Annotated in this window: 98 protein-coding genes and 1 tRNA gene (1 of these 99 running past the window's edge); 59 read left to right on the forward strand and 40 right to left on the reverse strand. The window is 39.2% G+C overall.

The features are described from left to right. Positions 1–96: 96 nt before the first annotated feature. The 3 genes from Q4534_RS20125 to Q4534_RS20135 all read right to left on the reverse strand — a co-directional run bounded on the left by Q4534_RS20125 (position 97) and on the right by Q4534_RS20135 (position 2,963). The gene (locus Q4534_RS20125; RefSeq protein WP_303614952.1) at positions 97–744 is read right to left on the reverse strand and encodes a hypothetical protein; all 648 of its coding nucleotides are present in this window, start codon (positions 742–744) and stop codon (positions 97–99) included. A gap of 150 nt (positions 745–894) precedes the next feature. After that, positions 895–1,323 (reverse strand): hypothetical protein, encoded by a 429-nt coding sequence (locus tag Q4534_RS20130; protein WP_303614953.1) that lies wholly within the window; start codon positions 1,321–1,323, stop codon positions 895–897. A gap of 887 nt (positions 1,324–2,210) precedes the next feature. Beyond that, a complete protein-coding gene (locus tag Q4534_RS20135) occupies positions 2,211–2,963 on the reverse strand; it encodes an NRDE family protein (protein WP_303614954.1) in 753 nt (250 codons plus the stop codon). A gap of 148 nt (positions 2,964–3,111) precedes the next feature. Between Q4534_RS20135 and Q4534_RS20140 the strand changes: the two genes are divergently transcribed. Then, positions 3,112–3,486 carry a BlaI/MecI/CopY family transcriptional regulator gene (locus tag Q4534_RS20140; protein ID WP_303614955.1) on the forward strand — a complete coding sequence of 125 codons (375 nt, stop codon included), beginning with the start codon at positions 3,112–3,114 and terminating at the stop codon, positions 3,484–3,486. Then, entirely contained in the window at positions 3,483–5,210 is a 1,728-nt protein-coding gene (locus tag Q4534_RS20145) for a M56 family metallopeptidase (protein ID WP_303614956.1), read from the forward strand. The genes Q4534_RS20140 and Q4534_RS20145 overlap by 4 nt, the downstream gene beginning before the upstream one ends. Positions 5,211–5,253: 43 nt before the next feature. Here Q4534_RS20145 and Q4534_RS20150 read toward each other — a convergent pair whose 3' ends face one another. Both Q4534_RS20150 and Q4534_RS20155 read right to left on the reverse strand, forming a co-directional pair. Further along, a complete protein-coding gene (locus Q4534_RS20150) occupies positions 5,254–5,871 on the reverse strand; it encodes a hypothetical protein (RefSeq protein ID WP_303614957.1) in 618 nt (205 codons plus the stop codon). Between the two features lie 95 nt (positions 5,872–5,966). Further along, on the reverse strand, positions 5,967–6,974 hold the full coding sequence (locus tag Q4534_RS20155) for a phosphotriesterase (RefSeq protein WP_303614958.1): 1,008 nt from the start codon (positions 6,972–6,974) through the stop codon (positions 5,967–5,969). A 3,187-nt stretch (positions 6,975–10,161) separates the two neighbouring features. Here Q4534_RS20155 and Q4534_RS20160 point away from each other — a divergent pair. Then, a complete protein-coding gene (locus Q4534_RS20160; RefSeq protein ID WP_303614959.1) occupies positions 10,162–10,896 on the forward strand; it encodes a site-2 protease family protein in 735 nt (244 codons plus the stop codon). A 1-nt stretch (position 10,897) separates the two neighbouring features. On the opposite strand, the gene Q4534_RS20165 is transcribed toward Q4534_RS20160, so the two are convergent. The 3 genes from Q4534_RS20165 to Q4534_RS20175 are packed head-to-tail and all read right to left on the reverse strand — an operon-like array spanning position 10,898 to position 14,648. Then, on the reverse strand, positions 10,898–11,758 hold the full coding sequence (locus Q4534_RS20165; RefSeq protein ID WP_303614960.1) for a universal stress protein: 861 nt from the start codon (positions 11,756–11,758) through the stop codon (positions 10,898–10,900). Positions 11,759–11,768: 10 nt separating this feature from the next. Beyond that, a complete protein-coding gene (locus tag Q4534_RS20170; RefSeq protein WP_303614961.1) occupies positions 11,769–13,394 on the reverse strand; it encodes a BCCT family transporter in 1,626 nt (541 codons plus the stop codon). 36 nt (positions 13,395–13,430) lie between these two features. Continuing rightward, positions 13,431–14,648: a hypothetical protein gene (locus Q4534_RS20175; RefSeq protein WP_303614962.1), complete on the reverse strand. Its 1,218-nt coding sequence runs from the start codon at positions 14,646–14,648 to the stop codon at positions 13,431–13,433. Between the two features lie 646 nt (positions 14,649–15,294). Here Q4534_RS20175 and Q4534_RS20180 point away from each other — a divergent pair. The 11 genes from Q4534_RS20180 to Q4534_RS20230 all read left to right on the forward strand — a co-directional run bounded on the left by Q4534_RS20180 (position 15,295) and on the right by Q4534_RS20230 (position 22,694). After that, positions 15,295–16,632: a site-specific integrase gene (locus tag Q4534_RS20180; protein WP_303614963.1), complete on the forward strand. Its 1,338-nt coding sequence runs from the start codon at positions 15,295–15,297 to the stop codon at positions 16,630–16,632. Position 16,633: 1 nt separating this feature from the next. Further along, positions 16,634–17,272: a hypothetical protein gene (locus tag Q4534_RS20185; RefSeq protein WP_303614964.1), complete on the forward strand. Its 639-nt coding sequence runs from the start codon at positions 16,634–16,636 to the stop codon at positions 17,270–17,272. A 55-nt stretch (positions 17,273–17,327) separates the two neighbouring features. Beyond that, complete coding sequence (locus tag Q4534_RS20190; RefSeq protein WP_303614965.1) at positions 17,328–17,615, forward strand: helix-turn-helix domain-containing protein; 288 nt, start codon at positions 17,328–17,330, stop codon at positions 17,613–17,615. A 141-nt stretch (positions 17,616–17,756) separates the two neighbouring features. Then, positions 17,757–18,008, forward strand: coding sequence for a hypothetical protein (locus Q4534_RS20195; RefSeq protein ID WP_303614966.1), 252 nt, complete (start codon positions 17,757–17,759; stop codon positions 18,006–18,008). Continuing rightward, positions 17,999–19,144 carry an AAA family ATPase gene (locus Q4534_RS20200; RefSeq protein WP_303614967.1) on the forward strand — a complete coding sequence of 382 codons (1,146 nt, stop codon included), beginning with the start codon at positions 17,999–18,001 and terminating at the stop codon, positions 19,142–19,144. Before Q4534_RS20195 ends, Q4534_RS20200 begins: the two co-directional genes overlap by 10 nt. A gap of 120 nt (positions 19,145–19,264) precedes the next feature. Continuing rightward, positions 19,265–20,629, forward strand: a complete 1,365-nt coding sequence (locus tag Q4534_RS20205; RefSeq protein WP_303614968.1) for a BT4734/BF3469 family protein — start codon at positions 19,265–19,267, stop codon at positions 20,627–20,629. 107 nt (positions 20,630–20,736) lie between these two features. Continuing rightward, complete coding sequence (locus tag Q4534_RS20210; RefSeq protein WP_303614969.1) at positions 20,737–21,108, forward strand: hypothetical protein; 372 nt, start codon at positions 20,737–20,739, stop codon at positions 21,106–21,108. Positions 21,109–21,118: 10 nt separating this feature from the next. Then, positions 21,119–21,403 (forward strand): hypothetical protein, encoded by a 285-nt coding sequence (locus Q4534_RS20215; RefSeq protein ID WP_303614970.1) that lies wholly within the window; start codon positions 21,119–21,121, stop codon positions 21,401–21,403. A gap of 30 nt (positions 21,404–21,433) precedes the next feature. Continuing rightward, positions 21,434–21,670: a hypothetical protein gene (locus Q4534_RS20220; protein WP_303614971.1), complete on the forward strand. Its 237-nt coding sequence runs from the start codon at positions 21,434–21,436 to the stop codon at positions 21,668–21,670. Then, entirely contained in the window at positions 21,651–21,875 is a 225-nt protein-coding gene (locus Q4534_RS20225; RefSeq protein WP_303614972.1) for a hypothetical protein, read from the forward strand. The genes Q4534_RS20220 and Q4534_RS20225 overlap by 20 nt, the downstream gene beginning before the upstream one ends. 51 nt (positions 21,876–21,926) lie before the next feature. Continuing rightward, positions 21,927–22,694 carry an FISUMP domain-containing protein gene (locus Q4534_RS20230; RefSeq protein WP_303614973.1) on the forward strand — a complete coding sequence of 256 codons (768 nt, stop codon included), beginning with the start codon at positions 21,927–21,929 and terminating at the stop codon, positions 22,692–22,694. 186 nt (positions 22,695–22,880) lie between these two features. Here the strand turns inward: Q4534_RS20230 and Q4534_RS20235 are convergent. After that, a tRNA-Arg gene (locus Q4534_RS20235) sits at positions 22,881–22,952 on the reverse strand. A gap of 227 nt (positions 22,953–23,179) precedes the next feature. Between Q4534_RS20235 and Q4534_RS20240 the strand changes: the two genes are divergently transcribed. The 22 genes from Q4534_RS20240 (at position 23,180) to Q4534_RS20345 (ending at position 52,287) form a co-directional block, all read left to right on the forward strand. Beyond that, the gene (locus tag Q4534_RS20240; RefSeq protein WP_303615081.1) at positions 23,180–23,761 is read left to right on the forward strand and encodes a 30S ribosomal protein S16; all 582 of its coding nucleotides are present in this window, start codon (positions 23,180–23,182) and stop codon (positions 23,759–23,761) included. A gap of 14 nt (positions 23,762–23,775) precedes the next feature. Further along, the gene (gene rimM / locus Q4534_RS20245) at positions 23,776–24,306 is read left to right on the forward strand and encodes a ribosome maturation factor RimM (protein WP_303614974.1); all 531 of its coding nucleotides are present in this window, start codon (positions 23,776–23,778) and stop codon (positions 24,304–24,306) included. Between the two features lie 6 nt (positions 24,307–24,312). Beyond that, positions 24,313–25,038 (forward strand): tRNA (guanosine(37)-N1)-methyltransferase TrmD, encoded by a 726-nt coding sequence (gene trmD / locus Q4534_RS20250; RefSeq protein WP_303614975.1) that lies wholly within the window; start codon positions 24,313–24,315, stop codon positions 25,036–25,038. Positions 25,039–25,086: 48 nt separating this feature from the next. Beyond that, positions 25,087–25,455 (forward strand): 50S ribosomal protein L19, encoded by a 369-nt coding sequence (rplS, locus tag Q4534_RS20255; protein WP_303614976.1) that lies wholly within the window; start codon positions 25,087–25,089, stop codon positions 25,453–25,455. 237 nt (positions 25,456–25,692) lie between these two features. After that, the gene (locus Q4534_RS20260) at positions 25,693–28,767 is read left to right on the forward strand and encodes a TonB-dependent receptor (RefSeq protein ID WP_303614977.1); all 3,075 of its coding nucleotides are present in this window, start codon (positions 25,693–25,695) and stop codon (positions 28,765–28,767) included. A gap of 20 nt (positions 28,768–28,787) precedes the next feature. Next, a complete protein-coding gene (locus tag Q4534_RS20265) occupies positions 28,788–30,296 on the forward strand; it encodes a RagB/SusD family nutrient uptake outer membrane protein (RefSeq protein WP_303614978.1) in 1,509 nt (502 codons plus the stop codon). Positions 30,297–30,632: 336 nt separating this feature from the next. Then, positions 30,633–33,725: a TonB-dependent receptor gene (locus Q4534_RS20270; RefSeq protein WP_303614979.1), complete on the forward strand. Its 3,093-nt coding sequence runs from the start codon at positions 30,633–30,635 to the stop codon at positions 33,723–33,725. A 29-nt stretch (positions 33,726–33,754) separates the two neighbouring features. Beyond that, complete coding sequence (locus tag Q4534_RS20275) at positions 33,755–35,260, forward strand: RagB/SusD family nutrient uptake outer membrane protein (protein WP_303614980.1); 1,506 nt, start codon at positions 33,755–33,757, stop codon at positions 35,258–35,260. Positions 35,261–35,470: 210 nt separating this feature from the next. Beyond that, on the forward strand, positions 35,471–38,128 hold the full coding sequence (locus Q4534_RS20280; protein ID WP_303614981.1) for a c-type cytochrome: 2,658 nt from the start codon (positions 35,471–35,473) through the stop codon (positions 38,126–38,128). Between the two features lie 75 nt (positions 38,129–38,203). Further along, entirely contained in the window at positions 38,204–39,001 is a 798-nt protein-coding gene (locus tag Q4534_RS20285) for a DUF1080 domain-containing protein (protein WP_303614982.1), read from the forward strand. A gap of 112 nt (positions 39,002–39,113) precedes the next feature. Next, positions 39,114–40,181, forward strand: coding sequence for an aldose 1-epimerase family protein (locus Q4534_RS20290; RefSeq protein WP_303614983.1), 1,068 nt, complete (start codon positions 39,114–39,116; stop codon positions 40,179–40,181). A 29-nt stretch (positions 40,182–40,210) separates the two neighbouring features. Then, on the forward strand, positions 40,211–41,416 hold the full coding sequence (locus tag Q4534_RS20295) for a class I mannose-6-phosphate isomerase (protein WP_303614984.1): 1,206 nt from the start codon (positions 40,211–40,213) through the stop codon (positions 41,414–41,416). Positions 41,417–41,584: 168 nt separating this feature from the next. After that, a complete protein-coding gene (locus tag Q4534_RS20300; protein ID WP_303614985.1) occupies positions 41,585–42,616 on the forward strand; it encodes a sugar phosphate isomerase/epimerase in 1,032 nt (343 codons plus the stop codon). Between the two features lie 50 nt (positions 42,617–42,666). Continuing rightward, the gene (locus Q4534_RS20305) at positions 42,667–43,827 is read left to right on the forward strand and encodes a Gfo/Idh/MocA family protein (protein ID WP_303614986.1); all 1,161 of its coding nucleotides are present in this window, start codon (positions 42,667–42,669) and stop codon (positions 43,825–43,827) included. Between the two features lie 315 nt (positions 43,828–44,142). Then, entirely contained in the window at positions 44,143–45,030 is an 888-nt protein-coding gene (locus tag Q4534_RS20310) for an EboA domain-containing protein (RefSeq protein ID WP_303614987.1), read from the forward strand. A 104-nt stretch (positions 45,031–45,134) separates the two neighbouring features. Then, the gene (locus Q4534_RS20315; protein WP_303614988.1) at positions 45,135–46,046 is read left to right on the forward strand and encodes a TatD family hydrolase; all 912 of its coding nucleotides are present in this window, start codon (positions 45,135–45,137) and stop codon (positions 46,044–46,046) included. Between the two features lie 8 nt (positions 46,047–46,054). After that, positions 46,055–46,954: a UbiA-like protein EboC gene (gene eboC / locus Q4534_RS20320; RefSeq protein ID WP_303614989.1), complete on the forward strand. Its 900-nt coding sequence runs from the start codon at positions 46,055–46,057 to the stop codon at positions 46,952–46,954. 69 nt (positions 46,955–47,023) lie between these two features. After that, positions 47,024–48,184 (forward strand): 3-dehydroquinate synthase, encoded by a 1,161-nt coding sequence (locus Q4534_RS20325; protein ID WP_303614990.1) that lies wholly within the window; start codon positions 47,024–47,026, stop codon positions 48,182–48,184. Between the two features lie 40 nt (positions 48,185–48,224). Beyond that, complete coding sequence (gene eboE, locus Q4534_RS20330) at positions 48,225–49,433, forward strand: metabolite traffic protein EboE (RefSeq protein WP_303614991.1); 1,209 nt, start codon at positions 48,225–48,227, stop codon at positions 49,431–49,433. Then, the gene (locus Q4534_RS20335; protein ID WP_303614992.1) at positions 49,430–50,803 is read left to right on the forward strand and encodes an alkaline phosphatase family protein; all 1,374 of its coding nucleotides are present in this window, start codon (positions 49,430–49,432) and stop codon (positions 50,801–50,803) included. The genes eboE and Q4534_RS20335 overlap by 4 nt, the downstream gene beginning before the upstream one ends. 45 nt (positions 50,804–50,848) lie before the next feature. Next, complete coding sequence (locus Q4534_RS20340) at positions 50,849–51,226, forward strand: transmembrane 220 family protein (protein WP_303614993.1); 378 nt, start codon at positions 50,849–50,851, stop codon at positions 51,224–51,226. A 65-nt stretch (positions 51,227–51,291) separates the two neighbouring features. After that, positions 51,292–52,287, forward strand: coding sequence for an adenosine kinase (locus Q4534_RS20345; RefSeq protein WP_303615082.1), 996 nt, complete (start codon positions 51,292–51,294; stop codon positions 52,285–52,287). A 39-nt stretch (positions 52,288–52,326) separates the two neighbouring features. Here Q4534_RS20345 and Q4534_RS20350 read toward each other — a convergent pair whose 3' ends face one another. The 8 genes from Q4534_RS20350 to Q4534_RS20385 form a co-directional block, all read right to left on the reverse strand. Continuing rightward, positions 52,327–53,223 (reverse strand): TIM barrel protein, encoded by an 897-nt coding sequence (locus Q4534_RS20350; protein ID WP_303614994.1) that lies wholly within the window; start codon positions 53,221–53,223, stop codon positions 52,327–52,329. 17 nt (positions 53,224–53,240) lie between these two features. Further along, positions 53,241–54,446, reverse strand: a complete 1,206-nt coding sequence (locus Q4534_RS20355; RefSeq protein WP_303614995.1) for a VCBS repeat-containing protein — start codon at positions 54,444–54,446, stop codon at positions 53,241–53,243. 259 nt (positions 54,447–54,705) lie between these two features. After that, positions 54,706–55,257, reverse strand: a complete 552-nt coding sequence (locus tag Q4534_RS20360) for a hypothetical protein (RefSeq protein WP_303614996.1) — start codon at positions 55,255–55,257, stop codon at positions 54,706–54,708. Next, positions 55,242–55,931, reverse strand: coding sequence for a tRNA (5-methylaminomethyl-2-thiouridine)(34)-methyltransferase MnmD (gene mnmD / locus Q4534_RS20365; protein WP_303614997.1), 690 nt, complete (start codon positions 55,929–55,931; stop codon positions 55,242–55,244). The genes Q4534_RS20360 and mnmD overlap by 16 nt, the downstream gene beginning before the upstream one ends. Before the next feature lie 11 nt (positions 55,932–55,942). Next, positions 55,943–56,422 (reverse strand): 2-C-methyl-D-erythritol 2,4-cyclodiphosphate synthase, encoded by a 480-nt coding sequence (gene ispF, locus Q4534_RS20370; RefSeq protein WP_303614998.1) that lies wholly within the window; start codon positions 56,420–56,422, stop codon positions 55,943–55,945. Between the two features lie 11 nt (positions 56,423–56,433). Beyond that, positions 56,434–57,696 carry a pitrilysin family protein gene (locus Q4534_RS20375; RefSeq protein WP_303614999.1) on the reverse strand — a complete coding sequence of 421 codons (1,263 nt, stop codon included), beginning with the start codon at positions 57,694–57,696 and terminating at the stop codon, positions 56,434–56,436. 50 nt (positions 57,697–57,746) lie between these two features. Next, complete coding sequence (locus tag Q4534_RS20380; RefSeq protein WP_303615000.1) at positions 57,747–57,953, reverse strand: heavy-metal-associated domain-containing protein; 207 nt, start codon at positions 57,951–57,953, stop codon at positions 57,747–57,749. A gap of 89 nt (positions 57,954–58,042) precedes the next feature. Next, positions 58,043–60,241, reverse strand: a complete 2,199-nt coding sequence (locus Q4534_RS20385; RefSeq protein WP_303615001.1) for a cation-translocating P-type ATPase — start codon at positions 60,239–60,241, stop codon at positions 58,043–58,045. Between the two features lie 182 nt (positions 60,242–60,423). Between Q4534_RS20385 and bshC the strand changes: the two genes are divergently transcribed. From bshC to Q4534_RS20400, 3 genes are read left to right on the forward strand one after another with little or no spacing between them, the layout of a single operon-like run. After that, positions 60,424–62,019 (forward strand): bacillithiol biosynthesis cysteine-adding enzyme BshC, encoded by a 1,596-nt coding sequence (bshC, locus tag Q4534_RS20390; RefSeq protein WP_303615002.1) that lies wholly within the window; start codon positions 60,424–60,426, stop codon positions 62,017–62,019. Further along, entirely contained in the window at positions 61,979–62,563 is a 585-nt protein-coding gene (locus Q4534_RS20395; RefSeq protein WP_303615003.1) for a 5-formyltetrahydrofolate cyclo-ligase, read from the forward strand. The genes bshC and Q4534_RS20395 overlap by 41 nt, the downstream gene beginning before the upstream one ends. A 16-nt stretch (positions 62,564–62,579) precedes the next feature. Then, entirely contained in the window at positions 62,580–63,053 is a 474-nt protein-coding gene (locus Q4534_RS20400; RefSeq protein ID WP_303615004.1) for a hypothetical protein, read from the forward strand. Positions 63,054–63,161: 108 nt separating this feature from the next. Here the strand turns inward: Q4534_RS20400 and Q4534_RS20405 are convergent, their stop codons facing one another. Genes Q4534_RS20405 through Q4534_RS20415 form a run of 3 tightly spaced genes read right to left on the reverse strand, consistent with a single transcriptional unit; the run spans position 63,162 to position 64,660 of the window. Continuing rightward, positions 63,162–63,611 (reverse strand): BT0820 family HAD-type phosphatase, encoded by a 450-nt coding sequence (locus Q4534_RS20405; protein ID WP_303615005.1) that lies wholly within the window; start codon positions 63,609–63,611, stop codon positions 63,162–63,164. A gap of 3 nt (positions 63,612–63,614) precedes the next feature. Then, a complete protein-coding gene (locus tag Q4534_RS20410; protein ID WP_303615006.1) occupies positions 63,615–64,073 on the reverse strand; it encodes a hypothetical protein in 459 nt (152 codons plus the stop codon). Further along, on the reverse strand, positions 64,070–64,660 hold the full coding sequence (locus Q4534_RS20415) for a superoxide dismutase (protein WP_303615007.1): 591 nt from the start codon (positions 64,658–64,660) through the stop codon (positions 64,070–64,072). The genes Q4534_RS20410 and Q4534_RS20415 overlap by 4 nt, the downstream gene beginning before the upstream one ends. Positions 64,661–65,212: 552 nt before the next feature. On the opposite strand from Q4534_RS20415, the gene Q4534_RS20420 reads away from it, so the two are divergent. The 5 genes from Q4534_RS20420 (at position 65,213) to Q4534_RS20440 (ending at position 73,770) form a co-directional block, all read left to right on the forward strand. Continuing rightward, on the forward strand, positions 65,213–65,674 hold the full coding sequence (locus Q4534_RS20420) for a hypothetical protein (protein WP_303615008.1): 462 nt from the start codon (positions 65,213–65,215) through the stop codon (positions 65,672–65,674). Positions 65,675–65,704: 30 nt separating this feature from the next. Beyond that, complete coding sequence (locus Q4534_RS20425; protein ID WP_303615009.1) at positions 65,705–67,189, forward strand: LruC domain-containing protein; 1,485 nt, start codon at positions 65,705–65,707, stop codon at positions 67,187–67,189. 263 nt (positions 67,190–67,452) lie between these two features. Then, positions 67,453–70,395 (forward strand): gliding motility-associated C-terminal domain-containing protein, encoded by a 2,943-nt coding sequence (locus Q4534_RS20430; RefSeq protein ID WP_303615010.1) that lies wholly within the window; start codon positions 67,453–67,455, stop codon positions 70,393–70,395. Between the two features lie 40 nt (positions 70,396–70,435). Further along, a complete protein-coding gene (locus Q4534_RS20435) occupies positions 70,436–71,410 on the forward strand; it encodes a type IX secretion system membrane protein PorP/SprF (protein ID WP_303615011.1) in 975 nt (324 codons plus the stop codon). Between the two features lie 2 nt (positions 71,411–71,412). Next, the gene (locus tag Q4534_RS20440) at positions 71,413–73,770 is read left to right on the forward strand and encodes an OmpA family protein (RefSeq protein ID WP_303615012.1); all 2,358 of its coding nucleotides are present in this window, start codon (positions 71,413–71,415) and stop codon (positions 73,768–73,770) included. A gap of 136 nt (positions 73,771–73,906) precedes the next feature. On the opposite strand, the gene moeB is transcribed toward Q4534_RS20440, so the two are convergent. After that, positions 73,907–75,121 carry a molybdopterin-synthase adenylyltransferase MoeB gene (gene moeB / locus Q4534_RS20445; protein WP_303615013.1) on the reverse strand — a complete coding sequence of 405 codons (1,215 nt, stop codon included), beginning with the start codon at positions 75,119–75,121 and terminating at the stop codon, positions 73,907–73,909. 218 nt (positions 75,122–75,339) lie between these two features. Between moeB and rfbC the strand changes: the two genes are divergently transcribed. Continuing rightward, on the forward strand, positions 75,340–75,879 hold the full coding sequence (rfbC, locus tag Q4534_RS20450) for a dTDP-4-dehydrorhamnose 3,5-epimerase (protein ID WP_303615014.1): 540 nt from the start codon (positions 75,340–75,342) through the stop codon (positions 75,877–75,879). Further along, positions 75,876–77,171 carry an NAD(P)H-dependent oxidoreductase gene (locus tag Q4534_RS20455; protein ID WP_303615015.1) on the forward strand — a complete coding sequence of 432 codons (1,296 nt, stop codon included), beginning with the start codon at positions 75,876–75,878 and terminating at the stop codon, positions 77,169–77,171. Before rfbC ends, Q4534_RS20455 begins: the two co-directional genes overlap by 4 nt. Before the next feature lie 61 nt (positions 77,172–77,232). On the opposite strand, the gene Q4534_RS20460 is transcribed toward Q4534_RS20455, so the two are convergent. From Q4534_RS20460 to Q4534_RS20475, 4 genes are all read right to left on the reverse strand, one after another. Then, positions 77,233–78,291 carry an NAD(P)-dependent oxidoreductase gene (locus Q4534_RS20460; RefSeq protein ID WP_303615016.1) on the reverse strand — a complete coding sequence of 353 codons (1,059 nt, stop codon included), beginning with the start codon at positions 78,289–78,291 and terminating at the stop codon, positions 77,233–77,235. 24 nt (positions 78,292–78,315) lie between these two features. Then, positions 78,316–79,098, reverse strand: coding sequence for a glucose-1-phosphate cytidylyltransferase (gene rfbF / locus Q4534_RS20465; RefSeq protein WP_303615017.1), 783 nt, complete (start codon positions 79,096–79,098; stop codon positions 78,316–78,318). A gap of 51 nt (positions 79,099–79,149) precedes the next feature. Continuing rightward, on the reverse strand, positions 79,150–80,262 hold the full coding sequence (locus tag Q4534_RS20470) for a glycosyltransferase (RefSeq protein WP_303615018.1): 1,113 nt from the start codon (positions 80,260–80,262) through the stop codon (positions 79,150–79,152). A 121-nt stretch (positions 80,263–80,383) separates the two neighbouring features. Further along, a complete protein-coding gene (locus Q4534_RS20475; RefSeq protein ID WP_303615019.1) occupies positions 80,384–81,652 on the reverse strand; it encodes a peptidoglycan DD-metalloendopeptidase family protein in 1,269 nt (422 codons plus the stop codon). Between the two features lie 237 nt (positions 81,653–81,889). On the opposite strand from Q4534_RS20475, the gene aspS reads away from it, so the two are divergent. After that, positions 81,890–83,650 carry an aspartate--tRNA ligase gene (aspS, locus tag Q4534_RS20480; RefSeq protein WP_303615020.1) on the forward strand — a complete coding sequence of 587 codons (1,761 nt, stop codon included), beginning with the start codon at positions 81,890–81,892 and terminating at the stop codon, positions 83,648–83,650. A gap of 6 nt (positions 83,651–83,656) precedes the next feature. Here the strand turns inward: aspS and Q4534_RS20485 are convergent, their stop codons facing one another. Continuing rightward, positions 83,657–84,358 carry a lysoplasmalogenase gene (locus Q4534_RS20485; protein ID WP_303615021.1) on the reverse strand — a complete coding sequence of 234 codons (702 nt, stop codon included), beginning with the start codon at positions 84,356–84,358 and terminating at the stop codon, positions 83,657–83,659. A gap of 591 nt (positions 84,359–84,949) precedes the next feature. Here Q4534_RS20485 and Q4534_RS20490 point away from each other — a divergent pair. The 5 genes from Q4534_RS20490 to Q4534_RS20510 all read left to right on the forward strand — a co-directional run bounded on the left by Q4534_RS20490 (position 84,950) and on the right by Q4534_RS20510 (position 95,676). Further along, positions 84,950–88,348, forward strand: a complete 3,399-nt coding sequence (locus Q4534_RS20490) for a TonB-dependent receptor (RefSeq protein WP_303615022.1) — start codon at positions 84,950–84,952, stop codon at positions 88,346–88,348. A gap of 343 nt (positions 88,349–88,691) precedes the next feature. Further along, positions 88,692–89,768, forward strand: coding sequence for an efflux RND transporter periplasmic adaptor subunit (locus Q4534_RS20495; RefSeq protein ID WP_303615023.1), 1,077 nt, complete (start codon positions 88,692–88,694; stop codon positions 89,766–89,768). 9 nt (positions 89,769–89,777) lie between these two features. Beyond that, a complete protein-coding gene (locus tag Q4534_RS20500) occupies positions 89,778–92,840 on the forward strand; it encodes an efflux RND transporter permease subunit (protein WP_303615024.1) in 3,063 nt (1,020 codons plus the stop codon). A 1-nt stretch (position 92,841) separates the two neighbouring features. Then, positions 92,842–94,167, forward strand: a complete 1,326-nt coding sequence (locus tag Q4534_RS20505) for a TolC family protein (protein ID WP_303615025.1) — start codon at positions 92,842–92,844, stop codon at positions 94,165–94,167. A gap of 108 nt (positions 94,168–94,275) precedes the next feature. Then, positions 94,276–95,676 (forward strand): transglycosylase SLT domain-containing protein, encoded by a 1,401-nt coding sequence (locus Q4534_RS20510; protein WP_303615026.1) that lies wholly within the window; start codon positions 94,276–94,278, stop codon positions 95,674–95,676. Here Q4534_RS20510 and crtD read toward each other — a convergent pair. Further along, entirely contained in the window at positions 95,673–97,142 is a 1,470-nt protein-coding gene (gene crtD / locus Q4534_RS20515; RefSeq protein WP_303615027.1) for a 1-hydroxycarotenoid 3,4-desaturase CrtD, read from the reverse strand. The two genes, Q4534_RS20510 and crtD, sit on opposite strands and share 4 nt — an antisense overlap. A gap of 148 nt (positions 97,143–97,290) precedes the next feature. Then, positions 97,291–97,953 carry a DsbA family protein gene (locus tag Q4534_RS20520; RefSeq protein WP_303615028.1) on the reverse strand — a complete coding sequence of 221 codons (663 nt, stop codon included), beginning with the start codon at positions 97,951–97,953 and terminating at the stop codon, positions 97,291–97,293. 261 nt (positions 97,954–98,214) lie between these two features. Here Q4534_RS20520 and Q4534_RS20525 point away from each other — a divergent pair, with 261 nt between their 5' ends. Genes Q4534_RS20525 through Q4534_RS20535 form a run of 3 tightly spaced genes read left to right on the forward strand, consistent with a single transcriptional unit; the run spans position 98,215 to position 99,648 of the window. Then, positions 98,215–98,559 carry a phage holin family protein gene (locus tag Q4534_RS20525; RefSeq protein ID WP_303615029.1) on the forward strand — a complete coding sequence of 115 codons (345 nt, stop codon included), beginning with the start codon at positions 98,215–98,217 and terminating at the stop codon, positions 98,557–98,559. Then, positions 98,556–98,882: a hypothetical protein gene (locus Q4534_RS20530; protein WP_303615030.1), complete on the forward strand. Its 327-nt coding sequence runs from the start codon at positions 98,556–98,558 to the stop codon at positions 98,880–98,882. The genes Q4534_RS20525 and Q4534_RS20530 overlap by 4 nt, the downstream gene beginning before the upstream one ends. Then, positions 98,863–99,648: a geranylgeranylglyceryl/heptaprenylglyceryl phosphate synthase gene (locus Q4534_RS20535; RefSeq protein ID WP_303615031.1), complete on the forward strand. Its 786-nt coding sequence runs from the start codon at positions 98,863–98,865 to the stop codon at positions 99,646–99,648. Before Q4534_RS20530 ends, Q4534_RS20535 begins: the two co-directional genes overlap by 20 nt. Here the strand turns inward: Q4534_RS20535 and Q4534_RS20540 are convergent. The 6 genes from Q4534_RS20540 to panC all read right to left on the reverse strand — a co-directional run bounded on the left by Q4534_RS20540 (position 99,631) and on the right by panC (position 105,059). After that, positions 99,631–100,560, reverse strand: a complete 930-nt coding sequence (locus Q4534_RS20540; protein ID WP_303615032.1) for an AraC family transcriptional regulator — start codon at positions 100,558–100,560, stop codon at positions 99,631–99,633. The two genes, Q4534_RS20535 and Q4534_RS20540, sit on opposite strands and share 18 nt — an antisense overlap. 141 nt (positions 100,561–100,701) lie before the next feature. Beyond that, on the reverse strand, positions 100,702–101,841 hold the full coding sequence (locus Q4534_RS20545; protein WP_303615033.1) for an acyl-CoA dehydrogenase: 1,140 nt from the start codon (positions 101,839–101,841) through the stop codon (positions 100,702–100,704). Positions 101,842–102,126: 285 nt separating this feature from the next. Then, positions 102,127–102,819: a zinc metallopeptidase gene (locus Q4534_RS20550; RefSeq protein WP_303615034.1), complete on the reverse strand. Its 693-nt coding sequence runs from the start codon at positions 102,817–102,819 to the stop codon at positions 102,127–102,129. Between the two features lie 40 nt (positions 102,820–102,859). Continuing rightward, complete coding sequence (locus Q4534_RS20555) at positions 102,860–103,849, reverse strand: lysylphosphatidylglycerol synthase transmembrane domain-containing protein (RefSeq protein ID WP_303615035.1); 990 nt, start codon at positions 103,847–103,849, stop codon at positions 102,860–102,862. Then, on the reverse strand, positions 103,846–104,193 hold the full coding sequence (gene panD, locus Q4534_RS20560; protein WP_303615036.1) for an aspartate 1-decarboxylase: 348 nt from the start codon (positions 104,191–104,193) through the stop codon (positions 103,846–103,848). Before panD ends, Q4534_RS20555 begins: the two co-directional genes overlap by 4 nt. Before the next feature lie 8 nt (positions 104,194–104,201). Continuing rightward, positions 104,202–105,059: a pantoate--beta-alanine ligase gene (gene panC, locus Q4534_RS20565; RefSeq protein WP_303615037.1), complete on the reverse strand. Its 858-nt coding sequence runs from the start codon at positions 105,057–105,059 to the stop codon at positions 104,202–104,204. Between the two features lie 127 nt (positions 105,060–105,186). Here panC and Q4534_RS20570 point away from each other — a divergent pair, with 127 nt between their 5' ends. Together Q4534_RS20570 and Q4534_RS20575 are read left to right on the forward strand one after the other, a co-directional pair. Continuing rightward, positions 105,187–105,999 carry a glycogen/starch synthase gene (locus tag Q4534_RS20570; protein WP_014019376.1) on the forward strand — a complete coding sequence of 271 codons (813 nt, stop codon included), beginning with the start codon at positions 105,187–105,189 and terminating at the stop codon, positions 105,997–105,999. Then, the gene (locus Q4534_RS20575; protein WP_303615038.1) at positions 105,959–107,338 is read left to right on the forward strand and encodes a hypothetical protein; all 1,380 of its coding nucleotides are present in this window, start codon (positions 105,959–105,961) and stop codon (positions 107,336–107,338) included. The genes Q4534_RS20570 and Q4534_RS20575 overlap by 41 nt, the downstream gene beginning before the upstream one ends. Positions 107,339–107,479: 141 nt before the next feature. Here the strand turns inward: Q4534_RS20575 and prmA are convergent, their stop codons facing one another. Both prmA and tpiA read right to left on the reverse strand, forming a co-directional pair. Continuing rightward, positions 107,480–108,316 (reverse strand): 50S ribosomal protein L11 methyltransferase, encoded by an 837-nt coding sequence (prmA, locus tag Q4534_RS20580; RefSeq protein ID WP_303615039.1) that lies wholly within the window; start codon positions 108,314–108,316, stop codon positions 107,480–107,482. Positions 108,317–108,594: 278 nt separating this feature from the next. Further along, positions 108,595–109,356 (reverse strand): triose-phosphate isomerase, encoded by a 762-nt coding sequence (tpiA, locus tag Q4534_RS20585; protein ID WP_303615040.1) that lies wholly within the window; start codon positions 109,354–109,356, stop codon positions 108,595–108,597. Between the two features lie 73 nt (positions 109,357–109,429). Between tpiA and Q4534_RS20590 the strand changes: the two genes are divergently transcribed. After that, complete coding sequence (locus Q4534_RS20590) at positions 109,430–109,945, forward strand: regulatory protein RecX (RefSeq protein WP_303615041.1); 516 nt, start codon at positions 109,430–109,432, stop codon at positions 109,943–109,945. Here Q4534_RS20590 and Q4534_RS20595 read toward each other — a convergent pair. The 4 genes from Q4534_RS20595 to Q4534_RS20610 are packed head-to-tail and all read right to left on the reverse strand — an operon-like array spanning position 109,929 to position 114,337. Continuing rightward, positions 109,929–110,573: a helix-turn-helix domain-containing protein gene (locus Q4534_RS20595; protein ID WP_303615042.1), complete on the reverse strand. Its 645-nt coding sequence runs from the start codon at positions 110,571–110,573 to the stop codon at positions 109,929–109,931. The two genes, Q4534_RS20590 and Q4534_RS20595, sit on opposite strands and share 17 nt — an antisense overlap. A gap of 8 nt (positions 110,574–110,581) precedes the next feature. Further along, complete coding sequence (locus Q4534_RS20600) at positions 110,582–111,022, reverse strand: hypothetical protein (protein ID WP_303615043.1); 441 nt, start codon at positions 111,020–111,022, stop codon at positions 110,582–110,584. Beyond that, positions 111,023–113,059 carry an excinuclease ABC subunit UvrB gene (gene uvrB, locus Q4534_RS20605; protein ID WP_303615044.1) on the reverse strand — a complete coding sequence of 679 codons (2,037 nt, stop codon included), beginning with the start codon at positions 113,057–113,059 and terminating at the stop codon, positions 111,023–111,025. Positions 113,060–113,116: 57 nt separating this feature from the next. Continuing rightward, the gene (locus tag Q4534_RS20610) at positions 113,117–114,337 is read right to left on the reverse strand and encodes a DUF4105 domain-containing protein (RefSeq protein ID WP_303615045.1); all 1,221 of its coding nucleotides are present in this window, start codon (positions 114,335–114,337) and stop codon (positions 113,117–113,119) included. Between the two features lie 219 nt (positions 114,338–114,556). On the opposite strand from Q4534_RS20610, the gene Q4534_RS20615 reads away from it, so the two are divergent. Continuing rightward, a protein-coding gene (locus Q4534_RS20615) for a hypothetical protein (RefSeq protein ID WP_303615046.1) crosses the window boundary here: on the forward strand, positions 114,557–115,343 show its 5' end (the start). Its footprint extends 1,568 nt past the window's final position; the window shows 787 of its 2,355 coding nt (coding positions 1–787); it begins with the start codon at positions 114,557–114,559; the stop codon falls past the right edge of the window.

Genomic DNA, 115,343 nt, shown 5'->3' on the forward strand with positions numbered 1-115,343 from the left:
AAAGCTACCGGAGGCTGAGTCCAACATACGCTACAATGAACCGAAGTCTTACTTCGCATCATTGTAGCTTAATTGTTGGGGCATGTTTTTTTCTTTTCAACAGCAGTAAATTATTGGAACAGCTTTCCTTTCGGAGTTAGAATATCCATAAAAAGTCGAGTTCTCATTTCCAAGTCTCAGTACGTAAATTGGTACGTCATTTTGTTTACAGTAGAGAAAAGTTTCGTGGTCTTCAAAGTCGTCTGGTTCTGAGTCAGTGATTAAGCTCAAGTCAGTAGTTCTAATGTCAATAAAGGATGACTTGTCAAGGTTTGAGCTAATTCTGTCTTTGATGTGTTTAATTACTTCAGAATCGGATTTGATTTCTTCAAGTTTGTATCCATAGATCAGTTCTGATGTCGGAAATGTCTCAAGGTGTATGGTATCCCCAAATGAATTAGTAATCAAAAGAAAGCTGGTCGTTTCCGTTACTAATCCTTTTGGAACGTAAATTTTGAAGTTGTCTTTAGTCTCGCTATTGGAGAATATGTGTGTCGTACTGTCGGTATAGTCAGAGGTGAAGGTTGAATTCGAATAATCGAAGTAAACTGTCTCGGGAACCTTCGTCTTTTCCTTTTCGGGTTTGGAGTCAGTCTTAGTTTCTGTAGAGTCTAATTTTATCTTTTTGTCAGACCTGTTTTGATTCAAGTCATTACAACTTGTCAAAAGAATTAATGCTGTTATTATTGTCGTTATCGTCTTCATTTTAAATATGCCCCAACGTGTCGGCTAAGCTTTCGGGCGGATTTTACAAATGCTTACTTGTCCGCTGTGACCAAAGTTAGCAGATAAGCAAAAACCTTACGGACTGCCTTCAGTCCGCCTGAAGCTTAGCCATTGTTGGGCGTTCGTGCTTTATTTTATTTTTTTAAATTTTTTTCTCATTTTGTTGTCGGTAATTGTCATTGCAATCACTCCTGTAAATGGTTTACACCAAATAAATTCTTCGGTCTGTTGTTCTAAAATCACAATGTTCGTATTCTCAAAAGTCAACTGATTTATTAAGAAATTCTGAGTTTTTAGATCAATCGTGTCTGTAATCAGAAACCCGTCAATTATGAAAATCGGAGAATCTAAATTTTGGTCAGTCGTTGTTGCTTTTCGGTTAATTAAAAGTCGTTGTCTTATGGATTCAAATTGAGATTTATCGTCCAAGTCTTTTACTTTTTTCAACCAATCAAAATTGTCCTGCCTTGTCATTTTATATGTCTGGTCAGTCGGAACTTGTCCAAACGAAAAGGTGGAAATGGTCAAAAACGCTAATATGGTTAAGAATCCTTTCATTTAGTTTTTGTCCGCATGACGCCCAACTCGTTTATATGCGCAGTTTTATTGCACAATATATCCGTATTTGGTTGAATTGGTGTAGTTTTGTTTCACTTTATATTTTTATTTCCATGTCCTCTATTGGACTTTGAACCTTCTTAATTTTCCGGTTACTTATATGCGTTTAAAACTTGGTGGTTCTAGGGTGTCGGTGTTCAAATAGCTATTGTATTACCGTTCGTCCTACCTTTATGCAGATAAGTGCCATAGGAATGCCTTAACCTATGCGGAGTGATTGGCTTTATAATGCTCACTTTCCCACCGCAACGCTTAATACGGCTACCCAGGTCTTTGCATGGGATTAAGTCAGTCAGCGAAATAGGTGTATAAGTCACTGCCAAACCCGCTCCTTGAGGTACCACTTACATTCCATAAATCCTTTAACCGTTTATTAACTCGAAACCATAGAGGGATTTCAGCCGTGTTATTGACAGTTTTTGAAACCTATCGTTTTTCAAAATTATGGTCTTGCGCATCAGTTAAAAAGTAATTTCCACAAGATACAAAAAATCAGGATTTTTCTACTAGCGAATTCGTTTGGAAACTTTTTTTAAATACTTTGCCTTCCCAGTTACAATAGCTTCACCTTTTAATTAACCCTGTAATAAGCATGGGCACTTCTATTAGTTGCTGAATTACCTTAAAATCAGCCACCACATTGTTGTTTGGATACTTCCTTTTTATTGGAAGCCATATAGGAGACCCTTCTTTGTGATTCGGGTTATGGACAAACCCAAATAAATTTGAAAGACAATTTTTCTGTATCGGATGGAATGCCGGTAGTTGATCCAAATTGAACTGACACAAATTCTTATGAATTAAATATTCTTGCAGCGCTTTTTCAATTACCGGCTCACAAAAGTACTTTCATTGATTTCTCTTTCAGGGATGGTGCGTACTTCTTTTATGCTAACGCTCCCATCATAGCCCCAGCAAAGGGCCGTTGTATTGACCGTCCCGTAGTAATCTTCTACCCTGATAAATTGGGAAGAAATGGTTTGTTCCAACTCTATGGGAATACCGGTATTGGGCAGTAATTCTACTGGTGCTTTTTCCTTTGATTGTAACAATTTTAATAAATCTTCCAGGCTAGGAGTTTTATGCGCTAGGAGGTTTTTAAGATCGGCTTTGGCAGCTTCTACTTTTGGCCAGGGCGTATTTAGGAAAGCATTGGAAAGCCCATGGATACCCTCAGGTACTTGTTGAATGCCTCCGCCGTAATTTGAAAACACCATTAATTCTTCCTTTTCAGCTACCAATAAGTTGAAGCCATTGTAATCCTGCTGCGCTTTTTCTATTTGCCTCAAATAGTCCTTGGGAGATTGGCTTCCATTTAAAAAGTTGGTTACCAATTCTCCCCTGGTTTTGCTCAAAGGCTTGTCGTTTTGGGGGTCTCTATAATTCGTTAGGGCGGCAAATTTACCATTGGTGTGAAAACCCATCCAAGTGCCTCCTCCTTTTAAATCCTTTCCGGCATAGATGCCATTGTCCCATTGGTGGAGGCCTTTGGTCGGACGATTAAAGTATTCATCCCTGTTGGCAACCATGATAAGTTTGTATTCGGGATGCTGATTCCAGCTAAATGTCAGTAAGCACATGGCGTAAAATTAGCCAGCTCCCCTCGTAAAGGGAAAACCAATCCAAATTATTTTTAACTATATTTAATTACGATTAAAATCGTATATAATTTGTAATTACGAATTGTGTCGTATATATTTGGTACGAAATAAATCGTATAACAATACTATGGACAAGCCTACAGCAGCAGAATTAGAAATATTGGCCATTCTCTGGGAAAAAAAGCAAGCAAGTGTTCGGCAGGTGCACGAAGAATTGTCTTTGACCAAGGAAACAGGCTATACGACAACATTAAAAATCATGCAAAACATGCATGCCAAGGGATTATTGGCAAGAGACGAGGAGAAAAGAAGTCATATATACAGTGCTTTGATCTCCCAAGAAGATACCCAGCAGTCTTTGGTTAAAAATTTTATAGGAAAAGCATTTGGAGGATCAGCCAAGAAGTTGGTCATGCAAGCCTTGGGTCAGAGCGAGCCCTCTAAGGAGGAGATCAAAGAGATTCGTGCGTTTTTGGATAAAATAGAAAATGATTCACAATGAATACCGAATGGATTGTATCGCACTTTGCTGAAGCTTTGGGTTGGACACTGGCCCATTCACTTTGGCAGCTGCTCGTCGTGGCAGCAGGGATGTGGTTGCTTTTTAGGTTCAAAGCCTTAAATAGTCCACAAAAAAAGTACATGCTTGGTTTAGCCGGGTTGGCTTTGATGTGCTGCTTCTTTGTCGGGACATTTTTAATGGAATTGCAGTCCTTTCAAAGTAAAGGGCTTGAAGCTCCGGCTATCAGCAATCAGCTACAAGCAGATGTTCAGCCTGTAGCGCATAAATTGCTTTGGTCGGCTTACTTATCAGAAAGAATAGCATACGTTTTGCCTTACTTGGTTTATTTCTGGGTAATTGGCGTGGTATTTTATTTTATAAGGCATATGGGGAATTTTGTTGCTTTGAAGCAATTAAAGGCTAGGTCGCATAATAATGTCCCTCAAAATATCCTTCAGCGTGTTCAAAAAATAAAGACCAAGTTTGATTTAAGCTTTCCGGTTGAATTCCGGCTAAGTTCGGAAATCACTGTACCCATAACCTATGGAATGTTTAAACCAATAGTCTTGCTTCCCCTAGCTTTGATCATGCAATTGTCTCCGGTACAGTTGGAGGCCATAATTGCCCATGAGTTGGCGCATATTCGCAGGTATGATTTTGCTGTCAACCTGATGCAGTCTGTTTTGGAAATCTTGTTTTTTTATCATCCGGCCTTCTGGTGGGTCAATGGGTTGGTGAAAGAAGCAAGAGAGCATATTGCAGATGATATCGCTATTCAGGCGGGGGTAAAAGCAATCGATTTGGCCAATGCTTTGGCTATAGTCGCCAACGATGCTGTAGAGCAATCCCCTGAGTTGGCCATGGCTGCCCATTCATCCAATTTCCCATTACTCAATAGAATCAAAAGGATGCTGGGCAACGAACCTGCCCGTTTTTCCAATTCACCTTTAATTACTAAAACAATGATACTTACCCTAATATTTAGCGCCATTCTATTTATCGGCAATGCCAATGAGGTTAAAAAAACGGAGGAGCGCTGGGTTTCCACGGTCTTGGAATCAAAATTTGATGGGAATACTTACTTTTTGATGGATACCTTGCCTCAGTCCGTTGAGGTGGAAGATACTGTGATCACCATCATTAAAAATGTAGGTATAGACGCAGATTATGAAGTTTCGGAAGATGTCGAGGTGGTCATTCATTCGAATAATAAGGTAACAACGACTATTCACTCAGTAGTTTCGGATAGTTTGCCCTTACCACAACAACCGCCTGTGTTGAATCTAAGTCCGGCTCCGATTGCTAATTTTAGCCCGCCGGTGTTTAATGATAGCCTGGCTCACTTTACCCAAACCATCATTGGTGGTATTGGAGACAGTATCAAAGTTTTTGCCAGCAATATAGTGATGCTGCAGGGTGATACTTCGATTTTGTCACAAGAGCAAAAGAAAATGCTTGAGCAGAAAATGGAGTTGCTGCATCAGAAAATGGAGAAATCCCAAAAGGTATTCGAGGAAAAAATGAAAGCCTGGGAAAAAGAATTTCAGCCTAAAATGAAGGAGTTTGAGCAAAAAATGGAAGCCTGGCAGAAAGAGAACGAGCCTAGAATAAAAGAATTTGAAAAGAAAATGGAAGTTTGGGCTAAAGCTCAAAGTGAGAAGATTAAAGCTTTGGAGGAAGAATTTGAGTTGAAGGCCAAAGCGTATGTTGAAAAGGAAGAGTAAATTGCTTTTATAAAAAGAACATTCCCAGCCCTGAGATCCATTCTTAGGGCTGGGAATTATTTTTTGCGGTATTTTTCAAGATAAAAGCAGGATAGCTGCAACAGTTTTCTGCGGTCATCCTCGGGTGGATTGGTATTTTTCTAGCGATTTCAAGAAGCTTTTCCGGGGTAGGGAAGCCTGAAATTTCCAAGGCAAAAGTATAATGGTTTGTAGCTTCAATTTTGATTTCGGTATATTCGATTTGAATTTCCTGCGGAGGGTTTGAGAAATTGGAAGTAACATTAAATGCTTGGTCAAGGCTTGTCAGCCAGCGTTTCTTCATAATGGGGAAACCGGTTAATTTACTTTCAGTTTTGGGTAATTTTTCCAACGTCCATTTGTCCCAGGCTTCAAACTTACCGGGTAAAGGCTGGGATTCCGGGAGAGGGAATGTCCATTCCTGTCTTTGCTTTACTTCGTAATTATCACCTCTAACTTTCAGTCCCAGATCCGGCCTGTCTGCAATTGGAAAGTAAGTGTCTGTACGGGTTTCCCGTTTATTTTTATTCAATGAAAGCTCTTTTACGAAATTCAATAGTTCCTCAATTGGAGAACTGAAGAACCATCGGATTTCAATGGTAGAATATAGCGGTAGTTGGGGGACAAGTTTGGGTATATCCATGAGGTTATTTGATTGCGATTATTGGTTTTGGATTTTCTTGCAAGTAATTTTAATGCCTAACAAAGAAATTCAGTCTTTTTCACTTGTGATACCCTTCATTTTGTTTTTCTGATTTTGATAGAGAAAGCCTTTGAAGGGTTTGTGCTTAACAGCAGCTGAATGTCTCCCTCTGTAAAGTTCTGGGCTTTCAAAGCAGGAATAAGTTGGCTGAAAATATTGGTATAGCCCTTTATGCTTTGCTGGTCTTTTTGAGGATCGTACCATCCTGCATCATGGGAAATCAAAATACGGTCCAAAAAATCGTTCTCTTTGGCATAAACTATTTTTTCTACATGCTTTTCAAGGTCCCAACCCATACCATCAAGGCTAATCCAGCACCCCTTATCTGCTGCTTTAAGGTAGGCATCCGGGCTGGTCTCTGACTGTGCGTGCACCCAGATAAAGGCTTCGGGAGAAACCTGAAGTTCGTTCAGTATCGCCAATTGTGGCCACAAACCTTTGGCTGCTCCGATATGGGAAGCAATGGTCAAGCCTGTTTCCAGATGAGTTAGGGCAGCAGCTTTTACCAGCTTTCTGTGCATAGGGTTTAAAGAATCCGAATTGTCAACTCCAATTTTAATAAAACCGGGGTGGATGGAACTTCCGGCTATGCCATCAGTAAACTCTTTTATCCACATGTCAGACAATTCTTTGGCCGTCATTCTTTTTGCAAAATCCGGAATAAATTGATTGTTTCTTGCCCCGTACAAGCCTGTATTGGTAAGGATCTTTAATCCGGTTCTTTTGGCAATCTTTTCCAGCAATAATACATCTCTTCCAAGATAGTTAGGAGTAGCATCCACAAAGTAACTGACATTGTATGGCTTCAGCTCCTCCAAATAGGGCGTTATTTCATCTATTACCAATTCATGGTTCCAGTTACTTGAGAATATGCTATCTGCCCCGATAAAATCCACCAATATATGTTCATGAGTTAGCCAAATTTCATTGGCTGTGGGTTGTTGTTTTCCTGACAGACTTTGAATTACGATATTATTGTTCTGGGTAGAGCATCCGCCAATGACCCAGAAAGAAAAAAATATGATTTTGAGAGCGCTGTTCATGGTTTGTTCTTTTATGCAGGGGTAAAGCTATTCTGACTTGTCTGATTAAACCTATATTCTAAAATATCGATTAGTTGGGATAATTAATTGGTTTTGGATGGTTTTTATCTCTATTTCTCCTAAAACCAGGCTGGAATATGGGCGAAAATGCTTGTTTTCATTTCCAAGGTAGATGTGTTTTGTAGGCAAGAAATGTCACTTTATTTGTCAAATCGAGGTTGTGTATTTTAATTATTGCAAATCTTCCAATGTGGGTTGATTTTAGAAGCGTATAATTAATGATATATAAACAATATAGCGTATTTAATAATTATAATGTAAAAAAATATAATAATTGTTGCCATAATTTTAAATTAATAATCTTTTTCTTACCTTTGACATATCAAACAAAGACAAAAGGTCTTTGGGTAGTGAAGGGAAACTTTATTACTGATATATACTGTAGGATGATGAAACTGGCAGACATGCCCTCCTGTCTCGGGGGTGGAGATCACAGGATAAAGAAAATAGCGAGCTCGTATTTTTCCTAACTGCTCCGTGGAGGTTCGACTCCTTCTCCTACAGCAGGTTATTTTGGGTTTATTGTTAATTGACTAAAGCTATGAGATTTTATTTCATAGCTTTTTTTTTTACGGAACTATTATATTTTCACCTTTATGGGTTTGAGTTTTTGCGTGAATAATATGAACTGAGTTCGCAAATAAAAAATTTTTTTTGAAAAAATCATCCTTCCAAGAATTAACATTTAAAAACGCAGCAATCAAGTTGACAGCATTCAATTAAAAAGACCATTTTTACTTTTTTGCTATAGGTCAAAAAAGTAAGCAAAAAACCCCACCGCTGAGTATCTTTTCGGCAAAAATTTAAGGCCTCCCGCACACAGGCAAACTCCTTAGTTTTTGGTGTTAATATTGGCGTTGCTTTTTAATAATTACTAAACCAAAAACTTCGTCAAACAGTGCCTGTGCCCTTACTATCCCCGCTTAAATTTCTTAACGCCGAAAATCTACAAGGCGGAAATTAATTTATCATTTGATTAATGATGGGCGATTTTTAACGTACACGTCAATCTGAGGGCGGGGGGCCGGGCCAAAACTACGAGGCGGGGTTGGGCCTTGCGGGTGGAAGTTTAGTTTTGGCTAGATTTTTCTTTGGTTCGTTTCTTTTCATCAATGGAAAAGAAATGAACGGAAAACCTCTGCTTTCAGGGATAAAATCACTTTATAAAGCCAAACTCACCAGGCAGCGTTGAACCAGTGACAGTTCTATTAATTCTTGTACTTTACAATTAGTAAAGATTTGAAATTTCCAAGTGATTATTGTTAAATTACAAACCAGTATTTACTACACCAAGACATTCACTAAAACAACTGTCACTTTTTTGCTGCAGTGCATGTCCCAAGCAGTGAAACGAATCTAAAGGAAGCGTAGCAACTCAGTGGCCTGCCCTGAAGTGAAGCGACTCCCTGATGCGCAGTAACTCAGGAGAAAAGAAATGAACGCTTTACTTTCCGTTAAATATATAATTTTTACAAGCAGTTCAATGTAATAAAGCATTTCTGTTTCTAATATACCAAGTAATTGATTATGATCATTTTTACTTTTTTGCTATAGGTCAAAAAAGTAAGCAAAAAACCCCACCGCTGAGTATCTTTTCGGCAAAAATTTAAGGCCTCCCGCACACAGGCAAACTCCTTAGTTTTTGGTGTTAATATTGGCGTTGCTTTTTAATAATTACTAAACCAAAAACTTCGTCAAACAGTGCCTGTGCCCTTGCCTTCTCATCTTAAATTTCTTAACGCCGAAAATCTACAAGGCGGAAATTAATATATCTGTCATTCCGAGACTTTGTAGAGGCCTTGGGTAGAGAAAGTCGAAGGAATCTCCAACGTGATGAGATTGCCACACCCTTTTCCGCCTCAAAAACCTGCAAAAGAGTTCGAAGTGATATTGTAGTCTTTTGTAAAGACAATTTTAATTACCCTGGGGTTATTAGGGTTTGTTTTCGATAAGATTTTGTCAGGATTGTTGCAGAAGAAAAGGCAACAATACCGCCAAAATCAAGGTGTGCTTTTTCATTATTTTCCAAGGGTTGATGCCCTCGGCTACAAAAATGACACTCCTACGGAGTTTGGGAGGCGTTGAAGTTGGCATTTTCTATGTTGGTTTTTGATGTTTTAATTGAGAGGTGTTCCTGAGATTTATGCTATGATCCCGGTGAGGATTTGCTGGTTATTGTAAGGATGATTGCTTTCTTTTTAGTCCTTTGCCAATTTTTTAATCTAAGGGTTTATAAAGGCATCTTAATTTCGTAATATTTAATAAAAAGCTTTAAACAATAAAAATAATGTAAAAAAATATAATAATTGTTGCCATAATTTTAAATTAATAATCTTTTTCTTACCTTTGACATATCAAATAAAGACAAAAGGTCTTTGGGTAGTGAAGGGAAACTTTATTACTGATATATACTGTAGGATGATGAAACTGGCAGACATGCCCTCCTGTCTCGGGGGTGGAGATCACAGGATAAAGAAAATAGCGAGCTCGTATTTTTCCTAACTGCTCCGTGGAGGTTCGACTCCTTCTCCTACAGCAGGTTATTTTGGGTTTATTGTTAATTGACTAAAGCTATGAGATTTTATTTCATAGCTTTTTTTGTTTGCAGATTCACTAGGTGATTTTGTCAGCATTGTTGCAAAAAGGAGCAACAATACCGCCAAAATCAAGGTGTTCTTTTTCATTATATTCCGAGGGCTGACACCCTCGGCTATTATATTGTCGCCCCTTCAGGGCTCGGGGTTTCGGCAGGGAGAATATTCGTTTTTATCGATTTTGTTTTCGTTGTGATTTTGTCAGGATTGTTGCAGAAAAAAGCAACAATGCCGCCAAAATCAAGGTGTGCTTTTTCATTATATTCCGAGGGCTGACACCCTCGGCTATTATATTGTCGCCCCTTCAGGGTTCGGGGTTTCGGCAGGGAGAATATTCGTTTTTATCGATTTTGTTTTCGTTATGATTTTGTCAGCATTGTTGCAGAAAAAAAAGCAACAATACCGCCAAAATCAAGACGTACCTATACCTAATTTCCCGAGGGTTGATACCCTTGGCTAACATATTGTCATACCCTTTGGGAATTAGGGGTTTGGTGGAATTATTATTGAGGACTTTTTTATTTTTTTTCGGCATGATTTGTGGGTTTTTGGAAGGGGGAAGAAGAATAATCAAGACCAAGGACATGTTTGAAATTAACGATCTACCTAAATTCTTTTTGGCATTTTTTCTGGTGTTACCAATTATATCAGTACTACATGAGGGTGGGCATGTGTTTTTTGCCTGGTTGATGGGTGGTAAAAATATTAAAGTAAGTGTGGGTTCAGGAAGACCAGTTATCAATTGGGGAATGCTTGAGATACGTAAATTCTATTTCTGGTACGGGGTCTGTACATTTGAGAATTTGAAAAGAAAGCAAAAATGGAGCAGCATATTGATCTTTGGTGGGGGCAGTATTTTCAATATTGTAGGGATATTATTGGTATTATTTCTGATAAAGCAAGGGTTGATTAATGAAAGTATGTTCACCTATCAATTCACTTATTTCTCTTTCTATTATGTGTTTTTTGCCCTGCTTCCTATGCCCTACCCCGGGGGTAATTACAGTGATGGCAAAGTAATATTAGATCTTTTAAGAGGAAAACCTACCATTATTAAAGAAACGGCAATTACTGTGAAGAGGGATGTGGAAAAGGAGCAATGGATGGTATTGAATGATAATATGGATTTGGAGCAGGTGTTTAATAATGAAAAGGAAGCCTACGATAAAGCTAAGGCTATAGCAGTAAACGCTAAGCCGAGTAAAATAATTTATTATAAAGAAGGTGAGGAAAAAGAAGTTCACAATTTTCCTAAGATTCCATTATAGGTTATTTCGCAACCCATAATGGAACTCCATAATTCGCATTGAAAAGTTCTTCTGTTACACTTCCAATTGCAAAAGGGGAAAATGTATTCCCTCCTTTGTCTGCCACCACTAAAAGGTCGGCATTTGATTTTTTTATATTAGCAATGATTTTCTGTGCCGTACCAGATTCCCTACCGTGAAAAATGAGTGGTTCAATAGATTCAGGATAAGCCGTTTTTCTTATGTACTTTTCTATTTTTTCTTTGATATGTTTTTCTACTTTAGGTGCCATAAATTCCGGTGAAACATAAGGAGAAAACTGCAAGGGTACACTGTAGACATGAACTAGTTTGAGTGATGTTTTCTCTTTTTCGAATAAAGCCTCTGTTACTTGAAACACTTTGCGGGATTCGGGAGAAAAATCTGTTCCGGCCCAAATCGTTTCAATTTGGGGTTTTGCAAGGCGAGGCACAGCTAGCACATCGCACCTTAGTAGTTTTAGTAGTTTGCTACTCACCAATCCAGTGCCTTTTTCATGTTTTTTATTGCCTACCACAACAAGTTGGATTCCATATTTGTCTACAACATATTTGATTAAGGATTCACTGTAAGGGTCCTCCGAAATTAATACTTCAGAAGGGATTTCTGAACTAAAGTGCTCCTGAACTTTTTCATTCAACTCATCTCCAATTACCTCATCAAGGTTTATCTCCTTCAATTGTTCTTCAAAGAGTTCTGAAATGGCATATTTTTTAATGTTGTGAACAAAATAAACTTTTTCAGCCTTTAGTTTTTCAGCAAGAAAAGAACTGTATTGGATCAATACCTCATCTAAGTCTGAGAGGTCTAGTGCTACGAGTATGTTCTTATATACTTTTTTCATAACCGATTCTTTATTGATTGGGTTTTGTTTTTTCCGAACTGCGTTTTTTAATGATATCTGCCAGCCTTTCTTCATAGCTTTCCCATTCCTTTTGGGCTTTTCGCTCTTCAGATTGTTGGTTTTCATCCTTTAGGGCAATGTATAATGAATAACACATAAACAGGAGAATAAAAGCAAAGGGAAGCCCAGTAGCAATAGATGCTGTTTGTAAGGCTTGTAGACCACCTCCAATGAGTAGGACTGCGGCTACCGCGCCTTCAGTAAGTGCCCAGAAAATTCTTTGTCCTACAGTGGCATCAATTTTTCCTCCGGAGGTAAGGCTGTCTACCACCAAGGATCCTGAATCTGATGAAGTGATAAAAAATCCGGCAATCAGGATGACTCCTATCACATTTAGAATGACTGCAAAGGGATAGTTTTCCAGAAAAACAAACAAAGCAGTGGCTACATTGTCTTCAACCGCATTCAGTATGGTAGGGTCTCCTGATAATGCTTGCTGAATGGATGTGCTTCCAAAAGCAGTGATCCAGAAGAAAGTAATGAGTGAAGGGACAAATAATACACCTAAGATAAATTCTTTGATGGTACGTCCTTTGCTAATTCTGGCGATAAACATGCCCACAAATGGAGACCAGGCTATCCACCAACCCCAGTAAAAAACAGTCCATGCATTTTGCCAGTCATTTCCTGTATAGCTTTCCGTCCAAGTGGCAATTTCCAGAAAACTGTAAAGGTAATTTCCGGTGTTTTGAACAAATGACTGAAAGATGAAAATTGTAGGGCCTAGAATAACTACCAGTGCCAGTAGGAGCACCGCTATCCTCATGTTCCACTCGCTTAAGAACTTCACGCCCTTATCTACGCCCAAAACAACAGAAACTGTTGCGATAAGTGTTATGCCTGCAATAAGTGAGACCTGTGTGACAATCCCACTACTAATTCCAAATACATGGGCCAAACCTGCTGCGATTTGTTGTACCCCCAAGCCTAAGGAAGTGGCAAGCCCAAAGAGGGTGGCTAAAACAGCAAAAATGTCAATAAGGTCTCCCCATTTCCCATAGATTTTGTTTCCCATAATAGGGTAAAAAACAGAGCGGATTGTCAGGGGAAGTCCGTGAGAATAGGTGAAATAGGCCAAGGATAAACCTACTAAAGCATATACTCCCCAGGCATGAAAACCCCAATGTAAAAATGTGAAATTCATGGACTCCTGGGCGGCAAAAGGTGTTCCTCCTTCGGTTAAGGGTGGTTTCATGAAATGGGTAACCGGCTCCGCTATGCTCCAAAATAACAAGCCAATGCCCATTCCTGCGCTGAAAAGCATGGCGAACCAAGAGAGGGTTTTGAACTCGGGTCTGGCATCTTTGCCGCCAATTCTTATCTCGCCATATTTACTAAAGGCTAGATATATCACGAAAATCAAAAATATATTTACACACAGGATAAAGAACCAACCTACTGTGTTGGAAATAAAACTTTGGATTTCATTAAAATAGAATTCTGCTTGCTCCCTGAAAATAAGGGTAAGCGTTATGCTTACAATAATGAAAATGGTAGAGGTAAAGAATACCGGTCCATTCACATCCAATCCCATGATTGATTTTCTTTCATCGCTTCTTAATATCTTCTTAGCCATACAGTAGTTGTTTATTACTAGTTATGTTTTCTGATTCTAAAAATAGTACCCAATATTGACGTTAAATCTGGCTTCCCAACCTGCTCCGGGCGTACCACTGCTAAAATCGTCGATATAATTTCCTCCCAGCCAAGAATGATTCAAGCCGGCAGCATAATCTATATAAGTATAAATATTACCCGCAGTTATTAAAACTCCGGTCACATTCATAATTGAGTCATCAAAACCCTCCTTTTTCTTATGCATGTATCCAAAATCGTTGTATATCTTTAAAGAGGATATTGGCTTCCATTCAAGGGGTATATTTCGGGCAATGGTAAAGGTATAAATATTAAAGTCAGCAGCCACCTTATAGGCTGCTCCATAGGCGGCCATTGAAATCTCGTCCCTTGACATACCTGCGGCATTTGCCGGGTTATTGGAAATGTTCATGGCTTCTGCTTTGATGTTCCAGTCATTATAAGTGAGTTCGTAGTGAATCGCCAGTCCGTAATGATTGCCTGTTTCTTCCGTGTCTAAATTAAAAAGGCGTCCGTATTGGCCTGAGACACCAAGTCTATGCTTTAGTTGGTTGCCAAATTTGTAAATGAATTTACCATTCAATTGGTTAAACTCTTTGTTTCTCCCTGCTACATCATACGCATACCTGCTGTGCGTAATCTCAGTGGTGTTTCCAAAACGTGTTTCTTCTGCATTTTTAAAAAAGGCCAATTGGTATTCCACCTTATCTCCTGTGCGTATGTATTTTATACCCATGTCATGGTCATCTTCTAGTCCTACATAATAAGGTAGGTTGAAAAACCAATTGTTGGAGTTGTATTGCTGAATTCCAAAAGGCACCTGAGTTAGCCCTAGTTGGATTTCATTGGATTCATCAAAGTGGTACCCAAACCAACCTTGTTTAAGCATTCCGCCACCAAAAGCATTGCTATACAATCGGTATTCAGCATTGAGATTGATGCCTTTATAGGCGGCCTTTGCATTAATTCGGAATAAATCATATCCAAAATCTCCTCCTCTTCTTTTTTGTGCTGGCTTCCACGTCGACAGGTTATAATTAAACCGCAATGCCCCGCCTATGGCTACTTCAGGAACTTCCTGTGCTTTGGCGTTATTTAAGTTTGCTTCTACCATAAGAAAAAAAGATAAAAGTATAAGAGGTTTACATGCTTTAGGCATAGTGTTGTTAATCACCGTATTGGAATTGAGTTCTAGAAAGGCATTTTCCTTTATATGAATAAAAATTATTTTCATGCATTAAGATTAGTCCAATGATCAGCTGTGCCAAAGAAGACTTTGTATTGCTTATTTGTGGATAGGTATACCCTTGTTCCTTTGTGACATAAAAGCAGTACTGAATTTTTCAAATCCTAATCAGGATGAATCAAAGGGATTCCCGATTCAGGTATTCTATCTTAATGTTTCAACTTTGCTTAACCCGCAATTACTTTGCCATTCACCGGATTGCTGTTTTTAATTAAAAGTTATTTTATCCATGTCACTTCAATAGCTTGCCTAAAAAAAGGTATTCTTTCCCCAAGAAGGCAAAAGAATAAATGGTAGTAGGTTTAAAACAAATGTTAGTGAGTGGTCAATAGGGTGATTGCTAACCACTATCAATTTTAAGCCAAAGGCGAGATTTATTAAACTTGACTGGTAGAAAAAGAAAAACCCCAAATACTGAAAGTAAGTGGGGTTGAAGTAGCCTCGGCAAGGCTACATACCTTTTAATCTTATATTATTTGCTTGCACTTAAAAGTGTTGAAAATCAGATGTTTAAATAGGTATTGAATCAAATTTGATTAAGTAAAGTTAAAAAGGATTAAATTAAAGTGTCCCCCAAACTGTCCCCATTTGTTTTTATTCTTATATTTAGGAATCGAATCAAAAGAAAGTTTTTATGGCAAGGTTTAATTTCTACTTGAGGGAAAAATCTAAGGATAAAGAAACCCCAATACTATTATTCATCAGTTTTAATGGGAAACGTTTAAAATATTCCATTGAAAAAAGTATTCACCCTAAGTTTTGGAATGAAGATAAACAGCTTGCCAGAGTTGTTAAGGACTTTCCACTGGCCAAAATTTTTAATGAGGATCTTGAAAACATTAAAGCAGAAGCAAAAAAAGCTTTAGCAGGGTTGGAAAGAGATTTGACCCGGTATCCCTCCACTCAAGAACTTAAATCTAAAATAGATAGTGTCTTAAACAAAAGTGTAGTTCCAGAAAATGAAAGCAATGATAGTGTACCAACATTTTTAGAATTGTTTAAAAGGTTTATAAAAGAATCTGAGGATGGGACAAGATTAGCAACCACAGGAAAAAGGTTTGACAGAGGCACCATTCAAAAGTATAATACTGTATATGTAACCTTGCAAAGATTTAGTGAAAAATTCTTTTTGAGTTTTGATACCATTGGCAAGGACTTTTATTCAAAGTTTACAGGCTACCTGAATAGAGAAATATCGAAAACTGTCAATGGGAGAAAAGAAATAATCAAACCAAGTTATACTGTCAATACAGTTGGGAAATACATTCAGGTAATAAAAACCTTTATGGCCTATGCAACCGAAAATGGATACAACAGTAATTTGTATTTTCAGTCCAAACAATTCAAAGCACACAATACACCTGGATTTTCTATTTATCTCAATGAAGACGAAATTAACCAAATCTATGAACTGGATTTAAGCAAAACCCCACACTTTGAACGTGTCCGAGACTTGTTTATAGTTGGTTGCTGGACTGGGTTAAGGTTTTCTGATTTTACGGCCATCAAACCTGAAAACATTAAAGATGAATATTTAGAAATCAAGACGTTTAAAACAGGTGAAAAAGTGATTATTCCCATCCATCCGATGGTTAGAAAGATCATGGCCAAATACGATGGTCAGTACCCAAACAGTTTGCCCCCGGCCATATCAAACCAAAAAATGAATGCCTACCTAAAAGAGATTGCAAAACAGGTGGACTGCCTTAAAGAATTGGTGGAGGTGGAACGCATCAAAGGAGGCTTTAAGACAACTACAAAACAAAACAAATGGGAACTTGTCACAACCCATACCGCCAGAAGATCTTTTGCCACTAACGTGTATAAAAGTGGTTTTCCTGCCATCAGTTTAATGAAAATCACAGGCCACAGGACAGAAAAATCCTTTTTGCTTTACATCAAAGTTACCCCTGAGGAAAACGCAAAACAATTATTAGATCATTGGAGGAAATCAATTTTAAAAGCTGGGTAATATGGAAGAGGAATTAAAAAAAATATTGATGAAAGATTTGGAGGTTTTGAAAAATGATCCAAGATTTATTGAATACAATAAAGCCTTTATGAAATGGAAGGAGGAACAAATTTATGATTATAAAAAGACAAAAAAAAGTCTTAAACATATTTTTCGAAGTCAAGGATTAGTCCTTCCTAAAAACTGGGGCGAACTTTTTTATAGTTGGGTTTTGAGTGTTCCAATTGGATCTGAGGTTAGAGAAATAATGGCATCATTGCCTAGTGAAAGGAAAGTTTTTGAATTACAGCCAATTCCAAGAAATTACTTTATTGAATGGGCTAAGGAAGAAACACAAAGATTGTTGGGTACAGATTTAATTCAAAAACCTGAAAGAGAAAAGCCATTAAAAGATGAAACAAATGCTGTTAAATACTTTCTGTTAGATCACTTTTTTAAGGGGAATGATGAATTTAACAAATTGAAGTTTAAAGATCAGGAAAACCTTTTAGGGTTTATTCTAAGTTGTCGTTCTGATACGGTAAAACACATCAAAAATAATGCTTATAAGGAAAAACCTGACGGGAAGTATATTACAATTAAATCTAAAGATAGATTTGATGAATTGTTGGAAAAATTAAAAATGGGGGAAATTCTTTAATCCCCCTGCCTTATCCCCCTGCCACCTTTGAATTAAATAAAATTAATCAAAGGTTATGACAAATCTAATTTTAAGTACTTATACCCCTGAAGAACTAACAGGGATTATTCACAAAGCAATCAGGGAGGTCGTAAAAGATATACAGCCTCAAAACTCTACCCAGCCTAGTGAAACACTGCTAACGAGAAGAGAAACAGCAGACAAGCTGAAAATATCACTTGTGACTTTAAACGACTGGACGAAAAGGGGGATTATTCAATCTTACCTTATTGGTGGTCGTGTCCTTTATAAGGATAGCGAAATAGAAGCATCCCTTCATAAAACACAAACTGTAAAATACTAATCCGATGCTACTAAAAAAAGAAGTGGCACCAATCGGATTAGATCCTATTGATGCCGGAACCGCTTTAGATATCGAATCAAAAACAGTACTCAAAGATACTATTTATTGGGGTTTATGTTTCACCAAAACCGCTAAATCCCTATGAAAAAGTATAAGATACCAATTACAAGACTTGCCCCCTGTGGAAACATTATTTCTTTTAATACAGAAGTTGTTTTAATCAAGCCATCACTGGCAAAATTTACCTTTTGGCACCATTCCAAAATCGTTGGTTCCATCGTTTGTGAAGTTGGTAACATGGCCATCAATGATGCAACAGACTTTTTGTTGGAAGGCTATTTTAAATCAAACGAATTTAAGGAAACCACAAAAAAGGGGGGGGCATGGAACTAAGAGAAAGACAGGTACAAATTAACACTGACGCTGATTTGAATGATTTAGGTGAAGAGCTTGAAAATGCCACGAAATTAACACCTCAAGAGCCAGATCCTATAAAACCTAAAGAGTATGTAAAAGAATGGCTTAAAATGGCTAAAATTGACCCGAAAGAAAAGATTGATAGACCATCTGTCTGTTTATCTATCATTGATGGGGTAATAGAGGGAATAATCGGAACTTTGGGAAATTTTGCTTTGATAATTGGGAAAGCGAAATCCAAAAAGACTTTTAGTCTTGTCTTGTTTCTTTCGGCTTTGGTTGCAAACTGTACGGTATTTAAAAAATTCAAAGGGTTACTGCCTGACAAAAAATCAAAGGTGGTATTCTTTGATACAGAGCAATCCCGGTATCATGTTCAGAAGTTTTATCACAGAGTTTGCAAAATTTTGGGTATAGAAGATCCGGTAAATTTAGAATGCTACTGCCTGAGACAATTCACCCCATCAGAACGACTGGAAATAATTGAATATTATATCAATACAGAACCTAATTTGGGATTTGTGGCTATTGATGGAGTAAGGGATTTGGTAAACTCTATCAATGATGAAGAGGAAGCCACAAAGATAGCCTCCTGTTTACTGAGGTGGACAGAACAAAAGAATATCCATATTATCACTGTCCTGCATCAGAACAAAAGAGATGAAAACGCACGTGGCCATTTAGGGACTGAATTAGTCAATAAAGCTGAAACTGTACTTTCCGTTTCCTTAGATCCTCAGAATAAACAAATATCTGTGGTGGAGCCTGAATTTTGCAGGGATAGAGAGCCTGGAATTTTCGCATTTACAGTTAATGAAAATGGCTTGCCTGAATTGGTGGAGGGATGGGAGAAAGTGGAAACTAAAAGCAACAAAACACTTTCACCAAGTGAAATAGAGCCTAATTATCATAAGGAGAGGTTACAAGAATTATTTAGTGGCCTCGGGGATGAAATCAAGGGTGGTGAATTAATTGATGGGTTAAAAACAATCTTCGATATAGGGGTTACTCGAGCAAAAGAATTTAGGACTTATTATCTATCGAAAAAATGGATAATAAGAAATGGTAAGAGTACCAGCCCTAATCAATATTATACCTTAAATCATAAATAACATACTTAGTTAGTTGGATGGTCATATATAGGGATAGCCGACTAACTAAGTTAAAATTTTGACTAGGTTACTTGGTTAAACAAGTTTCTAACTAAGTAACCTAGTTATAATTATAGTGTCATGAAATCAATTTTAGATATAGAAGTCAGTTGTTTTGAAAATTACAATACCCCAGCTAAACCGAAAGCAGTCAATTTGTTGCAATGGCTAAATTCAGCTAAATACAAAAAGCAAGTTGATGATATCAGGTCACAGGATGATAAGGGTAAAAGGGATGAATTAAAAGCTAAACTGCCATGCATTACACCAAGTGGACTTTTTACATATCGAAGCCAAAACAATTTGGTTAGGCATTCAGGATTTATTCAAATTGACTTAGATCCTGTTACTAAAAACAAAAAGAACCTTGAAATATCGAATTGGGATGACTTGAAAAATGAACTTTCCAAGCTACCTCAAATTGCTTATTTGGGAGAGTCTGTATCAGGCAAGGGTTATTGGGGGTTGATCCCCATTCCCCCAGAGCCTGAAAAGCATAAGAGTTATTTTGAATCATTGTTTGATATTTTTCTTAGTAATTGGGGTATCGAATTGGATGATAAGCCGAAAAGTATTGTCTCTTTAAGGGGGTATTCATACGATTTGAACGGTTATTTTAATCATAATGCAAAACAGTTCATTTTATTAAAAAAGTTTGTCACAGTTGCTAAAAATATCCCTGAAAGCAATTTTATTTCCAATAGGGATGGAAAATACGAATGGTTAGAAAACTGGATTTTATCCCAAATCTCACAAGCCATGCCGGGAAACAGGCACGATGCACGGTTAAAATATGCACGTTTGGCTGGTGGACTGATTGCAGGGGGTTATTTGCCCCAATCAGTGGAGGAAAGCATAATTAGTAACTACTTAGCACAATATGGAAGTATAGACCCTGAGACCGCCCAAAAAAAAGAAATTAATGCCATCAGGGATGGGGTTAAGGATGGATTAAAATTTCCTGTGGATCCTCCACCAACCAAATGCTTATTTGTGCCATTCACAGAAATAAAGGATTATTCAAAAAAGGCATTTAAGATTTGGCAGGGGGACGATATATTTTATATCCCTAAGTCCACCGTATATGATGTTATAAAAATTGGTTTTTATGTTTCTGAATATTTTTTGAAATCTGAAAGTAAGCCTCCAAAATACCAAGCAGATGCATGGAAAGAATTTATTCATAATTCTGACTTTATAAGTCAAATTCCTAAATCCAAATTATTAACTAATTATAGCTATGAAAATGAAGAAGAAAACAGAAGAATTGAGGCAAAGATTAACTCTACTGAATATAAAGTTAGAAAAGTTATCCAAAATATTAGAGAGGAAAATAAAAAGGAATCAAGCCTTAAAGACAAGATTAGAGATTGTGAGATTCCAAGCGGAGCAATACTTGAAAACAAAGAGCTTCTTAAAAGATACCGAGCAAAATACGGATATTAATTAAGTCAAAAACTAATATAATTTCGTAAATTACGACTAAAATACGGGTGTAAGATAAGTTTTATAGGAAACCGTTAAATATTAATTTAATGTAAATTTTTACTAATATGAAAAAGATAATTTATTTAATAGTTTTACCTGTAATTCTTTTATCATGTAATAATCAGAAAACAGTAGAAATTACACCAACCTATTTTTTTCAAATGTACTCAGATAAAGATTCAAAGATTACTAAAGCTTTTGGAAGAGAATTTGGAGATACGCTTACCCTAAATAATAAATATGTAATTGATGATTCATCAGCTTATGTTTGGGCTTGGAAGACTACCGAAAAAATCAATTCCTCTCAAAACGCTAATAATAAAGATAATGTTTTATCTAGTGTTAATGAGTTTAAATTGTTTGATGAGAATGGCGTAGATATTACTTATAGCGTTTCATTTGTGGGGATAGAGAATTACCCCAATCCAATAAAATAACTTAGTTAATATGGGGAAATTTGAAAAGGGAAATCCGGGCAGGCCAAAAGGGGCTAAAAATAAAATTAATACCCAAATGAGGGATTTAATCCAAAGTCTGTTTGATAACAACTATCAAACTATCCAAGAAGACTTGGAAGCACTGGAACCAAAAGATAGATTAAAATTCCTTTCTGATTTGTTGCCGTATTTGTTGCCAAAACTTCAAAGCACCACACACAGTCAAGAACTTAATTTTGATAGCATGACAGAGGAGGAACTTGATATTTTAATTGATAGAATAACTAATGAATAAATTACCGGGTTTGAAAAAACACTGTGAGAAATGAAAAAAGACCATAATTTCAATTTCAGAAAAGAAGTATTAAAAGCACTTCACAAAGGTATTATTGGAAAGGTGGAGGCTAAAGAATGTTTGAAGAGGGATTTTGAAAGACAAGAAATTCCTGTGTTTTACTTTAGCCAAATGAAAAAAAGTTCATTGTTAGTTTATGTAGATGCCCTTGAAAAAATGGGTATTATTAACCCTTTAATTAGATTGGATGGCAGTTTCCCGGAATGATAAAGAGCAAATTGTAAAGGCTTATATTGAGAAATCCATTACAAGGGAGGAAATGGATTACTTGCTAAAAAATGGTTGTGCTATTACTCAAACTGAATGGGTTTATAACAATGAGGGTGAAAAAAACAAGCAAGAACAAAAAAGGCGTTTATTAAGGAGGGTTTTTGGTCATTCAATTTCCGGGATTGAGTGGTGTAGCAGTTAATATGTTTTACAAGATTGTTTTATATATATATGATTTACACAAAATAAACTTATGAAAGCAAACATAGAAATTAAGGTAGGTGACAATAAGTACTATAAACAATTAATTTTATTGAAGTTGGGAAGTAATGTGGTTTTGCTTTTTACATTTTGTTTTTTTTCCTGTTCGGTATTTGATGAACCACCTAATAGTTCAGATTATGGTCAGGTATATGATATAGATGGAAATAAATACCTTACTATTGAGATTGGAAACCAAATATGGATGGCAGAAAATTTGAAAACCACTTCTTTTTCAAATGGGGATCCAATTCAAGAGATAAAGAAAGATTCAGAATGGGGAAGGGCTTTAAATGAACCTGAGGTAATAAAACCTGCGTGGAGTTATTACGAAAATAACATTTCTTTTAATGAGGATAATGGGAAGCTGTATAATTGGTACGCAATTGCGGACAATAGAAATTGTTGTCCTGATGGATGGAGGATACCTACTAAATCAGATTTTGAAACTATGTTAAGTTCTTTGGGTGACAAGAAAAAGGCAATTCGGAGTATAAAGAAAGAAGGTGATATTTGGCCAAAATCCGACAAGGCTAATAACAATAGTGGGTTCTCGGCTTTTCCTTCAGGTTATAGGAATAATGGTGGAAATTTTTTTGATTTTGGTAAAGTAGCTTGTTTTTGGACTAGTGATTCCTTCATAGGAAGTTATTCTAGATCCGTGAAAGAGGGTTTTTTTACCTCGGAAAACTTAGATGACTACGTGTTTAATGGGTATTCTAAAGAATATGGATTGGGGGTTAGGTGTATTAAGGAATAGGTTTTGATTTTACTTAGTTACTTTATTGAGCCCCTATGTCTATGATTGACTAACTAGGTTAGTTTTTTTTTAAGTTTTAAAACGTTTAATGACATACTATGCTAACCTTTTTAGGTGTAGACTGTCCCCTATACTGTCCCCCGAAAAACAAAAACCCCAAATACTGAAAGTATAAGGGGTTTAATGTAGCCTCGGCAAGAATCGAACTTGCATCTAAAGTTTAGGAAACTTCTATTCTATCCATTGAACTACGAGGCTAATTATTTGTTAAGAAAGGGGGACCAATTGATTTGCAGGGTTTTAACCTGGTAAGGCCTGGTCATTGGGATCTTTTTCCCTTAAAAACACCGCAATTTAAACCATTATTTTTCTATTACGCAAATAAAATTTAGTCTTATTGTTCTTTTTGATATTATTACCTTATCTTTGCAGTCCAAAAATTAACGATGGACGGGATCCATCAATTAACTAAAAGTCAATATAATATGGCAGTAAAAATCAGATTAGCACGTAGAGGTCGTAAAAAAATGGCCATCTATGATGTAGTAATTGCTGATGCTAGGGCTCCACGAGATGGACGCTTTATCGAGAAAATCGGGTCTTACAACCCAAATACTGACCCTGCATCCATTAACATCAACAACGACCGAGCGTTGAAATGGTTGATGAATGGTGCGCAACCAACCGATACTGTGAAAGCGATGCTTTCTTATCGTGGAGTCATGTTGAAAAAACACCTTCAAGTGGGTGTTGTAAAAGGTGCAATTACGCAAGAGCAAGCGGATGAAAAATTCCAATCTTGGTTAGAAGGCAAAGAGAAAGCCATTTCTAGCAAGGTAGAGAAGATTCAATCTGCTAAAGAGAGCGTTAAAAAAGCAGCATTGGAAGCAGAAACTGCTAAAAACCAAGCTCGTCTTGACGCGATCAAAGAAAGAGAAGATGCAGCCAAAGCTGCAGCTGAGGCTGAAGCCAAAGCCGCTGAAGAAGCTGCTGCTCCTGCAGAAGAAGCGCCAGCTGAAGGAGAAGCTCCTGCAGCCGGAGAAGAAGCATCGGAAGACAAAGCATAAACTGATCTACAGCCATGAACAAAGACAATTGTTACCAATTGGGCCATATTGCCAAAGTTCATGGGCTACATGGAGAGGTTTTACTAGTGCTGGATGTTGATTATCCCGATGACTATGATGGTCTAGGACATGTATTTGTGGAGAATGGTAACAGGTTGGTACCTTATATTTTGGAGCACATGGTACCACAGCCCAATAACAGGTTTTTAGCCAAGTTTGAGGAATTTGATCATGTAGACAAAGTAAAACCCATGGTTGGTTCGGCTTTATACCTGCCGGTTACCGCGCTCCCGGAACTTGATGAGGACCAGTATTATTTTCACGAATTGGTGGATTTTCTGGTTGTAGACGAGGAACTTGGGGAGTTGGGGAAAGTTAAGGTGATCTATGATATGGAGACCCAAGACTTGATTGGCATGGAATACAAAGACAGAGAAGTACTCATTCCTTTAAAGGATGGGATCATACAAAAAGTAGATAAGGCAGAGAAAAAAGTTTTCTGTCGCTTGCCTGAGGGCTTGGTTGACATTTATCTGGAAGATTGATAGCTGATGCATATTGATATCATAACCGTTTTACCCGGCCTGCTTGAAGGTCCCTTTTCTCATTCAATTTTGAAGAGGGCTGAAGAGAAAGGTTTGGCAAAAGTGGAAGTTCATGATCTAAGAACTTATGGTATTGGTAAGCAGAAGACTGTAGATGGTTATGCTTTTGGTGGTGGCGCAGGAATGGTCATGATGATCGAGCCCATAGCCAATTGTATCAATTCCCTAAAGAAATTAAGGGATTATGATGAAATTATCTACATGACACCTGATGGTGAAACATTTAATCAGGGAATGGCAAACACTTTGTCATTGAAAAAAAACCTTATCATTCTTTGCGGCCATTATAAGGGCGTAGACGAAAGGGTAAGGGAACATTTCATTACAAAGGAGATCAGCATAGGTGATTTTGTGCTTTCAGGAGGAGAACTTCCTGCGGCATTGATAACAGATGCGATTATAAGGTTGCTTCCAGGTGTTTTGAATGATGAGACTTCTGCTTTGACAGATTCTTTCCAGGATGGCCTATTGGCGCCTCCGGTTTTTACCAGACCTGCAGATTATGCTGGATGGAAGGTACCTGAGGTTTTGCTTTCGGGACATGCTGCTAAGATTGAGTCATGGAGGTTTGAACAATCGGTACGTCGCACTCATGAAAGGAGGCCTGACTTAATGCAAGGCGAATACTCCAAGGAGAATGACGATAATAATATAGAACGAAAAGATAATTAAGGATACTTTTAAAGTGTCCAGGAAAGCGATAAGCAAAATAGTAAAGCAATGAGCGAACTACTTATTAAATTCGTAGAACAGGAGTACAAGGATGTAAGGTCCAAATTCCCGTCTTTTAAGGCAGGAGATACTATTAATGTTCACGTAAAAATTACTGAGGGTGCTAAAGAAAGAATACAGCAGTTTCAGGGAACCGTGATTCAAAGAAAAAATGTTAATACCAATGGTGAAACTTTTACCGTAAGGAAAATTTCTAATGGTATTGGTGTAGAAAGAATATTCCCAATCATCTCTCCAAGCATTGAAAAAATTGAAGTTTTGAGAGAAGGTAAAGTAAGAAGAGCCAGATTATTCTACTTGAGAGGAAGACATGGTAAGTCCGCAAGGATTAAAGAAAAAATCAGGGTAAAAAAATAATTACCTTGACCATTCAATCATTAAAAGGGAACCGCAGGGTTCCCTTTTTTTTTGTCTCGGATATAGTGTATTGTTTTACTTTTTCGGATTCATTCCATAGTATATAAGTTTTTAGCTTAATCCTTCCGTGTAAAATTTTTTGTAAACAGGATAGTGCAGGATAGTCATTTGGTTTATTTTAAGTTTATTTCATTGCAATAAGTAATATTAAAAATTTATAATAAAACCCAAATAATTATGAGAAAACGATATGATTGGATGCAATCCTATCTTCGAATCCTTATGACTTTTCTGATGGTAATGTTTGTAATGATGGGCTATTCCCGCCAGGCAAGCCAAATTTCAGGAATAGTGGTGAGTGTGGATGATAATGAACCATTACCGGGTGTGTCTATTCTGGTTAAAGGTACCAGTCGGGGAACCGTCACAAATATGGAAGGAGCATTCTCGGTTCAAGCTGCTCCCGGTGATGTTCTCACAGTAAGTTTTATAGGTTTCGAAAGCCAAGAGGTAACCATCTCCGGTGGGCGAACCAACTATGAAATTTCTATGGAATCTTCCATGGGCGATTTGGGAGAAGTAGTGGTGGTAGGATATGGGTCCCAAAGAAAAGCAGACATTACCTCAGCAGTGTCTGTGATCAATATGGACAATATTGGAGAAGTGCCCACCACCAATGTTTCAAGGTTGTTGCAGGGACAAGCTGCAGGAGTGCAGGTAAGACAAAATTCCGGAAGGCCCGGAGAAGAAATGGAAGTTACCATTAGGGGAATAGGTTCTTTAGGGGCAGGTAGTCAACCACTGTATGTTGTAGATGGATTCCCTGTTGGTACTTCATTGGGGCAAAGTCTCAATCCTTCAGATATAGAGAGCATGACCGTATTGAAAGATGCTGCTTCCACAGCTATTTACGGTGCGAGAGGTTCCAATGGAGTAATTTTGATCACAACAAAATCAGCCAAAGAAGGAACTGTAAACCTTGATTTTGTTGTCAATCAAGGCGTGCAAAATATCCCCGATGGAAGAAGGACCAAAATGATGAATGGGGTTGAGTTTGCCCAGTTTAAACACGATAGTTTTGTAGACAGGATCAGGTATTACGAAAACAGGGAACCTTCCATTGAAGAAGTTCCCCTTGAATTTCGATACCCAGAGCAAACAACCGTCTCCACAGATTGGTTTGAGGAAATTCTCAATCAAAATGCAAGATTTCAGAATTACAATGTAAGCCTGTCCGCCGGTAAAGGTGGCATTCGCTCTCTAGTATCGGTGGGGTATATCAATCAGGAAGGAGCGGTAATTGAAACCGGCTTTGAAAGATTTAATGTAAGAGCAAATATCGGGGGCAAGATCAATGATTTTATAAGCATGGGTTGGAATATCGCCGCCTCCCGCTCCAACGAAGACTATGCGTCTACCAATGGTAGAAGTGCTTTGATTGGGCGTGCTTTATGGGCGGATCCTCGGTATCCTGTATACAATGAGGATGGAAGCTTCAATGATTATATTGGAGGAACCAACGGTGTTTTTGGTACTGCCAATGTAGTGCAGGAATTGCATGAAATGGAGCGGACCCTTTCAGAAAATAACCTTTTAACCAATGGCTTTTTAGAATTTTCCTTTTTGAAAAATTTTAAATTTAGAACCTCTGTAAACGCCATTCTAGACAATACCGAACAAAAAGAATTCAGGCCTTCTACCTTGGCAGGAACAGGATTTAATCAGGCGCCGCCCAGGGAGGCTACTTTGTACCAAAGAAGGAATGAAAGACTTAATATAGCGGCAGATCAATTGCTGTCTTACAGTAAGATTTTTGGCAACCACAGGGTGGATGGTTTGTTAGGCTATTCTGTACAAGAGGAAACCTACAAGTATCTACAAGGGAATGGCAATGAGTTCCCCAATGACCAGGTAACCTATTTAAGTGCGGCCATTAGGCAGACTTCTACCTCAGGAGAAGCGGATTGGAGTCTGATGGCCTATTTTGCAAGGGCCAATTATTCCTTTAATGATAAATACCTGTTCTCTGCTTCATTTAGACGAGAGGGGAGCTCAAGGTTTGGTGCGAATAATAAATGGGGTAATTTCCCGGCTTTTTCAGCAGGATGGAGGATTTCTGAAGAATCTTTTATGCCTGAAACCCGCTGGATTACCGACATGAAATTAAGGGCCAGTTTTGGTGTTACGGGTAACAATGCGATTGGTAACTATTCAAGTTTGTCCAATATGGCCATTTCGAATTACGTGTTGGGCGGAAGCATTGCCAATGGACAGGTCCTTTCCAATTTTGCCAATGCGAATTTAGGTTGGGAACAATCCCAACAAACAGATATAGGTTTGGATTGGGCCATGTTTGACAATAGGCTTATTCTAACCGCAGAATATTACAATCGGCTTACCAACAATATGCTCCTTTCCGTTGAGATGCCTGTAATTTCAGGATTTACCCAATCTTTGGACAATGTAGGTAAAGTACAAAACAGAGGGCTGGAGTTGGCTTTGGACTACAGAACCATGATCAATCAGGTAAACATCAGGTCCAACCTGAACCTGACTATCAATAGAAACAAGGTGTTGGAAATTAGGGGAGAAAATGACGAAATCTGGGCAGGTGGGTTCTATAGTACTTACAATGTAGCCCAAGTCGGAAGGCCATTGGCCATGTTTCATGGCTTCAAAATGGTAGGTATTTTTAATACTGATGCCGAAATTGAGGCTTGGCCGGATCAGGATGGAGCCGTACCCGGTACCTATAAGTATTTTGATGCCAACGGGGATGGGGTGATTTCCTATGACCAGCAGGACATGATTGAAATAGGTAATCCCCATCCGGATTATATTATAGGTTATACGCTGGGTGGAGATTTTAAGAATTTTGATTTTAACCTAATGTTTACCGGGGCTTTTAATTACGATGTTTTTAGAAATATAGAGGCCACCACCATGAATATGGATGGGGTGTTCAATATCCTTCAATCAGGAGTTAATCGCTGGAGATCTGCCGAAAATCCTGGAGACGGCAGAGGGGCCACTACCAATACTTGGAAATGGCAGCGGGAATCAAATTCCAGATATGTGTATGATGCTAGTCATGTGTGGTTGCGAAACATTACCTTAGGGTATACCATTCCTAAGAATCCCGTAGTTCCCCATGCAAGGGTGTTTTTCAGTGCAGAGAATCCGTTTTTATTTACTTCATTTCCCGGTACCAATCCGGAAGTCAACACCAGAGGAGGTATCAATATAGGGGTAGATGATGAAGCTTATCCAATGCCCAGAACTTTCACTTTAGGTGCAACAGTAAGATTCTAAATCATAAAATGACTTAAGACATGAAAAAATACATTAATACATTGTTCATTGGCCTGGGTGTTTTATTTGCTAGCACATCCTGTGATGATGAATTTCTTAATAAAACCGATCCTACAGTTTTGGTATCGGATAATTTTTACCAGACAGAAACGCAACTTGTACAGGCCGTTAATGGTGTATATGGTCAATTGAGGCCATGGCATTTAAGTCAATGGCAGTATACAGAATTTATCTCAGACAATACGACCCTGCATTTTAATCCGGGGAATAGGGGAAATGGACCAAGCTTAGAAGCCCTTGAGTTTTGGCAATATAATCCGGCTACTTCAAATATTACCAATCTGTACAACAGCACCTACGGTATCATGGTCAATGTCAATACCAGCTTGAGCAAGTTGCCGGAATCCAATGCCTCGGATGCGATCAAAAACAGGTCTGAGGGGGAATTGAAAATGATTAGGGCTTACCTTTATTTTCATTTGGTGCAACATTTTGGAGATGTGATTGTCATCACTGAACCGGTGAGCTCTCCTGCAGAAGCTTTTGAATACAACAGGTCTCCGGTGGAAACTGTTTACCAGCAAATCCTCTCAGATTTGAATGATGCAGTTGCTTTACTGCCTTCAAGTTATGGTGCGGATGATATTGGCAGAGTTACCAAAGGAGCAGCTTTAAGCTTGCTGGGTAAAGTACACCTGACCAGAAAAAATTATGCCGAAGCCATTGATGCCTTGACCCAGGTTACTTCCTTGGGTTATGATTTGCTTCAGGATTATGGGGCTGTTTTTGATCCGCAAAACAAAAATCACCAAGAATCCATTTGGGATATTCAGTATCAGGGAGATAATCAATTCGGTGTGGGAAGTAATTTCATTTACACCTTTGCACCAAGGGAGTCAGTTGGGGCAGTCATCGATTTTCCGGGTCAGGATGGTGGTGGATGGAATACGCCCACCAATGAAATAATCGCTTTGTATGAGGAAGGAGATTTAAGAAAAGAGGTGTCTTTGAAAGAAGGTTATACCAGCCTTGAAGGTACTTATATAGCTGTGCCTTATATCAATAAGTTTCACCACCCCCATTCCATCAGAGGAGTTACCAATGACAATTGGCCTGTAATCAGATATGCAGATGTGTTGTTAATGCTTGCGGAGGCCATCAATGAAGAGGAAGGTCCCACAGGAACAGCCTTAGGGTACCTGAATGAGATTCGAGACAGGGCCGGGTTGGAGCCGGTAAATGGCTTGGGTAAAGATGAGTTCAGAGAAGTGCTCCTTAATGAACGCAGGATAGAACTGGCATTTGAAAACCATCGCTGGTTTGATTTGAAACGGACGAAGACTGAAAGTGAGTTGGTAAATATGCTCAATGCCTATGGGTTAAGAGAAAGAGAAAACCCTACCACCTCCAGAGAAGGTATTCCATTTTCTAACAATGACTTTATATTTGAGGCCCATGAGATTTTGTTTCCAATTCCACAGGATCAAATGAGGATCAATTCTTCATTGGTACAGAATCCCGGTTATTAATTTTTATCTTTTTATTGGGTTTCAGAGGACTATGGTTTTCTGAAACCCAATTACTTTTATTAAACATTGCCAGAATATTTAATTATTCGCTTTGATGAAGATTGATTTAAAGATTATGAAATTCTTTTGTTTTTTAAAATTCAAAATATAATTTTTTTAATTCAAGTTTTTCGGATAGAACTATGATATACCTATCTGATTTGTAGGGGAAAGTGTGATTTATTTTTTCAGCACAGTACAGGACAGTTTTAGAAAAAATTAGGGTTTAATTGTGATTAAATTCATCATTAAACTGATGAATGAGTCAATTTACCCACTCAATTTAACCTATTTATTATGAAAAAAAATTGTTACCAATTTTTGGATAGCAAGCAGTTATTTACCCTTTTGGCTGCTTTGTTATTGAGTTTCGCTTCTTATGCGCAAAGCACCGTTTCCGGTGTTGTTCGCTCAGAAGGCGATAACGAAACCATACCGGGAGTGTCGGTATTGGTAAAAGGGACCACTCGAGGAACAGTTACTGATCTCGATGGGAAGTTTCAGGTAGAAGCTGCTGCAGGAGAAGTTCTTTCAGTAAGTTATATCGGGTACGCCACCAAAGAAATTACAATTCAAGGTGGTCAAACGCAATATGATGTAACCCTTGCATCTTCCATGAGTGACCTATCTGAGGTAGTTGTGGTAGGATACGGTAGTCAGTTGAAGAAAGAGATTACCGGAGCGGTACAAACCCTTGATGGAGATGACTTGATGGATATTCCCGCCACCCAAATAGGGCAAAAGCTTCAGGGGCAACTAGCCGGGGTTCAGATCAACCAAACCACAGGTAGACCGGGTCAGGGCATAAATGTTCGAATCAGGGGGCAATTGTCTGTTTCCGCAGGGAGTGATCCGTTATATGTAGTGGATGGTTTTCCTATCACGGGAAATATCTCTACTTTAAATCCGGATGAGATTCAGGACATCACAGTTTTGAAAGACGCTGCATCTACTTCACTTTACGGTTCTAGGGCAGCGAATGGTGTGGTTCTAATCACTACTAAAAGAGGTAAAGCAGGACAGTCGAGTGTTTCTCTCAATGTGTACAAAGGTTTACAAAATGTACCTCATTACAACCGTCTTGAAATGATGGATGCCGTTGAGTTTGCCCAGTTCAAAAAGGAATATTATGAAGATGCAGGCAGGGATGTTCCAGAGATGTTTCAGAACCCGTCTTCTTATGAAGGACAAACCCAAGATTGGTACGATGCCTTGTTACAAACCGCACCAATATCTAATTACAACCTGACCATTAACTCCAATACAGAAAAAATGAGTACCTCTGTAGTGGCAGGTTATTTTGATCAGGAAGGTGTAGTGCTTAATACAGATTATGAGCGTTTTTCCTTAAGGATCAATTCGGATTATAAGGCTTCTGAGAAAGTTTCTATGGGATTCAATATTGCCCCACAATACATTCGGGACAATACGCCTAGAACAGATGGTTCAAGAGGTACAGGTATATTGTTCAATGCTTTACATGCTTGGCCAAATATGCCAATTTACGATGACGAAGGTGAATTGACTTATTACAATAGATTCCCGGCAGAAACAGGTAATATCTTTGCCTATCCAAATTATGTGCGTTCTGCACTGGAAATCACTAATGAGACCAAGCAGACCAACTTGCTTTCCAACGCATACGTTCAATATGAGCCAATTGAAGGTTTGGTGGTTAAATCGACGATCAATGCAGAGATAAGAAATAGCAAATATTTTTATTTCAACCCCTCTACAGCTACCCAAGGAATCAACATTGCTATTCCAGCTGTTGCATCCTCTGTTAGGGATCATTATGATCATTTCAGCTGGTTGAATGAAAATACGGTTACTTACAACAAATCCATTAATGACCATAGTTTCGAGTTGTTAGGTGGGTTTACCAACCAGAAGTATAGAAGAGAAAGAACCAGAATATCAGCAAACACCTATGCGGATGATAGGCTTCCAACCATACAAGGCGCCATCAATATTAGTAGAGGTGGTACTTCATCTGATGTTCAGGAATGGTCTTTGACCTCCTTTCTTTCCAGATTGACTTACAACTTTAAAGGTAAATACTTAATGACAGCAGCCATTCGAGCTGATGGTTCTTCCAGGTTTGGAGCAGAAAATCGTTGGGGTGTATTCCCTTCTGTTTCCGCAGGTTGGGTTTTGTCTGATGAAGGTTTCTTGAATACCAGCGATAAAGTTTCCTTTGCCAAAATCAGAGGTAGCTTTGGGGTGACAGGTAACAATAATATTGGTAATTATACGCAGTACGCTTTGGTTAACAATACTGTAAATTCTGTGTTTGACAATACAGTAGTACCGGGAGCAGCGATTACCTCCTTATCTAACCCTTACCTAGGTTGGGAAACAACCAGACAATTTGATATAGGACTTGATTTAGGTTTATTTGATGATAGGGTAACATTCATTTATGATTTTTACGCTAAAAATACTTCCAACCTGTTGTACAATGTGCAGATTCCTCAAGAGGCCGGTTTTGGAAGCTTCACAGATAATATCGGTGAAATCAAATTCTGGGGACATGAATTTTCTATCTCTTCCAGAAATACGGAGGGAAGATTGGTGTGGACAACCAATGCCAATATTTCCTTTAATAGGAATGAGGTAGTAGCCTTGGCCGATGGAATTGACAGGGTTTATGGTTCTTATCATATTACGCAAGTAGGACAGCCTTTTGGTCAATTTTACGGCTTGAACAAATTGGGTAATTATATGAATCAGGAAGATTTAGACAATTCACCACAGGTTCCGGGTAGATCTACGGTAGGATCTATTAAACTGGAAGACGTAAATGGCGATGGTATTATTACTCGTGGTGGTGACAATGATGACCGAACCATTATAGGTAACCCATTCCCTGACTTTACTTACGGCATTACCAATAATTTCAAATATGGAAAATGGGATTTGAACATCATTGCTTCCGGTTCTCAAGGTCATCAATTGTACATGAGACACCTATACAGTACTGCCAATTTGGATGGTGTGTTTAACATGGTTGCTAAAGCCACGGATCGTTTCCGATCGCCTGAGGATCCCGGAGAAGGAATCTTCGGTACCACAGTTGGAGGTGGTAATGTGACAGGAATTGAAAGAGATTGGGCAAATAGTAATTTTGTTTGGGATGCTTCTTTCTTCTCTATTAAAAACATTACTCTTGGATATGATATTGGCAAGATTGCCAATGTGGTGAAAGCAGCCAGGCTATACGCTTCAGTTCAGAATGTCTATATTTTTACTCCATACTGGGGTGGTGGTAATCCTGAGGTTAGTCAAGACAATGGTAGTGGAGATGGTGGAAACCTAAGCCCAGGAGTTGACCTTACAGGTTATCCAATTCCGCGTACCTTCACTATCGGTGCAAACATTACATTCTAATCAGGCTTTTTACCTTAATTTGATTAAAAATGAAAAAAATAAATATATTCATTGTGCTTTTGGGTATTATGGTGTCAAGCTGTGAAGAGTTTTTGACCCTATCACCTGAAACGGCACTAAGTTCAGCCACCTTTTATAAAACAGAGGCGGATTTTGAACAAGCAGTTAATGCTACATATGCCCCGTTGCGTTCTATAGCAAATAGCCGATCTTGGTTATTGTGTGAAATGCGATCTGACAATACAATTTATGCTAGAAATATCAATTTTGGAGCCACAGAGCAACAAGAAGATATTTCCGACCATGCCTTGCCGGAAGCTGATGGAATTACTTCCAACGGCCATGTACTCAGTCAGTATCGTCAAGACTATTTGATCATTGCCAGAGCCAATCAAATTCTTTCGGTTATTGATGAGGTAGAGTTTGACCAAACAAGTAAGGATAACCTTAAAGGCCAAGCCCTTTTCTTAAGAGGATATGCCTATTATGAGTTGGCAAGGTATTTTGGTGGAGTGCCGCTTCATTTGGAGCCGGTAACTGCTCGTGAGGAAGCTGCGTTGCCTGTTTCCCCGGAAGCAGATATTTACAATCAGCTTATTAGTGATATTCAAGCCTCTATTTCAATGCTTCCTGTTCGGTCCTCTCAGGGCGTAGGAAGGGCTTCAAAAGGAACGGCTCAAATGTTATTGGCGGATGTTTACATTACCCAAAAGAAATGGGCAGAGGCTGAGACTTTGTTAAGAGCGATTGTTAATAGTGGAGAATATGAGCTTATTGGAAACTATGAAGACGTGTTTTCTGAAAGTGTAGGTAATAAAAACAATATGGAATCCTTATTTGAAGTTCAGTTTCTCGAAGGACCTGAAGGCCTGAATAGTAGCTTCTTGTATAGTTTTATGCCTCGACCGATTTCTTCTCAGGAGTTACAGCCAATTACGGGTACTTCCAATACTCAAGGACTTGATGGTGAAGGTAATAATGTTCCTACGCCGGATATTATTGAGGCATTCGAAGATGGAGATTTGAGAAAGGATGCGTCTATCGCTTATGTAGAGATTGAAGGTAGTGACAGGGAAGATAAAGTATATCCCTACATTAAGAAATATGCAAAACACCATGATTTACACGGAAATCATGGCACCAATTGGCCTATTTACAGGTATGCAGAAGTTTTACTTTTCTTGGCAGAAGCCCTTAATGAGCAAGGTAAAACAGCAGAGGCAGCGGCATACCTTAACCAAATCAGAGATAGAGCAGGTTTGGAAGCCACTACCGCTTCAAGTCAGAGCGATATGAGAGAAGCGATCTTTAAAGAAAGAAGAGTTGAATTTGCTTTTGAGAACAAAAGATGGTTTGATATCACCAGGGCCGACAGGGTTCAGGAGATCATTGGTGCATTTGGTCAAAGAGCTATGGCCAATCCTCTGGATTATTATTATCCTGAAGGGGCGACGTTTAGGGATCATGCTTTTTCAAACATCACTAAATACTATGCATTACCTGCAGCGGAAGCGGAGATAACCCCTCACTTCTAATCAGGTTTGTATTTAAATTTAAATCTCAATAAGGGTTTAAGGTACAACGGAAAGCGACAAAGCTTTCCGTTGTTTTTTGGGTTTTTATGACCAAAGGTTTTATTTCGACATTATTGGTTATCATAAGCTGCGAATTTGGGTTAATTTTAAAATTGGTTTCAAGCCTGTGGTAAACAATTGATTGTAGGAAGCTGAATTAACAACAAACTTATGTATAAAATTAAAATGATGAAGAATTGGCTAATGGCCGGCCTGATCCTGTTAATGATGGGTTCATGCGGGCAAAGCGATGGCGATCAGAAGGAGGTACATCCCAAAGTAGCCAAATTAAAATTGCCGACAGGTTTTGAAGCCGAACACCTATACAGCCCCGGAGAAAATGATCAGGGCTCTTGGGTAGGGATGACTTTCGATGACAAAAATAGACTCTTGACCGTCGATCAATATGGAGCAATTTATCGATTGGAAGTTCCTGCAATTGGATCAGACTCATTGACTCCCACTGTTCAAAAACTGATCATAGGAGATAATGGAGACGACAAAATTGGAATGGGATATGCCCAAGCCTTATTGTATGCTTTCAATAGCCTGTATGTTATGGTTAATCACCGTGCCAATGATGATTTTGACAAAAGCACAGGTCTCTATAGACTACAAGACACCAATGGTGATGACCAATTTGATAAAATAACCACCTTAAAAGAATTTACCGGAAGTCCTGGTGAACATGGTCCACACAGTATGGTTGTTTCTCCTGATGGTCAATCCATCTACATTGTTGTAGGTAACCATATAGATGTTCCGGAAATGGACCATTATAGGATTCCACGTGTATGGGAGAATGACAACCTGATCCCTGAAATCAAGGACCCCAGAGGCCATGCGAACAGCAGAGGTGCACCGGGAGGATGGGTAGCTAAAATTGACCCTGAAGGTAAAGAATGGGAATTGGTAAGTGTGGGTTATAGAAACCCCTTTGATGTAGCCTTCAACGAAGTAGGTGACTTGTTTACCTATGATTCTGATATGGAATGGGACTTTGGAATGCCGTGGTACCGTCCTACACGAATTAACCATGTAACCAGTGGAAGTGAATATGGATGGAGAACAGGAAATATGAAATGGTCTCCGGAATATACAGACAACCTTCCGGCAGTGTTGAATATCGGACAGGGATCACCAACCAATGTTTTTTATGGAAGCAAAGCCAAATTTCCGGAAGAATACCGCAATGCATTGTATGCATTCGATTGGAGTTTTGGGATCATGTATAAAATTAATCTTACTCCTAGTGGAGGTTCCTATTCCGCTACAGGTGAGGAATTTATTTCAGGTTCACCTTTGCCATTAACAGATGGAGTAATTGGACCTGATGGAGCGCTGTATTTTATGACAGGAGGAAGACGTTTGGAGTCTGACTTGTACCGGGTTCATTATACAGGAGACTTGAGTGGAGAGAGTAAAGGAGGCCTTACAGAGGCAGATTTACCTGAGGAGCATAAAATAAGAAGAAGTCTGGAAGCTTACCATACAGGGGCTAAATCCGGTGCGATTGATTTTGCTTGGCCATATTTGAGCTATAGCGATCGCTTTGTTCAGTATGCCGCAAGAATTGCGGTGGAACATCAGCCATTGTCCGAATGGCAAAGTAAAGCCCTTAATGAAACCAATACCAAGGCCTTGACACAAGCCATTATTGCCTTGGCAAGACATGGAAAAGCTTCTCAAAGAGACCAGATGATTCAAGCTTTGATGAAAGCTGATTATGGATCGCTTGATGAGGGAGACAAAATGAATTTGGCCAGGGCTTTTGAAGTAGTAATCGCCAGACATGGAAACCCATCAGGAGCGGTAAGAAATCAATTGATAGCCTATTTGGATGAGCATTTCCCTGCAGAGACCAATGAAATAAACAGGGTTATGGGTAAAGTCTTGGTTAAATTGGAAGCTCCATCCGCTGTGCCTAAGTTATTGGGCATGTTGGACGAAGCAGAAGATGATCCTAATTTCCAAAAAACCCTTACAGCTTCCTCTGATTTGATCATGAGAAACCCAAGGTATGGATTGGATATCGCCAATATGCTGGCCAATGTTCCACCGGCACAACAGACTTATCTGGCCACTGTGCTTGGAGGTGCGAAAGCAGGTTGGGATGAATCTTCTTATGAAGAATATTTTAACTGGACCAATAACGCCTTCCAATACAAAGGAGGAAGAAGTTATGTGGGCTTTATAGACCGGGCAAGGAAGATGGCACTAAGTACCGTTCCAAAATCCAAATTTGATCATTATGATGAATTGTCCGGTGGAAAAAGACTTTCAGGTTCAGGAAACGAAATTGTAGAAACGACTATTCAGCCTGAAGGCCCGGGTAAAAGATGGACAGTGGAAGAAGCAGCACCTTTGGTAGAGGATCTTAAAGGAAGAGATCTGGAAAAAGGCAAGGCCATGTTTAATGCCACGCTTTGTAGCTCATGTCATGCCATGGGAGGTGAAGGTGGAGTTGTTGGGCCGGACCTTACGCAATTAGGTACCAGGTTTAGCCCTAAAGATATCCTTGAAGCAACAATTAATCCGAATGATGTCATTTCAGATCAATATGCTGCAATGGTTTTCGTTATGGGAGACAAGTCTTCTGTGGTGGGTAGACTCCTTAGAGAAGATGAAACGACTTACTATGTGTCCCAAAATCCTTTTTCTCCGGATATGATTATGGAGATACCAAAGGATAAAGTGACAAGCACCAAAGAGTCTGAAGTTTCAGTGATGTTACCCGGCTTGGTCAATAGACTTAATGCAGAGGAGCTAAAAGATTTGATGGCATACCTTGTGTCAGGAGGAAATCCCAATCACGAAGTGTATCAATAAACTTTAAATTAATATGAATTTCAGGCCAAGCAAGTATTGTTTGGCCTGAAAACTTTCAACCTAAATCATCACCTAATGAAAAATATACTTAAAATAACCTCAGTGCTTGCATTTTCTGCACTGACCTTTGCCTGTGGCTCCGGCCAACAAAAAGAGGAAACTGCAACTGTTCAAGAGGAAAGTCCTGCCAAGGCAGATTCAAATGATGGCTTTGTCAAGATTTTTGATGGTGAAAGCCTGAATGGTTGGGATGGAGATGCCACCTACTGGAGGGTGGAAAATGGCACCATAGTAGGGGAGATTACAGAAGAGACCAAATTGGAAAGAAATCATTTTATAATTTATCAAGGTGGTCAACCTGCAGACTTTGAGTTCAAAGCGGAGTTTAAAATTACTGAAGCAGGTAACTCAGGCGTCAATTATCGAAGTGAACCGGTGGAAGGTTTAGCGCATGCCCTTAAAGGTTACCAAGCAGATATTGACGGGAAAAATAATTATACAGGACAGAATTACGAAGAGAGAAAAAGAACAACACTAGCTTATATCGGTCAACAAACCAAGATTAATCCTCAAGAAAAAGAAGGCAACCTCAGAGCCAATGTGGAGAAAAATGCTTGGTTGGGCCTTGAAGTAGTGAAGGAATTAGGAGATAGGGCCGAAATGAGAAAAGTAGTGAAGTCCAATGATTGGAATGAAATACGTATTGTTGCCAAAGGCAACCGTTTGAAACACTATATCAACGGCACCCTTATGAGTGATGTTACTGATGAGGATCCTGCCAATAGCACTTCCAAAGGATATTTAGGCATGCAGGTGCATGTAGGGCCTCCAATGCAAGTAGCTTATCGCAATATTTATTTAAAAAATCTTTAATTTTAGCTGTTTATATAAATCGACAATGCCTTCACCGAGATGAACCCTACAGAGCAGGATAGTTTGCCGGAAATGGATTGTTATTTTAGTCAAATTAAGCTTAAAAAAATATATGAATCCAAAGAATCAGCGTTGGAAAGGGAAGGTAGGAAATGTAAAACAGCTGGGAGGTATCGAAACTGCCATATTGGACAATGGGACAGGCAAAGGTGTCAGAATAGCCAATATTGATACAGGAGCAGGATTTCGCTACCAGCTTGTTTTGGACAGGGCCATGGACATATCCACAGCCCAGTTTGGGGAGCATGGACTTGCTTGGATAAGCCATGTGGGCATTACTCCCCCCGCTCCATTTACTGCTGATGGTATAGATTGGTTAAGTACTTTTGGTGGAGGCTTACTTACCACTTGTGGTCTTTCGCATGTGGGAGGTCCTGAGAATGACGCGTATGGAAAGAGGGGATTGCATGGGAGGATTTCCAATAATCCTGCCGAGATCATTGCCATAAAACAACCGGACATTCATTCGGGAGATTTAGAAATGCATATTACAGGCTTGATTAAGGAATGCAGTGTGTTCGGGCCTAATCTTCTACTGAAAAGAACCATTTCCGGTATTTTGGGGCAGCCTTACCTTAAAATATCAGATGAGATTACCAATATCTCCAATGTTGAGGCTCCTCATATGTTGCTCTACCATGTTAATTTTGGTTGGCCTTTGGTAGATGAGGGGACGCAAATAATTTGGAATGGATCTTGGGAAGCCCGCGATGGTGGCCCAAACAATCGAATTTTTAATAAGGACAACGATTTTAAATCCTGTCCTGCGCCTATGGAAGCGCATAGCGGATTTGGTGAAGATGTGGCTTTTATCAAGCCAAGTCCTGAATCTGATGACCGTTGCAGAGCCGGTTTGTACAATTCATCCTTGGGTTTTGCTTTTAGGATGACTTTTGATAAAAGCCAACTGCCTTGGTTGATCAACTGGCAGCATTGGGGAGAAAATGAGTATGTTACCGCCTTGGAGCCGGGAACCAATCCTCCTTATGGACAAGCCCAAGCCAGGGAAGAAGGAACCTTGATCCTATTAAAACCGGGAGAAAAAAGAAAGTATGAATTGGTGTTTGACATTCTAACAAACAAGAAAAAAATTCAATCATTTATAGAAAACAAAGCGTAATACATTAACAATAAATCAAAATAGAACCTATGAGTTTGGCAAAAAAAGCATTAGAAGAAGGACAGGGTATTTTGCGTTTGGCACCTACCTGGGTACCCAGATCTTTTTGTGTACCCGGAAGAAGGATTAAGCTTCACCCGGATGATTATTATATATTAGGAGGCGAAAGAGGTGGAATTGATGAGCGATGGTTTTCGTCTACCTGCCCTGCTGAAAACGGTCCCCTTACCGGTGAGCATGAAGGCTTAAGTAAAGTGGTCTTAGGAGAAGACGGAAAAGAAGAACAAATTTTATTGAAGGATGTCATTGATGAGCTGAAAGGTGAAATCATAGGAGACAGGCTTTGGGACGAATACGAAAGCTGGCCAATGTATTCTAAGTTTTTTGACAATATGGGCCCATTGCCACACCATATTCACCACAATGATGAACATGCTGCTAAAATCGGTATGAAAGGCAAGCCAGAAGCGTATTATTTTCCACCTCAACTGAACAATCACGGAGGAGATTTCCCTTATACTTTTTTTGGAATAGCTCCGGGTACTACCAAAGAACAAATCAAAGAATGTCTCAAAAACTTTAATAAAGGAGACAATAAGATTACCAGCTTTTCTCAGGCCTTCAAACTGGATCCGGGAACCGGATGGGATGTTCCTCCGGGGATGCTACACGCTCCTGGCAGTATGTGTACCTATGAACCTCAGAAATCTTCTGATGTATTTGCCATGTACCAATCATTGGTTAATGAAGCCATCATTCCTGAGGAATTGTTATGGAAAGGAACACCAAAAGACAGGATAGGTGATTATGACCAATTGATGGAAGTGATTGACTGGGAATTAAACGTTGATCCTAATATTCTGGAAACTCGTTTTATGGCTCCTATACCTGTCAAGGACACCGAAGAGATGGAAGCAGAAGGTTATATTGAAAACTGGATATGTTATAGATCCGAAGCTTTCAGTGCCAAAGAACTGACCGTTCTTCCCGGCCAAACAGTAGTAATAAAAGACAGTGCTGCCTATGGGATGATCATGATGCAAGGTCATGGAACCATGGGAGCTTGGGATATAGAAACACCTTCTTTGATTCGTTATGGTCAACTGACCCATGATGAGTATTTTGTAACCGAAAAAGCAGCTCAGGAAGGAGTGAAAATCACCAACCTTTCCAAAACTGATCCCATTGTAATGCTGAAACACTTTGGTCCAGAAAATCCGGATTTGAGCATTTAGAAGCTTAAAGGATAACTATTGGAAGCCTCATTTGAATGGGATTCCAATAGTTATTTATTAAATTGATGAAAAATTTTAAACAGCGAATTCTAAGGTGAATATTCATCTTAAAACGGCCGTTTAATAGTATGATTTAAATTAATTATTCATTGCTAACCATATTAAATTATGTCCCAAAATAATTTCCCTAAATTACATAATGCAACATGGCCTGGAATAGTTGGAAAAGGTCCTGATTCCGAGCCTATCATTTCATTTGATGAGATGTTACAAAATACCGCCAACGCTGAAGTAGATGGCGTTAAATTTGACGGTGTGGACATCGGACTATTTGATCCCCATATTGATTTAGAAATGGATGATGACGGGGTAAAAAAATTAGCAGATAAAGTTTCCGCTCTTGATCTAAATATTGGAAGTGTGGTGGCTCCCATCTGGGGAGGACCAATTCTTGGTTCGAAGGAAGACAGAGCAACCTACCTGGATTTATTGGAAAAATCCTGCAAGCTGGCAAAAAAATTAAGAGACATAGGGGTTAGACCTTATGGAATTGTTAGAATAGATACCGCTAGTAGCCCTGAGTTGTGGGCAAAAGACCCTAAAGGAAGCCAAAAAATTATTGTAGATACCCTCAAGGAAGCCGCCAAAATTGCTGAAAATTACGGAGAAAAACTTGCTGCCGAAGGTGAGATCTGCTGGGGAGGAATGCACAGTTGGAAAATAATGCTTGAAACGCTTGAATCTGTAAATAGCCCTTATTTAGGATTTCAGGCAGATATGGCCCATACATTATTGTACACCTTGGGTTATAATTATCCTGAACATAGATTACTTCCTGAAGGATATGACTGGAAAGATAAATCTGTCTGGAAGGCTGCTTTAAAAGAAATGACAGACGCATTAAGGCCTTGGACCATTGATTTCCATGTAGCTCAAAATGATGCCACTGTCTTTGGTTCCGGATCACATGACAAAACAGGTAGACATTGCCTGGCGAATGATCCTAACGGTAAACTGGATATCGCAGAGGATGCAGGTTACTGGCTTCGGGATGAAAATGGAGAATTGACCAAAGCTTTTCAGCACATGTGCTGGGACGGATGCATGTTCCCTAATGAAGTGATGAAAAAGGAAGACACCTGGAACAATATCCTGGCAGCCTTGATTTCGGTAAGAGAAAAACATGGTTGGAAAGCATAGTGTCAAGCTTACTTTCGCCAACAATTGATTAGCAACCAAAATAATAAAAAATGTCAGAGAAAAAGAAAATAAGAATAGGACTAATAGGTACGGGCCTTATGGGCAGAATCCATACCAACGGGTACAAGAGATTGGGAGACTTTTTTCCTGAATATGAGTACCGTCCGGTCTTGCAAGCCGCATGTTCCAGAAGGGAAGATAAAATTAAAGAATTTGCAGAACAGTGGGGCTATGCCTCCTATGAAACAGATTGGAGAAAAATAATTGAAAGAGACGATATCGACGCTGTTGATATTTGTACCCCTAACAACACCCATGCAGAAATTGCGATTGCAGCTGCAAAAGCAGGGAAAATGATTCTCTGTGAAAAACCGCTTTCCAGAACCTTGGAAGAAGCAGAAGAAATGGTGAAGGTTGTGGAAGAAACAGGGGTGAAAAACACTGTATGGTACAACTACAGAAGAGTACCGGCCGTAACCTTGGCCAAGCAAATTGTTGATTCAGGTAAGTTGGGAAAAATCTTTCATTACCGTGCCAACTTCCTTCAGGATTGGACCATAAGCCCTGAGTTGCCACAAGGCGGAGATGCCTTATGGAGACTGGATGCTGCCACAGCCGGTTCAGGTGTGACAGGTGATCTTTTGGCCCACTGTATTGATACTGCCATGTGGTTAAATGGTGGCATCAAAGATGTTTCTGCCATGACGGAAACCTTTATCAAGGAAAGGGTACACCAAGGAAGTGGTGAAAAACAAAAAGTAGAAATAGATGATGCTTGTGCATTCCATTGCCATTTTGATAATGGTTCGTTGGGTCTATTTGAAGCAACTCGTTATGCTAGAGGTCATAAAGCCCTCTATACCTTTGAAATCAATGGAGAACATGCTTCCATTAGATGGGATCTACATGACCTCAACAGGTTGGAATTCTTTGACCATAATGATGAGCCTGAAGTAAGGGGGTGGCGTTCTGTACATGTTACGGAAGGTGATCAACCATATATGGATCGTTGGTGGATTCCCGGTACAAGCATTGGCTATGAGCATTCCTTTATCCACCAAGTTGCTGACTTCTTCAAAAGCTTGGAAGGAAATGAACCATGCCACCCAACCTTCAGAGATGCGTTTGAAACACAGAAGGTTTGTGAAGCTGTCTTAGACTCAGCTAAATCCAGAAGCTGGAAAGATACAGGTGTTGATTGGCAAGAATAATTCCAATAAGTTCATTTAATACCTAGGAACAAGCCAAGCCTTTCAGTTTTGAAATGGCTTGGCTTTTTTTCTTAGGGACAGGTTTGAATAATATGATAGGGTATAGCTAATTGAAGGAATTGATTTTATTTTTTGGCCTTAATCCTGGTGTTTTTTTAGCTTCAATGTTAGGAAGACCTAAGGGTATAGCTGGCTTTAATCAAATTTTTATTTATTAAGGAAAAAAACAGCTGATAGATTTATGATTGTTCTCATGTTCAAAAAACAGCAATGGAATAAATGTTATATTTGTAATTAACAAAAAGTTAAAAAAGTATGAATAGTATTTCATCCACCATAGAATTTTTAAAGCAAAGCTTAGCAGTCGTTGCTAGTGCTGAAAGCATGGATTGGTTGGAACTTCAGGTAGCTAAGATTAAAGCGGACAAGGGGTCCATGAAGCTGTTTTTATCTTTTAGCCAAGCTTCCCGACATTTTTCCAAGCATCCAATGGATTTGCCTATTGAAACCTTACAAAAGGCAGAAGCAATTAGAAGTGGTTTTTCCTTGAAAAACTGGACCGGATTGCAGACAGCTCGGGTGATATTGGTATTGGAGGCCTTTTCGGAAGACCATAAAAAATGGTTTGAAGACATGGAGAAACTTTTTGAATCCGCAGATATTCATGAGCAAGAAGCACTATATGCAGCCTTGCCTATTTACCCTTTTCAAGAAAAATTTACAAAGCGTGCTGCTGAGGGGTTGAGAAGCAATATGACTTCCGTTTTCGATGCCATTGCCCTTAACAATCCTTATCCTGCAGACTATTTAAGTGAGCAGGCGTGGAATCAGATGGTCCTAAAAGCTATTTTTATGCAACGTCCACTTTATCGGATTGTGGGGGTTGAGCAACGTCAGAATGTTAATTTGGCAACCACCCTTGTTGATTATATCCATGAACGCTGGTCTGCCGGTAGAAATGTAATTCCGGAGTTGTGGCGCTTTTTAAGTCCGTTTATTAATGAAGAAATTGTTGGCCTTTTAGAAAAGGTTGGGGAAAAGGGAGACGAGCTGGAGAAGTTGGCAGCAGCCCTAGCCTGCCATGAAAGTGACAACCTAGCTGCCAAAGAGCTATTGGCCAAGCAGCCGGAAATAAAAGAAAAGATTGAAAATGGAGAAATCAATTGGGAGAGAATAGGTGAAGATTTTGAAGCTCTAAACTAAATTACTGGCAAAGTTTGCCGTTTTCACTTGATATTTTCCGTTCATTTGTAATCGTTATGATTTGCATTTAATTTAACATAGGTTAGTATATAAATTTGAGCGTTATGATGTATATAGATCCACACATACATGTTACTTCCAGAACTACGGATGATTACGAAGCCATGCAAAAAGCGGGCATCGTAGCCATTATTGAGCCTGCATTTTGGTTGGGACAAGCAAGAACCAAAGTAGGAAGTTTTCAGGATTACTTTAGCAGCTTGGTAGGTTGGGAACGTTTCAGAGCCAAGCAATTTGGGATTGTGCATTATTGCACCATCGGGCTCAATTCTCGTGAAGCCAATAATGTAGCCTTGGCCGAAGAGGTGATGGAGTTGCTGCCACTTTATGTAAGTAAAGAAGGAGTAGTGGCCATCGGTGAGATTGGGTATGATGACCAAACAGAGGCAGAGGATAGATTCTATCGCTTGCAACTTGAATTGGCAAAGGAAGTAGACTTGCCTGTTATGATTCACACTCCACACAGAGACAAAAAGAAGGGAACCATAAGAAGTATGGATGTGAGTGAAGAGCATGGCCTTGCTCCGAATATGGTCATTGTGGATCATAACAATGAAGAAACTGTAAATGATGTTCTTGATCGAGGTTATTGGGCTGCCTTTACCATTTATCCCCATACCAAAATGGGGAGTGAGCGAATGGTAGAAATAGTCCGTCAGTATGGCCCTGAGCGAATAATTGTAGACAGTGCTGCCGATTGGGGGATCAGTGACCCTTTGGCTGTGCCAAAAACAGCTGCTCTGATGCGTGAAAAAGGTATTCCGGAAGAGCATATCAAAATGACTTGCTATGGAAATGCCTTGAAAGCTTATGGCCAAAGTGGGCAGATGGAGGAAAAAGACTGGTTAGAAAAAGAGCCAATCGACCAAACAAAAAAAATGGGTGGAAATACTGTACTTAGAGGAGGACAAAACCCTCGAGTAGACAGTGATTCCTCAAATATTATAGAGAATTAAATTTACTGATGTCATCTATCATCGCACACATTAAGCTCACCCGACCGGCAAATATTGTTACCGCAATTGCAGATATATTGGCTGGTGCAGCCATTTCCGGCGCGGTTTATCTCTTGATACAGGATATGGATCAGGACATTATCAAGTCCATTGCTTGGCTGATATTGTCCACCATAGGCTTATATGGAGGAGGTGTTGCGTTTAATGATGTCTTTGATGCAGAACTCGACAGTGTCGAAAGACCTGAACGCCCAATTCCAAGCGGGCAAGCCTCGGTCAAAAGTGCCGGAATAATGGCTTTTCTTTTGCTTTTGGTAGGAGTAATGGCCGCCTGGCAAGTAAGTACTTTTTCTGCAGGCATTGCCTTAAGTGTGGCTTTACTTGCTGTGCTTTATGATGCATGGGGGAAACATCAAAATATATTTGGTCCCATAAATATGGGGCTTTGCAGGGCAGGGAATTTGCTGTTAGGCATGAGTCTAATAGAAGGAGCAGTGCAAAGTTATTGGTACATTGGCCTAATCCCTCTGCTTTATGTTGCTGCCATTACAATGGTAAGTCGTGGTGAAGTTCATGGCCAAAATATCTTGGCACTAAAATCAGGTTTGGCGATATATGCAGTCATTGTAGGATTTATATTCCTATTGGCCTATAGTAATATCGAGGATTGGTGGGAAAGCTTGCCTTTCTTGGCTTTGCTAAGTTACTTTATTTTTCCCCCACTCGTTAAAGCCTTGAAGTACAAAGAGCCCGCATTAATCGGGAAATCTGTTAAAGCGGCAGTGTTGGCTTTGATCATTGTGAATGCCGCCATTGCTGTTGCCTTTGCCGGCTGGATAGTAGGCTTGGTGATTTTACTTTTATTACCTTTATCTTTGCAACTGGCAAAAGGGTTTGCGGTTACCTAGTGAACCAAAAGAGGCTTAAATTACTTATTTATAAAGAGCAAGAAGTTCTTAGGGACAATCATATTTAAAATGAAAAAAGTGGCACATCAATCTATAGAACAAGTTTTTAGTGTTCCTTACAATTACCAAGTCTTTTTCACAAAAGCATTGTTTTCAATTGATAACAATCTTTTTGCTGACTTGGTAAGTGGACAGAAAATCCCTAAGGTATATTTTGTGTTGGATGAAGGGGTGGTACTTACCAACCCTAATCTTATTGCCTCTATTCAACAATATTCAGAGAAAAACAGTGATGTTTTTAAGCTTTGTGCAGCTCCCCTAGTGATCCCCGGTGGAGAGCAGGTAAAGAATGATCAGAACTACTTTCAGCAGGTGCTTAAGGCTACAGACGAATATGGAATAGACAGGCATTCTTATATTGTTGGTCTAGGTGGAGGAGCGCTGTTGGATATGGTGGGCTTTGCAGCCACTATTGCCCACAGAGGGATCAGGCATATTCGTATTCCAACTACTGTTCTTTCTCAAAACGATTCCGGAGTAGGAGTAAAAAATGGCATCAACGCCTTTGGTAAAAAGAATTATTTAGGTTCCTTTTGCCCTCCATATGCGGTGATCAACGACAGTGATTTTTTACAGACTCTTGAGCAAAGAGACTGGAGATCCGGTATATCTGAGGCCTTAAAGGTTGCCTTGATCAAAGACGCTTCTTTTTTCTTGTGGATTGAGGAAAAGGCTGAGGAACTTCTGGATAGAGAAAGCCCTGCCATGCAAGAATTAATCTACCGTTGTGCACAAATGCATTTGGACCATATTGCCTCGGGAGATCCCTTTGAAACCGGATCCTCCAGACCATTGGACTTTGGACATTGGGCCGCACACAAGTTAGAGCACCTGACAGATTATAAGGTAAGACATGGAGAGGCTGTTGCCATTGGCATTGCCTTGGATACTACGTACTCATTTCTTGCCGGCAAGCTTTCTGAAAATGAATTAAATCGGGTCTTGAATGTTATTGCCCATCTTGGTTTTGATCTATACCAGCCTGAACTTTCCGGTGAGGTTTTGTTGAAAGGTCTGGAAGAGTTTAGGGAACATCTGGGGGGAGAGCTTACCATTATGCTTTTAGACAAGATTGGCCATGGTGTGGAAGTACACGAAATGGACAATGATTTGATAATTAATGCCATAGGTAAACTCAAAGACTTACAACTTGAATCTCCGAAGGCCTAAACAAAATCTTTGAATAAATAATTATAGCGTAACCTATCCTATGCAAGTATCCGATTTCCATTTGACCTATTGTACCAATATTCATCCCGGGGAAAGTTGGGAGGCTACCTTTAAAAACTTAAAAGAATACATTCCCAAAATTAAGGGAGAATTGTCAGTGGAAAAGCCTTTTGCTATAGGTTTAAGGCTCTCTGATGAGGCAAGTCGGGAATTGATAAAGCCTGAACAATTGGACCTATTCAAATCTTGGCTCAGTACTAATAATTGTTATGTTTTTACTTTCAATGGATTTCCCTTTGGCGGATTTCACAGGCAGGTGGTGAAAGACGAGGTGCATCTTCCGGATTGGAGTACTGAGGAAAGGAAGGCCTATACCTTAAGGCTCTTTACCATACTGGCGCAAATTATGCCTGCAGATATGGATGCGGGTATTTCCACTTCTCCCTTGAGTTATAAGTATTGGCACAAATCCTCAGCGGCTTTGGACCAGCTCATGGCGCAGTCTTGTGCACATATCATGGAGGTGGTGGAATACCTTTATCAATTGAAACTGGATAAAAATTTAGACCTTCACTTGGACATTGAACCGGAACCGGATGGTGTGATTGAAGAGTCTAAAGGTTTGATACATTTTTTCAAGGACTGGCTTATTCCAAAGGGTGGGCCTATCTTGTCGAAGAAATTTGGGCTTTCAGCCGAGGAAGCAGAAGCAGCCATTAAAGACCATGTTCAGGTTTGCTATGATGTATGTCACTTTGCAGTAGGCTACGAAGACCATGAAGAAGTACTAGATGCTTTTGAAAAAGAAGGTATTAAGATTGGGAAGTTCCAATTAAGTGCTGCTTTGAAAGCCAATATCCCCACTGAAATCAACCAAAGACGTGCAGTAGAAAAAGCCCTTTTGCCTTTTGTGGAATCCACTTACCTGCATCAGGTGATAGGTAGAATGGAAGACAGTACCTTACATGCTTACCCGGATCTTCCCGATGCCCTTATGGATTTGGCTACCACCAAAGAGCTAGAATGGCGAATCCATTTTCATGTACCATTATTTCTATCAACGTATGGAGATGTACATTCTACTCAAGAAGATATTTTAAGCGTATTGAAATTAAATGGTGAAAGGAAACTTACCAGTCACCTAGAAGTGGAAACCTATACATGGGAAGTTTTGCCGGAAGACATCCATTTGTCATTGGATCAGTCCATTGCCAGGGAATTAAACTGGGTAAAAAATAACATCAAATGAAAAAGACAGTTGTTCTGAATGTAGTTGCCCTTTCTCAAAGGCTGATAGGAGAACATACTCCATTTTTAAAGCAATGGAGTGATAAAAAGCAAAAAGCAGCAATAAAACCTGTATTGCCGGCGGTTACCTGTTCCTCTCAATCTACCTACCTCACAGGTAAATGGCCAAAAGACAACGGAATAGTAGGCAATGGTTGGTATTTTAAAGATGAGTGTGAAATAAAATTTTGGAGACAATCCAATCATTTGGTACAATCTCCTAAAGTCTGGGATGCATTGAAAGCAGAAAATCCCGATTTTACTTGTGCCAATATGTTTTGGTGGTACAATATGTATTCCTCTGTTGACTATGCTGTAACCCCAAGGCCGTTGTACCCTTCAGATGGGAGAAAATTACCGGATATTCATAGCCAACCAATGGCCTTAAGGGATCGCCTGCAAAAAGAATTGGGCCAATTCCCATTGTTTTCATTTTGGGGACCCAATGCCAATATTTCCTCTAGCCAATGGATAGCAGATGCTTCCTTGAAAGTAGATGAATGGTATGACCCAACCTTGACTTTGATTTACTTACCTCACTTGGATTATGCCTTACAGAAATTTGGGATTGATTTTGAAAAAATAAGTACAAGTTTGAATGAAATTGATGCGCTTTGTGAACAGGTCATAACGTATTATGAGGGCAAGGGGACTGAGGTACTTTTATTGTCTGAATATGGTATTACCTCTGTAAATCAACCTGTGCATATCAATAGGGCTTTGAGAAAAGCCGGCTATATTCAAGTAAAGGACGAGTTGGGACTTGAAACCTTGGATGCAGGAACTTGCGGAGCTTTTGCAGTTGCCGATCACCAATTGGCACATGTATATGTGAAAGAGCCGAAGGAATTAACTAAGGTTAAAGATCTGCTTTTAGCCCTTCCCGGTGTAGAAAAAGTTTTGGATAAGCAGGAGCAGGAGGCCTATCACCTAGACCATGACAGATCGGGTGATTTGGTTGTTGTAGCTGACAAAGATTCGTGGTTTACTTATTATTATTGGCTGGACGATAATGTTGCGCCTGACTATGCAAGAACGGTGGATATCCACCGCAAGCCTGGATATGATCCGGTAGAGATGTTTGCCAATCCGGACATTAAATTCTTGAAAGGGAAGCTGGGTTGGACTCTCTTAAAAAAGAAATTGGGTTTCAGGTATTTGATGGATGTAATTCCTTTAAAGGCGGAACTAGTTAAGGGTTCTCATGGGAGAATCCCTGAAGACAAAGCAGATTGGCCGGTTTTGATCGGTGGGAAACAAGCAGAGAAGATTGAGGGTGTAGCCCCTACGGATGTTTATTCCATGATCTATGGGCTTGTTAACAGGAAGTGATTTGAAGTGTTATTTTCTACTTATAAATCTTAATTGAGTGCTGTTATGAGTAATATCTGGAAATATTTCTTTGGGACCTTTTCTATACTCTTTTTGCTTTTCGGGTATTGGCAGATCAATGATCCCGACCCGGAGTGGTGGGTGCCTATTTACCTTATTGCCTCTGCTACGGCAGGGTTTGCCTTTTTTGGAAAGTTTAATGTAAACCTATTGGTAATCCTTACCTTTAGCTACCTGATAGGTGCAGTCTTTTTTTGGCCGGACAATATTTTCGGTTGGATAGGACAAGAATTGGAACAAAAGGATCTTTCTATGAAAACCCATGCCATGGAAATTAACAGGGAGTTTTTTGGCTTGTTAATCTGCGCCATATTCTTTGCCTTGGAGGCGATCAAAGGAAGAAGCATAAAACTTCGGGATTAATATAACTATTCCGGAAAATATTTAAAGATCTATTTCAGATCGAGACAATAGTTTAAATCAATATGATGAAAAAGTATGATGTTACCGGCATAGGAAATGCCTTGGTAGATATTGAGTTTGAAGTTAGTGATACCTTTCTTGATAAATATGGTATTGAAAAGGGGCTGATGACCTTGGTAGATGAAGATCGGCAGGGAGAGTTGATGGCAGCCATCAATACCAAGACTTCAAAATTACAATGTGGTGGATCGGCAGCCAATTCAATCATTGCCGTAAGTCAATTTGGTGGTAAATCTTATTATTGCTGCAAAGTAGCCAATGATGAATTGGGAAAATTTTTTACCGATGACTTAAGGGAAGCCGGTGTCAATCATAACTTAGACCCATTTAAGTTGGAAGAAGGCATTACCGGGAAATGTTTGGTAATGGTCACGGCAGATGCCGAGCGTACCATGAATACATTTCTTGGTATCACAGAGAAATTTTCTACCTCTCAACTCAATGAGGAGGCAATCAAAGCCTCAAAATATTTATATATTGAGGGGTACCTTATCACTTCTCCCAATGCCAAAGAAGCCATGATGGCAGCCAAAAAGATTGCGGAAGAAAATGAGGTGAAAGTAGCCATTACCTTTTCTGATCCGGCCATGGTTAAATATTTTGGTGAGGGCTTTAAAGAGGTAATTGGTACAGGGGTGGACATGTTATTTGCCAATGAGGAAGAGGCCATGCTCTATACTGGAAAAGACAATGTAACAGATGCTGCAGAAGACTTAAAGAAAATCGCCAAGCATTTTGTGATTACCCAAGGAAAGAATGGGGCATTGATTTATGATGGGGATACTTTTATCGATATTGCACCCTACCCTACGGTGGCTGTTGACAGCAATGGTGCCGGAGATATGTTTGCCGGAGCTTTTATGTACGGGATCACCAATGGGCATTCCTATGCTTCTAGCGGCAAGTTGGCCAGCATGGCCTCATCAAAAATAGTCAGTCAATTTGGGCCTAGACTTACTTGGGAGGAAGCAAAAGCTGTATTGGAAAGACTGCAGCCCTGAATTTATAATAGCATTTAAAACGTTCTATTTCAGTTCGTTTTAAATGCTTTCTTTTATATTTTCAATCATCCAATCGGTAATTTTTTCATAGTCATAATTTGGATTAGCCTTTCCCCATTGTTCACAAGAATAAATTCCTTGATAACCTTGGTCTTCAAAAATACGGATGCACCTTTGGAAATCGTATGCACTGTGCGCCATTTGGTCTGTAAAATCCTTTGTTTTTGCAGAGACCAACTTGGTATATGGGGCGATGTGTTTCAATGATTCAAATCTTACAGCGTTGGAGGAGTAGTTGCCGAAATCAGCAAGTAGTCCAATATTGTCCGTAGAAACGTCTTTCATTGTGCTGATATGGGTTGTATAATCTGAAAATAAGTCATTGTGATTCTCTATCAGTATCCTAATTCCTTTAGACTTAGCGTATGATGTGATCTCTTTGAGAGACAGCACCGCATGAGGATAAGACTTTTTCATGGATTTTACACGCAGCGACTCAGACTGAAGGGTTTTGGCAATGTCAATCCAGTTTTTAACTTCCATTACTGCTTTTAATCTATTTTCTTCCAAGGGATCTGAAGGGTCGAATTTCCCCTCAGATTGCAAGTTGATTAAGGTACAATGTTGTTTTTGTAAGCTTTTTTTAATTTCCTTTAAATAACTTTTACTCGTGGATTCAAAATGATTGGTCCACATTTCAACCTTATGTACATCAAATCGATCTGCGAAATATTCAGGCGTGGACAACAAAGTGAGTTCATTTTCTAACTCTTGATTCTTCGATTTGGTTGAAGCAAATCGATTACGAAATACCACAGTGGTTAATCCAATCCGTTCCATTTTACTTTTTCCGGATTTGCCGAGGCAAGCCAAAGGCATGCCGGTGATGGCCGCTGCGGATAGCGTGGCCTGTAGCATGAAATCTCTCCTCTTCATAGTGTTAAATTTACTAATTATTTAATAAGTAGGTTTCTGAATAGCCAGGGCTTGGCATCTGTCGAGTATTTGTCTTCCCCAACGATATCTAAATCGCCATCTCCGTCTATGTCTGCAATTGCACCTGAATAAATGCCTTTTCCTTCGGCTACTAAGATAGATGTTCGAAATTTACCACCTTCATTGATGTAAATTCTGATTTCTCGCTCATCCCAGGCCACAGCAGAGATAATGTCCAAATCTCCATCATTGTCCATATCCGCTAGTTTTGCGCAATGGGCCTTATTATAATCTGATTTGACCACATGTTTTGTCCACGCTGATACTTCTTCCGGGTTGGGTGGGCACTCATACCAAGCGAGATCATAATTGTCCCCTCCATATTTTTTAAAATGTTCGGCTGGGGATAATAAAACATCAGGTCGGCCATCATTATTAATGTCGCCTACTTCTTCCTTGGTGGCTTTATTCACTTCTTTAAAACCTGCTTCTATATCAAATCTTATAAATTGACCATTTTTAGGATCTTTGGGCGATTTAAACCAATGTCCTGTCATGGTGATATCAGGTATGCCATCCCTATTAATGTCTCCAACTGCCAGCCCTTCACCTGCTTGTCCTTCATAGATGGTCTTGGTTTGCCAGTTTTCATTTTCAATCTGAAAGATAATCTTTAAAGATTCCGGATTTTTATGACGGATTACCACATCTTTTTTGCCATTCAGATCCATGTCTGCCAATCGCATATCATTGGCATGAAAGCCTTCAATGGTGGATATTAGGGAATAATCCCATTGGTCGTAAACCTTCTTTTTACCTGGGTTGATTAATAAATAGACATTGATAGGGCCTGTGCTGTGACCATCATTGCTAAAAACCAAGTCCATGTCTCCATCATTGTCCATGTCCTCGCAACGTGCAGCCCCTATAAAATCATCAAATATTACAGGGAGGTTGAAATCATGTTTTATCCATTTTCCTTTTTTAGTTTGCTCAAACCATGCCAATGTAAATCGGCCTTCAGCATGGGCGCCCCCTTCGAGTACGATCACATCCATTCTGGCATCTCCATTTAAATCAGCAACATCTAATGCACTGATTCCGGACACGGTACCCTGTCCAATATCTAAAGGTTTTTCAAAAGTGATGGATTGGCCCTGTACAACTGCTATCGTAAGTACATACAAAATTGTACTTGCCAGGATTATAGGGGATTTTTTCATGTTTTTCACCGGGTTTATTTGTCATTTAATGCAGGCATTTAAAATTGGATTACCTGAGCTTTTCCATTTAGAAAGCTTTCTAAAGCTTCCAAAATCACCTTATTTAAAGTAACAGAACAAAAACTGATTCGCTGAAAATCAATTGAATGATTCACTAGATAGCAAAAAAGCAGGTTAATATTACTGATTTTGAATTATTAAACGCACATTTCTGCCTTAAAATATTAGATCAATAGGCTCAAATAATTGCTCTACCCTCTTAATTGAAAATTACATGATTGAAATAATATTCAGAACAGACCAAACTGTCTTTTTCGGAAGGAGAATAGTTGAACTTGAGATCAACTGCACTTAAATCCAATGCATTGTAAATGACTACCTGAAGAATACCATTGTCTAAAGGGGTAAGTACATAATCAGGACATTCAGGAATAGTTGTTTCAATGGTGCCGCTAAAAGGAATTGGGTAGCTTATTTTTAAATAGTACTTGTCTTCGAATAGGAAGGAATCACTTATGATGGGGAAAATATAATTGTAAACTCTCTTTCCCTCTAGAATAAGGCTTTCATATTGCAATTTGTCATTTAGGTGTATCCGTTGGATAATACTGTCTCTCTTAACGATGTTATGAAAGCCATCTTTCTTTTTAGAGAGTGCATGAATGGCTTCAGTGCGGGGTTTAATTGGGCTTGAATTAGTCTTTCCCGGTGATAATTTATCCCCCTTAGGTTGGCAAGCAAAGGAAGTTGCTACAAACACATAAAAAACCAATAGAATAGTAAAACCTTGTAGATTTAGCTTTTTTTCCACCCTCTTGTCATTTCTTTTTTTCCCGGAGGGCCGGGTACTTCGTCCAGGCTCAAGCCAAGGGTTTGTAAGTTCTTTTTGAGGTGACCTGCAGCACAGTAGGTAACAAAAGCTGCAGATGGGTTCATACTGTTTTCGATTTTTTCCAGCATTTCCAAGGTCCAAAGTTCTGGTTGTTTTTTTGGTGAAAAGGCGTCAAAAAACACCAGATCTGTAGGGTAAAGTTGCACCTCCTGGAGGGTCGTTTTCTCTTTTTTGATGTTGAAATAATCCGTCATTGGCATTCCCTTGTCCCATTCCATTTGGTGAAGGCGTTTGAAATAGCCGTTGAAATGCGTTAGGGTTTCATCAAGTTGCGTAAAATTAAGGGCCTCGTATATCTGTTTCTCCAATGGATAAGGTTCTATGGTATGGTAGAGCACAGGTACTTGATTTTGTTCTGCCCAGATCAAAGTCAGCCATGCATTCAGGCCCGTTCCAAAGCCTACTTCAAAAATACGGATAGGAAACTTCCCCCTATTTCTCGCGTACCAAGCATCCAGTCCATAAAGAAAAAAAACATGGATAGACTCTTTGTAAGCCCCATGAGAAGAGTGATAGCTTTCATTGATATTAGGGAGATATACTGAATGGGAGCCGTCTTCTGTCGTTATGATTTTTGGTTCTTGATTTTCCATGTTGTTGACGATTATGGGTGGATCAAAGCTACACAATAAGCAGAGACGCCTTCTTCACGGCCTACAAATCCCAAGCGCTCTGTAGTTGTAGCCTTCAAGGATAGTTTATTGTCTTCGATATTCATTACCTCAGCAAGACAAGCTTTCATGGCCGGAATATGAGGGTTGATTTTTGGTTGTTGCAAGCAGATGGTTACATCCAGGTTCCCTATTTGGTAGCCTTCTTTCTTCAAAAGTTCCATGACCTCCTTGAGTAAAATTTTACTGTCAATTCCCTTATATTGGGGATCTTGATCAGAAAAATGATATCCAATATCTCTTAGGTTAGCTGCACCCAAAAGGGCATCACAGATGACATGGATAAGCACATCAGCATCCGAATGGCCAACAGCTCCTTTGCTATGGGGAATCAATATTCCTCCCAACCAAAATTCTTCACCCTCTTTTAATTGGTGAACATCATATCCAAATCCTATGCGAAAAGCACTCATAATTTAAAGTTTTAAAGGTTATCTGGCGATCCATTATTAGGTGCACATTTATAATAAACTACAGAGGAAAGCTCGTCTCTGAGGTATTCATGTGTAGCCAATTGTATCTCATCTACAGTAATCGCCATTTTTCGATCAAACTCTGCATTCATAAGCAGCGGATCTCCCAAATATGCATAATAGGCCAATTTCATGGCTCTTCCAAGCAGGGAAACGGATTCATAGGTCTGCATGGCCTCTGCCTGGTTTTTAATCTTTTGAAGATTGGTTGGATCAATTGGCTCATTTTTAAAGTCTTCAAGCGTCTTGTCCAGTTCTTTTTCAGCCTCCTCGGCAGTCACGCCTTTCTCCATTTTTCCCGTGATGATTAAGAGTCCCGGGTCAATATTGCCTAGAACATAGGCTTGACAATTGGCAAAGAGAGAGGAGTTTTTAATCAATTTCTTCTCCAAAAGAGAGGACCTTCCAAAACCCAAAATGTCGGAAATAAGGTCGCATGTAAGGTAATTGTTTTCTAGTCTTCCCGGAATCTTATATACTTTATACAAAGCCTCTGTAGGTACATTGGCAAATACTTGCTTTCTCCTTATACGATCTTGTTGGGGTTCAGAAAGTATCGTTTTTGGGGTAGTCTTTCCTCTTGGGATTTCATCAAACCAGTGCTCAACTCTAGCCTTTACTTCTTGATAGTTAACCTTTCCTGCGATGCAAAGGACGGCATTGTTTGGGGCGTAGTTTTGCTCATAAAAATTCTGCAGTTCATCCTTTTTAAACCCTTCAATGTCTGCTATTTTTTCACCGATGGTTGGCCATCGGTAAGGGTGCTTTTCAAAGGCCAATTGCCTCACATGATGCATGGCATCTCCATAAGGTTGGTTGAGGTAGCGCTGTTTGAATTCTTCAATCACCACTTGCTTTTGGGTGTTAATAGGCTTTTCCTTAAGGTTAAGGTAACGCATTCGATCCGATTCCAGCCAAAGGGCTGTGTCCAGATTAATTGCGGGAAGGGTAATGTAAAAGTTGGTGATATCAGTATTGGTAAATGCATTGCATTCACCTCCAACCCTTTCTAAGGCAGTATCAAATTCAGGGATATTCTTTGAACCTGAAAACATAAGGTGTTCAAAGTAATGGGCTAAGCCAGATTTACCGGCTTCCTCATTTCTGGAACCTACCTTATACAAAAGGTTGACTACAGCCATTTCTGAAGAATGGTCTTCATGGACCAGTACCTGAAGTCCATTGTCCAGAGTAAAAGATTTATAGTTGATCATAGAATAAAGGCAAAAGTAATAAATTTTCTACCCATCCTGTATCCTTTCAATTAAATTGATTCACCTTTATAGCCTGATTGATCAAGTGCCGCCTTTATTTCCTCTATCTCAATATCTCCTTGTACAGTTAAAATCCTATCATGTGAGGTTAAATCTACTTCCCAATGTTTTGCCTTTAAATTGTCCATTGCCGGGGTAATCGCAGCCACACATGCACCACATTTAACATTCGTTTTAAGTTTGACCTGTTTGTTCATTTTTCTAAATTTTTGTTTTTATTATAAAACCATCTATTTTTTAAATAAGCCATTTTAGCTTTTCTTTGAAGGCAATAGCTAAGTTCTAATCAACTGTATTTTAGCCGTAAACTATTGCCGACAACTGATAAGGAGCTAAGAGCCATTGCGGAGCCGGCAATCATTGGGTTAAGTAAAAATCCGGATATGGGATACAACAATCCGGCAGCAATGGGTATGCCAATGATATTGTAAATAAAGGCCCAAAATAAATTTTGACGGATGGTGGCAACTGTGTTTTTACTCAACTTTAATAAATCGGTAATGGCCATAAGGTCGGCATGTATCAGCGTGACCTGAGCCGTTTCCATGGCAATATCGGTTCCACCACCCATAGCAATGCCTAAATCTGCTAAAACCAATGCTTCACTGTCATTAATGCCGTCTCCTACCATGCCCACTTTGTGCCCTTCTTCCTGTAATTTTTTTATGTATTCCCCTTTGTCTTGAGGCAGTAAGCCACTTTGAAAATTGGTTATACCTACTTCTCCGGCGATGCTTGCAGCTGTTTTTTCTTGATCACCGGTGAGCATGTGAACAGTTATCCCCAATTTAGTTAATTGAGCAATGGCTGCTTTAGAAGTTTCTCTTAGCTTATCAGCGATGGAAACAACCCCCACCACTTCCTTTCCTTTGGCCATGTATACCACAATATTGCCTTGGGCAAGCATTTCATCGGCTGCTTGAGACAGGCTTAGGTCGATGCTGCTACCCAAAGACTTCAACCATTTCAAATTTCCGATAGCATATTGCGCTCCATCAAATTGTCCCATCACTCCCTTGCCGGTAAAGGTATTGAATGCCATTAATTGACCTGGTGCTTTCTCTTCCGAGAAATAATCCGAAATGGCTGAAGCCAAGGGATGCTCACTTTTTTCTTCCAGCGCCCGAAATACTGTGGCCATGGACTTTTCATTTACACCTGATTTCCAAATCACTTGTTGTACACTAGGTTTACCTTCAGTGATTGTTCCGGTTTTGTCCAGAATCAGGCTGTCTATTTTTTTTCCATTTTCAAGGCTTTCGGCATCCCTTACCAAAATTCCTAAGGAGGCAGCTTTGCCGATTCCCACCATTATGGCCGTAGGTGTGGCAAGCCCGAGTGCACAGGGGCAGGCAATAACAAGTACTGTTATGGCAGAGAGCATGCCCCTTAAAATGGCATCATCTGCCCCACTAAGCGACCATATGATAAAGGTAATCAGAGAGATGGCCAAAACGGTAGGGACAAATATTTTTGTAACCTTGTCCACTGTTTTCTGAATGGGTGCTTTTGAACCTTGGGCTTGCTTTACCCTAGCGATTATGCTGGAAAGTAAGGTTTCTGACTTGCTTTTATTGGACTTAAATTCAAAACTCCCACTTTGGTTGATGGTTCCTGCGTAAACGGAGTCTCCATTGCTTTTTTCTACTGCCAAAGGTTCTCCGGTGAGCATGCTTTCGTCCACATAGGATTGGCCTTGTGTAAGTATGCCGTCCAAAGGGATTTTTTGTCCGGGTTTCACCAAGATTGTTTCCCCGGGTAGCACCTCTGAAACATTCATTTGGATGGCTTTTCCCTCCCGGATGACTGTTAAGTCCGTGGGCTGAAGGCCGATGAGATTTTTTAAGGATTCTGAGGTACCTGCTTTTGCTCTTGTTTCCATTAATCTGCCAAGCAAAATAAAAAAGATGATGACGGCAGCCGCTTCAAAGTAAACATGAGGGGTCATTCCACGGGATTCCAGCCAATCCGGAAAAAAAGTGTTAAATGAACTGTAAAGGTAGGCTACCCCAGTACTCAGGGCCACCAAGGTATCCATATTGGTATTCCCTTTCTTGATTTGCTTGTAAGCGTTGATAAAAAAAGCATTTCCGAATATGGCCAGTATTGGACTGGTCAAGGCCCACATGATCAGATTGGCATAAGGGATCTCCGGCCAAACCATGCCAATTAGAAATACAGGAAGTGCCAATATTCCTGAATAAAGGGTTTTCTTTTTAAGTTCTTTTAATTCAGCGGCCTTTATGGCTTCCAAGTCCTCCGGTTTATCGAGGTCGATTAATAAATCATAGCCTATGGATTGGATGTTTTTCTTGGCCTCAGATAGGTCCATTCCTTCTTTTTCTAAGGAAATAATGGCAGACTGGTTGGCATAGTTTACACTTGCAGATTGTATGCCCTTTGTTTCTTTTAGCATGGATTCCACGCTGACCGCACATGCAGCGCAACTCATTCCGGAAATAGGTACTTCAATTGTCTTGCTCATGATAGAAAGCTAGTTTATTGCTCAAAATTACGAAGCGTATGCTGGTTTATTGTTACAGAATTTTTGAAAAAATGTATAACTTGCCCCACTATTTGTCGGCAATTTAGGTGAACTTTACTATCCCTTTGCCCGTTTTAATGGTTTCAATACCTGCCTTTATAAAAATTGAAATTGCATCCTTTATGTTAAAGTCCAGCTTAGACCCGGCCTGTACCGGCCTGTTTTCATCACTTTTTTTAGATTATATTCATAAAGAGGAGTCAGTAAAACAGTTTTATAAGGAGTTTCCCGATTTAGAGCAATTTAAAAAATCTTTGCCCAAAAAGCATTTTGAGCAAGAGAAAAGGGACAGCCTTGTCAAAGTGCTGGAAAAGCAATATGAGGGACTTGAAGGTTCAAAGGTTAAGGCCAACATTCAGCAATTAAAACAAGCCAATACTTTTACGGTTACCACAGGTCACCAATTAAACTTGATGACCGGACCTTCTTATTTTATTTATAAGATTGTTTCAACCATTGCGCTGGCAGATAAGCTTAAAAAAGAAAACCCGGATTACCATTTTGTTCCGGTATATTGGATGGCCACAGAAGATCATGATTTTGCTGAAATCAACCATTTTTATTTCGATGGAAAGAATTATGAATGGGAAACAGATCAAAAAGGAGCCGTAGGCGAATTTATTTTAGATGAAACTTTAAAAAAACTAATAGGAGAATTACATTTTCTTCCTGAGTTTTTCAAAACAGCCTATACCCAAAGCAAGCTTTTGAAAGAGGCTGTCAGGAAATACGTTCATCATTTATTTGCAGACAGGGGATTGGTGATCATTGACGCCAATGAAAAGGAATTGAAGCAATTGTTTGTGCCTGTCATTAAGGATGATGTTTTGAATGCCACCGCCAATAACCTGGTGAATGACTGTAATATTGCCTTGGAAAATGCAGGTTATTCCACCCAAATATTTCCTAGAGAAATTAATTTCTTCTATATGGAAAAGGGTCGTAGAGAAAGGTTGATTTTAACAGATGGTTTATTTGAAACCCACGATGGGGAAAACAGATGGACAGAAGCTGAAATGACGGCGCTAATAGAAGAAAAGCCGGAGAATTTTAGCCCCAATGTAGTCATGCGCCCACTGTACCAAGAGGTGATTTTACCCAATTTGGCCTATCTAGGTGGCCCGGCGGAAGTGGCTTATTGGTTTCAACTGAAAAATGTTTTTGCCCATTATTCAGTAGATTATCCATTTTTACTCCCAAGAAATTTCGCCATGATTTTAACTTCTCCCCTACAGCGTAAAATGAATAAGCTGGGGTTGAATGAGAAGGAACTGTTCCTGCCTTTGGATGATTTGCGGATAAAGTATGTAAAAGAAAATTCTGATCAGGACCTTGAGCTTCAGGAGGAAAGAGATAAATTAAATCATATCTATAAATCTTTAGAAGAAAAGTCCAGCGGAATGGATGCTACTTTGACTTATGCCGTTCGGGCTGCATATAAGCGCAATGAAAAGATTTTAGACCAAGTGGCGACGAAGTTTCGTAAAGCAGAAGAGAGGAAGAAGTCTACAGCCATACAACAAATAGCAGCGATTAAAAGGGAGCTATTTCCGCTAGGAACTTTGCAGGAAAGAAAAATCAACTTTCTGGAGTTCTATTTAAGTAATCCGGAATTTATAAAAGAGCTTTTTGATACCTTTGACCCGTTAAACTTTGATTTTATTCTTCTAAAGGAAAATGGTGACAAAAGAAGTATTAAGACAGCAACTCAGGAATAACCGCCTCGCATTGGGAGTTGAGGAGCGTGAAGTCTTCTCCCGGAAGATTACTACAAATTGCTTATCATTCTTAAAGGAATTTCCGGAGATTAAACATATTCATTTGTTTTTGCCTATAAAAAAACTTCTTGAAGTAAATACGGTACCATTATTGCAATCACTTTTTCACCTGAATTATCATGTATACAGTTCGATTACTGTTCATAATACGCGAAAAATGGCTACGGTGAAATTGACCCCGGAAACAGTTTTTGAGAATGATAAGTTGGGTATTCCTGTTCCTAAAGATCCGGTTTTATTAGAAGATCCAAAGCCGGTTGAACTGGTATTTGTACCATTATTGGGTATTGATTCAAGGGGGAATAGAATAGGCTACGGATTAGGGTTTTATGACAAGTTTTTTGGGGAACTAAGTGATGGTGTGATGAAGGTCGGATTGTCTTTTAATGCGCCGTTATCCGAAGAAATTCCTCATGAACCTCATGATGTTCCCTTGGACGGTTGTATCCATCCTGAGGGGATCACTCTTTTTGAGAACTATTAATTAAACAACTATAAAAATGATGAAAAATGTAATGTTTGCCGTAATGGCATTGGTACTCATGTTTTCTTTATCTAATGAAAGCAAGGCTCAAGCGTATAATACTGGCGTTGGTTTGCGCTTAGGGGCAAGTAGCGGATTAAGCGTGAAGCATTTTATAAGCCAAGATGCAGCTCTTGAGGGTATTTTGCATACCCGATGGAGAGGTCTTTTGATTACCGGTCTTTATGAAGTTCACAAAGATATAGAAGATGTAGATGGCTTGAATTGGTTTTACGGGGGAGGAGCCCATATAGGGAGTTGGAACAACAGTTCCAAATATGATTACAGTGGATCAACAGTTGTTGGTATTGATGGTATCATTGGTTTGGAGTATGTTTTAGAAGAGCTTCCCCTTAATTTTTCCCTGGATTTTAAACCTGCTATCAATCTAGTAAATAGCGGTGGCTTTTGGGGGGACGAATTCGCCCTTTCTGTCAGGTATATTTTTTAATCAAAGTTAGGCTACAAACTACTGTGGTTCATGATTTTGGCTTATTGTCGTTCTAGGCATTTGGTGAGTCACTTAAACCTTTCAATAATGGTCTTCTCTTGGTTTTAATCAAAACCAAGAGAAGAACTTAAACCATTTTTTTCTTTTGCTCCGATAATTGAAATGTGCTTTTGAATTTCTCAACTGATGATGAAATTCCCCTCCTTCGGGATGCAGGGTTTGCCAAACAATTTCCCACCCAAGAAATCCTCCTATGTTTCGGTCATCAATAAAAATATCAGCCTCTAGTTTTCTTGGAGATTGACATTCATCACTCTCCCCCGGATAATTTTCATTCACAGCATAAAATTCAATACCATTATCCTTACAAAAGTCTGCCGCTTCTTTGAGTAAAGGACCTTCCCGATAAGTCCACAAAATCAGACGATGCCCTTTTTTTTCTAATTCTTTAATTGTTTCAAAGGCAAAAAGCATTGTTTTTCCGATCTTAGGATAGGCATGCTCAACAATGGTACCGTCAAAGTCAATGGCGATGGTCTTTCCGAGAGGGTGTATCATCGTTTAATAGAAATTTCCTCCTAGCTTGACTTCATTTTTGATGTTTAGGAGCAGCTTTTCAGTTTCTTCTTGATTCAAGCCATTCCTTTTTGCATAGTCCGTAAAGTTGATCATCGATAATCTCATTTCATTATGAAGTACTTCACTTGATACCAAACCCTGCTCCGAAAGGGTGAGTAAGAAGTAAACCACCCGTTTCAGAAGTTTTTCTGTTTTCTCCGGTTTGCATAATTCTTCATAAGTGTTTGCCATGTTGTTACATGAGATGACAAAAACCTGTATAAAAGGAATACTAATTTTCGAGCATTTCTCTTTGTGTTGATTGATGAGTTTCGCTATTTCTAAGGCTTTTTCATAAAACAATAAGGCTTTCATAAAACAACCGTTTCTAAATTGGTTATTTCCTGCATTGGTATGTGTTTTCCACGTGTTTTCTAAGCTAATTAAACCTTGAGCACTCATTGTAGTAAGTTTTCGTTTACAAATTCCCAGTTGATTATTTCCCAAAATCCATCGACAAATTTTGGGCGTAAGTTCCTGTGGTCTATGTAATAGGCATGCTCCCATACATCCAAAGTCATCAAAGGCTTAGCACTGAAAGTTACCGGGGTGTTGGCATCTTTTAAGGGTACAATTTGAAGTTTATTTTCGTTGTTCAAAACCAACCATGCCCAACCTGATCCAAAGAGTTTTACGGCAGCTTCTGAAAAATCCTTTTTAAAAGTTTCAAAACCATTAAAATCTTTGTCAATCAATTCTGCAATCTTTCCGGTGGGTGCACCGCCTTGAATGGGCGAAAGGCATTTCCAAAAGAAACTGTGATTAAAATGTTGGGCTGCGTTATTGAATACTGCTGTATTTCCTTCAGCGAAGCTATCTGTAACGATGGTCTTTAATGATTTTTCTTCCCATAGGCTATCTTTTATAAGATTGTTTAGATTATTGACGTAGGCCATATGGTGTTTGCCATGATGATAATCGAATCCTTTTTCAGTAATGACAGGAGACAAAGCGTTTTTGTCATAAGGTAATTCCGGTAATTTGTGCATTGTGTGCTTATGGTTTAAATTTAAAATTAGGTGTATTTAATCTTGATTTTTGATTAAGTTAGATATACAAAAGTAATAAGTTAGAAAAGACTAACAAAAATAATTATGATTATTTTTAGCTAAATACTTAATGAAATGGCCTTGGAAGGATCAGGATTTACATAGAATCTCCTTGCATTTCGAAAGGTATATTAGGGGATCATGTGTATTTGCGAGGCTATCGACATATAACCTAATGTATAGAGCGAAATATTGTATGTTTAATATTTTGTATCGTCATATTTGGCTTTTGTACAATAAAAAGAATTTTGTATCAGTTGAATGCTGAATTTTGAATGTAAATTCTTTTATGGCTTTTGTGTTTTCTTTAGCTTTACATCTGAAAACCAACCAATAGTATTAATTCCACCCTCTAAAAATGGTATTTGACCGACCTTTTTTACCAGTTTGTCGACAATTCTCCTAAAATATCTTAAAAAATTAGATTTTTGGTGAATAATAAAGTTGATCGATAGGTCACCTTACTTTTTTGATACAGTAAATAACAGAACAATGAAAAACAGCAAAACAACCGGATTGTCATTCTTGGTATTGATTATCCCCGCGATCACACTTTTTTCTTCTTGCGTTAAAGAACAAATTGAAGAGAGTACCCAGCAGCTCACTCCAGCTGGAGAAACGATTGACGATTTAGTCGTTTCCGCATTTTTTGATTGGGAAACCACCGAAGAGCTTACAGTAAGTATCGAAGGTTTACCAGTAGATGTAGGTGTCAGCAAAAGGCTTACCTTATTGACTGGAGAAGGAACGGAGATTTTTGGAGGCACACATGCCATGCATGAGGATTTCGAGATGGCCTTTGACTTGGCCACAGGGGTTGATGAAATAGTTATGAAATATGGAGAGGTTGAAAAATCAGCCGAAGTGAATAACCGTATTGCTACTTTTAATTTTGAGTCAGAAAGAGAAGAAGACCCTTTGAATTTTGATTTTCCTGAATTAGGTGCGGAATAGATCCCTACAAATTTTTAAACTATTAAGACAATGAAAAAATTACTATTTAGTTTTTTATTAGGATTGGCTGGTTTCCAGTCTATTGCTCAAAATGAAGTTGAGAATGATGCTGAATTAGGCTCATTAAAAGATTATTTTTATACATGTTGGAGTTTGGATGGATTCTCTTTATCTGATGATTCCGACCATGTGATTGAAGGAGAGCAAAGCTTTATTGTTAAGGCTTCAGAAAATCAAGGGCGTGGGGATATGAAATCTCCTTGGATTAAGCTAGCAGACGGGAAGGTAGAGTTGGAAGTTAAACCTACTTCAGAAATAGAAAAAACCACGGTATATGCCCTTTTACTGCCTTATGATTCGGAGAATAAGGTAAATGGAGAAAGTAACGATTACGTTTATTTAGGTTATTCTTCTGTAGTTCATAAAGGGAATTCTGCCACTAAGTCAGTAAAAGTTAAGTTCAATTACTCTAATAAGCTTATTGGAGAATTGTATAAAGTATATTTAATATTTATTGTAGATGGTGATGAGGGTGCAACATCAGTTGATAATCTAGTCATTCCAGGAGAATATTATTCAGACCCTTCAGCAGATTGCTTGCCAAAAGGTGAGAAAAAAGATGCTGACGGAGACGGAGTAGCAGATGACGAAGATGATTATCCTGATGACAAATACAAGGCTTATAATAACTATTTAACACCTGAAGGAGCAGGAACTTTAATGTTCGAAGACCTTTGGCCGGCTACCGGAGACTATGATTTCAATGATTTGGTATTGGATTATATGATCAATAGGATAACAGACGCTTCGGGAGAGATAGTGGAAGTTGTGATAGATCTTTTGCCAAGAGCAGCTGGAGCAGGTTATTCCAATGGTTTCGGTATAGAGTTTACAGGGATTTCAACAGACCAAGTTTATAAAGTTGTAGGCTCCAAAATTAAGTCCAATAGCATTCATGAGTTTTTGGACAATGGACTTGAAGCAGGGAATGAATATGCTACAATTATCGCCTTCGATGATGTGGACAATGTGCTAACCCATCCGGGTGGAGGAGCAGTTGGTATCAATACCGATCCCAATTTCCCTATGCAGTCTGTTGAGAAAATGCAAATCACCATGTACATTAAAGATGGTGGCAATGCAAAAGGTCATATCCAACTGGGTGAGCTGAAAATGGATAATTTCAATCCATTCTTGATCGTCAACCAAAAGCGAGGAGTTGAAATCCACCTTCCCGGAAAGACACCCACTGCACACGTGGACAAATCACTTTTCGGAACAAAAGAGGACAATTCCAATGGAGATGAAGAAGCCTATTATAGAGGAAAAGACAATGGGCTACCTTGGGCACTAAATGTAACGGAAAGCATACCTTATATGATGAATAAGGAGAGCATTACTACCGGATATCAGATGTTCTATAAGTGGGCAGCCACCGGAGGAGAAGCTTACCCTGATTGGTACGAAGATAAAGATGGCTATCGTTTAGATAAGGTTTTGTTGAATGCAAAATAAAATAAGTACCTGAGATAGGTAATATAGAATGGATTTTATGCCATCATGTCAATTGGTTGTTTTTAGTTGTAGATACCAGGTAGCTTCTTTTGAAGTTGCCTGGTTTTTTCTAATAAAAAATTGTGATTGATAATTTATAAATATATTTGTTTGGGGGATTATCCGTCTTGCCAGTTATGAATAAATAACCTATTTTTGGACACTATTTAATTCTATTGTTTTTGTATAGGTGTGTTGTGACTAGTTTTTAAGTTTAATTTTATATGAAAAGTTTAATTCTATTGGTACAGCTTTATTTTAATTATTTTTTTAGAAATTACTTGAAGTTTATCTCATTTATTTTCTTGCTAGGTATGGTTGCTGTTGGGCAGACTTCTGCACAAACTGTTACCGTTACAGGTACTGAAAACAATATCCCCATCTCTGAGGTGCGGTATAGCATTGAGGGAAATGAATTGATTCAGACTTCGCCGGATGGGAATGAAAACCCAAGCCCCGAAGACGTTCCTGTGGTGATCAGTTCAATAACGATCGATTCGGATAAAGTGATATATGCCACAACTAGAAATCCAACAGTGGAAAATCCAAATCCGATAATAGGTTCAGCGACCATTAGGTCTGATGCCATTCAAATTGTCCATTCTGACAATACGATTACCAGTCATATGGATGATGATTTTTTTAGTGGCCTTGAAACGGTTGTTTCTACCCCGGATATACGGTCCTATTGGGACATTAATGGTCAACCTTCAATACCCCAAGGGGAAGCTTTTGTAGACTTGGAATACAGGGATCAGGTGGTGACCTCAGGTTACTTACTCTATACAGAACGGAATGGAAATTCAGCTACTGATTTTATCGCATTAGATAGAAATGGGGACCCTATTGAAGGAGCCAAGAGAATACAGGTAAGAGGCTTTCAATGGAATACAGGGATTAACCATGTATCTAATGTGCCTACACAAACCCAGTACATGGTTCTTTTTTCCCCTTCAATTTTTGAATCTACAGAACCAATTTTCGGTATCAGAATCATTGCAGAAAATGAACCGGATGGTAAACTGGTGTTCTTTGTAAATGCCATTTCCGCTACACCGGATTTGAAAGAAAGAGTAAACAGCGAATTGGGAGGAGATGCAGTACTCAATGTTTATGACAATGATGAGTTGAATGGTTTTCCATTGAACCCCATAGATGTGACCTTAGATATTGTTAACCCTTTCCCTACTTCAGATGTAACTTTAAATTTGGATGGAACCGTAGACGTGGCTCCCAATACTCCCCCGGGAGAATACAAGCTTGTATATAAAATCACCACCGGAGGAGGAGATTCTGATGAAGCCGAAGTGACCATTGAAGTCATAGAATACATTCCAATTGCGATGGATGATGCTTTTGAGCTTGATGACAGTTTTGGTAAAGAAACCATACTAAATGTACTGGACAATGACTTGCTGAATGGGCTGCCTGCTTTGGTCGAAAATGTTAACTTAAGTACTGTTAGTGACGATTCTGACGGCAAGATAGTGTTGAATGTTGATGGATCAATTGATATCGTGGAAGGTATTTCCTCAGGTAATTACGAACTTGTATACCAAATTTGTGACAAAGAGGACCCGGCCAAATGTGATCAAGCTACCGTATCAATTACTGTTAATCCTACTGTTTTAGAAGCTGTAACGGACAATTATGGTTCGATCAATGCCAACAGGGCAGGAGAAATAGGTAATGTATTGACCAATGACCTAATCAATGGTGAGTCGGTAAGTTCAGATCGGGTACATTCTGTTCTGACAGACAATGATGGACTAACAGGTGTTAGTTTAGCTGAGGATGGCACACTTACCCTACCCACAGGTCTTCCTGAAGGGGATTATGTATTGCTATACGATCTAGTAGAGACCATTAATCCTTCCAATAAAGATGAGGGAGAAATTAGGTTTAGCTTGCAGGACGTGAAGTTAGAAGCCAAAGATGACGAGGTTGTAACCAATCAGAATGAATCCATCGCAATAGCTGTTTTGGATAATGATTTCACCAATTCCGGGGCTATTTTAGATGAAACATTGTTGATAACAGAGGATCCTGTTGATGGGGCAATTACCATTGCCGACGGTGGACTGATTACTTATACCCCTGACACTAATTTTTCAGGAACAGATTCATTTGTTTATGAAATTTGTGAGAATACAGACAGAATGTTCTGCGATCAAGCGAAAGTTACCATCCTTGTTAGACCGATATTACTTGAATTAAATAAAACTGCCAGTGCCACTGAAATCCCTATTGATGGAGTGGTTACTTATACCATTGGCATTACCAATAATTCAGCCTTTGATTTAACAAACGTGCAAGTAGCAGATCCCTTACCTTCAGGTTTATTGAACATGGGAACAGTACCTGCACAAGATACTGAAGGGAATTGGATCATTGCCTCCCTAGGTGCCGGAGAATCTGCAAGCTTTCAAATTGAAGCAATGGGATTAGAGAAAGGGGAAAAAGTAAATACTGCAACCATCAGTGTTGGTGAGTTTACAGATCAGGTTACTGCCCCTACTGTCACAGTAGTTGCCAAGCAAGTAGACATTAGCATCTCCAAGACATCATTTGGTAAGGCCATTTACGAAGGCAATGAATTTGAATATGAAATCAAACTAACCAATAATGGTCTGAGCTCAGCTGAAGATGTTGTGGTAAGTGATCAATTGCCATCCAATGTTGAGTTTCTAGGATTTACGGGTTTAGATCCGGGGGCAACAGTTTCAGGCAATACTATAAGTTGGACGGTAGCTTCCATCGCTGCCGGTGAAGAGCTGGTTTATGTCATCAGGGTACAAGCCACGGGCTTAGGGACGGTGACCAATACCGTGACTGTTGAAGTACCGGATAATCAGGATAATGTTTCAACAAGCAAAGAAGACAGTGATACCAATCAAATCATTAGGTTCTTTGTACCCAATGTAATCACCCCGGGGAACGTAGATGGTAAAAATGATACTTTTGAAATAAAAGGAATTCAAAATTTCGCCAAAAACTCCTTGACAATTCTTAACCGAAATGGTGACCATGTTTTTGAAATGGAGAATTATCATAATGATTGGGCCGCAGAAGGGCTTAATTCAGGAGCTTACTTTTATGTCCTGATTATTACGGACAATAGTGGTGAAGAACAGACCTATAAAGGTTGGGTTCAGGTCATAAAATAATGATTTTGTGTATAGTAGCAGCATTAAAATAATAAGTTCGATGAAGAATATTTTTAGAGTTTTTGGATTTTTGGTGATTTTACTTCCTGCAGGCCTTAATTCGTCTATGGCCCAGCAGCTGCCTCAGTTTAGCCAATACATGTTTAATGGCTTACATGTAAATCCGGCCTATGCGGGATACAAGGGGGAACATTATGTTCAATCTACCTATAGAAGTCAATGGGGGAGTTTACCGGGAGCGCCCACCACTTTTACTGTCACAGCAGACTTAAGTGCCAATGAGGGGCTTATGGGTTTCGGCGCTTCTATTATGGCAGATGAAGTTGGCGCTACAAAAACAAATACAGCCTTATTGACTTATGCCTATAGAATTCAAACAGGGAATGAATCTTTCCTGGGTATAGGGGTAAGTGGAGGAGTTTCAGAATATGCCATTGATGGGACCATGTTTGATCCCAATGATTTTGGCGATGGAGAATTGCCTGAAGGGAGAATCAATGTTTTTATACCGAATTTGAACACCGGGATCTTTTTCCATAGCCCAAAGTTTTACGCAGGATTCAGTGCCTATAATCTTATCGGTAAAAAGAAACTAGAAGAAGAGGCCATGGCTTTGGCTTATCATAATGTACATTATTACTTGACAGCAGGGGCCTTGTTTCCAATTTCCGATCAAGTTCAGTTTAAGCCCTCATTCCTGATGCGAAATGGAGGGAGCGGCCCATCAAACCTTGATCTCAATGGCATGTTTTTATTCATGGACAGGGTATGGGCAGGAGCCTCCTACCGAACCAACTTAAAAGTAGGCGCTTCGGATTTGCCACCCGGTCTTTCTGCTAAAAATGCAGTAGCCTTTATCTTAGAATTGTTTGCTACAGAAAAACTTAGGCTGGGTTATGCCTATGACGTGCAGACCAATGCTTTCAATGGTTTGCGAAACAATAGCCATGAGATGTCTTTAGGTTACTACATCTCTCCAAGAAAAGTGAATATGAAAAACCCAAGATGGTTCTAAATATGAAAAAGATTTTTATTTATTTCTTGCCTGTAATTTTATTCAGCGCCATGGTCTGCCAAGTGCAGGCCCAAAGCGGACTGTTGAGGTATGCCCAGCACAAAGCTGCGGAATCTAATTATTTTGAAGCTGCGAATGGCTATACAAAAGCCTATAATAAAAAAGCGACTTATGCCGCAGCAAAAGGAGCAGCAGAAAGTTTCACCTTCTTAAGAGATTATCAGAAAAGCCATGATTGGTGGAAAAAAGTCGTAAACTTTCCGGATGCAACAAATAATGATTGGTTGGCTTATATAGCAGCAGCAAACCAAGCCGATCATAGTGATGCAGTTTTCCTTGCTTTGGATTCAATGAATGGAGCAGCAGTTGCACCTAACCTTAGCCTTGATTCTTTGAAATCTTGGTATGGAAGCAAACCCAATTCTGCTGTAGTTGGAGTGGATGGTTTGAATACAAATAGTGCTGAATTTGGCTTTACAAAGGACAGCAAGGGCACAGTTTATTTCTCTTCGGATAGAGGGGGTGAATTGGACCGAAATAAAAAAGGACTAAGAATTGACAAAAGTTACAAATACTATAACAAGAAATCAGATTGGACAGGTAGGGATTTCCTAAGCATCTATAAGATGGATGATTCAGGAGAGATTGCAAAACTTTCCATACCGGTTCCGGATGTTTTTCATTCAACAGACCCTTATGTTTTACAAGCATCTCCGGTACTTTTTTATACAGTCAGTAGAGAAATTAGGAAGTCGGGAAGCTATGAGGTCCATTCGGAAATTTATTACAGTAGTATCAATGAAGAAGGTAAGTTGAGTGATTTTAAGGGGCTTACTATTAATGCCCCCTTGGAATATAGTTTGAAGACTCCGTTTGTAGATGAAGAAGAAAAGCGTCTGTATTTCTCATCAGATATGCCTGGAGGCTTTGGAGGCTTTGATTTGTATTATATGGATTATTCAGACGACTTTGAATTTCAAGCTCCTGTTAACTTAGGAAGTGAAATCAATACGGCAGGAAATGAAAGTAATCCATACCTCAGAGAAGGGAAATTGTACTTTGCTTCTGATGGTCATGTTGGCTTAGGCGGTCTTGATTTATTTGAAGCAAGGGTTTTGGGAAAAGGCTTTTCAGGGATAAAAAATCTAGGTATTCCTTACAATTCTCCCCAAGATGATTTCGGCTTTTTCATTACATCAGACAACAAAACCATACTTTCATCAGATAGACCCGAGAGTAGGGGATGGGATGATATCTTTGAAGTAGAAACGCGCTATAAGGATTTTCAAGCTTTAATCCTTGGTTGCGATGGAGAGCAGTTGATAGGTGACCTAGAGGTCAGCTTAATGGAAGGTATGGACAGGATCAATGTAGAAGTGAAGCAAGACGGAAGGGGTAAATTGGAGGCATCCGTAGCCCCGGAAGAAGATTTCGAGATGGTCATTAAGAAAGATGGCTATTTCTCTATTCATGACAAGTCACTTAGCACAAAAGGATTGAAAGAGACTTCACTAGAGAAGACTTATCAAATGGTAAGGGTTCCTTACAATACGACAGCTTATGTGGATTTGGTCTTTTATAATCTCGACGAATCTACCATACGAGATGATGCCAAACCATCTCTCGACAAAGTTGCTGAATTGTTAAAATCTTATTCGTTTTTAAACATCGCCGTTAGGTCCCATACTGACGCAAGGGCCAGTGAAGAGTACAATGAAGCACTAAGTGAAAGAAGAGCGGATGCGGTGAGAGATTATTTAGGGCAATTTGGTATCGCAAGATCGAGAATTGAAGCAGAGTGGTTTGGAGAAAAAGAACCTGCCAATGATTGTGGTGACGGGGTGCCATGTCCTGAAGACCAACATCAGGTCAATAGAAGGACAGAGTTATTGTTACTAGCATTTCCCGAAGAAGGAAAAGCATATCAACTGCCACCTGAAATGCAAGACCTGGACTTATGTGACGTTAGCAATATTCAGTTACCGGCAGACTTACCTACCATTTATTTTGGTTTCGATCAAGCCAGCCTATCTGTCAATGACATGATGGCTTTGGAAAGAGTTGCTTTAATGCTTAGGGAAATGCTTTACCATCGATTGGAAATTACCGGGCATACAGATAGTAGAGGAAGTGATGCATACAATGAGAAACTCTCTGAAAAACGTGCCCTTGTGGTGAAGAAATACCTTGAAGACAAGGGGATATCTCCTAGTAGATTAAACTATGAGTATTTTGGTAAGAAAAAACCAATCAACGATTGTGGAGCGCAGCCTTGTACCCCTAATATGCATAAAGAAAACAGGCGTACAGAGTTAAGCTTGCCCAAATTGAAGAAAGGCTGGACAAAAAAAGAAGAGTAATTTTCTGATAGGTAGCCTTAAATCTTAATACGTTTTACCCAATAAAAAAGCCCTCCTCATGACAATTGAGGAGGGCTTTTTTGGCTTAGCTACAATTGATTTTTTTGAAAATCAATTCGATAAAGAAGGGTTGGAGTCATGCTTGGTCGAAATTGGAATCGTATTTCCTTAAGTAAGCGTCGATCCCTCCTTTCAGGTTGAATAAATTATTGAAACCATATTTGGATTCAAGCTCACGTATGGCTTTGGCACTTCTTCCTCCCATTTTGCAATGGATCACTACTTTTCTGTCTTTTTTAATCTTGTCTGCATTTTCAGATATGTCCTCAAGAGGGATGTGGTCTCCATTTATATTGACCAGATCAAACTCGTGCTGTTCTCTGACATCAATCAATTGGAAGCTTTCCTTGTTGGCCAACAGGGCATATAATTCATCCACGTCTATTTCTTTAATTTTTTCTTCTACTTGTCCATGATTACAGAATTGCTCATAATCAATTAATTTGGTTAAGGTAGGCTTCGTTCCGTTCAATGGGTTGCTGTCTTTACTTTTTATTTTGAAAGTTTTGGATTGAAATGAGAAAGCATCAAAAGTGTACAATTGCCCACTTAAAGTATCACCCACCCCTGTAATCACTTTAATTACTTCAAGGGCCTGTAAACTCCCAATTATACCGGGCAATACACCTAAAACTCCGCCTTCAGCACAACTTGGGACCAAGCCGGCAGGAGGAGGGGATGGGTATAGGTCCCTGTAATTGGGTCCCCGTTTTCCGTCTTTTAAAAGGTTAAACACTGATACCTGACCTTCAAATTGGAAGATAGATGCATAAACGTTCGTTTTTCCTGCCAATACACTGGCATCATTGACCAAGTATCTGGTGGGGAAATTGTCTGTGCCATCTGCCACGACATCATATTTGGAAATTAGTTCCAAGGCATTTTCGCTAGTTAATTTTTGATGGTATACTTCGATGTTGATAAAAGGGTTAATGGCTTTTAGTCTTCTTTTAGCCGCATCGACTTTTGGGATTCCAATATCTTCTGTACCAAACAATACCTGCCTTTGTAAATTGCTATCCTCTACCTTGTCAAAATCGATGATTCCAATTGTGCCTACTCCCGCCGCCGCTAAGTATAATAACATTGGACTTCCCAAGCCTCCGGAACCTACTACCAGCACTTTGGATTTTTTAAGCCTTGTCTGGCCTTCTTTGCCAAATTCGGGAATAATAATATGTCTGTTGTACCTTGCCAATTCTTCTTTGGAAAAAAGTTCAGCGGCGGTGCTCTCCGTGCTATTATGTTTAGGACTTGCTTTGCTATTTGTGCCTAGGGGCGTTTTATCCATTTTCAACTTGCTTATAATTGCTTAATAATTATCTGCAGTAATGGCAGTGCTTTCAATAAACCTAAAAGATGAATTTCTTAAGGAGAAATAAGCCTGCGACCATTCGTGGATTAAAGATAATTAAATACTAATTCTAAATATTTATAAACCTTTACATTCAAAAAATATATTAAATTCGTAGGAATTAGTATTGTAGATTTTTCACAAACAGTTATGCTATGATTTTTACAGAAACTAAGTTAAAAGGTGCTTACATCATTGATGTGAAAAAGATTGAGGATGAAAGGGGGTATTTTGGAAGGGTTTTTTGCAAAAATGAGTTTGATGAAGTTGGTATTGAATCAAATATTGCCCAGACCAATATGTCTTTTAATCCTAAAAAAGGCACTTTAAGGGGCATGCATTATCAAGTAACACCCTATGAGGAAACCAAACTTGTAAAATGTACCTCGGGGGCAATTTTTGATTGTATCGTAGACTTGAGGAAGGACTCTCCAACTTATTTGGAATGGATTGGAGTTGAACTTACTGAGGAAAACAATAGAATGCTATTTGTTCCTAGAGATTTTGCTCATGGCTTTATCACTTTGAAGGATAATACGGCTATTCAATATTTTGTGTCACAATTTTATGCACCCGGAGCAGAAAAAGGTATCAAATGGGATGATCCCAAGATCAATATCCAATGGCCGATCGATGTGGCTGTAATTTCCGAAAAAGACAATAACCACCCTTATTTAAACGACCAATTCTTATGATAATTATTGACAATGCGCTCCGAAAAAGAGCCGAAGAAGGCAAGCCTGTAAGGGTTGGGATGATAGGTGCCGGATTTATGGCTCAAGGAATTGCCCTTCAGATTGAACAATACACCCAAGGTATGGAGCTAGTGGCCATTGCCAATAGAACCCTATCAAAAGCAAAGGATGTTTATCAAAAAGCAGGGCAAGAAAATGCCCAAGAAGTGGACAACTTGGAAGCTTTAAATCAGGTGATAAAAGAAGGAGGAAGAGCTGTCACAACCGATCCCTTTCTGATTTGTAAAGCAGAAGGGATTGATGCAGTCATAGAAGTAACCGGAGCTGTGGATTTAGGGGCAAGGATTGCGCAAGACTGCATTGATAATGGTAAGCATATCATTATGATGAATGCAGAAACTGACGGTACAATTGGCCCGATTTTAAAAGTACACGCAGACAAAAAGGGAGTGGTCTTTACCAATGCTGATGGAGATCAGCCGGGAGTGACCCTTAATTTATTTCGTTTTGTCAAGCAATTGGGATTAAAGCCGGTGCTTTGTGGAAATATCAAGGGGCTTCATGATCCTTACAGAAATCCCACCACCCAGGAAGGTTTTGCCAAGAAGTGGAAGCAAAAACCTGCCATGGTTACTTCCTTTGCTGATGGCAGCAAAATTTCTTTCGAACAAGCGATAATTGCCAATGCTACGGGAATGGGGGTGGCCAAAAGAGGTATGCACGGACCTACGGTAGCATCCGGAAAGCCCATAACTGAATGTATGGATGAATATCCCTTAGAGGATATCTTGGCAGGCAATGGAATTGTAGACTATATTGTGGGGGCTAGCCCGGGGCCGGGTGTTTTCGTTTTAGGTACAATTGATGACCCAATCCAAAAACATTATTTGAACTTGTATAAAGTAGGTGAAGGCCCTTTATATTGTTTTTATAACCCCTATCATTTGTGTCATTTTGAAGTTCCCATTACGGTGGCAAGGGCGGTGTTGTTTCATGATGCTACGATTGCTCCTGAGAAGCCAATGGTGGATGTGGTGACTACCGCAAAAAGAGACCTTAAAAAAGGAGAGAAAATTGATGGGATAGGTCATTATATGACGTATGGACTATGTGAAAATATGACAACTTCTTTGAAGGAGGGTTTGCTGCCATTGGGTTTGGCTGTTGACTGTGTACTTCGTCGAGATGTGGCAAAGGATCAGGTTTTAACTTATGATGACGTAATATTGCCTGAAACCAGGTTAAGTGATCAGTTAAGAGCAGAACAGAACAAGTATTTCTTTAATCTTTAGCCAAAAAAAACTTGAGGTATACAAAGGCTAAGTGTTTCCCTTCACTTAGCCTTTGCTCTGTTTATAGAAGTGATTTATTCGTCCAATTTAGTCTGTCATTCAACAAGCCTTGGTCTTGGAAACTGTTAAGTACTTTTAAGCGTATCAGGTTTGAACTCCTAAATTCAGCATCATTAAATCCAATACTTTTCATTCCCGATTCCAAATCCATTATTGCTTTTTCCAAATCAAATTGGGGTTGAAAGTCCGGGGCTAGGGCTTCAAATTTGTCAAAATTTACTTTATAGGATCGTTTGTCAGCAGGGGCATCCTGATTGATTGTCACATTGATACCCGGGAGCAATCCCTGAACAGCCAATGCCATGGTTTTAACTTGATGGTTCCATTTATTGGTACCGATATTGACAGCCAAGAAAGACCCGCCATTAGTCAGTTTTCGGATAGAAGCCCATTCAATGGCTCTTGACATGTCTTTTACATGTACCATGGCTCGCCAAGGAGTGCCATCACTCAAAATTGAAATCTCCCCGGAAGCTATTGCGCCTGCTACAAAATCATTGAGCACCAGGTCTAAACGTAACCTTGGGCTAAAACCACAGGCGGTAGCGAAACGCAAACAGGTAACGATAAATTTTTCACTTGCCAGGTTTATCAAGTCATTTTCAGACATAACCTTTGACCTTGCATAAGCGGTAAGTGGGTTTAAGCTGTCTTCTTCAGTTTTTGGGTAATCATCTGCGGCCCCATACATGCTGCAGCTGGAAGCAAAAACAAAATGTTTTACTCCCGCCTTTTTGGCCATTTTTGCCAGGTTAATACAAGAGCGGTAGTTGATATCTAAGGTAAATTCTTCGAATTTTTTACCCATTGGATCATTGGATATGGCGGCAAGGTTCACAATGGTATCCACGCCTTCTAGTAGTTTCTCCGGGAAATTTCTCACATCTCCAAAAACCTGCTGGTCCACATTCACTTCCGGAAAAGCCCCATTGCTAGTAATGCACTGGGCAAAATAGCCTATATCATACCCTATAATGGTGCTATTTGGGTAGGCTTTTTTTAGATGGTTGACTAAAACAGGGCCGATATAGCCCATGTTTCCTGTGATAAGTATTTTCATTTTTGATGGTTTTAAAGGTCAATATCACCAAACTTTCCATGGTGCATTTCTTTGATTCCACAAATCCTCCAGGTAGTTTCTATCTCTCAGAGAATCCATGGCTTGCCAAAACCCGTTGTGGACATAAGCGGCCAGATCATTGTTTGTGGCCAATTTTTCTAGTGGCTCTCTTTCCCAAATGGTTTGGTCATTTTCTATCAAATCCAATACCCTCGGCTCCAGTACAAAGAAGCCCCCATTGATCATGGCACCTTCATTTCCATCACCTTGAGGTTTTTCTCTGAAATTTTCTATTCTGGCAGATTTTGAGGATAGAATAAAAGCTCCAAACCTTCCAGGTTGCTTTACGGCTGTCAAGGTAGCGGAGGCTCCTTCTTTTTTATGAAAAGCAATGGCTTCACGGATATTTACATCCGATACACCATCTCCATAGGTCATGCAGAATGTTTCATCACCAATGTATTCTTTCACTTTTTTTAGCCTCCCACCGGTCATGGTGTCAAGACCTGTATCCACAAGTGTTACTTTCCAAGGCTCGGAAGTTGCATGGTGTATGTCAATTTTATTGCTGCTTAAATCTATCGTGAAATCAGACTTGAGCAGGTGGTAATTGGAAAAATACTCTTTGATCACCTCCCCTTTATAACCACAGCAAATTATGAATTCATTTATCCCGTAATAGGAGTAGATTTTCATGATATGCCAAATTATTGGTTTCTGCCCTATGCTTACCATAGGTTTAGGACGTACCGAGCTTTCTTCACTTATCCTAGTGCCGAAACCTCCTGCTAAAATTACTGCCTTCATATGTTAAATAAAAAACGTAGAAATATTACTTAATGCCAAGAAACATAGCTTCTATGGTTCATCTTTCTCTTTACTGTAAACAGAAAGGAGAACACTTTCAAGATGTGCTGCGAAAACTTTGGAATTAAATTTTTCTTTAAAGGTTGATTGAGATTTGTCACTCATCTCAAGCCAAATGTCCTTATTTTCCTTTAGAATTGTTAATTTTTCCCTCCAGCCATTTACATCATACATGTCCACCCAATATCCAATCCCTTCCTCTTCAATATCCAAATTCAAGCATGGGTTGTGAGTCATTATTACCGGTTTGCTAAAGGTCACCACATCCTGAAGACTTGTCATTCCTTGACATCCTTCTTTATGCATTGGGTATTTAAGTGGGATTAAAATAGCTATTGAATTCTGGTAATAGGGCACGAGGTCATAGGATAGCGTCACCTCCCAGTCTACTTCCACATTTGGAGGGATATCCACCGTTTTTGGAATGGTTTTAGGTGTGCAGAAAATTTTTAATTTATAGTCTAAGCCTCTAAATGCCTCGATGAGGGTCTCAAAGTCCCTGTCGGTATGGCCGGCACTTATGAAGTACTCACAATCTTCAAATGCTTTGTGTTGGGTGGCATAGCGCTCGTAATACGTCATATCCGGTCCCCATTGGGCCAGGCTGAACTTGTCTTTATAGGCCTTTTCAGGGATGTTTAGAAGTTTTACCGTTTTTTCCAAGAGGGCTTTACTCAAAAAAATAGAAGCGGAATAATTTAATACATAATTCCTGGAGTATAATCTGAAAAACCAATTTTCATTCCTGCCCATCCAAAACGGTTGATGGATGGTGACAACGATCGGTTTTCTAAATAAGCCCAAGGCCTTTAAAAAGAGTAAAAGTTTGGTGTTTGATTTTGAATACGGGGAATATAAAATGTCGAATTTTTTGAGATTGAATAAAACTCTAATTTGTTGGTCAAGGTGACCAATGCCAAAGAGTCTGCCAATCTTATTGAGGATTTTGTATTTCTCATGGGGAAATACAACCATCTCAACCTTTCCTCTTTGGTCCAATTCTACCTTTCCCCAAACATGATGGCTGCCACTAATCCCCTTTTCCCAAAGTGAATAAGCCCTTTCCATCGAGTAATTATTAATCAAAAATACCTTAGGCTTCATTAAAATTTAAAATTTTGTGAGGGAACATAAGGGGTATTCATATTTAAATATAATGAAACATTTTCGTTTTAAACTAAAATTATTTGCTATATGTAGGGTTGAAAATTTACTTGACTTTACACTATTTGCTCGTCAGTAAAGGTACTTTTTCTGTATATTGAATGGCCGTTAGTTTGTTAATTTTCTCTTGTCTTACCTTTTCAAATGCGAGTTTGTTTTCTTCTGCTATTGGTTCTGCAGGTGGAATATCTTCTTTTAACCAATCTACTTGTTTGCCGTGTTTCCAGAACCTAAAGCAAAGATGTGGGCCTGTAGCCAGTCCTGTGCTGCCTACATAGCCTATCACTTGGCCTTGTTTTACGCGGGTCCCTTTTTTAATTCCCTTCCCAATTTTGGACATGTGTAGGTATTGGGTGGTATAGGTGCCATTGTGCTTGATTTTCACGAAATTCCCATTGCCACCTCTATAAGTTGCCTCTAATACTGTTCCGTCACCTACTGAACGAATTTCCGTACCTCTTGGGGCAGCATAATCTGTACCTAAATGAGCTTTGTATCTTTTTTGCACGGGGTGAAATCTACTAAGACTATATCTGGAACTGATTCGGGAAAATTTTAAGGGATCTCTTAAGAAAGCTTTTTTTAGGCTGTTCCCTTTTTCGTCAAAGTAAGATATGACACCGTTTTGCTCAAAAGGAATGGCATGGTATCCTTGCCCCATATGTTCAAAGTAGGCAGCTTCAATGTCCTCGATGCCTACAATTTGGTCTTCAACTACCTGCTCCTTGAAAATAACCTTGAACTTATCGTCTTTCTGGAGTCTTTGGAAATCTACCACCCAGCCATAGAGATCTGCAAATTGATCAACAAGATCAGGACCCAGACCCAACTCAGTCATGTTTACATATAGAGAAGAGCTGATTTTGCCTCCAATTTCTCTACGGTTGATTGCCATCGGCTTGTTTTCTTTATAAATTTCCGGTTGGCTAAGATTAAAAACTACAAATTCTGTCCTATTGGGCTCGTAAACAAAAAATTTAGATTTCGTGGAATCCTTTGGGGTAAGGACGGTGTATTTTTTGTTGAATGCTATTTTTTTTACATCGAATATGTCTTTTGACTTTTTAGCGATTTCATCGATTATTTGATAAGGTACATCAAAGGGGGCCAATATTGTAGACAAAGTTTGGTTCCGTTTCACCACACCTTCCACTATGTCTACATCATCCACATTGATTCCATACAATAAATTTTCTTCTTTCGGTAAGGGAGCAGATCCTTCTGATTCTTGCAATTTATCTTCCTGAACTTGAGGAGCTTTTCCATCGTAAATCCAAAATGCAATACAAGTAATGATAAATAATCCTCCGAAAGTCCAATATTTTTTCATAAATTCTAGGGTAATTAATATTTAGTAGGGGTTGTAATGTCGAATATCTTAGTAAATTACAATATAAATCGGGTATCCTATGCGAATATACATTTTTTCCTGCAAGAACTAAATTATATTTATTGTCAATAAACGTGATTTCCCTCAATTGTATTGCTTTATCTTGAGGATAAAAATAGCAATCTCTAGTCTGAATGATTATCTTTGGCGATTATTTGCAAATAAAAATCTAATTCAATGCTTAGAACACATACTTGTGGAGAACTCCGTCTGGAGGATTTGGATAAAAAAGTTATACTTTCCGGATGGGTGCAAAGGGTAAGGAATAAGGGAGGTTTAGCATGGGTTGACCTAAGAGATCGTTATGGTGTTACCCAACTGATTTTTGAAGAAGGGGCTGTGGCTCCTGAACTGTTAAAAACTGCAACAACCTTGGGACGAGAGTATGTCGTTCAGGCTGAAGGAGTGGTGATTGAACGTGCTTCAAAAAATGATAAAATCCCTACCGGATCAATTGAAATTCGCGTGAGTGAATTGAAGATATTAAATAAGGCCAAAGTGCCGCCCTTCATCATTGAAGACGAGACAGACGGAGGGGAAGAGTTGAGAATGAAGTACCGTTACCTGGACTTGAGAAGGAATGTGGTTAGAGAAAAACTACAACTGAGGCATCGCATGATGCAGGAGACCAGGAAATACATGGATGGACAAGATTTCATGGAGGTGGAAACACCCGTATTGATCAAATCCACTCCTGAAGGAGCCAGAGATTTTGTTGTGCCTAGCAGGGTTCATGGAGGTGAATTTTATGCCTTGCCACAATCTCCACAGACCTTTAAGCAACTATTAATGGTCAGTGGTTTTGATCGTTATTTTCAGATAGTAAAGTGCTTTAGAGATGAGGATCTCCGTGCAGACAGGCAGCCTGAATTTACCCAAATAGACTGTGAAATGTCCTTTGTAGACCAAGAGGATATTTTGGAGATTTTTGAGGGGTTGGTTCGTCACCTTTTTACGAAAGTTAAGGGGATGGAATTGGGGAATATCGAACGCATGACCTATGAGGATGCTATGCGTCTGTATGGAAATGACAAGCCTGACATTCGCTTTGGGATGCCTTTTGTAGAACTCAATGAATTGGCACAAGGGAAGGGGTTTAGTATATTTGATAGTGCAGAACTGATCCTCGGCATCAATGCAGAAGGTGCTGCTAACTATACCAGAAAGCAGTTGGACGCGCTTACCAATTGGGTAAGAAGACCGCAAATAGGTGCCAAAGGCATGGTCTATGTTAAATGCAATGAAGATGGCACCTTTAAGTCATCTGTGGATAAATTTTATAGTCAAGAAGACCTTAAAGCTTGGGCTGACAAAGCAGGTGCTAAAAAAGGTGATTTGATATTGCTGCTTTCCGGTAGTGAAAAAGATACCCGAAAGCAAATGTCTGAATTAAGGCTAAAGATGGGTGACGAATTAGGTTTGAGAGACAAGACAGTTTACAAACCACTTTGGGTTCTGGATTTTCCATTGCTTGAATGGGATGACGAAACGGCCAGGTATCATGCCATGCACCACCCTTTTACCTCTCCTAAAAAAGAGGACATGGAGCTTCTCGACAAAGATCCCGGTAAAGTTCGCGCCAATGCCTATGATTTGGTCATCAATGGGGTGGAAATCGGTGGTGGTTCAATAAGAATTCATGACAAGGAAACCCAGCAAATGATGTTCAGGCATCTGGGCTTTACAGAAGAAGAGGCCCAATCTCAGTTTGGATTCCTTATGGAAGCCTTTGAATTTGGAGCGCCTCCTCACGGTGGGATTGCCTTTGGATTTGATCGCTTATGTGCCATCTTTGGAGGAACAGATTCCATTAGAGATTATATCGCCTTTCCTAAAAATAATGCTGGCAGAGACGTAATGATTAACTCACCTAGTGGCATTTCTGATGAACAATTGGTTGAATTGTCATTGGATATTAAGAAAAAAGATTCAGAATAAAAGGAATTAGGAAGAAGTCTCATGAACTTGCAAAAGGTGGCTTCTTATTCCCATAATAATCAGAAGTTGACCTAATATATAGGTGCCCATAATGTATAGATCTCCATCGATTATGGGATAAAAAAACCGATCCAAGGCCAACAAACTATCTGATATAAAAAATAAAAAAGCACCAATAAACAACTGCCAAAAGCTGGAACTATTGGTCCTTCCATACCTTTCCCTGGCCATTGTCACCATCATGACAATGGCCATTGTATATATAATAACCGGTATTTTTAATTCGTTCAGTTGTGCATGAATCAGGAAATAGATGAATGCTGCAAGGATGTAAAGTGGAAGGTTGTAAACAAACATTTTTATAAAATTCACTTTAAATAGGTTTAATGTCTGATTTTGAGTCAGCTTAAAGGCTATTATATAACATACATGTGTCATAAAAAAGGCGCCCAGGCCATATAAAAACAAGTCTTTGTTTAAAAGTAAAGCGTCTCCCAAGAAGGAGAAAAATAATCCGGCCGAAACGGTGATACGCAACAAACTTCCTTTTATTAATTTTGTGCTCTGCAAAAAATAGAGCAAAAGAGAGATCATAATCAAAGGTTTGGTGAGATACCTATAATTAATCTCTGCATGAATGATCATTGATATATCTGCCAAGGATGCAAAGAGGAAGATATACAACCATAAGATTTCTTTTTTGCGCATTTTGTTTAATTTCTTTATTTTTATTTGTCTTAAAGTCGAACCAATCAGGTACTTAGGTAGTTGTTAAATGTAGAATAAACATTTACTTCTCTTAATAGTTAGAAATAGAATATCCCTGCGAGAGAGGCCAACATTATTTGCAATTTGAATGATTTTATATGAAGCCGGGTAGAGAGGACAACAGCTGCTACCCTACTCGCATTATAAAATTGAAGATAATGAGTTTCTATGAAAAAAATGCGTTAAAAGGTCAGCAGTTTGGAGAAAGCATTGGGTGGGATGGATAAAATTCAATAAGAGAAAATTTTGCTTTTTGGGCCTTACTTGAGTGGTAGAGGTGTTTTTGGAATAATTATTAGGCAATCTTTAATTTTACGATTGATTATTTTTTTTCAGTCGTCAAAATAAAGGTTTAAAATATTTCCTTCTAAATTCTAATGTTAGGGATTTGTTAATTATTTTTGGCACTTCAATTGAAAACTTAATATTTAGCTATTCTAATAGGCCTAATTTAAGATTATATTTGTACCCAAATAAAGCCGAAACTATTTTTGATTCTATTATTTATTTATACCTATTAAATATTTGAAAATGAGGCAACTGTTACAAAAAAGAATGCTTGTAGTGCTATTACTGTTTCTCGCTATTGGGAGCAGTTATGGTCAAGTAACTACCAGTTCTGTTCAAGGAGCTGTGTTTGACACCGAAGGAGAGGCACTGATAGGTGCTACTGTAAAGGCAACCCACGAGCCTTCCGGTTCCGTGTATGGTGCGGTTACCAATGTGGATGGAAGGTTTAACCTACCCAACCTGAGAGTAGGAGGGCCCTACTCTATAGAGATTAATTATCTTGGTTTTGAATCTCAACTATTCTCAGGAATTGTGTTGAGGCTTGGAGAGGTTTACAATTTAAATGCAGTGCTTTCTGATGGAGACACTGAATTGACAGAATTTGTTGTAGAAGGAGACAGGGGGTCTGACTTTACCTCAAACCGCACAGGTACAGCAACGAATATCTCCAATGAACAATTAAAAAATCTTCCACAGATCAACAGGAGTGTACTTGAATTTACAAGGTTAACCCCTCAAGCCAGTGGAAATTCCTTTGCAGGAAGGGATGCAAGGTACAATAACCTTCAGATTGATGGAGCAAACTTTAACAATGGGTTTGGTTTAAGTGATGATCCTCTTCCAGGGGGAGATTCCCAGCCAATTTCCCTAGATGCTATAGAAGAAATTACTGTAAATATTGCGCCATATGATGTGTTGCAAAGTGGCTTTACAGGAGCAGGTATCAATGCTGTAACGAGAAGTGGTACCAATACCTTAGAAGGGTCTGCTTATTACTTCCTTAAAAATCAATCCCTTCAGGGAAGGAAGGTTGGCGACAATGAATTGGAAGCTGTAGATGCAGCCACCAAGAATTTTGGCTTTAGATTGGGAGGACCAATTATAAAGAACAAATTGTTTTTCTTTATAAACGCCGAAAGAGAAATCCTTACAGGAGCGAATGCTTCCGGAGTAAACCTTTGGAGACCGTCAGAAGATGGAATTGCTGACCCTGAAAACAATATTGCCAGACCTACAAGAACAGATTTGGATGCCGTACAAAATCACCTGATCAACCAGTGGGGTTATGATCCGGGAAGATATGAAGGATATGCCAATGAGGCGGAACAAGCCAGCACCAAATTGCTAGCAAGGATTGATTGGAACATCAATGAAAAGAACAAATTAGCCGTAAGATACAATCAAGTGGTCGGTACTTCCAACCAATTGGCCAGTTCCACTTCAGGGCCACGTCCAAGAGCTCCATGGCCTAATGGTGCCAGGGTGAGTCAGAATGCCATCACTTTTGAAAATGCAAATTATGGATTTGAGAATTCCGTAAGGTCTATTACCGCAGAATTAAATAGTTACATTAGCACAAGTTGGTCTAACCAACTTTTGGCTACTTATTCTAGAATTCAAGACAAAAGAACTTCTCCTTCTGATCAACTTTTTCCATTTGTTGACATCTGGGACGGTGGAGGATTGATTGATGATGGTGAAGGAAACATGGTGCAGAATAAAGGTTCCATGAACTATATTTCTTTTGGTACAGAATTGTTTACCTACAACAATGATGTTATCAATAATAATTACTCTATTATCAATAACTTGAATTATGTGGAAGGCAAGCACAACATTACCATGGGAGCTGCCTTTGAACTTCAGAATTTTGGTAACAGTTATGTCAGATTGGGAACTTCCTATTACCGATATGCATCTGTTGAAGACTTCCTATCTACAGGAACTGCAAACGAAGTTGCCCCTACCATGTTTGGCTTGACATATCCTTATGCCGGACAAGATACCTATTCCAGGGTTAATTTTGGATTGGCTTCTCTTTATGCTCAAGACAAGTATGCAGTAAATAACGACCTTAGCATTACCTTTGGTCTTCGTGCGGAGCTTCCGATTTACTTGAATGATTTAACGGCTAACGAATCCATCAATGAGATTACCCTGACCAATCAGTTTGGGATGCCTACCAATTACAATTCAGGAGAATGGCCAAGTTCTAAATTAATGGTCTCTCCAAGGTTTGGATTTAATTATGATGTATTTGGTGACCGTTCGCTGACTTTAAGAGGTGGTACTGGCGTATTTTCTGGAAGGGTACCATTCGTATGGTTGACCAATATGCCTACTAATGCGGGTGTTATACAGAATAATGTTGAGCCTGGTAGCTATGAGGAAGTTGAAGGATGGATAAACAATATTAATTTCCAAACTGAGCGTTATTATTATGTGGAAAATGTTCCTGAAGGAGCTGAAGATGTATTTATTTCGTCTCCAACAGAAGGAGCACCTGGGTCATTCGCATTGGTAGACACTGATTTTAAAATGCCAATGGTGTGGAGATCAAGTTTTGGTTTGGATTACCAAATTCCAAATACTCCATTGCTATTGACCACTGATTTATTGTACACCAGAGATATCAATGCCGTATTCCAATACGGAGCTAACCGAGTAAGGTCTACCAATACCATGGATTATGGTTCTAGTGGAGCTCCGGGTGATTATGGTGATACCAGAGAAGTCTTTCTTCCTGGCCAAAGCACTGCTTATAACAGTGTAATGGGAGGAAACAATGCAACTGTTCTTTCCAATACCAGTATCAAAGGTAGAAGCTTTAGTGGAACAGTTGGTGTGTCAGTGCCTTATCACAGAGGTTTTAGTGCTTCCTTGTATTACACTTATTCTTCAGCAAAAGAAGTTTCGGCCAATGATGGATCCAATGCGAGTTCTGCATGGGGTGCAAGTCCTACCATTAATAGTCCAAACGACCAAATGCTGAATATCTCTAACTTCGCAATTCCACATAGGATAGTCGGAAGTGTAAGTTATAGAATTGAATACGCAAATGCATTGGCTACAACAATTGGACTTTACTATAATGGAGCACATCAGGGAAGATACTCTTATGTGTATGGCAATGATTTTAATGGAGATGGTATTACGGGTGACTTGATATACCTTCCTGAAAATTCTTCTACCATGAATTTTGTTGACATCACAGATGATGATGGTGTAGTTTATACTGCAGCAGAGCAAAGAGCTGCCTTTGATGCCTATGTAGAAGAAAATGGATTGAGTGAATACAGAGGTGATTACTTGCCGAGAAATGCCTTCCTTAACCCATGGTTAAACAGGTTCGATATCCGTATCTTACAAGATGTTTCTCAGACTTTTGGGAAAATGAAAAATACTGTTCAGTTGAGTGTGGACATTGTGAACCTAGGTAATTTGCTAAACAGTGATTGGGGAATTCAGGACGACTTAAATGGTGCTGAGAATTTGCTTTCAAGAGCCGGTTCAGTAAGTGCCACTCCTGATTTTAATCTAACCACCATTTCAGGAAACCTTCCTACAAACCCATTCAGAAATGTTAGTGGATTTGGAACCACTTGGAGCATGCAGGTTGGTTTAAGGTATTTATTTTAATAATGAAATTAGATTGCTATACAATAAAAGAGGTCGCCTGTAAAGGCGACCTTTTTTTATTGAAAAGGAATTGCCCGTTTTGGCAAATACAGGCTTAAATACTATTTTTTAATATGCGTATCATTCAAGGTCTAAGATATGGGGATATAAGTAGTGCATGGAAATATTCGCTTTGTATTTTTTGATAATATAATTTATACCTTTAAATATTCCATTCTCTTGCCATTAATGGCTTAGTTTTGCCTCTTAAATTTTATTGTTTTTTTGCTAAAGAAAATAAGTTTACTTTAAACTTATATCTTTAAAATAAACTTGTTGGTTAAACGATACATTAGTTTTCAGAATGAAAAACCAAACCAAAATCATTTTGTCTGTAATTATCCTATTAGTGATAGGGTTTATATTTTTCTATCCAAGAATGGGGCTTTACACTGAAGGAGAGACGACTGGTACAGAAAGTGTGTCTGCAGCGGTTCAATCCAATCTTCCGGTTAACGTGATCAAACTGAAGGAAGAATCTCTGGAAAGCAACTTGAATATCACAGGCTCTCTTATACCCAATGAAATCGTAAACTTAAGGCCTGAAGTGAATGGTTTGGTAGAGAAAATAACTTTTAAGGAAGGGCAGTTTGTGAAAAAAGGCAGTCCTTTACTTTATTTAAATGATGACGAGTTAAAAGCCCAATATGACAGGTTAGCGTATACTAAAAAGCTGTATGAAAGTCAGGAAAAAAGGCAAAAGCAATTATTGACAAAAGAGGCCATTAGCCAGGAAGAATACGACATAGTCCTTAATCAATACAATACCAATCTTGCAGATTTGCGCTTAATTGAAGCCCAATTAAATAAAATGATCATCAGGGCACCCTTTGATGGAGAGTTAGGCTTCAGGCAAATATCAGAAGGAAGTGTTATCGGTACTTCCGATCTTATTGCCACCATTGTCAATGTAGACCCAATCAAAATAGAATTTTCAATTCCTGAGCGGTATTCCAATGAAATAAAGGTGGGTACAATCATTTATTTCAACTCAAATGTATCAGATGAAGAAGCAGAAGGTAAGGTTTATGCCATTGAGCCGAATATAGATGCGGCTACCAGAACTTTAAAAATTAGGGCTCAGAGCCCTAACAAAGAAAAGAAATTTCTTCCGGGAATGTTTGTAAGGGTTCGCTTGGTTTTAGATGAAGTGTCAGATGCCATTCTCGTTCCATCAGAATCTGTAATTCCGGAATTGGAAGGATACAAGGTATTTGTGGCCAAGGATGGTGTTATCGAATCCAGAAAGGTGGAGATCGGCCAAAGATCAGACACCAGGGTGCAGCTAGTGGAAGGTGTGGAACCCGGAGAGCTGGTATTAACCACAGGAGTACTGCAAGCAAAGGATGGAATGTCCGTTGATGTCAACTTAACGAACTGATAGAATATTATGTCAAGTTTATCTACGATCAGTATTCGAAGACCCGTATTATCCATAGTGATGTCACTCACTATTTTGATTTTTGGAATCATTGGAATTTCCTTTTTAGGAATCCGAGAATTCCCAAGTGTGGATCCTCCGGTGGTGAATGTAAGAACTACTTATGTGGGAGCCAATGCGGATGTAATTGAGGCACAGATTACGGAACCTCTGGAAGAAGCCATTAATGGCATTTCCGGAATAAAATCCTTGTCTTCCATCAGTAACGATGGGAACAGTAGCATTACGGTGGAATTTGAAATCGGGGCTGATATGGAGGCCGCGGCGAACGATGTAAGAGATAAAGTTTCAAGGGCCCAAAGAAACCTTCCTCCCGATACTGATCCCCCTATCGTTTCCAAACAGGATGCAGACACACAGCCCATCGTATTTTTAAATGTGCAAAGTGATCAACGCAGCTTATTGGAATTGTCTGATATAGCCACAAATATTTTCAAAGAAAGGCTACAGACCATCAACGGTATCAGTGAAATAAGAATTTGGGGGGAAAAAGAATATGCCATGCGTTTGCGAATGGATCCTCTGCGAATGGCTTCCTATGGCATTACACCCATAGATGTACTCAACCAAGTTCAAAGTGAAAATGTAGAACTCCCTACCGGGAAAATTGAAGGGGAATCCATAGAACTTTCGGTAAGGACACGAAGTAGGATGAGTACTTCGGAAGAATTTAACCGTTTGATTATCAAAGAGGAGTCGAATAACGTGGTGCGTTTTCAGGATATCGGAAATGCAGAGATAGCCCCACTGAATGAAAGGACCGTGCTTAAAAGAGATGGGGTACCCATGGTGGGGGTGGCTCTGGTTCCTTTGCCTGGATCCAATAGTATTGAAATTATAGATGAATTTTATCGAAGACTGGAATTTATAAAGAAGGACCTGCCGGAGGATATTCAGCTGGGAATAGGTTTTGACACCACGAAATTTATAAGAAATTCAATCAGCGAGGTGCAACAGACAATTTTTGTGGCCTTTATGTTGGTGGTGCTTATCATTTTTCTATTTTTAAGAGATTGGCGTACCACCTTTATTCCTGTACTTACCATCCCCATTAGTTTGATAGGTGTGTTTTTTATCATGTATATGGCAGGGTTTTCCATCAATGTACTGACCTTGCTAGGCATCGTATTGTCCATAGGGCTGGTGGTAGATGATGCCATTGTGGTATTAGAAAATATTTATACCAAAATTGAAAAAGGAGAAAATCCGGAAACTGCAGCAGAGCAGGGAGCTGAGGAAATATTCTTTGCCGTCATAGCCACGACGGTAGCCTTGGCAGCAGTTTTTTTACCTGTGATTTTTCTTACAGGCACCACTGGAAGGCTGTTTAGGGAGTTTGGTGTGGTAGTGGCAGGAGCAGTGATCATCTCTTCTTTTGTGGCCCTTACCATGACACCGATGCTCAGTTCTAAGCTACTGAAGAGAAGAAAAAAGCAAAATTGGTTGTATAATAAAACCGAACCATTCTTTCTATGGTTAAACAAGATTTATGTCCAAGCACTTTCCTCTTTTATGAAAATTAAGTGGATGTCTTTTGTTTTGGTAGGGGTAATGGGACTTGGTACCTATTATCTTTTTAACAACATCCCTTCCGAACTAGCACCTTTAGAAGACAGAGGGCAAATAAGAATAAATATGGCAGGACCTGAGGGAGCAACTTTTAGCTATATGGACCGAATAATTGATGAAATGACTGTGGAACTTTCTGAAATGATTCCTGAGGAAGAAAGGGCAGGGTTAATTTCGGTTACTTCTCCGGGGTTTAGTTCTGCGAGTACCAATTCAGGTTTTATTAGGTTGGTTTTAAATGATGCAGCAACAAGGGAAAGAAGTCAGCAAGAAATTTTTGATGATGTTGCGGTGTATTTAAAGAATAAAACGTCCGTTAGGGCTTTTGGGGCACAGGAGCCATCCATTGGGGACAGGAGGGCGGGATTACCCATCCAATATGTTATCCAAGCCCAGACATTGGAAAAGTTAAAAGAAATTATCCCGGTTTTTATGGATAAAGTAGGGCAAAGTCCTGTTTTTACTTTTCCTGATGTCAATTTAAAATTTACCAAGCCTGAAATAGAGGTTGAGATTGATAGGGAGAAAGCCAGAAACATAGGCGTTTCGGTTCAAGAAATTGCCAGAACACTTCAGCTAAGTTATTCCGGCCAGCGATTTGATTACTTTATCATGAATGGTAAGCAATATCAAGTAGTTGGAGAAATGCAATTGGAGGATAGAAATGAACCTATAAACCTCAGGATGCTATATGTAAGAAGTGATGATGGAGAATTGATTCAAATGGATAATTTGGTCAAGATCAATGAAAGAAGTACTCCACCTCAACTTTACCGCTACAATAGGTTTGTAAGTGCAACGGTGCAGGCAGGCCTTGCTCCTGGCGAAACAGTAGGTTCCGGACTTGTAGAAATGGACAAAATTGCAGCCGAAGTGTTAGATGAAACCTATACCACTGATGTGGCGGGATTATCCAAAGAATATAGAGATAGCTCTAGTAGTTTGGTGTTTGCCTTTGTGTTTGCCTTGATATTGATCTACCTCGTTTTATCTGCCCAGTTTGAAAGTTTTATGGATCCATTGACTATCATGTTTACGGTGCCATTGGCGATTTTTGGGGCCTTATTTTCATTGTGGTTATTTGATTTTACCCTTAATGTGTTTAGTCAAATAGGAATAATCATGCTCATTGGGTTGGTGACCAAGAATGGGATATTGATTGTGGAATTTGCCAATCAACGAAAAGCCCAAGGGATTCCCATATCAGAGGCCATTGAAGGTGCAGCTGCAGCAAGGTTTCGACCTATTTTAATGACCAGTTTATCCACCATTTTGGGGATATTGCCTATAGCTTTGGCTTTGGGGGCAGGTTCCGAAGGACGGGTGCCTATGGGTGTGGCTGTAGTAGGAGGGATGTTGCTGGCAACACTGCTTACCTTATTTATTATTCCGGGCATATATACTTATTTGACATCTAAAAAAGGAAGATTAGCAAGAGTTTAATATGAAGAAAATTATATTGCTAGGAATGATGGTGGCCTTCTCCTGCAGATTGTATGGACAGGAGGACGAATCTTTAACTTTTGAAAAGGCAGTTGAGATTGGATTGGAAAATAACTTTGATGTTAAGATTGCTACCAATCAGGTTTTGCTGGCAGAAAATGAGAAAAAACAAGCCGGAAGCCTACTGATGCCAGTGCTTGACTTAAACAATACCAGAATTTATAGAAAGGAAGATACAGAGCAGGCCTTCGTAAGTGATCCGGAAAATCCAAGGATTATTCCCAATGCCCAAACCAGAAACAATAACTATAGTTTGGTAGCTTTCTATGGTTTTAGGGCAGATGCAGTAGTTGCCTTGCAACGATTAGGAAAACTGAAAGAAGTGTCTGAACTGGAGGCCAAGGTAGTGATAGAAAATACCGTTGCCGCCATTGCCACTGCTTATTACAGGTTGGTTCTTGAGCAACAACGGTTCGAGGTGCTAAAGCACACTTTAAAATTATCTGATGAAAGACTGGAAATTGCCAAAGCACAATATGAATTGGGAAGGGCCTCGAAGAGAGACTTTTTAGCTGCTCAGGTAGATTACAATGCAGACCTTACGGCACTGGTGTCCCAAGAGCAAGTTATCCAAAACTCAAGGGTCAATTTGAATGAATTACTTGCCATAGGCCCGGATAAAAATTTTGTAGTCAATGATACCATCACCATTGAGGATTCCTTTTCCCTTGAAGAATTGAAAGAAAGTGCTTTTGATCAAAATAAGGGTTTTTTGGCTACTCAAAGAATGGAAAATGTAGCTTATCTTCAATTAAAAGAGTTGAGGGCACAAAGACTGCCGACCATTACCTTAAACGGGTCTTATATAGACAATACTTTAACTTCAGATGCGGGCTTTTTGCTGAGTAATCAGCAGCAAGGGATTAACTTGGGTGCTACGATAAGCTTAAACTTATTCAGTGGCTTGGCTTTAAACAAGCGGATTCAGGCCGCTAAGATTCAAATCAACAACCAGAAGCACTTGATAGAGCAATATGAAAATCAAATGTTGTCTGATTTACAGCGGACCTTCAATACGTATCAAAATAGTAAGCGGCTTTTGGAGATAGAAAAATTAAATTATGAAGTGGCTGTGGAGAGTTCTGATATTACACTCGACAGGTTTCGTTTGGGGATCACCAATTATCTTGAGTTTCGGGATGCGCAAGTGAGCAGACTGCAAGCAGAGAGCAGATTGATAGAGTCGCTGTACACAATAAAAGAGAACGAAATAGAACTAATGCGTCTTTCCGGTAATATTTATTTTGCCAATTTGGAGGAGAATTAACCATAATAATAGCGCTTCAGTGGCTATATTTTGCGGGGCTAATTTTGGTATATTAAGGATAAAAGCCTATAATTGAAAACACCAAAGCACAATTAGAGTGCCCACTCTATGCCAAAAACCAGGATTTCTTGCCTTTTATTACTTGTAATTGCCTTCGAATTGACTTCATGCAAGCCAAATGAAGAAGAAAAAAAGGTGCCGGAATATTGGGAGTCTCCTGCTGTTTTAGATTTTGATGCCATAAAAAAAAGAGGTTTTATTAGAGCGGTTGTAGACAATTCCTCTACTAGCTATTATATCTATAGGGGCCGAACCATGGGCTATGAATTTGAGTTGCTTCGGAATTTGGCCAACCAACTTGGGGTAAACCTACGGTTAATCGTAAAGCATGATCTTGAAGATGGATTTCGCCTCTTAAATAAAGGGAAAGCAGACATTGTTGCCATAAACTTTGAAGTAAATGAGGAGAGAAAAAAGCGAGCCAATTTTACTGCACCGCTAAATAGCATGAAAACAGTGGTGGTGCAGCGTAAGGATCAATCCCATGTGGACAGCCTAATCCAACTTTCCAATAAAAAGGTTTATATCAAGAAGGGAACAATTTATAAAGAAAGGCTTTCGGTACTTAGTGATTCCCTCTCTCTTTCCCTTGCTATAGAGGAAAAGAACACGAGTTTGGAAGATCTGATCAATCAGGTCATTGAAGAGAAAATAGACTATACGGTAGTAGACAATGATATTGCATTGGTAAATGCTACCTATAATGATTTGTTAGACGTAAGCCTTACGGTTAGCCAGCCCAATCCTGTGGCTTGGGCCATAAGAAAAAATGCCCCCCAATTGGAAGCCAAGATCAATGAATGGATAGAGAGAATAGATCGAACTGGTTACAAAGCCATATTGTACCATAAATATTTTCTCAATAAGAAAAATAGTTACCACAGGTCCTCTTCAGCCTTTTCTTCTGTTTCCGGGGACAGAATTTCTGCCTATGATGATATTATTAAACAGGGGGCCGATAAGTTGGGCTGGGATTGGAGACTATTGGCTGCTTTGGTATATAAAGAAAGCCGCTTTAACCATTCTGCTGTCTCCTATGCCGGAGCAGTAGGGTTGCTTCAACTGATGCCTGTTACCTTACAACGTTTCGGCGTAAATGACCCAAATAACCCAAACGAGAGTTTAAGGGGAGGGGTCAATTACCTCAAATACCTGGATGGTTTCTGGCTTGACCGTGTGCCTGATAACAATGAGCGAATTAAATTTATTTTGGCTTCTTACAATGTAGGGCATGGTCATGTGCAAGACGCTTGGCGCTTGGCTTATAAATATGGAAAGGACAACAAACGTTGGAAGAATGTTGCTTATTATTTGGAGAGAAAATCCAAACCGGAAGTGTATCGTGACCCATGGGTGAAAAGTGGTTATGCCAAGGGTCATGTGACGGTTCGCTATGTTCGGGAGGTTTATGGGCTTTATGAATCCTATAAGGTTTTAGTAGCTTCTTAAGCATCAGGGATCATGTCTGCCGTGATTTTTGCAGACAATAAGCACAATGGAATCCCTCCGCCGGGGTGAACACTTCCCCCACAAAAATACAATTTCTTAATTTTTGAACTATAATTTGGGTGTCTTAAAAAAGCCGCGTAACGGTTGTTGGAGCTGTTGCCGTACAAGGCTCCATTTGCTGACGAAGTTTTAGTGGCTATCCCAATGGGATCTAAAATTTGCTCTGCATCGATCAGCGGCTCAATATTCGTATTTAGGGTAGCATTTATTTTTCTAATAATGGCTTTTCGGGCTTTGGCTTTTAAACTTTCCCAATCTTGGCCTTGATCGTTAGGGACGTTGATCATGGTGAACCAGTTCATGGCTCCTTTAGGAGCATCATTTTCTTTATGAATGGAGGTGATGTTGATATACACAGTAGGATCATCATCGATATCTTTATCTTCAAAAATAGCTTTAAATTCCTTTTCATAATCCTTGCTAAATAGAATGTTGTGGAGGTCAAGTTCAGGAAAAACCTTATTAATACCCCAATAAAAAATCAAAGCAGAGCTTGATTTAGGTTGTTTTAATAATCGTTTGGGCTGTTCTTCCTCCTTTAGTATGGTTTTATAGGCCGTTACCATGTCCATATTGTTAAGAATATAATCGGCTTTATAAGACTTGCCTCCGGCTAGTATACCAAAGGCTACCTTATTCTTGACAAGAACCTTATCCACGGCCATGTTAAAGTGAAAATTCACACCCAATTGCTTTGCGAGCTTGTAAAGGCTGGTAGTAATGGCATGCATCCCTTCTGTAGGGAAGAATGCTCCCTTATTGAATTCAAGGTGTGGAATAATATTTAAAGTGGCCGGAGTTTGGTAAGGATTTGATCCGTTATAGGTTGCGTACCTGTTAAAGAGCTGAACCAGTTTAGGGTGTTTGAATTGCCTGTGATTGGCCTGATCCACGGTGTTAAAAAGACCAAACTTTCCTATTCTAAAATAAGAAGCCAAGGCTTTTTTGTTAAGCCAAGTACTCCACTTGTGCAAAGACCTATGCATGAACAAAGGGGCGAGGTATTTGTAAATATAGGCTGATTTATCAAGTGCTTTTTTGATGTTTTCGGGTTTCTCTCCAAGTTGAAACTCCACTTCTTTAGTGAATTTATCCAAATCAGAATAAGCACTTAGCCTTGCTCCATCTTCCCAGAAATAATTACAATTGATTTCAAGCTTTTTATATCGAAAAAAATCTTCCGTTTTTAAGCCTGCTAAAGCAAACAGTTCTTCCATTTGCTCAGGTAAAGTAAATAGGGATGGGCCTGCATCAAAACGGTAACCTGCAATATTGATTTCGGTCAATTTTCCGCCGGGATAAGGATTGGCCTCAAATACATTTACTTGATATCCCTTTAGGCTTAATCGAATTGAAGCTGCCAAGCCAGCAATGCCTGCCCCTATTATAATTACTTTTTTATCCATTCATTTATATTATTTCCACTGTGTTCAGGTGGTTTTTTGTTACCAATTGCCAATTTATTCAATTGTAACTTATAAAAGCAGTCTTTGTTATCAAAAAGACTGCTTGAAAGGATGGATTCTGTAGCAAATAAAACTCAGTGCTTTGGGTTTAAATATCACCTTCAGCTTGGAGGCTCTCTTCCTGCCATTCCATAAAGGATTGATTGATTGCTTCAGCAAAAACTTTGGTGTCTTGGGCTCCACTAATCCCGTATTTTCGGTTGAACACAAAAAATGGCACTCCTTGAATCCCCAATTGCTTAGATTCTAAAATATCCCTTTTTACCTCTTCTGAAAAGGTCTCGGTTTTTATGGTTTCTTCAACATTGGTAAGGCCAACCTCATTGGATAAGTTGGTTAAAACACCAATGTCATCTATGTTTTTTTCTTCTATAAAGTAAGCTTTAAGCAAGCGCTCTTTCATTGCTTGTTGCTTTCCTTGGCTCAAAGCAAGCTGTAAAATTCTGTGGCTTCTGAAAGTGTTTGCGACTACCGCATTTTTCATTTGAAAACCCAACCCTTCTAAGGCGGCCTGATCAGTAACATACTGGGTCATCTCAGTGGCTTTGTCCAGAGAAATGCCTTTGCTTTCAGAAAGGTATTGTTCCACAGATTTATTGTTGTCTGTTTGGATATCGGGGTTTAATTGAAAACTTCGGTAAATTACTTCAATCTGATCTTTATGGCTGAAACCAGCCAAGGCTTTTTCAAATCTACGTTTACCGATATAGCAAAATGGACAAACCACATCACTCCATATTTCAACTTTCATATTTTTTCGCATGATAATGTTTTATTCATCCGCAATTTTTGAGGATGCTGTAATTTCCCTACAACACTTTTAGTTTAACTTCGGTTCTGGGGTTGTTAATATTTATTTCAGGAGAATTTATTTTTCTTTGTAGTTGAATAAACTATCCTCCATTTGTTAGTCTTTCTACAAGAAGCGGAATTTTCTGCAAGGTTTTTGCTTTAAAAAATAGTAACTTGACTATCCCATTTAATAAATTGTTAATTCAACCTCTATGTTTGTATGAATGAGATCATTACAACGATAAAAAAATTAATAGAAGTAAGGGTAAACATCATTAAAGCTGAAATAACTGAACAAATTAGTTCTGTTGTGGCTAGAGTAGCTGCCATAGTGCTAATGATTATTTCCGCTTCTTTTATTTTACTTTTTGGAAGTATTGCATTGGCGTTTTACTTCAGTGAGTTATTTGGAAGCAGTTCCATTGGGTTTTTGATGGTAACGGGCATTTACACTTTTATATTTTTGTTATTGTATCTTTTGAGAAATGCAGGGGGCTTTCAGAGCATACTTAAAAATTCTCTTTTCAGGTATGTTTTCTTATTTAAAGGTAGAAAAGAAGAATGATGAAAGAGGAATTGTTAAAACAGTCGGAAGAATTAGAACAGACGTTGGAAAAGCAACTTCAGCTTTTCAAACAAGATTCACAGGTGTATTTAAAAGTTGGTGGCTTGGCAATATTAGGAGGGGTGTTGGCCGTTTATACTGTAAATCAATTTGGCGGTAAGGGTAAAAAGAAAGTGTCCAAAAAGAAAAAACCAGGAAAGAAGCCTTATAGCTTTTTCGGGAATTTGAGAAGTAGGTTGTTTTGGATGTTAGTAGGTGTAGGGAAAGCAAAATTAATGGAGGTGGTAATGGCCAAGGTAGGAAATGAAGAAGAATCGAATTAATGAGCTGCGCGAGCTCCTTATAGCAAAAAAGAAAAAAGGGGTGAAAAGCTTGGCATTGCTTATAGATCCGGAAAAACTAGACAAGCAACCATCCTTTGATTTATTGAATCAACTTTCTCATGGTCTTACAATTGACTTTTTTTTTGTTGGGGGAAGTTTAGTAGATGCCAAAAGGCTAGATCAGTGCTTGCGCAGATTAAAGGAAGTGACGAAAGGTAATGTACCCATTGTCTTGTTTCCCGGAAGTGTCATGCAGATTTCTGAGGAAGCCGATGCCATTTTGTTTCTATCATTGATTTCCGGCAGAAATCCGGAGCTGCTGATTGGTCAGCATGTATTGGCAGCACCCACCTTGGCAAAAAGTAATCTTGAGGTATTGCCTGTGGGATACATGCTGGTAAATGGAGGTGTAGGGACCAGTGTGGAATACATAAGCCAAACAATCCCGATCCCTCACAATAAGCCGGATATAGCCGTAGCCACGGCTTTGGCAGGCAAGTACTTGGGTTTGCCCATATTTTATCTTGATGCCGGTTCCGGCGCAAAGATACCTGTTTCTCAAAAAATGATAAAGGCAGTAAGTGAACAAGTGGAATGTCCCTTGTTAGTTGGGGGCGGAATTCGTTCTCTTGAAGAAGCCAAAGCTGCTTGGGCTGCAGGAGCAGATGTTTTGGTTATCGGGAATGGGGCAGAAAAAAACCCCAGCTTGATCACTGAGGTTTTGCATTATGCTAAAATTTATAATTCGTCACTGAACGTTAATTAATGACTCTCTTCGTCTCATTTTTCCTGCAGGAAGACCATACATCATCTTAAATCGTCTACAGAAGTAAGCGGTGTCTTTGTAGCCCACTTCTTTTCCTATGTCTCGAATACTTTTCTTGGTTGTACGCAACAATTCAACTGCGGCTTCCATTCTTTGGTATTCGATATAATCCTGAGGATTGATACCTGTCAGCATTTTAAAGTATTGACCAACGTAATCTTCAGAAACATTGGCCACCTTAGCCAAAACTTTGTTGGATAAATCGCCACCTATATTCTTTTTGATATAGTTGAACATATCGATCAATCGCGGATCTTTGAAATAAGTACTGTTTGTAGATAACTCTTCTACGAATAACCTGTTTTTAAGAATATGGCGGACCAATTCTACTACAAGTAGTTCGGTATATAGCTTGATTACCCTTTCTTTACCCGGTGTATTTTGTTCAGATTCCTTCACTACATCTTCAAGTATTGAAGCAATTCGGTCATTGAACCTTATAACGAATGCGGGTATTCCCAGAGAATTAAAGAAATTAACAACATCGAATACTTTCGCTTCAAAAGTGACCGTGGTGATGCAGTCGTCATCTAGATTTTTGATGTTTTTGAAGCTTATGGTTTGAAGGTATTTCTTTTTGTTTTCCAAAAAGTTATCATTATTGGTCTCGTTCCTCTTGGTAACGGTGCCAAAAGATACCCTTGTAGGCCTGCTTGCTGGAATAAAAAGAATTTCCCCTTCGTTTACAGATTCTTGGTCTTCACCATAATTCAACGAGCCTCTATGAAGAAGGATGGCCGTGTTTTCAGAATCTGTATAGTCGGTGATGGTTACAGGTCGTTCAATTTTGAAGTTATTGCCCTTCACGTACCTTACTCCGACCGACTCTATCACCTTATTGTAATATTCCATGATTAGTGCATTTAGAGTTATTTTTTGTAAAAGTATATTTTTTTTCTGATTTATTATGACAATTTCCAATAAAAAATTAGAATAAACTAAATTCCGATATGAAAATTACTATATATTTTTAATTCTCTACTACTATTACAATTAGCTTAAAAGCTTTCTGGATATGATTATTTTCTGAATTTCAGAAGTGCCTTCATATATTTGAGTTATTTTTGCATCTCTCATCATTCGTTCAACGTGGTATTCACGTACATAACCATAGCCTCCGTGAATTTGGACGGCTTCAATAGTGGTTCCCATAGCTACCTTCGAAGAATACAATTTGGCAATTGCACTGGCCCTTACATAATCTTCATTATTGTCTTTTTTTAAGGCTGCCTTATAACAAAGCAAACGTGCTGCTTCAATTTCTGTGTCCATGTCAGCCAATTTGAACTGTATGGCTTGATGCTCACTTATGGTTTTTCCGAAGGTTTTCCTTTCCAGTGCATATTTGGTAGATAAATCCAAGGCGCCGGCTGCTATGCCAAGTGCTTGGGCTGCAATACCAATTCTACCACCGTTTAATGTCTCCATGGCAAACTTAAAACCAAAACCCTCCTCCCCAATTCGGTTCTCCTTGGGTACTTTCAGGTCAGTAAACATTAATGAGCAAGTGTCAGAAGCCCTAATCCCTAGTTTGTCTTCCTTTTTGCCTACTTCAAACCCATCCCAATCTCTTTCTACAATAAATACAGAGATTCCGTGGTGGCCTTTTTCTTTATTGGTCTGGGCAATGACCAGATAGTAATCAGCAGAATAACCATTGGTGATCCAGTTTTTTGTTCCATTCAGCAGGTAGTGGTCGCCTTTGTCCACAGCAGTAGTTTTCTGCGAGGTGGCATCTGAGCCTGCTTCCGGCTCTGACAAAGCAAAGGCTCCCAAGGATTTTCCGGAAGCTAGGGGACTTAAGTATTTCTGTTTTTGGTCTTCAGATCCATATTTTTCCAAACCCCAACAAACAAGCGAATTGTTGACAGACATGATTACAGCAGCTGAAGCATCTATTTTGGCGATTTCCTCCAGGACAATGACATAAGAAAGTGTGTCCATTCCACCTCCTCCATAGGCAGGGGGAACCATCATGCCCATAAATCCCATGTCTGCCATCTTCTTTACGAGTGCCTTTGGGAATTCGCACTTGATGTCCCTATCAATGACTTCCGGTAATAGTTCTGTTTTAGCAAAAGCCGAAGCAGCTTCTTTGATGGCCTGCTGTTCTTCATTAAGTTTGAAATCCATAATCCTGAATTTTTCTAGTTACAAATTCATCCATTAGAAGAAAAAGAAATTAATTCCCCAAAGGTTAATTTAATGTCTTCTAATGGTATGTGACCTGCCTTCAGGAGAATTTTGGTAAGTGTTTTGACAATTACCCTATAAACAAATAGTAAACCTTTTTCAGTAGTATTTTCACCTTTTTAAAAGGGCAATTAACCATTAACCGTTTTCCCCTATATAGTTATACTCAAAAAATAAAAAAGGGGCAACGCTGCCCCTTTAAAAATTTAAATAAATATTAGTTTATTAATCTCTATTTCCGAAAAAGATAAACATATAATAGGCTAGTGTAGCCATAGATGCCAAAGCGGCAACTACATAAGTCATTGCAGCCCATTTCAATGCATCTTTGGACATCCCGTATTCTTCAGGTGTCACGACATTACGTTGCTTTACCCAGGCAAGTGCTCGGTTACTCGCGTCAAATTCCACCGGTAGGGTGATTACACTGAAAAGTGTAAGCATACTATAAGCGCCTACTACAACCACACCAACAGCCTCATATGGTAAGCCAAACAAAGCTATTCCTCCAAAAAGAGAAGCGATCAATACTATATTCAATATTTTACCACTGATATTTTGGATAGGTACTAGGGCTGACCTTAGTTTTAACCATGCATAAGAATTGGCATGCTGTACAGCGTGGCCACATTCGTGTGCAGCTACCGCTGTTGCTGCAGCATTTCTTCCATAGTAAACATCTGTACTTAGGTTTACGGTTTTGTTCATCGGATTGTAATGGTCAGAAAGTTGCCCTTCCACACAATTTACAGAAACGTTGTGGATATTGTGATCTGCCAACATTAGTTCTGCAATTTCTTTACCGGAAAGATTTGCTTTCAAAGAAACCTGTGAGTATTTCTTAAACTTATTCTTGAGTTTGTTACTTACCACATAACCAAGAATTGCAAATACAATTACTATTAATATGATTCCCATTTTTTATATTGCTTATTTTCCTTCTATTACGTTTTTACTTTTATAATGTTTCTTGCTTTTTTCTAAAAAGGTAAAGAAAACTAATTCCCCCGAAAATTAAAACTATAATCATTTGAGAGGTATGAGCCAATATCGCAAATACCTTGCCCTGTGCTTCAGGAATTCCATAGTAGAGCAAAATGAAAGCCACCATAGCATGAAAAGTGCCTATGCCCCCCTGGACAGGAGCAATCATACCTATGCTTCCCATTACCAACACCATTAGTACTGAAGTTGCTGATAAAGAGCTGGTTGAAGGAATTGATAAAGCCATCCAATACATCATTAAAAAGTATATGATCCAAATAAAGAAGGTAGCCAGCCAAAATCCGACTTTGTTTTCCATTTGAAAAAGGGTTTTTAGCCCACTGACAAATTGTCTGATAAACTGGAGGAGTTTACCTATAAAGGCAGTTTTTTTAAATTGTAGATAGATGATAAAAGCCAGAGCCATTGTACCTAAAAGCAGAAGGATGGCAAGAAAGAGGTAGTCTGAGATAAAGTTTTTGATTGCAGAAATGGAAACCAAGTTTTCCAGAATTTCTAAAAATATTCTCCCTTCAAAAATAAATGCCAAAGCCATCATCAATAGCATAAAGACCATATCTATTGTTCTTTCTAAAACAACAGTCCCGAAAATTTTGCCAAAATCTATGGGGTAGGTTTTTCTAACCGCCCCACATCTGGCAACTTCTCCGGCTCTTGGAAAGATAAGGTTGACCACATTGCCAAACATCAAGGACCAAAAAATTGGACTTGTCTTCAATGTAATGGACTCGTTGGTTGCGATTAGCCTTTTCCATCTCCATGCCCTTAGCCAGAAACCAATTAATCCAATAAACATTGCAGTGGCAAACAAAAAAGTGTTGGTGCCCTTGAGGGCTTCCAAAAATACTTCACTTTCTATGTCCTTATAGAGGTAATAGAAAATCAAAAGTGCAACCACCAAAGAAACGGTTACGCGTAAACCGTTTTTCAACTTATTGCTCAAATCAATTTGTTTTGGTCATCCGGGAAAACAATGGTTGGTTTGTATTTTTTAGCTTCTTCAAAATCCATTGTTGCATAGGAAATAATAATGATAACATCACCTACCTGAGCTTTCCTTGCAGCAGGGCCGTTTAGACAGATTTGTCCCGAATCTCGCTCACCTTTGATGACATAGGTCTCCAGACGTTCGCCATTGTTTATGTTGACAATTTGAACTTTTTCGTTTTCAATAATATTCGCTGCCTCCATCAATGCTTCATCAATGGTGATGGAGCCAACATAATGTAGTTCTGCTTGGGTGATTTTTACCCTGTGGATTTTTGATTTTAATAACTGAATTTGCATGTCATTAGTTATATATGGTCAGTACGTATAATGATGTTGTCTATTAATCGTACCTCTTCAATGTGGGCCGCTATACAAACAGCATATGGCTTTTCGGGTGTTAGATTATTGACAGGAGTAAAACTACTTAATTCTACGAGTTCCAAGTACTCCGGTATTATATCAAGTGGTTCAAGCATTTCCGGGATGACCTTATTTTTTATGTGTAACCATTGCTCACCCCTTAAAAGTTCATCTTTACACATGGATAAAACCTTATAGAGTACAGGAGCCAAGTCCCTTCCATCCTTACTTAATCTTTGGTTTCTCGAAGACATGGCCAGTCCATCTGCTTCTCTCATGGTAGGGACCACTTCGATTTTTATCGGATAGGATAAGTCGCTAACCATTCTTTGAATGACAGCGACTTGCTGAATGTCTTTTTGCCCGAAAAAAGAAATGTCCGGCTGCAAAATATGGAACAATTTAGAAACGACTATTGCCACTCCATTGAAATGCCCCGGACGAAAGCGACCTTCTAATACTTGTTCCATGGAACCAAAATCAAATTCCATCATCACTGCTTCGGGATACATTTCACTTTCGGAAGGGGTGAATACCATGTCAACACCTTCATTAGCTAAAATTTCCAAATCGGAGGATAAGGTCCTGGGGTATTTTTGAAGATCTTCGGGGTTGTTGAACTGTATGGGGTTGACAAAAATGGACACGAATGTTATGTCCGTTTGTTTTTTCGACTGCCGGATTAACTCCAAATGTCCTTGGTGTAATGCTCCCATAGTGGGCACCAATCCAATGGACTTATTTTGAGGTTTTATAGCCCTTAAGTGCTGTTTTACAGAAGATATCGTTTTGCGTATTTCCAAAGCTCGTTTTGAAGTGGAATAGGAAAATAGGTGCAAAAGTATATTATTCTGAATAAAAACAATGGGAATTGGCGATTTTTTTGTAAATTTGTAGTCCCGTTATATCCCTTAATAAAACACACACGATATGTCTAAACTTCGTATCCTTTACGTAGCAAGCGAAATTAATCCATTTCTTCAAACTTCAGAGGTCGCTAATTTTGTAAGAGCACTGCCCCAAGCAATGCAAGAAAAAGGAATGGAAATCCGAATATTGGTTCCAAGATTTGGATTGATTAATGAGAGAAAGAATAGGTTGCATGAGGTTGTAAGACTTTCAGGTATCAATATATCAGTAGGCGAGGAAGAGAAACCTTTAATTATTAAAGTTGCTTCAATTCCAAATGCTAAATTGCAGGTATATTTTATTGACAACGAAGACTATTTTCAGAGAAAAAGCGTTTTCTTTGACAAACAGGATAAATTCTACGAAGACAATGACGAAAGAGCCATTTTCTTCTGCAAAGGAGTGCTAGAGACCGTTAAAAAATTAGGCTGGGCCCCCGATGTGGTTCACTGTAATGATTGGATGACAAGCCTTATTCCTTTGTACCTGAAGACTACTTATAAGAACGAACCGCTTTTCAAAGAAACAAAATCCGTATATGCCATTTATAATAACGGATTTAGTCATAAATTTGGGGACGATTTATTCGAAAAAATAAAAATGGTGGATATTGACGACCAGCTTCTGGCTCCATTGAAGTCCAAAGACTATGAAGGGTTTTTAAAATTGGGAATGGAGTACGCTGATGTTGTAGTAAAAGGTGAGGATATTTCCGAGAGCCTGACTGCCATGATTCAAGAATCTTCTAAAGACAAACAGTTTGAAATTAATAGTGATGAACAAGACGAGCTTTTTGAAAGCTATTACAATATCTATACAGACCTTGCAGGTTAAATTCCTCGGGGCCCTGTGCTCAATTGTTATTTTCGCAGGAGCTTGTTCAGACCCATCCGAAATTGGATTGGTACTGGATCCCGGCTCCAACCAGATAGGGGTTTTCTATGAAGAAATACCCCTTTCTTCTTTTATGGTGTTGGAAGATTCTTTCAATACTACGAATCAGAGTAGGTTAGTGGTAGGTGGGGATCATAGCGATCTTTTTGGTACAACAGAATCAATTGGTTACAGTAGGTTATCCTTTAACCCTAATGGGGTATTGCCGGAAGACAATGCCATATTTGATTCTGCTATTTTTGACTTCAATATTGTTGACCTTATAGGTGAAGATTTTGATGAAGCAAAAAATTTTAAAGTTCATAGGCTTTTAGAAACCATTGAAGATACTACCTATTATAGCTTCAGTTCGCTCGATTTTGATGAAGAGGAAATTTTGGCCGAAGGCTCTTTTCTTTTGACGCCTGATACGGTCAATCAAGTAAGCATGGACCTCAATGAGGATTTTGCCGCAGAGCTGTTTGGAAAGCTTACCACTCAAGATCCTGTATTTGATAATATATTTGCTTTTAGGGAATACTTTCCCGGCATAGCTATCAAAGGAGATCCTGACCAAAACACATCTATTTCATTGGCCATTGGTAGCGGGACTGGCATTACCATGTATTATCACTATGAAGACGATACGGTTTCCACAGCCTATCCTATCAATACCATTCAGTCCAGACACTTTAACCAAGTAATAAGCGACCGCCAGGGTACTCCTACTGAAGTGATTACTGAAACCAACGTAGCCTATGATGTGGACGGTGATAAAGTTGGAGTGAAAGCAGGTTTGGGTATGATGACAAAACTTGACATGAGTCCTTTACATGAGTTTTTGGATACCCTTGAAAATGTCACCTTCAACCAAATATTACTTGAAGTAGGACCTGTGGATGAATACCCTGAAGGGAAAAATCCTTATGGCGCGCTTGTCATGTACTTTGCTGAGGGAGGAGAGTTTTATAGAAGGTTTGATGGTGTAAAGGTGGCTGTTCAAGGAGAAAACAATACCCAAACAGGCTTAGATCAAGATGGAAATATTGTTCCTATCTCCTCCAACCAAAATGGCTTGGCATTCAATACTGAAACTCGGGTGTATTCCAATCAAATAACCTCATATGTGGACGCTTTGTATCGTTCGGGCCTGGTGAAAACAGATTTGTTTTTGTACCCCAATACGCCAAGTACTGAGAGTGGCGTGGTGACTTTTGATGCCTTTAAACGATCTTTAAAAGAATTTGTCGTTGATAAGGACCAAGTTAAAATAAAAATTTATTACTCTAAAATCAGATAAATACTAATTCTATTGCTGATCCCCTTGCAAATATTCCCCAATAGGAAATTGTAAGGGGATCAGTGTTTTTATCCTTTTTATGCAATTGAATAGGCAGTGAAACAACTTTAAAATTGGTAGGTTCTTTGTTGCTTATGGTTTTTAATCAAGCTTTTTTAACAGCAATGAAGTCCATTGGTTTCGGACTTTCTTACCTTTTAGGGTTAAGCCATGTTTTTTGGCTTTTTCACTGATGTCAGGAATGTCTGATTCATAAAAGCCACTTAATAGCAATTGCCCTCCGGCCAAAAGGTGCTTGGCATAGGCTTCCATTTCATCCAAAAGTACATTCTTGTTTATATTGGCAAGAATTAGATCATAGGCTTCTTCGGTCTTCACAGAGCTGATATTCCCCGTTTGCATTTCAAGTGTGTGAAAACCATTGATCTCAAAGTTTTCTTTACCATTCTCCACACTCCATTCATCAATATCAAAGGCTGTTACCCGATCTGCACCTAGCTTCATGGCCATGATCGCCAAAATTCCTGTGCCTGAACCGGCATCCATTACCACTTTACCTGTATGGTCAATTTCATTTTGCCATTCCAACATCAGATAGGTGGTGGAATGATGACCTGTTCCAAAAGACATTTTCGGATTGATTACAATTTCATTTTTGTAATCTTGGAATTTGGTTGGGTGAAAAGTAGCGCGCACATATACCTTGTCTGCTACAGCAATTGGATCATAATTCTTTTCCCAAGCCTCATTCCAATTGATTTTGGCAAGAATACCTGCTTCAATATAAATTGCTGCTTCCTCCTGATACCTCGTAATGACTTCTTTCCACAGATTCTCATCCTGATCTTCCTGCGGTATATAGGCATCAAATCCCTTATCTGTTTCCAAAAAGGAATCAAAACCAATATTTGCTAATTCTGCCATTAAAATTTCCCGATACTCTTCTTTACAGCTGATTTTAAATTCCAGGTATTCCATTGTTTGGATTTTTTTAATTTGAAATATATAAAAATGCCCCGGCAAGTCAATGCCTGGGCAATTCTCTTTTAACCCGAAATAGGCAAAGGTTCTTCTAGATTTTGCTGAAATCGCTTAAAAATCATTCACTTCGTTGCTGTTTTAATTTCACCATAGCGATGCTATGCTAAAACATCAAAACAGCCTGGTTTTCTTGCGATTGCAACACTCCCTGGTAATGTTCAGGACAGGCATCACAAATACTAATGCATAATCCGGATTTAAATAAAGATTGGTACTTAGAAAGATTTTGCTATGTCAACAAAGTCTCGGGATTTTAATGAAGCACCGCCTATTAAACCTCCATCTACATCTGCTTTAGAAAAAATTTCTTTTGCATTGCTGGGTTTACAGCTTCCTCCATATAAAATAGAAATTTCTTCAGCAACAGCTTCTCCATATTTGGAAGAAAGATGCTTACGGATAGCAGCATGCATTTCTTGTGCTTGCTCCGAAGAAGCGGTTTTACCTGTTCCAATTGCCCAAATTGGTTCGTAGGCAATGACTAATTTTTTTATTTCATCTTCGCTAAACCCAAATAAACTTTCGGTAAGCTGAGCTTTTACATAGTCTTCATGTGTGTCTGCCTCTCTGATTTCCAAAGGTTCGCCACAACAGAAAATTGGTGTCAAGTTATTTGAAAGCGCCTGTTTGGTTTTTTCAGTCAACAATTCATTGCTCTCGTTGAACAAGGATCTTCTTTCACTATGTCCAATGATAACGTATTCAGCACCAAATGAAGCGAGCATGGCTGCTGATGTTTCTCCGGTATAGGCACCAGCCTCTTTGTCAGAGCAGTTTTGAGCACCTAGCGCAATGCTGTCTACTCCTGCAATAAGTTTTTTAACGCCATGTAAATGTACAAAAGGAGGATTCAATATGACCTTAACGTCCTTAATTGGCTCGTCTTTTATCATGTTTACTATTTCAGAAGTAAGTTTTTGGCCTTCTTCAAGTAAGCAGTTCATTTTCCAGTTTCCTGCAACAATTTTTTTTCGCATGATATTTCTATTTAGATTTATATATTTGGTCAGGATTATCCCGTTAATATACCAAAAGCTAAAATTACGTAAAATGTCAGTTCCAGAAAAAGGAAATTCGGTTTCAGGTTCAAAAAAGAACAATAGCTATTCAAAAGCTTTAAAAAAAATAGCTGCTTATTGCGCCTACCAAGAGCGAGCTATTTCTGAAGTTGTGACCAAGCTTGGTGAAATCGATTTAGAGGAAGATGAGAAAGATAAAATTCTACAAAATTTATTAACCCAGGATTTTATCAATGAAAAGCGATTTGTGAGAAGTTTCGTTAAAGGTAGATTTAATTTGAAACGTTGGGGAAGAGTTAGGATTCGACAAGAACTTAAAATGAGAGGAATCTCTGATCAATTGGTTCAGGAAGGGCTAGATTTATTGCAGCCTGAAGAATACTATGATACCTTGCTTCACCTAGCAGATCGGAAGTGGAAGCTTACCAATGAGAGCGATGTGTACAAAAAGAAATCCAAAGTTGGGCGATTTTTGATATTTAGAGGCTTCGAATCGGATCTTGTTTGGGAAGTGGTGGAGCAGATGGAGACTAAAGATGGGCTTTAGTTTTAAACCTGTCCCCTGACTCTTGGGGCATGACCTCCAAAACATTGGCAATAACTAGTTTTACCAGTGTTTTGGAGGCAATGTAAACCGGGATCCGGGCCATGTTCATAAACTCTTTTAAGGTAATGTATGGTTGATTGGCCAAGGCCTTCATTAATAATTCTTCTTTTTTCCCGTATTTGAAAATGACATTGTTCGAATTATTTTTCCTCTTCATAATTTCCCACATTTCCCGGCTGGCTTGAATGCTTCTGTCAGCTACTCTGACATAGGCTTTTTTCTTTTTTCCTTCGCGCAAATAATGAGGTGCTGAAGCACTTTTGTCTATTTTGTAAATGGCTACACCCTTTTTTTGGTTGAGCGCCTTCACGGTGCAGGTAAGCTTTATTGGAGGGTGAATCAATTCTTTGATGGCCTTGTCCATTGCATAGACTTCTTCCTCAATGTGACGTTGACCACTTACCGTTCCATCATCGTCAACACCAAGTAATAGATGACCTCCATCAGTATTCGCCATCGCTATGATTTCTTTGACGATCTTTTCCGGATGAGCTGCTTTCTTTTTAAATTCTACATGCAGGCCTTCTCCTTTTCGAGCTAGTTTCGTAATGTCCTGAATGGTGGTCATTTTTTTCTTTATTTTATCAATACTGCAAGTCCAACCCTAATGCCTATCGCTTTTCGTTGAACATAATAATCTGTCATGCCTTCCAGGCGCATCCTATAGCTTAAATTATAGGTGTACCCGGCTCCAAGTCCGAGGTCTGCTCCATTTCCCAACAGTGCACGTGCACGAAGAAATACAGGTTCTAATGGGTAATATCTTAAGCCGGCTGTTACCTGATTTGGATTGTTGATATTGTATTCATAACCTCCGGAAAAAGACAATTGGTGCAAGTAGAAATAGTTGATCTCAGCACCAAATTGTGCCCTTTCTAATAGCTTATTCAAATCAGTCCTTATTAAATCAGCTCCCGTGCTAATCAAAAAACTACCACCTGCTTGTTGAGCTTCCAGTTGCCCTATATTTAATATAAATACTCCTGCAATAAGTACAATGCATTTAATTATTTTCATTTATTTACCAAGGTTTATAGTCTCCAGTCTTTTCTTGAGTCCCATCCATTCATCTCGTAACCTAGCTGCTTCCATAAAGTTCAGTTCCTTGGCAGCAGCTTCCATCCTTTTTTGGGTTTGGGTGATTAGTTTTTCAAGTTTTTCCCTACTTAAATATTGAATCACCGGATCTGCGGCCACATCCATTTCTTCCGGATTATTTTCCACATATACTTTGGCATTTCGTTTACTGTCGGCAACTTTGGTTTGCCCCATAATTCTGTCATGTGACTTGATGACAGTTTTAGGAGTTATGCCATTTGCTTCATTATAAGCATGTTGTTTAGCTCTCCTTCTATTGGTTTCATCAATGGATAATCGCATGCTCTCAGTGGTTTTATCTGCATACATGATTACCTTTCCCTCGGCATTCCTTGCTGCTCGGCCAATGGTTTGAACCAAGCTCCTTTCATTTCTTAAAAAGCCTTCTTTGTCAGCATCTAAAATGGCTACCAAGGCCACTTCAGGTAAGTCTAAACCTTCTCTCAATAAATTTACCCCCACCAGTACATCGAAAACCCCTAGCCTGAGTTCTCTTAATATTTCCACCCTGTCTAAAGGTTTTACCTCGGAATGGATGTAGCGTGATTTCACACCCACCTTGGCCAAATACTTGTCCAACTCTTCTGCCATTCTTTTGGTAAGGGTGGTCACCAATACCCTGAAACCATTTTTTATGGTTTGGTCGATCTCATCCAATAGGTCATCGATCTGATCGGCGCTAGGTCTAACTTCAATAATGGGGTCAAGAAGTCCTGTAGGACGGATGATCTGCTCAATAACAACACCTTCAGACTTATTGAGCTCATAGTCCCCAGGGGTAGCACTTACGTAAATGACTTGATTCGTAAGGGATTCAAATTCATCAAATTTTAAAGGCCGATTATCCAAAGCAGAAGGAAGCCGGAAACCATAGTCTACCAAGTTGGTTTTCCGGGATCTGTCCCCACCCCACATGGCCCTTACCTGAGGTAAGGTGACATGGCTCTCATCAATTACCATCAAGAAATCATCGGGGAAATAATCTAAAAGGCAGAAAGGCCGAGTTCCGGGCAGTCTCCTATCAAAGTACCTTGAATAATTCTCCACTCCGGAACAATAACCCAGCTCCCTAATCATCTCCAGATCAAATTCCGTTCTTTCTTTAAGCCTTTTGGCTTCCATCAGTTTCATGTCCCGTTCAAAGGCAGCTACTTGTGCAACCAAATCATCTTGAATTTCATGAATGGCGGTGTCTATCACATCCCTTCCGGTGACAAACAAATTAGCAGGGAAAATGCTGATGATTTTTTCGTCAGATAGTTTTTTCCCACTCACTGGATCTACTCTCTGAATGGCTTCAATTTCATCCCCCCAGAAGAATATCCGATAAGCAAAATCTCCGTAGGCCACAAAAATATCTACCGTATCCCCCTTTACTCTAAAAGTCCCTCTGGTAAAATCTCCTGAGGTTCTGCTGTAAAGGACTTCCACCAATTTGAACAGGAATTGGTTTCTCGGGATTCTGTCCCCTTCTTGAACTCTTATAACATTTTTACCAAATTCATCGGGGTTTCCTATACCGTAAATACAAGAAACGGATGCCACAACGATTACATCTCGTCTACCGGACAGAAGGGCAGAAGTAGCCGAAAGTCTTAGCTTTTCAATTTCTTCATTAATTGAAAGGTCTTTTTCTATATAGGTACTACTGGTGGGAATAAATGCCTCGGGCTGGTAGTAGTCATAATAACTGATAAAATATTCTACAGAATTGTTGGGGAAAAACTGTTTGAATTCTCCATACAATTGCGCGGCCAATGTCTTGTTATGACTCAGTACCAAAGTGGGCTTTTGTACCTCCTGGATCACATTGGCTACAGTAAAAGTCTTTCCTGAACCGGTTACTCCTAATAAGACTTGAGAGGGTTCGGCAGAATTGATGCCTTCTACTAGGCTTTTGATGGCTTTAGGCTGGTCACCCGTTGGGACATAATCTGAAATAATATTGAAGCTCATCTGGTTTTTTAAATTATATACCTACAACGCTTGATTGGTATTGAATAGTTTGATGATTCAGCTTCTTTTCCTTAAATAGCTGAACCGGTCAATGTTATAGTATAGGAAATTTGTCCTAAGAATAACGATCAACAATAGGGGCAAAATACTGGGATGGAATGATTGAAAGCCCAATAACCAAACCACCAAAGCCAAATCGGCCAAAATCATTGCGACTAATAGTAGTTTTTTCAAAATCGCTTTATTGGGTTTTTTGATCAATAAATAACTGATATACAAATGACCCGGAAATGCCCAAAAGAGGTTCCAATTGTTTTTGGTTTGAGAATGCGCAGTGAAAAACCAAAGAAATACAAGCAATACTCCCAACAATCCCAAAATGGTGAAGAGGCTAATGTCAAAACCTTTGATCAAACGTTTTTTCTTAAAACCAATAAAGGTTAAAATACCAACAAGGATCGCAAATACCCAAAAAATCACATAAGGATTAACCAAATTAATCTTATTTTCCGATGTTTCTGGGAAGTCGTAAACGGTGTTGGTTCGGCTCACCAAAGGTCTTTCCGGTCCATCTCCTATAATTGTAGCACTTCCAAACGATGCCTCTAAATAATCTGGAAGAAAGGCTTTTTCTGCCTCAGTAGCTTCCCTGTCGATCACTGCACCCAAAGCAAGATCTATGCCTAAATCAGACCAAGGAAGGGGGTAAACATACTCGTCAATTAAATTCCTAAAAGTCTTTTCATCCGTTTCAGTAGGGTAATTCCATTTCAATGATTGGCCCAAAACACTTTCTAACATGTCGGTAATTCTGGTAGCACAATTGTCAAAGAAGAAATCATACCTGTATTTCCTGTTTTCGGGCTGGTAGTTGTTTTGCAAAAAAGCCACAACTGCCTGGCTTTGTTCAGGGGATAGGTTCAATTCCTGCTCCCGGACATTTCGTTTGAAATAATTGTATTCCCTCAAAAAATTGGCTGTGGTAGTCAATGACAATTGGTAATCCAAGGTGCGTCGAATAAACTTAATATAGAAAAATGGCGTGTTAAAATCGAAGGTTCCATAATTGAAAACCAGATCCTGTCCACTTTCTAATTCTACTATCCGAATGGCACTGTGGCCAAATATGGAGTACAACTCATCTCCGGGGTCACAGGTAAGCAGGCTTATTTTGTACGTTACAGCAGAGGCGGGCACTGTGGTAAAAAAAGCTAGGAACAAAAAGATACCCAAATAGAGCGTTTTTCGGAAGTTGTGCTTGAGAATTTCTAATGGCATAATATTAAATGCAGTATGGGGAAAATATCAGATTACCTTACAAATTTAAAGTAATATTTGAGTTATCCTGATATCCGTTTTCTTTAAATAAAAGGCTTATTGATTCGTTTGTTTTTGCGGTTTAAAGCGATATAAAAGAAGTTTATATTAGTTTATTTGGATTATATATTTTGAAAATTAATGTAAAATCACTATTTTAATTAATTATTCATTTTTGTTATGGATATTTTTTATAAAATAGCGATTTTTAATTATCCTAAACGGTTCATATCAACCATTATCCTTGCTACGCTATTTTCATTCATAAGTTTTCCTTCCATAGCTGCCATCCCCCTTGACAGTAACTGTTTTAGAAGCAATTTGTCTGAAGATGGGGTGGGAGATTGGGACGATCCCAATATCTGGGAACAATACAATGGGACAGAGTGGATACCTGCGACGGATTATCCAGACCGGTTCAGCAGGGTGTTTATTGGATGGAAGCAAGAAGTGAGGTTGACCCAATCAGAAGAGGTAGGAAGTTTATACCTTTTTGCTCAGACCATTTCATCCATTGATCCCGGTAAAAAGCTTAATTTACAAACCTACGAATTATGGATTTATGGGCAGTTGCATAGCATAACAGAGGAAGCCGGCAATTTTGAGTATTTCAATGCTACATCAGGAATTACAGATTGGATTTATCCGGAAACAGGAACCCTCGTTTTTAAAGGGAATAGCCGAACCATTGTTGATCGGAATTCCTGGAGTGCCAGCAATTTAAACAGTCGGTTTGCGGTGATTTTTGCCCCTGATGCGGAAGATACCCTGGTAGTTAATGCGGCTTTTAAAGCCAATAGCTTTTTAGTGGAAAGTGGTACCGTAAGACAAACCCTCAATGATGAACAGACTCCTTTCTATACTTCAACTTTTTCATTCAATACCCAAGAGGGGTTTGGAGCTGAAGATTATGGGGATTTTAGGATATTGTCCGGAGCCACATTAATTTCTGAGGGGACCAAAGCCT

Source organism: Cyclobacterium sp. 1_MG-2023 (assembly GCF_030546805.1).
Lineage (GTDB): Bacteria > Bacteroidota > Bacteroidia > Cytophagales > Cyclobacteriaceae > Cyclobacterium.

Bases quoted from the DNA above. Each gene is read 5' to 3' on its own strand.
- Q4534_RS20600 (WP_303615043.1), bottom strand. From the start codon at position 111,022: ATGAAAATAATTAAATGCATTGTACTTATTGCAGGAGTATTTATATTA.
- Q4534_RS20185 (WP_303614964.1), top strand. From the start codon at position 16,634: ATGGAAGAGGAATTAAAAAAAATATTGATGAAAGATTTGGAGGTTTTG.
- Q4534_RS20385 (WP_303615001.1), bottom strand. From the start codon at position 60,241: ATGAGCAAGACAATTGAAGTACCTATTTCCGGAATGAGTTGCGCTGCA.
- Q4534_RS20240 (WP_303615081.1), top strand. From the start codon at position 23,180: ATGGCAGTAAAAATCAGATTAGCACGTAGAGGTCGTAAAAAAATGGCC.
- rimM (WP_303614974.1), top strand. From the start codon at position 23,776: ATGAACAAAGACAATTGTTACCAATTGGGCCATATTGCCAAAGTTCAT.
- Q4534_RS20225 (WP_303614972.1), top strand. From the start codon at position 21,651: ATGGCAGTTTCCCGGAATGATAAAGAGCAAATTGTAAAGGCTTATATT.
- prmA (WP_303615039.1), bottom strand. From the start codon at position 108,316: ATGGAATACCTGGAATTTAAAATCAGCTGTAAAGAAGAGTATCGGGAA.
- Q4534_RS20475 (WP_303615019.1), bottom strand. From the start codon at position 81,652: ATGAAAAAATATTGGACTTTCGGAGGATTATTTATCATTACTTGTATT.
- Q4534_RS20525 (WP_303615029.1), top strand. From the start codon at position 98,215: ATGAATGAGATCATTACAACGATAAAAAAATTAATAGAAGTAAGGGTA.
- Q4534_RS20395 (WP_303615003.1), top strand. From the start codon at position 61,979: ATGGTGACAAAAGAAGTATTAAGACAGCAACTCAGGAATAACCGCCTC.
- Q4534_RS20610 (WP_303615045.1), bottom strand. From the start codon at position 114,337: ATGCCATTAGAAATTCTCAAGCACAACTTCCGAAAAACGCTCTATTTG.
- uvrB (WP_303615044.1), bottom strand. From the start codon at position 113,059: ATGAGCTTCAATATTATTTCAGATTATGTCCCAACGGGTGACCAGCCT.
- Q4534_RS20590 (WP_303615041.1), top strand. From the start codon at position 109,430: ATGTCAGTTCCAGAAAAAGGAAATTCGGTTTCAGGTTCAAAAAAGAAC.
- Q4534_RS20380 (WP_303615000.1), bottom strand. From the start codon at position 57,953: ATGAACAAACAGGTCAAACTTAAAACGAATGTTAAATGTGGTGCATGT.
- Q4534_RS20430 (WP_303615010.1), top strand. From the start codon at position 67,453: ATGAAAAGTTTAATTCTATTGGTACAGCTTTATTTTAATTATTTTTTT.
- Q4534_RS20455 (WP_303615015.1), top strand. From the start codon at position 75,876: ATGATAATTATTGACAATGCGCTCCGAAAAAGAGCCGAAGAAGGCAAG.
- Q4534_RS20595 (WP_303615042.1), bottom strand. From the start codon at position 110,573: ATGACCACCATTCAGGACATTACGAAACTAGCTCGAAAAGGAGAAGGC.
- Q4534_RS20325 (WP_303614990.1), top strand. From the start codon at position 47,024: ATGAAAAAAGTGGCACATCAATCTATAGAACAAGTTTTTAGTGTTCCT.
- Q4534_RS20415 (WP_303615007.1), bottom strand. From the start codon at position 64,660: ATGCACAAATTACCGGAATTACCTTATGACAAAAACGCTTTGTCTCCT.
- Q4534_RS20305 (WP_303614986.1), top strand. From the start codon at position 42,667: ATGTCAGAGAAAAAGAAAATAAGAATAGGACTAATAGGTACGGGCCTT.
- Q4534_RS20260 (WP_303614977.1), top strand. From the start codon at position 25,693: ATGAGAAAACGATATGATTGGATGCAATCCTATCTTCGAATCCTTATG.
- Q4534_RS20155 (WP_303614958.1), bottom strand. From the start codon at position 6,974: ATGAACAGCGCTCTCAAAATCATATTTTTTTCTTTCTGGGTCATTGGC.
- Q4534_RS20495 (WP_303615023.1), top strand. From the start codon at position 88,692: ATGAAAAACCAAACCAAAATCATTTTGTCTGTAATTATCCTATTAGTG.
- Q4534_RS20490 (WP_303615022.1), top strand. From the start codon at position 84,950: ATGAGGCAACTGTTACAAAAAAGAATGCTTGTAGTGCTATTACTGTTT.
- Q4534_RS20230 (WP_303614973.1), top strand. From the start codon at position 21,927: ATGAAAGCAAACATAGAAATTAAGGTAGGTGACAATAAGTACTATAAA.
- Q4534_RS20275 (WP_303614980.1), top strand. From the start codon at position 33,755: ATGAAAAAAATAAATATATTCATTGTGCTTTTGGGTATTATGGTGTCA.
- Q4534_RS20160 (WP_303614959.1), top strand. From the start codon at position 10,162: ATGATTTGTGGGTTTTTGGAAGGGGGAAGAAGAATAATCAAGACCAAG.
- Q4534_RS20285 (WP_303614982.1), top strand. From the start codon at position 38,204: ATGAAAAATATACTTAAAATAACCTCAGTGCTTGCATTTTCTGCACTG.
- Q4534_RS20545 (WP_303615033.1), bottom strand. From the start codon at position 101,841: ATGGATTTCAAACTTAATGAAGAACAGCAGGCCATCAAAGAAGCTGCT.
- Q4534_RS20215 (WP_303614970.1), top strand. From the start codon at position 21,119: ATGGGGAAATTTGAAAAGGGAAATCCGGGCAGGCCAAAAGGGGCTAAA.
- Q4534_RS20350 (WP_303614994.1), bottom strand. From the start codon at position 53,223: ATGAAGAGGAGAGATTTCATGCTACAGGCCACGCTATCCGCAGCGGCC.
- Q4534_RS20435 (WP_303615011.1), top strand. From the start codon at position 70,436: ATGAAGAATATTTTTAGAGTTTTTGGATTTTTGGTGATTTTACTTCCT.
- Q4534_RS20280 (WP_303614981.1), top strand. From the start codon at position 35,471: ATGTATAAAATTAAAATGATGAAGAATTGGCTAATGGCCGGCCTGATC.
- Q4534_RS20570 (WP_014019376.1), top strand. From the start codon at position 105,187: ATGTCTAAACTTCGTATCCTTTACGTAGCAAGCGAAATTAATCCATTT.
- Q4534_RS20270 (WP_303614979.1), top strand. From the start codon at position 30,633: ATGAAAAAAAATTGTTACCAATTTTTGGATAGCAAGCAGTTATTTACC.
- Q4534_RS20345 (WP_303615082.1), top strand. From the start codon at position 51,292: ATGAAAAAGTATGATGTTACCGGCATAGGAAATGCCTTGGTAGATATT.
- rplS (WP_303614976.1), top strand. From the start codon at position 25,087: ATGAGCGAACTACTTATTAAATTCGTAGAACAGGAGTACAAGGATGTA.
- Q4534_RS20425 (WP_303615009.1), top strand. From the start codon at position 65,705: ATGAAAAAATTACTATTTAGTTTTTTATTAGGATTGGCTGGTTTCCAG.
- Q4534_RS20295 (WP_303614984.1), top strand. From the start codon at position 40,211: ATGAGTTTGGCAAAAAAAGCATTAGAAGAAGGACAGGGTATTTTGCGT.
- Q4534_RS20375 (WP_303614999.1), bottom strand. From the start codon at position 57,696: ATGATCAACTATAAATCTTTTACTCTGGACAATGGACTTCAGGTACTG.
- Q4534_RS20440 (WP_303615012.1), top strand. From the start codon at position 71,413: ATGAAAAAGATTTTTATTTATTTCTTGCCTGTAATTTTATTCAGCGCC.
- Q4534_RS20310 (WP_303614987.1), top strand. From the start codon at position 44,143: ATGAATAGTATTTCATCCACCATAGAATTTTTAAAGCAAAGCTTAGCA.
- Q4534_RS20300 (WP_303614985.1), top strand. From the start codon at position 41,585: ATGTCCCAAAATAATTTCCCTAAATTACATAATGCAACATGGCCTGGA.
- mnmD (WP_303614997.1), bottom strand. From the start codon at position 55,931: ATGGAAAATCAAGAACCAAAAATCATAACGACAGAAGACGGCTCCCAT.
- Q4534_RS20535 (WP_303615031.1), top strand. From the start codon at position 98,863: ATGAAGAAGAATCGAATTAATGAGCTGCGCGAGCTCCTTATAGCAAAA.
- eboC (WP_303614989.1), top strand. From the start codon at position 46,055: ATGTCATCTATCATCGCACACATTAAGCTCACCCGACCGGCAAATATT.
- Q4534_RS20510 (WP_303615026.1), top strand. From the start codon at position 94,276: ATGCCAAAAACCAGGATTTCTTGCCTTTTATTACTTGTAATTGCCTTC.
- moeB (WP_303615013.1), bottom strand. From the start codon at position 75,121: ATGGATAAAACGCCCCTAGGCACAAATAGCAAAGCAAGTCCTAAACAT.
- Q4534_RS20130 (WP_303614953.1), bottom strand. From the start codon at position 1,323: ATGAAAGGATTCTTAACCATATTAGCGTTTTTGACCATTTCCACCTTT.
- Q4534_RS20145 (WP_303614956.1), top strand. From the start codon at position 3,483: ATGAATACCGAATGGATTGTATCGCACTTTGCTGAAGCTTTGGGTTGG.
- Q4534_RS20460 (WP_303615016.1), bottom strand. From the start codon at position 78,291: ATGAAAATACTTATCACAGGAAACATGGGCTATATCGGCCCTGTTTTA.
- Q4534_RS20520 (WP_303615028.1), bottom strand. From the start codon at position 97,953: ATGAAAGTTGAAATATGGAGTGATGTGGTTTGTCCATTTTGCTATATC.
- Q4534_RS20205 (WP_303614968.1), top strand. From the start codon at position 19,265: ATGAAATCAATTTTAGATATAGAAGTCAGTTGTTTTGAAAATTACAAT.
- Q4534_RS20355 (WP_303614995.1), bottom strand. From the start codon at position 54,446: ATGAAAAAATCCCCTATAATCCTGGCAAGTACAATTTTGTATGTACTT.
- Q4534_RS20165 (WP_303614960.1), bottom strand. From the start codon at position 11,758: ATGAAAAAAGTATATAAGAACATACTCGTAGCACTAGACCTCTCAGAC.
- Q4534_RS20410 (WP_303615006.1), bottom strand. From the start codon at position 64,073: ATGAGTGCTCAAGGTTTAATTAGCTTAGAAAACACGTGGAAAACACAT.
- Q4534_RS20180 (WP_303614963.1), top strand. From the start codon at position 15,295: ATGGCAAGGTTTAATTTCTACTTGAGGGAAAAATCTAAGGATAAAGAA.
- Q4534_RS20420 (WP_303615008.1), top strand. From the start codon at position 65,213: ATGAAAAACAGCAAAACAACCGGATTGTCATTCTTGGTATTGATTATC.
- Q4534_RS20505 (WP_303615025.1), top strand. From the start codon at position 92,842: ATGAAGAAAATTATATTGCTAGGAATGATGGTGGCCTTCTCCTGCAGA.
- rfbF (WP_303615017.1), bottom strand. From the start codon at position 79,098: ATGAAGGCAGTAATTTTAGCAGGAGGTTTCGGCACTAGGATAAGTGAA.
- Q4534_RS20400 (WP_303615004.1), top strand. From the start codon at position 62,580: ATGATGAAAAATGTAATGTTTGCCGTAATGGCATTGGTACTCATGTTT.
- Q4534_RS20220 (WP_303614971.1), top strand. From the start codon at position 21,434: ATGAAAAAAGACCATAATTTCAATTTCAGAAAAGAAGTATTAAAAGCA.
- Q4534_RS20125 (WP_303614952.1), bottom strand. From the start codon at position 744: ATGAAGACGATAACGACAATAATAACAGCATTAATTCTTTTGACAAGT.
- Q4534_RS20210 (WP_303614969.1), top strand. From the start codon at position 20,737: ATGAAAAAGATAATTTATTTAATAGTTTTACCTGTAATTCTTTTATCA.
- Q4534_RS20405 (WP_303615005.1), bottom strand. From the start codon at position 63,611: ATGATACACCCTCTCGGAAAGACCATCGCCATTGACTTTGACGGTACC.
- Q4534_RS20135 (WP_303614954.1), bottom strand. From the start codon at position 2,963: ATGTGCTTACTGACATTTAGCTGGAATCAGCATCCCGAATACAAACTT.
- bshC (WP_303615002.1), top strand. From the start codon at position 60,424: ATGTTAAAGTCCAGCTTAGACCCGGCCTGTACCGGCCTGTTTTCATCA.
- trmD (WP_303614975.1), top strand. From the start codon at position 24,313: ATGCATATTGATATCATAACCGTTTTACCCGGCCTGCTTGAAGGTCCC.
- Q4534_RS20500 (WP_303615024.1), top strand. From the start codon at position 89,778: ATGTCAAGTTTATCTACGATCAGTATTCGAAGACCCGTATTATCCATA.
- Q4534_RS20470 (WP_303615018.1), bottom strand. From the start codon at position 80,262: ATGAAGCCTAAGGTATTTTTGATTAATAATTACTCGATGGAAAGGGCT.
- Q4534_RS20265 (WP_303614978.1), top strand. From the start codon at position 28,788: ATGAAAAAATACATTAATACATTGTTCATTGGCCTGGGTGTTTTATTT.
- rfbC (WP_303615014.1), top strand. From the start codon at position 75,340: ATGATTTTTACAGAAACTAAGTTAAAAGGTGCTTACATCATTGATGTG.
- Q4534_RS20550 (WP_303615034.1), bottom strand. From the start codon at position 102,819: ATGGGAATCATATTAATAGTAATTGTATTTGCAATTCTTGGTTATGTG.
- eboE (WP_303614991.1), top strand. From the start codon at position 48,225: ATGCAAGTATCCGATTTCCATTTGACCTATTGTACCAATATTCATCCC.
- Q4534_RS20315 (WP_303614988.1), top strand. From the start codon at position 45,135: ATGATGTATATAGATCCACACATACATGTTACTTCCAGAACTACGGAT.
- tpiA (WP_303615040.1), bottom strand. From the start codon at position 109,356: ATGCGAAAAAAAATTGTTGCAGGAAACTGGAAAATGAACTGCTTACTT.
- Q4534_RS20540 (WP_303615032.1), bottom strand. From the start codon at position 100,560: ATGGAATATTACAATAAGGTGATAGAGTCGGTCGGAGTAAGGTACGTG.
- Q4534_RS20140 (WP_303614955.1), top strand. From the start codon at position 3,112: ATGGACAAGCCTACAGCAGCAGAATTAGAAATATTGGCCATTCTCTGG.
- Q4534_RS20290 (WP_303614983.1), top strand. From the start codon at position 39,114: ATGAATCCAAAGAATCAGCGTTGGAAAGGGAAGGTAGGAAATGTAAAA.
- Q4534_RS20190 (WP_303614965.1), top strand. From the start codon at position 17,328: ATGACAAATCTAATTTTAAGTACTTATACCCCTGAAGAACTAACAGGG.
- Q4534_RS20170 (WP_303614961.1), bottom strand. From the start codon at position 13,394: ATGGCTAAGAAGATATTAAGAAGCGATGAAAGAAAATCAATCATGGGA.
- Q4534_RS20530 (WP_303615030.1), top strand. From the start codon at position 98,556: ATGATGAAAGAGGAATTGTTAAAACAGTCGGAAGAATTAGAACAGACG.
- panD (WP_303615036.1), bottom strand. From the start codon at position 104,193: ATGCAAATTCAGTTATTAAAATCAAAAATCCACAGGGTAAAAATCACC.
- Q4534_RS20150 (WP_303614957.1), bottom strand. From the start codon at position 5,871: ATGGATATACCCAAACTTGTCCCCCAACTACCGCTATATTCTACCATT.
- Q4534_RS20485 (WP_303615021.1), bottom strand. From the start codon at position 84,358: ATGCGCAAAAAAGAAATCTTATGGTTGTATATCTTCCTCTTTGCATCC.
- ispF (WP_303614998.1), bottom strand. From the start codon at position 56,422: ATGAGTGCTTTTCGCATAGGATTTGGATATGATGTTCACCAATTAAAA.
- Q4534_RS20195 (WP_303614966.1), top strand. From the start codon at position 17,757: ATGAAAAAGTATAAGATACCAATTACAAGACTTGCCCCCTGTGGAAAC.
- Q4534_RS20200 (WP_303614967.1), top strand. From the start codon at position 17,999: ATGGAACTAAGAGAAAGACAGGTACAAATTAACACTGACGCTGATTTG.
- aspS (WP_303615020.1), top strand. From the start codon at position 81,890: ATGCTTAGAACACATACTTGTGGAGAACTCCGTCTGGAGGATTTGGAT.
- crtD (WP_303615027.1), bottom strand. From the start codon at position 97,142: ATGGATAAAAAAGTAATTATAATAGGGGCAGGCATTGCTGGCTTGGCA.
- Q4534_RS20340 (WP_303614993.1), top strand. From the start codon at position 50,849: ATGAGTAATATCTGGAAATATTTCTTTGGGACCTTTTCTATACTCTTT.
- Q4534_RS20335 (WP_303614992.1), top strand. From the start codon at position 49,430: ATGAAAAAGACAGTTGTTCTGAATGTAGTTGCCCTTTCTCAAAGGCTG.
- Q4534_RS20175 (WP_303614962.1), bottom strand. From the start codon at position 14,648: ATGAAAATAATTTTTATTCATATAAAGGAAAATGCCTTTCTAGAACTC.